The sequence below is a fragment of the Sulfitobacter noctilucicola genome (assembly GCF_000622385.1).
In the GTDB taxonomy this organism is placed as follows: domain Bacteria; phylum Pseudomonadota; class Alphaproteobacteria; order Rhodobacterales; family Rhodobacteraceae; genus Sulfitobacter; species Sulfitobacter noctilucicola.
Map to the genome: position 1 here is coordinate 167725 of NZ_JASD01000008.1, position 111491 is coordinate 279215.

The 111491-nt window shown below is 56.9% G+C and carries 120 protein-coding genes (2 of these 120 only partly in view); 51 read left to right on the plus strand and 69 right to left on the minus strand.

The features are described 5' to 3' along the window. Window positions 1-89, plus strand: partial view of a hypothetical protein gene (locus Z946_RS21660; protein WP_169736905.1) — the 3' portion only. It extends 55 nt beyond the left edge of the window; 89 of the gene's 144 nt are visible here — the last part of the coding sequence; its start codon lies off the left edge, out of view; its stop codon occupies window positions 87-89. Window positions 90-404: 315 nt separating this feature from the next. Then, window positions 405-1181, plus strand: coding sequence for a Hint domain-containing protein (locus Z946_RS0104280; RefSeq protein ID WP_025054502.1), 777 nt, complete (start codon window positions 405-407; stop codon window positions 1179-1181). A gap of 67 nt (window positions 1182-1248) precedes the next feature. On the opposite strand, the gene Z946_RS0104285 is transcribed toward Z946_RS0104280, so the two are convergent. Further along, on the minus strand, window positions 1249-1749 hold the full coding sequence (locus Z946_RS0104285) for an Lrp/AsnC family transcriptional regulator (protein WP_025054503.1): 501 nt from the start codon (window positions 1747-1749) through the stop codon (window positions 1249-1251). A gap of 224 nt (window positions 1750-1973) precedes the next feature. Between Z946_RS0104285 and trxB the strand changes: the two genes are divergently transcribed. The 3 genes from trxB to Z946_RS0104300 all read left to right on the plus strand — a co-directional run bounded on the left by trxB (window position 1974) and on the right by Z946_RS0104300 (window position 6588). Beyond that, window positions 1974-2984 carry a thioredoxin-disulfide reductase gene (gene trxB / locus Z946_RS0104290; protein WP_025054504.1) on the plus strand — a complete coding sequence of 337 codons (1011 nt, stop codon included), beginning with the start codon at window positions 1974-1976 and terminating at the stop codon, window positions 2982-2984. Between the two features lie 58 nt (window positions 2985-3042). Next, entirely contained in the window at window positions 3043-4722 is a 1680-nt protein-coding gene (locus Z946_RS0104295; RefSeq protein ID WP_025054505.1) for an adenylate/guanylate cyclase domain-containing protein, read from the plus strand. A gap of 150 nt (window positions 4723-4872) precedes the next feature. Further along, complete coding sequence (locus Z946_RS0104300) at window positions 4873-6588, plus strand: bifunctional sulfate adenylyltransferase/adenylylsulfate kinase (protein WP_025054506.1); 1716 nt, start codon at window positions 4873-4875, stop codon at window positions 6586-6588. Window positions 6589-6662: 74 nt separating this feature from the next. On the opposite strand, the gene Z946_RS0104305 is transcribed toward Z946_RS0104300, so the two are convergent. From Z946_RS0104305 to Z946_RS0104315, 3 genes are all read right to left on the minus strand, one after another. Continuing rightward, a complete protein-coding gene (locus Z946_RS0104305) occupies window positions 6663-7538 on the minus strand; it encodes a PhzF family phenazine biosynthesis protein (protein ID WP_025054507.1) in 876 nt (291 codons plus the stop codon). Window positions 7539-7613: 75 nt separating this feature from the next. Next, on the minus strand, window positions 7614-7823 hold the full coding sequence (locus Z946_RS0104310) for a DUF1150 family protein (protein WP_174416545.1): 210 nt from the start codon (window positions 7821-7823) through the stop codon (window positions 7614-7616). Window positions 7824-7836: 13 nt separating this feature from the next. Beyond that, a complete protein-coding gene (locus Z946_RS0104315) occupies window positions 7837-8250 on the minus strand; it encodes an Hsp20 family protein (RefSeq protein ID WP_025054509.1) in 414 nt (137 codons plus the stop codon). A 161-nt stretch (window positions 8251-8411) separates the two neighbouring features. Here Z946_RS0104315 and Z946_RS0104320 point away from each other — a divergent pair, with 161 nt between their 5' ends. The 3 genes from Z946_RS0104320 to Z946_RS0104330 all read left to right on the plus strand — a co-directional run bounded on the left by Z946_RS0104320 (window position 8412) and on the right by Z946_RS0104330 (window position 10293). Next, on the plus strand, window positions 8412-8636 hold the full coding sequence (locus tag Z946_RS0104320) for a YdcH family protein (RefSeq protein WP_025054510.1): 225 nt from the start codon (window positions 8412-8414) through the stop codon (window positions 8634-8636). Window positions 8637-8744: 108 nt separating this feature from the next. After that, the gene (gene purE / locus Z946_RS0104325) at window positions 8745-9233 is read left to right on the plus strand and encodes a 5-(carboxyamino)imidazole ribonucleotide mutase (RefSeq protein WP_025054511.1); all 489 of its coding nucleotides are present in this window, start codon (window positions 8745-8747) and stop codon (window positions 9231-9233) included. After that, window positions 9226-10293 (plus strand): 5-(carboxyamino)imidazole ribonucleotide synthase, encoded by a 1068-nt coding sequence (locus tag Z946_RS0104330; RefSeq protein ID WP_025054512.1) that lies wholly within the window; start codon window positions 9226-9228, stop codon window positions 10291-10293. Before purE ends, Z946_RS0104330 begins: the two co-directional genes overlap by 8 nt. Here Z946_RS0104330 and Z946_RS0104335 read toward each other — a convergent pair whose 3' ends face one another. Beyond that, complete coding sequence (locus Z946_RS0104335) at window positions 10294-11436, minus strand: alpha-D-ribose 1-methylphosphonate 5-triphosphate diphosphatase (protein WP_025054513.1); 1143 nt, start codon at window positions 11434-11436, stop codon at window positions 10294-10296. Continuing rightward, window positions 11423-12211 (minus strand): alpha/beta fold hydrolase, encoded by a 789-nt coding sequence (locus tag Z946_RS0104340; protein WP_025054514.1) that lies wholly within the window; start codon window positions 12209-12211, stop codon window positions 11423-11425. The genes Z946_RS0104335 and Z946_RS0104340 overlap by 14 nt, the downstream gene beginning before the upstream one ends. Before the next feature lie 69 nt (window positions 12212-12280). Between Z946_RS0104340 and Z946_RS0104345 the strand changes: the two genes are divergently transcribed. Continuing rightward, entirely contained in the window at window positions 12281-12733 is a 453-nt protein-coding gene (locus Z946_RS0104345) for an NUDIX domain-containing protein (protein WP_037969067.1), read from the plus strand. Here the strand turns inward: Z946_RS0104345 and Z946_RS0104350 are convergent. The 5 genes from Z946_RS0104350 to groES form a co-directional block, all read right to left on the minus strand. Further along, window positions 12699-13547, minus strand: coding sequence for a DMT family transporter (locus Z946_RS0104350; RefSeq protein WP_025054516.1), 849 nt, complete (start codon window positions 13545-13547; stop codon window positions 12699-12701). The two genes, Z946_RS0104345 and Z946_RS0104350, sit on opposite strands and share 35 nt — an antisense overlap. A gap of 307 nt (window positions 13548-13854) precedes the next feature. After that, on the minus strand, window positions 13855-14520 hold the full coding sequence (locus Z946_RS0104355; protein WP_025054517.1) for a response regulator: 666 nt from the start codon (window positions 14518-14520) through the stop codon (window positions 13855-13857). A 101-nt stretch (window positions 14521-14621) separates the two neighbouring features. Beyond that, entirely contained in the window at window positions 14622-15398 is a 777-nt protein-coding gene (locus Z946_RS20420) for a sensor histidine kinase (RefSeq protein ID WP_025054518.1), read from the minus strand. 199 nt (window positions 15399-15597) lie between these two features. Then, window positions 15598-17247, minus strand: coding sequence for a chaperonin GroEL (groL, locus tag Z946_RS0104365; protein ID WP_025054519.1), 1650 nt, complete (start codon window positions 17245-17247; stop codon window positions 15598-15600). A gap of 72 nt (window positions 17248-17319) precedes the next feature. Continuing rightward, the gene (gene groES / locus Z946_RS0104370; protein ID WP_025054520.1) at window positions 17320-17607 is read right to left on the minus strand and encodes a co-chaperone GroES; all 288 of its coding nucleotides are present in this window, start codon (window positions 17605-17607) and stop codon (window positions 17320-17322) included. A gap of 249 nt (window positions 17608-17856) precedes the next feature. Between groES and Z946_RS20425 the strand changes: the two genes are divergently transcribed. Together Z946_RS20425 and Z946_RS21945 are read left to right on the plus strand one after the other, a co-directional pair. After that, entirely contained in the window at window positions 17857-20124 is a 2268-nt protein-coding gene (locus tag Z946_RS20425; protein WP_025054521.1) for a Hint domain-containing protein, read from the plus strand. A 29-nt stretch (window positions 20125-20153) separates the two neighbouring features. Continuing rightward, window positions 20154-20567, plus strand: a complete 414-nt coding sequence (locus tag Z946_RS21945) for a Hint domain-containing protein (protein WP_420911441.1) — start codon at window positions 20154-20156, stop codon at window positions 20565-20567. Here Z946_RS21945 and Z946_RS0104380 read toward each other — a convergent pair. Beyond that, entirely contained in the window at window positions 20501-21181 is a 681-nt protein-coding gene (locus tag Z946_RS0104380) for a DUF2161 domain-containing phosphodiesterase (RefSeq protein ID WP_025054522.1), read from the minus strand. The genes Z946_RS21945 and Z946_RS0104380 overlap by 67 nt on opposite strands. A gap of 53 nt (window positions 21182-21234) precedes the next feature. Here Z946_RS0104380 and Z946_RS0104385 point away from each other — a divergent pair, with 53 nt between their 5' ends. From Z946_RS0104385 to Z946_RS0104425, 8 genes are all read left to right on the plus strand, one after another. Then, a complete protein-coding gene (locus tag Z946_RS0104385) occupies window positions 21235-21588 on the plus strand; it encodes an MmcQ/YjbR family DNA-binding protein (RefSeq protein WP_025054523.1) in 354 nt (117 codons plus the stop codon). A gap of 76 nt (window positions 21589-21664) precedes the next feature. Next, the gene (locus Z946_RS0104390; RefSeq protein ID WP_025054524.1) at window positions 21665-22585 is read left to right on the plus strand and encodes a manganese-dependent inorganic pyrophosphatase; all 921 of its coding nucleotides are present in this window, start codon (window positions 21665-21667) and stop codon (window positions 22583-22585) included. A 169-nt stretch (window positions 22586-22754) separates the two neighbouring features. Next, on the plus strand, window positions 22755-23147 hold the full coding sequence (locus tag Z946_RS0104400; protein ID WP_025054525.1) for a hypothetical protein: 393 nt from the start codon (window positions 22755-22757) through the stop codon (window positions 23145-23147). A gap of 86 nt (window positions 23148-23233) precedes the next feature. Continuing rightward, window positions 23234-24106, plus strand: coding sequence for a TIGR01459 family HAD-type hydrolase (locus tag Z946_RS0104405; RefSeq protein ID WP_025054526.1), 873 nt, complete (start codon window positions 23234-23236; stop codon window positions 24104-24106). Window positions 24107-24195: 89 nt separating this feature from the next. After that, window positions 24196-24639: a MaoC family dehydratase gene (locus Z946_RS0104410; RefSeq protein ID WP_025045755.1), complete on the plus strand. Its 444-nt coding sequence runs from the start codon at window positions 24196-24198 to the stop codon at window positions 24637-24639. 91 nt (window positions 24640-24730) lie between these two features. Then, window positions 24731-25663 carry a bifunctional riboflavin kinase/FAD synthetase gene (locus tag Z946_RS0104415; RefSeq protein WP_025054527.1) on the plus strand — a complete coding sequence of 311 codons (933 nt, stop codon included), beginning with the start codon at window positions 24731-24733 and terminating at the stop codon, window positions 25661-25663. Then, window positions 25660-26130, plus strand: a complete 471-nt coding sequence (locus tag Z946_RS0104420; RefSeq protein WP_025054528.1) for a YcgN family cysteine cluster protein — start codon at window positions 25660-25662, stop codon at window positions 26128-26130. Before Z946_RS0104415 ends, Z946_RS0104420 begins: the two co-directional genes overlap by 4 nt. Beyond that, entirely contained in the window at window positions 26130-27164 is a 1035-nt protein-coding gene (locus tag Z946_RS0104425) for a threonine aldolase family protein (RefSeq protein WP_025054529.1), read from the plus strand. Before Z946_RS0104420 ends, Z946_RS0104425 begins: the two co-directional genes overlap by 1 nt. Window positions 27165-27229: 65 nt before the next feature. Here Z946_RS0104425 and Z946_RS0104430 read toward each other — a convergent pair whose 3' ends face one another. Next, a complete protein-coding gene (locus Z946_RS0104430) occupies window positions 27230-28036 on the minus strand; it encodes an alpha/beta fold hydrolase (protein WP_025054530.1) in 807 nt (268 codons plus the stop codon). Continuing rightward, window positions 28033-28629, minus strand: coding sequence for a 2-hydroxychromene-2-carboxylate isomerase (locus Z946_RS0104435; protein WP_025054531.1), 597 nt, complete (start codon window positions 28627-28629; stop codon window positions 28033-28035). Before Z946_RS0104435 ends, Z946_RS0104430 begins: the two co-directional genes overlap by 4 nt. Window positions 28630-28721: 92 nt before the next feature. Here Z946_RS0104435 and Z946_RS0104440 point away from each other — a divergent pair, with 92 nt between their 5' ends. Both Z946_RS0104440 and Z946_RS0104445 read left to right on the plus strand, forming a co-directional pair. Continuing rightward, window positions 28722-29741 (plus strand): ribose-phosphate pyrophosphokinase, encoded by a 1020-nt coding sequence (locus Z946_RS0104440; RefSeq protein WP_025054532.1) that lies wholly within the window; start codon window positions 28722-28724, stop codon window positions 29739-29741. A 104-nt stretch (window positions 29742-29845) separates the two neighbouring features. Further along, complete coding sequence (locus Z946_RS0104445) at window positions 29846-30025, plus strand: hypothetical protein (protein WP_025054533.1); 180 nt, start codon at window positions 29846-29848, stop codon at window positions 30023-30025. Between the two features lie 81 nt (window positions 30026-30106). On the opposite strand, the gene Z946_RS0104450 is transcribed toward Z946_RS0104445, so the two are convergent. The 7 genes from Z946_RS0104450 to Z946_RS0104480 all read right to left on the minus strand — a co-directional run bounded on the left by Z946_RS0104450 (window position 30107) and on the right by Z946_RS0104480 (window position 35939). Next, window positions 30107-30457: an H-type lectin domain-containing protein gene (locus Z946_RS0104450; RefSeq protein ID WP_025054534.1), complete on the minus strand. Its 351-nt coding sequence runs from the start codon at window positions 30455-30457 to the stop codon at window positions 30107-30109. A 92-nt stretch (window positions 30458-30549) separates the two neighbouring features. Then, window positions 30550-30909, minus strand: a complete 360-nt coding sequence (locus Z946_RS0104455) for a hypothetical protein (RefSeq protein WP_025054535.1) — start codon at window positions 30907-30909, stop codon at window positions 30550-30552. Between the two features lie 152 nt (window positions 30910-31061). Then, entirely contained in the window at window positions 31062-31490 is a 429-nt protein-coding gene (locus Z946_RS0104460) for a F0F1 ATP synthase subunit epsilon (RefSeq protein ID WP_025054536.1), read from the minus strand. A 13-nt stretch (window positions 31491-31503) separates the two neighbouring features. Next, entirely contained in the window at window positions 31504-32928 is a 1425-nt protein-coding gene (gene atpD, locus Z946_RS0104465; RefSeq protein ID WP_025054537.1) for a F0F1 ATP synthase subunit beta, read from the minus strand. An 18-nt stretch (window positions 32929-32946) separates the two neighbouring features. Beyond that, window positions 32947-33825, minus strand: coding sequence for a F0F1 ATP synthase subunit gamma (locus Z946_RS0104470; RefSeq protein WP_025054538.1), 879 nt, complete (start codon window positions 33823-33825; stop codon window positions 32947-32949). Between the two features lie 14 nt (window positions 33826-33839). Next, window positions 33840-35378: a F0F1 ATP synthase subunit alpha gene (gene atpA, locus Z946_RS0104475; RefSeq protein ID WP_025054539.1), complete on the minus strand. Its 1539-nt coding sequence runs from the start codon at window positions 35376-35378 to the stop codon at window positions 33840-33842. Continuing rightward, window positions 35379-35939, minus strand: coding sequence for a F0F1 ATP synthase subunit delta (locus Z946_RS0104480; RefSeq protein WP_174416546.1), 561 nt, complete (start codon window positions 35937-35939; stop codon window positions 35379-35381). 363 nt (window positions 35940-36302) lie between these two features. On the opposite strand from Z946_RS0104480, the gene Z946_RS0104485 reads away from it, so the two are divergent. Next, window positions 36303-37721 (plus strand): hypothetical protein, encoded by a 1419-nt coding sequence (locus Z946_RS0104485; RefSeq protein WP_025054541.1) that lies wholly within the window; start codon window positions 36303-36305, stop codon window positions 37719-37721. Between the two features lie 164 nt (window positions 37722-37885). On the opposite strand, the gene Z946_RS0104490 is transcribed toward Z946_RS0104485, so the two are convergent. Beyond that, the gene (locus Z946_RS0104490; protein ID WP_081780778.1) at window positions 37886-38710 is read right to left on the minus strand and encodes a class II aldolase/adducin family protein; all 825 of its coding nucleotides are present in this window, start codon (window positions 38708-38710) and stop codon (window positions 37886-37888) included. 180 nt (window positions 38711-38890) lie between these two features. On the opposite strand from Z946_RS0104490, the gene Z946_RS20990 reads away from it, so the two are divergent. Further along, window positions 38891-39958, plus strand: coding sequence for a class I SAM-dependent methyltransferase (locus Z946_RS20990; protein WP_052836075.1), 1068 nt, complete (start codon window positions 38891-38893; stop codon window positions 39956-39958). Between the two features lie 169 nt (window positions 39959-40127). Then, window positions 40128-40937, plus strand: coding sequence for a crotonase/enoyl-CoA hydratase family protein (locus Z946_RS0104510; RefSeq protein ID WP_025054544.1), 810 nt, complete (start codon window positions 40128-40130; stop codon window positions 40935-40937). Window position 40938: 1 nt separating this feature from the next. Here Z946_RS0104510 and Z946_RS0104515 read toward each other — a convergent pair whose 3' ends face one another. Further along, window positions 40939-41688, minus strand: a complete 750-nt coding sequence (locus Z946_RS0104515; protein WP_025054545.1) for a methyltransferase domain-containing protein — start codon at window positions 41686-41688, stop codon at window positions 40939-40941. 60 nt (window positions 41689-41748) lie between these two features. On the opposite strand from Z946_RS0104515, the gene gloB reads away from it, so the two are divergent. The 3 genes from gloB to Z946_RS0104535 all read left to right on the plus strand — a co-directional run bounded on the left by gloB (window position 41749) and on the right by Z946_RS0104535 (window position 45980). After that, the gene (gene gloB / locus Z946_RS0104520; protein WP_025054546.1) at window positions 41749-42516 is read left to right on the plus strand and encodes a hydroxyacylglutathione hydrolase; all 768 of its coding nucleotides are present in this window, start codon (window positions 41749-41751) and stop codon (window positions 42514-42516) included. A 174-nt stretch (window positions 42517-42690) separates the two neighbouring features. Beyond that, window positions 42691-45012 carry an ATP-dependent Clp protease ATP-binding subunit ClpA gene (gene clpA, locus Z946_RS0104530; RefSeq protein WP_025054547.1) on the plus strand — a complete coding sequence of 774 codons (2322 nt, stop codon included), beginning with the start codon at window positions 42691-42693 and terminating at the stop codon, window positions 45010-45012. 47 nt (window positions 45013-45059) lie between these two features. After that, entirely contained in the window at window positions 45060-45980 is a 921-nt protein-coding gene (locus tag Z946_RS0104535) for a M23 family metallopeptidase (RefSeq protein ID WP_241461298.1), read from the plus strand. A gap of 24 nt (window positions 45981-46004) precedes the next feature. Here Z946_RS0104535 and Z946_RS0104540 read toward each other — a convergent pair whose 3' ends face one another. The 3 genes from Z946_RS0104540 to Z946_RS0104550 form a co-directional block, all read right to left on the minus strand. Next, window positions 46005-48038: a peptidoglycan -binding protein gene (locus Z946_RS0104540; protein ID WP_025054549.1), complete on the minus strand. Its 2034-nt coding sequence runs from the start codon at window positions 48036-48038 to the stop codon at window positions 46005-46007. After that, on the minus strand, window positions 48039-49253 hold the full coding sequence (locus tag Z946_RS0104545) for a biopolymer transporter ExbB (protein WP_025054550.1): 1215 nt from the start codon (window positions 49251-49253) through the stop codon (window positions 48039-48041). A 75-nt stretch (window positions 49254-49328) separates the two neighbouring features. Beyond that, complete coding sequence (locus tag Z946_RS0104550; protein ID WP_025054551.1) at window positions 49329-49859, minus strand: gamma-glutamylcyclotransferase; 531 nt, start codon at window positions 49857-49859, stop codon at window positions 49329-49331. 65 nt (window positions 49860-49924) lie between these two features. On the opposite strand from Z946_RS0104550, the gene Z946_RS0104555 reads away from it, so the two are divergent. Further along, window positions 49925-50887, plus strand: coding sequence for a DUF2125 domain-containing protein (locus Z946_RS0104555; RefSeq protein WP_025054552.1), 963 nt, complete (start codon window positions 49925-49927; stop codon window positions 50885-50887). On the opposite strand, the gene Z946_RS0104560 is transcribed toward Z946_RS0104555, so the two are convergent. The 6 genes from Z946_RS0104560 to Z946_RS0104585 form a co-directional block, all read right to left on the minus strand. Continuing rightward, window positions 50888-51685, minus strand: coding sequence for an extensin-like domain-containing protein (locus Z946_RS0104560; protein WP_025054553.1), 798 nt, complete (start codon window positions 51683-51685; stop codon window positions 50888-50890). It abuts the gene before it with no gap. Next, complete coding sequence (locus Z946_RS0104565) at window positions 51682-52605, minus strand: prephenate/arogenate dehydrogenase family protein (RefSeq protein WP_025054554.1); 924 nt, start codon at window positions 52603-52605, stop codon at window positions 51682-51684. The genes Z946_RS0104560 and Z946_RS0104565 overlap by 4 nt, the downstream gene beginning before the upstream one ends. Further along, the gene (gene hisC, locus Z946_RS0104570; RefSeq protein ID WP_025054555.1) at window positions 52589-53689 is read right to left on the minus strand and encodes a histidinol-phosphate transaminase; all 1101 of its coding nucleotides are present in this window, start codon (window positions 53687-53689) and stop codon (window positions 52589-52591) included. The genes Z946_RS0104565 and hisC overlap by 17 nt, the downstream gene beginning before the upstream one ends. A 131-nt stretch (window positions 53690-53820) precedes the next feature. Then, on the minus strand, window positions 53821-54441 hold the full coding sequence (rpsD, locus tag Z946_RS0104575) for a 30S ribosomal protein S4 (protein ID WP_025054556.1): 621 nt from the start codon (window positions 54439-54441) through the stop codon (window positions 53821-53823). A 718-nt stretch (window positions 54442-55159) separates the two neighbouring features. Further along, the gene (locus Z946_RS0104580) at window positions 55160-55822 is read right to left on the minus strand and encodes a Crp/Fnr family transcriptional regulator (protein ID WP_025054557.1); all 663 of its coding nucleotides are present in this window, start codon (window positions 55820-55822) and stop codon (window positions 55160-55162) included. Between the two features lie 81 nt (window positions 55823-55903). Continuing rightward, window positions 55904-56479 carry a DNA-3-methyladenine glycosylase I gene (locus tag Z946_RS0104585; RefSeq protein WP_025054558.1) on the minus strand — a complete coding sequence of 192 codons (576 nt, stop codon included), beginning with the start codon at window positions 56477-56479 and terminating at the stop codon, window positions 55904-55906. Between the two features lie 116 nt (window positions 56480-56595). On the opposite strand from Z946_RS0104585, the gene Z946_RS0104590 reads away from it, so the two are divergent. The 5 genes from Z946_RS0104590 (at window position 56596) to yddG (ending at window position 61685) form a co-directional block, all read left to right on the plus strand. Next, window positions 56596-57435 carry an EAL domain-containing protein gene (locus Z946_RS0104590; protein WP_025054559.1) on the plus strand — a complete coding sequence of 280 codons (840 nt, stop codon included), beginning with the start codon at window positions 56596-56598 and terminating at the stop codon, window positions 57433-57435. Window positions 57436-57588: 153 nt separating this feature from the next. Beyond that, window positions 57589-58764 (plus strand): acetyl-CoA C-acetyltransferase, encoded by a 1176-nt coding sequence (locus Z946_RS0104595; RefSeq protein ID WP_025054560.1) that lies wholly within the window; start codon window positions 57589-57591, stop codon window positions 58762-58764. Window positions 58765-58838: 74 nt separating this feature from the next. After that, a complete protein-coding gene (phbB, locus tag Z946_RS0104600) occupies window positions 58839-59561 on the plus strand; it encodes an acetoacetyl-CoA reductase (protein ID WP_025054561.1) in 723 nt (240 codons plus the stop codon). Between the two features lie 316 nt (window positions 59562-59877). Next, window positions 59878-60819: a transcriptional regulator GcvA gene (locus Z946_RS0104610; RefSeq protein WP_025054562.1), complete on the plus strand. Its 942-nt coding sequence runs from the start codon at window positions 59878-59880 to the stop codon at window positions 60817-60819. Then, window positions 60816-61685: an aromatic amino acid exporter YddG gene (yddG, locus tag Z946_RS0104615; protein ID WP_025054563.1), complete on the plus strand. Its 870-nt coding sequence runs from the start codon at window positions 60816-60818 to the stop codon at window positions 61683-61685. The genes Z946_RS0104610 and yddG overlap by 4 nt, the downstream gene beginning before the upstream one ends. Window positions 61686-61688: 3 nt before the next feature. On the opposite strand, the gene Z946_RS21340 is transcribed toward yddG, so the two are convergent. The 3 genes from Z946_RS21340 to Z946_RS0104630 all read right to left on the minus strand — a co-directional run bounded on the left by Z946_RS21340 (window position 61689) and on the right by Z946_RS0104630 (window position 62927). Then, the gene (locus tag Z946_RS21340) at window positions 61689-61853 is read right to left on the minus strand and encodes a YdcH family protein (protein ID WP_081780779.1); all 165 of its coding nucleotides are present in this window, start codon (window positions 61851-61853) and stop codon (window positions 61689-61691) included. 109 nt (window positions 61854-61962) lie between these two features. After that, the gene (locus tag Z946_RS0104625; protein ID WP_025054564.1) at window positions 61963-62706 is read right to left on the minus strand and encodes a tRNA1(Val) (adenine(37)-N6)-methyltransferase; all 744 of its coding nucleotides are present in this window, start codon (window positions 62704-62706) and stop codon (window positions 61963-61965) included. Between the two features lie 5 nt (window positions 62707-62711). Next, window positions 62712-62927 carry a putative signal transducing protein gene (locus Z946_RS0104630; protein WP_025054565.1) on the minus strand — a complete coding sequence of 72 codons (216 nt, stop codon included), beginning with the start codon at window positions 62925-62927 and terminating at the stop codon, window positions 62712-62714. A 69-nt stretch (window positions 62928-62996) separates the two neighbouring features. Between Z946_RS0104630 and Z946_RS0104635 the strand changes: the two genes are divergently transcribed. After that, window positions 62997-63995 (plus strand): polyprenyl synthetase family protein, encoded by a 999-nt coding sequence (locus tag Z946_RS0104635; RefSeq protein ID WP_025054566.1) that lies wholly within the window; start codon window positions 62997-62999, stop codon window positions 63993-63995. On the opposite strand, the gene Z946_RS0104640 is transcribed toward Z946_RS0104635, so the two are convergent. The 5 genes from Z946_RS0104640 to soxR all read right to left on the minus strand — a co-directional run bounded on the left by Z946_RS0104640 (window position 63988) and on the right by soxR (window position 69619). After that, the gene (locus Z946_RS0104640) at window positions 63988-64854 is read right to left on the minus strand and encodes a 4-(cytidine 5'-diphospho)-2-C-methyl-D-erythritol kinase (protein ID WP_025054567.1); all 867 of its coding nucleotides are present in this window, start codon (window positions 64852-64854) and stop codon (window positions 63988-63990) included. The two genes, Z946_RS0104635 and Z946_RS0104640, sit on opposite strands and share 8 nt — an antisense overlap. Next, window positions 64844-66559: a tetratricopeptide repeat protein gene (locus Z946_RS0104645; protein ID WP_025054568.1), complete on the minus strand. Its 1716-nt coding sequence runs from the start codon at window positions 66557-66559 to the stop codon at window positions 64844-64846. Before Z946_RS0104645 ends, Z946_RS0104640 begins: the two co-directional genes overlap by 11 nt. Before the next feature lie 160 nt (window positions 66560-66719). After that, window positions 66720-68369: an electron transfer flavoprotein-ubiquinone oxidoreductase gene (locus tag Z946_RS0104650; RefSeq protein WP_025054569.1), complete on the minus strand. Its 1650-nt coding sequence runs from the start codon at window positions 68367-68369 to the stop codon at window positions 66720-66722. A gap of 86 nt (window positions 68370-68455) precedes the next feature. Beyond that, window positions 68456-69094, minus strand: a complete 639-nt coding sequence (locus Z946_RS0104655) for a DUF998 domain-containing protein (RefSeq protein ID WP_037969068.1) — start codon at window positions 69092-69094, stop codon at window positions 68456-68458. Between the two features lie 57 nt (window positions 69095-69151). Then, the gene (gene soxR, locus Z946_RS0104660) at window positions 69152-69619 is read right to left on the minus strand and encodes a redox-sensitive transcriptional activator SoxR (RefSeq protein WP_025054571.1); all 468 of its coding nucleotides are present in this window, start codon (window positions 69617-69619) and stop codon (window positions 69152-69154) included. A gap of 84 nt (window positions 69620-69703) precedes the next feature. Between soxR and Z946_RS0104665 the strand changes: the two genes are divergently transcribed. The 3 genes from Z946_RS0104665 (at window position 69704) to Z946_RS0104675 (ending at window position 71777) form a co-directional block, all read left to right on the plus strand. Next, complete coding sequence (locus Z946_RS0104665; protein ID WP_025054572.1) at window positions 69704-70084, plus strand: VOC family protein; 381 nt, start codon at window positions 69704-69706, stop codon at window positions 70082-70084. Window positions 70085-70221: 137 nt separating this feature from the next. Continuing rightward, window positions 70222-70692 carry a transcription elongation factor GreA gene (greA, locus tag Z946_RS0104670; RefSeq protein ID WP_025054573.1) on the plus strand — a complete coding sequence of 157 codons (471 nt, stop codon included), beginning with the start codon at window positions 70222-70224 and terminating at the stop codon, window positions 70690-70692. An 86-nt stretch (window positions 70693-70778) separates the two neighbouring features. After that, window positions 70779-71777, plus strand: coding sequence for a hypothetical protein (locus Z946_RS0104675; protein ID WP_037969395.1), 999 nt, complete (start codon window positions 70779-70781; stop codon window positions 71775-71777). On the opposite strand, the gene Z946_RS0104680 is transcribed toward Z946_RS0104675, so the two are convergent. Genes Z946_RS0104680 through Z946_RS0104695 form a run of 4 tightly spaced genes read right to left on the minus strand, consistent with a single transcriptional unit; the run spans window position 71774 to window position 75811 of the window. Continuing rightward, window positions 71774-73819 carry a molybdenum cofactor synthesis domain-containing protein gene (locus Z946_RS0104680; RefSeq protein ID WP_037969397.1) on the minus strand — a complete coding sequence of 682 codons (2046 nt, stop codon included), beginning with the start codon at window positions 73817-73819 and terminating at the stop codon, window positions 71774-71776. The two genes, Z946_RS0104675 and Z946_RS0104680, sit on opposite strands and share 4 nt — an antisense overlap. A gap of 20 nt (window positions 73820-73839) precedes the next feature. Continuing rightward, window positions 73840-74331, minus strand: a complete 492-nt coding sequence (gene mobB / locus Z946_RS0104685; protein ID WP_025054576.1) for a molybdopterin-guanine dinucleotide biosynthesis protein B — start codon at window positions 74329-74331, stop codon at window positions 73840-73842. Then, window positions 74328-74930 carry a molybdenum cofactor guanylyltransferase MobA gene (gene mobA / locus Z946_RS0104690; RefSeq protein WP_025054577.1) on the minus strand — a complete coding sequence of 201 codons (603 nt, stop codon included), beginning with the start codon at window positions 74928-74930 and terminating at the stop codon, window positions 74328-74330. Before mobA ends, mobB begins: the two co-directional genes overlap by 4 nt. Further along, window positions 74930-75811 carry a formate dehydrogenase accessory sulfurtransferase FdhD gene (locus Z946_RS0104695; protein WP_174416547.1) on the minus strand — a complete coding sequence of 294 codons (882 nt, stop codon included), beginning with the start codon at window positions 75809-75811 and terminating at the stop codon, window positions 74930-74932. The genes mobA and Z946_RS0104695 overlap by 1 nt, the downstream gene beginning before the upstream one ends. A 53-nt stretch (window positions 75812-75864) precedes the next feature. Between Z946_RS0104695 and Z946_RS0104700 the strand changes: the two genes are divergently transcribed. Beyond that, on the plus strand, window positions 75865-76584 hold the full coding sequence (locus Z946_RS0104700) for an AzlC family ABC transporter permease (protein WP_025054579.1): 720 nt from the start codon (window positions 75865-75867) through the stop codon (window positions 76582-76584). Next, complete coding sequence (locus Z946_RS0104705) at window positions 76581-76907, plus strand: AzlD domain-containing protein (RefSeq protein WP_025054580.1); 327 nt, start codon at window positions 76581-76583, stop codon at window positions 76905-76907. The genes Z946_RS0104700 and Z946_RS0104705 overlap by 4 nt, the downstream gene beginning before the upstream one ends. On the opposite strand, the gene Z946_RS0104710 is transcribed toward Z946_RS0104705, so the two are convergent. The 5 genes from Z946_RS0104710 to Z946_RS0104730 form a co-directional block, all read right to left on the minus strand. Further along, complete coding sequence (locus Z946_RS0104710) at window positions 76892-77506, minus strand: hypothetical protein (protein WP_025054581.1); 615 nt, start codon at window positions 77504-77506, stop codon at window positions 76892-76894. The genes Z946_RS0104705 and Z946_RS0104710 overlap by 16 nt on opposite strands. 49 nt (window positions 77507-77555) lie before the next feature. Next, entirely contained in the window at window positions 77556-77690 is a 135-nt protein-coding gene (locus Z946_RS0104715; protein ID WP_025054582.1) for an aa3-type cytochrome c oxidase subunit IV, read from the minus strand. Window positions 77691-77776: 86 nt separating this feature from the next. Continuing rightward, window positions 77777-78250, minus strand: a complete 474-nt coding sequence (locus Z946_RS0104720; RefSeq protein WP_025054583.1) for a DUF6173 family protein — start codon at window positions 78248-78250, stop codon at window positions 77777-77779. 6 nt (window positions 78251-78256) lie between these two features. Then, window positions 78257-79309 carry an MBL fold metallo-hydrolase gene (locus tag Z946_RS0104725; protein WP_025054584.1) on the minus strand — a complete coding sequence of 351 codons (1053 nt, stop codon included), beginning with the start codon at window positions 79307-79309 and terminating at the stop codon, window positions 78257-78259. Further along, window positions 79309-81015, minus strand: a complete 1707-nt coding sequence (locus tag Z946_RS0104730) for an acyl-CoA dehydrogenase family protein (RefSeq protein WP_025054585.1) — start codon at window positions 81013-81015, stop codon at window positions 79309-79311. The genes Z946_RS0104725 and Z946_RS0104730 overlap by 1 nt, the downstream gene beginning before the upstream one ends. Before the next feature lie 127 nt (window positions 81016-81142). On the opposite strand from Z946_RS0104730, the gene Z946_RS0104735 reads away from it, so the two are divergent. Beyond that, window positions 81143-82087, plus strand: a complete 945-nt coding sequence (locus Z946_RS0104735; RefSeq protein WP_025054586.1) for an L-threonylcarbamoyladenylate synthase — start codon at window positions 81143-81145, stop codon at window positions 82085-82087. 13 nt (window positions 82088-82100) lie between these two features. Here the strand turns inward: Z946_RS0104735 and Z946_RS0104740 are convergent, their stop codons facing one another. Further along, entirely contained in the window at window positions 82101-82670 is a 570-nt protein-coding gene (locus tag Z946_RS0104740) for a YqgE/AlgH family protein (RefSeq protein ID WP_241461299.1), read from the minus strand. Window positions 82671-82822: 152 nt separating this feature from the next. On the opposite strand from Z946_RS0104740, the gene Z946_RS0104745 reads away from it, so the two are divergent. After that, window positions 82823-83629, plus strand: a complete 807-nt coding sequence (locus tag Z946_RS0104745; protein ID WP_052836121.1) for a protein-disulfide reductase DsbD domain-containing protein — start codon at window positions 82823-82825, stop codon at window positions 83627-83629. Here the strand turns inward: Z946_RS0104745 and Z946_RS0104750 are convergent. From Z946_RS0104750 to Z946_RS0104770, 5 genes are all read right to left on the minus strand, one after another. Next, window positions 83626-87024: an efflux RND transporter permease subunit gene (locus Z946_RS0104750; RefSeq protein WP_025054589.1), complete on the minus strand. Its 3399-nt coding sequence runs from the start codon at window positions 87022-87024 to the stop codon at window positions 83626-83628. The two genes, Z946_RS0104745 and Z946_RS0104750, sit on opposite strands and share 4 nt — an antisense overlap. A gap of 3 nt (window positions 87025-87027) precedes the next feature. Then, window positions 87028-88479, minus strand: a complete 1452-nt coding sequence (locus Z946_RS0104755) for an efflux RND transporter periplasmic adaptor subunit (protein ID WP_025054590.1) — start codon at window positions 88477-88479, stop codon at window positions 87028-87030. 114 nt (window positions 88480-88593) lie between these two features. Further along, window positions 88594-89136, minus strand: coding sequence for a molybdenum cofactor biosynthesis protein B (gene moaB / locus Z946_RS0104760; protein ID WP_025054591.1), 543 nt, complete (start codon window positions 89134-89136; stop codon window positions 88594-88596). Beyond that, window positions 89133-89747, minus strand: a complete 615-nt coding sequence (locus tag Z946_RS0104765; RefSeq protein WP_025054592.1) for a LysE family translocator — start codon at window positions 89745-89747, stop codon at window positions 89133-89135. Before Z946_RS0104765 ends, moaB begins: the two co-directional genes overlap by 4 nt. Further along, a complete protein-coding gene (locus Z946_RS0104770; RefSeq protein ID WP_025054593.1) occupies window positions 89740-90516 on the minus strand; it encodes a uracil-DNA glycosylase in 777 nt (258 codons plus the stop codon). Before Z946_RS0104770 ends, Z946_RS0104765 begins: the two co-directional genes overlap by 8 nt. Before the next feature lie 131 nt (window positions 90517-90647). Here Z946_RS0104770 and Z946_RS0104775 point away from each other — a divergent pair, with 131 nt between their 5' ends. From Z946_RS0104775 to Z946_RS0104810, 7 genes are all read left to right on the plus strand, one after another. Then, complete coding sequence (locus Z946_RS0104775; protein WP_025054594.1) at window positions 90648-91595, plus strand: aspartate carbamoyltransferase catalytic subunit; 948 nt, start codon at window positions 90648-90650, stop codon at window positions 91593-91595. Between the two features lie 13 nt (window positions 91596-91608). After that, complete coding sequence (locus Z946_RS0104780) at window positions 91609-92136, plus strand: hypothetical protein (protein WP_025054595.1); 528 nt, start codon at window positions 91609-91611, stop codon at window positions 92134-92136. A 128-nt stretch (window positions 92137-92264) separates the two neighbouring features. After that, window positions 92265-92711, plus strand: coding sequence for a hypothetical protein (locus Z946_RS0104790; protein ID WP_025054596.1), 447 nt, complete (start codon window positions 92265-92267; stop codon window positions 92709-92711). A gap of 69 nt (window positions 92712-92780) precedes the next feature. Continuing rightward, on the plus strand, window positions 92781-94061 hold the full coding sequence (gene pyrC, locus Z946_RS0104795) for a dihydroorotase (RefSeq protein ID WP_025054597.1): 1281 nt from the start codon (window positions 92781-92783) through the stop codon (window positions 94059-94061). Next, window positions 94061-94669 (plus strand): glycerol-3-phosphate 1-O-acyltransferase PlsY, encoded by a 609-nt coding sequence (gene plsY, locus Z946_RS0104800; protein WP_025054598.1) that lies wholly within the window; start codon window positions 94061-94063, stop codon window positions 94667-94669. The genes pyrC and plsY overlap by 1 nt, the downstream gene beginning before the upstream one ends. Then, window positions 94666-94944 carry a hypothetical protein gene (locus Z946_RS0104805; protein WP_025054599.1) on the plus strand — a complete coding sequence of 93 codons (279 nt, stop codon included), beginning with the start codon at window positions 94666-94668 and terminating at the stop codon, window positions 94942-94944. The genes plsY and Z946_RS0104805 overlap by 4 nt, the downstream gene beginning before the upstream one ends. 107 nt (window positions 94945-95051) lie before the next feature. After that, on the plus strand, window positions 95052-95948 hold the full coding sequence (locus Z946_RS0104810; RefSeq protein WP_025054600.1) for a DUF805 domain-containing protein: 897 nt from the start codon (window positions 95052-95054) through the stop codon (window positions 95946-95948). Between the two features lie 58 nt (window positions 95949-96006). Here Z946_RS0104810 and Z946_RS0104815 read toward each other — a convergent pair whose 3' ends face one another. From Z946_RS0104815 to Z946_RS0104825, 3 genes are all read right to left on the minus strand, one after another. Then, window positions 96007-97377: a glutamate--cysteine ligase gene (locus Z946_RS0104815; protein ID WP_025054601.1), complete on the minus strand. Its 1371-nt coding sequence runs from the start codon at window positions 97375-97377 to the stop codon at window positions 96007-96009. Window positions 97378-97439: 62 nt separating this feature from the next. Then, a complete protein-coding gene (locus tag Z946_RS0104820; protein WP_025054602.1) occupies window positions 97440-97967 on the minus strand; it encodes a hypothetical protein in 528 nt (175 codons plus the stop codon). 67 nt (window positions 97968-98034) lie between these two features. Beyond that, the gene (locus Z946_RS0104825; protein WP_025054603.1) at window positions 98035-98754 is read right to left on the minus strand and encodes a 16S rRNA (uracil(1498)-N(3))-methyltransferase; all 720 of its coding nucleotides are present in this window, start codon (window positions 98752-98754) and stop codon (window positions 98035-98037) included. An 11-nt stretch (window positions 98755-98765) separates the two neighbouring features. Here Z946_RS0104825 and ubiA point away from each other — a divergent pair, with 11 nt between their 5' ends. The 3 genes from ubiA to Z946_RS0104840 all read left to right on the plus strand — a co-directional run bounded on the left by ubiA (window position 98766) and on the right by Z946_RS0104840 (window position 102037). Beyond that, the gene (gene ubiA, locus Z946_RS0104830; RefSeq protein WP_025054604.1) at window positions 98766-99728 is read left to right on the plus strand and encodes a 4-hydroxybenzoate octaprenyltransferase; all 963 of its coding nucleotides are present in this window, start codon (window positions 98766-98768) and stop codon (window positions 99726-99728) included. A 61-nt stretch (window positions 99729-99789) separates the two neighbouring features. Next, the gene (locus Z946_RS0104835; RefSeq protein WP_025054605.1) at window positions 99790-101697 is read left to right on the plus strand and encodes an OmpA family protein; all 1908 of its coding nucleotides are present in this window, start codon (window positions 99790-99792) and stop codon (window positions 101695-101697) included. Further along, complete coding sequence (locus Z946_RS0104840) at window positions 101684-102037, plus strand: hypothetical protein (protein WP_025054606.1); 354 nt, start codon at window positions 101684-101686, stop codon at window positions 102035-102037. Before Z946_RS0104835 ends, Z946_RS0104840 begins: the two co-directional genes overlap by 14 nt. Before the next feature lie 19 nt (window positions 102038-102056). Here the strand turns inward: Z946_RS0104840 and Z946_RS0104845 are convergent, their stop codons facing one another. The 11 genes from Z946_RS0104845 to Z946_RS0104895 form a co-directional block, all read right to left on the minus strand. Next, a complete protein-coding gene (locus Z946_RS0104845; RefSeq protein WP_025054607.1) occupies window positions 102057-102500 on the minus strand; it encodes a molybdenum cofactor biosynthesis protein MoaE in 444 nt (147 codons plus the stop codon). A gap of 3 nt (window positions 102501-102503) precedes the next feature. Then, complete coding sequence (gene moaD, locus Z946_RS0104850) at window positions 102504-102749, minus strand: molybdopterin converting factor subunit 1 (RefSeq protein WP_025054608.1); 246 nt, start codon at window positions 102747-102749, stop codon at window positions 102504-102506. Further along, entirely contained in the window at window positions 102749-103414 is a 666-nt protein-coding gene (pgsA, locus tag Z946_RS0104855; RefSeq protein ID WP_025054609.1) for a CDP-diacylglycerol--glycerol-3-phosphate 3-phosphatidyltransferase, read from the minus strand. Before pgsA ends, moaD begins: the two co-directional genes overlap by 1 nt. A gap of 89 nt (window positions 103415-103503) precedes the next feature. Then, entirely contained in the window at window positions 103504-105369 is a 1866-nt protein-coding gene (uvrC, locus tag Z946_RS0104860; RefSeq protein WP_025054610.1) for an excinuclease ABC subunit UvrC, read from the minus strand. 289 nt (window positions 105370-105658) lie between these two features. After that, complete coding sequence (locus Z946_RS0104865; protein ID WP_025054611.1) at window positions 105659-106438, minus strand: SDR family oxidoreductase; 780 nt, start codon at window positions 106436-106438, stop codon at window positions 105659-105661. Window positions 106439-106446: 8 nt separating this feature from the next. Next, entirely contained in the window at window positions 106447-107394 is a 948-nt protein-coding gene (locus tag Z946_RS0104870) for a calcium/sodium antiporter (RefSeq protein ID WP_025054612.1), read from the minus strand. Between the two features lie 170 nt (window positions 107395-107564). Continuing rightward, window positions 107565-108362, minus strand: a complete 798-nt coding sequence (locus Z946_RS0104875) for a S49 family peptidase (protein WP_025054613.1) — start codon at window positions 108360-108362, stop codon at window positions 107565-107567. A gap of 50 nt (window positions 108363-108412) precedes the next feature. Next, on the minus strand, window positions 108413-109174 hold the full coding sequence (locus Z946_RS0104880; protein ID WP_025054614.1) for an ABC transporter permease: 762 nt from the start codon (window positions 109172-109174) through the stop codon (window positions 108413-108415). Beyond that, window positions 109171-110124, minus strand: a complete 954-nt coding sequence (locus Z946_RS0104885; RefSeq protein ID WP_025054615.1) for an ABC transporter ATP-binding protein — start codon at window positions 110122-110124, stop codon at window positions 109171-109173. The genes Z946_RS0104880 and Z946_RS0104885 overlap by 4 nt, the downstream gene beginning before the upstream one ends. 58 nt (window positions 110125-110182) lie before the next feature. Further along, window positions 110183-110704: an SRPBCC family protein gene (locus tag Z946_RS0104890; protein WP_025054616.1), complete on the minus strand. Its 522-nt coding sequence runs from the start codon at window positions 110702-110704 to the stop codon at window positions 110183-110185. 84 nt (window positions 110705-110788) lie between these two features. Then, window positions 110789-111491, minus strand: the 3' portion of a protein-coding gene (locus Z946_RS0104895) for an NADPH:quinone oxidoreductase family protein (RefSeq protein ID WP_025054617.1). 260 nt of this gene lie beyond the right edge of the window; only the last 703 of its 963 coding nucleotides appear in the window; its start codon lies beyond the right edge, outside the window; the stop codon is at window positions 110789-110791.

Genomic DNA, 111491 nt, shown 5'->3' on the forward strand with positions numbered 1-111491 from the left:
AGACCGTGATGCCATGGGCACGCGGTACACGCCGCGCGGCTTTTATCGAAAAGCGGAATGCCGCTGTAAAACTGCGCAAGACAGCCTGATCCCCACCTCCTCCAAGGTGTTCTGACAGGTAACGAGTGCTTAGGTCGTTATACCAACCCCGGATGCGTCGATTCGCATCCGGGGTTTTTCTTTTGGGCCGAAATGTGGCGAAACTCGGCAAAACCACCGAAACAAAATGGCCAAGTTTGGGCGAATTGGCGTTAAATTCAGTTCTAATGTTGTTCAAACTTTGACAATGGGCGTGCAATCAGGTGTTTTGGTCCTCATAGAAGAACCGAAATGACTACCTGTTATTTCCGTGCTTGTCGGTGGGGGCCGACACGGATGTGACCAACCTGAGAAAAGGTGATCGCATGACACTGACTGCTGCCTTGGGCCCGCGCCCGACTTCCGCTTCCCGTATGGGGGCATACTCATCTGCCGATAACTCTTACGCGTCACCTGCCGAAAAGATCCCGATGCGTAACTTTGAGATTGCTGCATTGCGTTCGGACAACTCGTTCTACGTCGGGCAAGACAAGGCACCTGCCATCTCTTTGTTTGACAACGCGTTCTCCGCATTTGCCCGCGGTACGTTGATCAGCACACCCCATGGCGATCTGGCTATTGAGGATCTGCAGCCTGGCGACATGATCAACACATCAACAGGCGAGCCGGCCAAACTGATCTGGGTCGGATCAAGCAGCTTTGTGCCTGCCGACGTTCAGAAACGCACACCTTTGCTGCGCATCATGGCTGATACTTTCGGTCAGGGCCGCCCGAATTCGTTTCTGACTGTGGGTCCGGCGGCTCGCATCCTGCACACGCCGCACCGGTTGCGTTCAGTCGCTGGTGAAAAGCGGATGCTGACACCCGTGCGTGAATTTCTTGACGGTGTGAACGTGATCGAGGTGGTCCCTCCGACACCTGTGCGTCTGTTTCACATCTGTCTTGATCGTCACGCGGCCATCAGCGCCGGCGGCGTCGAGATGGAGACATTCCACCCCGGTGCAAACGCGACAAAGTCCGTGTCACACGCCTTGCGCGACCGGTTCCTCGGGATGTTCCCGCAGATCAGCCACATCACCGACTTCGGTCCGCTGGCCCATCCGCGCGCGCCAGAGCGGGATGCGGAATTCGACGCGATCTGATATTTGAACAGCGTGGCAGGCCAACCGGTGCCGCCCGCAAGAGTGCTCCTCCTGACAACTGCTCGCGTCAGGGGGAGACTTCCAACCGTTTCTCTAGCACGTCGAACGGCACACCCGGTTCATCCTTGGCACCCCGGATGACAAGACTTGTCTTAACGCTTTCGACATTTGGCGTGGTCAAAAGCTCTCCGGTCAGGAAGCTTTGAAAGGATGACAGATCAGGGGCCACACATTTCAGGACAAAATCCACCTCGCCATTGAGCATGTGACACTCGCGCACCAGCGGCCACTCACGGCACTTTTGCTCAAAAGCGCTCAGATCGGCTTCGGCCTGACTGGCAAGGCCGACCATCGCAAAGACCTGCACTTCGAACCCGAGCTCTCGGGCATCGACCTGCGCATGGTAGCCTCTGATATAACCCTGCTCTTCCAATGTGCGCACCCGTCGAAGGCACGGAGGTGCCGAAATGCCAACGCGCTTTGCCAGCTCTACGTTTGTCATACGGCCATCTGCCTGCAACTCAGCCAAAATTTTCCGATCAATCGGATCAAGCCTTGTACCTGCCATCAAACGCCCCTTTCAATTTGCGATTGTTATAGCGATACACCAGCCAGCCGCAATATTATTTCGCCATAGCGCAACATTCTTTCTGCGCTTTCGGGACCCTGAATTTGGGCAATCAAATCAACGGTAAGGGGCAGTGCAGGCTGCGCCGTGTTTCTGGGGGTTTAAGACGGGTCCTTGCACGGTTATATCACCGGAAACGAACATTGTTTCTTGGGGGATGCCAGATGGCCGACACACGTAAAACCAAGGTTCTGATCATTGGATCAGGTCCCGCAGGATATACCGCAGGCGTATATGCCAGCCGCGCAATGCTGGAGCCGATCCTTGTTCAGGGCATCGAGCCCGGTGGCCAGCTGACCACAACAACCGAAGTTGAAAACTGGCCCGGCGATACAGAAGTCCAAGGGCCTGACCTGATGGTACGGATGGAAGCTCATGCCAAGGCGATGGGCACAGAGATCATCGGCGACATCATTACCGACCTTGATCTGTCCTCACGTCCCTTTCACGCCAAGGGCGACAGCGGCACGACCTATGTTGCAGACGCCGTGATCCTTGCGACCGGCGCGCGGGCAAAATGGCTGGGCCTTGAGACAGAAGAAAAGTTCAAAGGGTTCGGTGTGTCCGCTTGTGCCACTTGCGATGGTTTCTTCTACCGCGGCCAGGAAATCGTTGTGATTGGCGGTGGCAATACCGCTGTCGAAGAAGCGCTGTTTTTGACGAACTTCGCGTCCAAGGTCACGCTGATCCACCGCCGTGATGAGCTGCGTGCCGAGAAAATCCTGATCAACCGTTTGATGAAGAACCCCAAGATTGAACCATTGTGGTTCCATGAGTTGGATGAGGTCTATGGCACCGACAGCCCGCTGGGCGTTGAGGGTGTCAAAGTCAAACACACCAAAACCGGCGAGATCACGGACATTCCATGCAAGGGCGTGTTTGTCGCCATTGGTCATGCGCCATCAAACGAGTTGGTCAAAGATACGCTGGAAACGCACATGGGCGGTTATGTCGTTACCAAGCCCGACAGCACAGAGACCTCGATCCCTGGCGTTTTTGCAGCCGGCGATTTGACCGACCACAAGTATCGTCAGGCCGTAACCTCCGCCGGGATGGGCTGTATGGCAGCGCTTGAGGCAGAACGTTTTCTGGCTGAAATCGGCGAAGATGTTGAGATCGAAGGCGGCAAAGACACCTCCTTGCCGCTAGGCTACGGCGCGCAGCTCGCTGAATAACGACGCTTGACGCGAGCCTCCACGCCGCCCCATGTTTCGGAGCAGCGGGGGATGGCAGATGAAAGATCTTTGGCGCGGTGATTGGCCTACCCGCTTGCGTATCGCGAGCGGGTTGGTGCTTTTTATCTACGCGCTGACGCATTTCCTGAACATCGGGCTTGGACTGTTTTCGCCTGGCTGGCTCGAGACGGCTCAGGACTGGCGGCAGGTGGTAACCCGAAGCTGGCCGGGAACAATGCTGATCTACGGCGCGTTTCTTACGCACCTGACGCTGGCGCTGGTAAAGCTTGCGCGGCGTGGCACTCTGCGTATGCCGGTTTGGGAGGCATTGCAGATCAGCCTTGGCGTAGTCATTCCAATTCTTCTGATCGCCCACCTGATCCATACCCGCACAGCCCATGAAATCTTCGACCTGAATGACCGAATGGGCTACATCATGTTGCTTTTGTGGGGCAGTGCTGATGGTTGGAAGCAAAGCCTTCTGCTGCTTGTGGTTTGGCTGCATGGCTGCATCGGTCTGCATTTCTGGCTCCGGTCAAAGGCCTGGTGGCGCAGATCGCAACCTCTTCTTGTCGGTTTGGCGGTGCTTGTCCCTGCCTTCGCCCTTGCCGGATTTCTCGTTGAAGGGCGCCGTATTCAAGCAGCCTTTGCCGATCCTGACCAGCAGGAGACTTTGCTGACGCTGTTTAATTTCCCCGATCAATCGACGTTCGTCACATTGATCAGTTGGACCAATCGGCTTGGTTGGGCGTTTGGCGCGATTATGATCGCCGTCGCTTTTGGATATGGTGTGAGATATCTGCGCGCGCGGCGGCGGTCGGTCACGATCCGCTACGCCCCCGACATCACGATCAATGCCCCCCGCGGGTTGACATTGTTGGAGATGTCCCGCCTGCGCGGCGTCCCGCATGCCTCGCTTTGTGGCGGACGCGGGCGCTGCACAACCTGCCGCGTCGTAATCGAAAAGGGTGCAGAGCATTTGCACCCGCCTTCTGAGGCCGAAGCAAAGAGCCTTGCAGCGGTCGGTGCGGAGGCTAATACCAGACTTGCTTGTCAGATTTGCCCGATGGATCCGACAACCGTGTTTCGGGTTTTCCAGCCTGATGGTAAAGGCAAGTTCCGCAGCCACGCATCCCAAGGGGAAGAGAAAGAACTGGCGCTCCTGTTTCTGGATATGCGTGGTTTCACAGCCCGCACGACGGGGCAACTCCCCTATGACGTAGTTTTCCTGCTGAACCGTTTCTTCGATGCGATTGTCCCACCGATCAATGCCCAAGGTGGTACAGTAGATAAATACCTCGGTGACGGGTTTCTTGCCCTTTTTGAGACGAGCAGTCCGTCACTTTCCGCACGTGCGGCGCTGCGGGCGATTGAGGGCATCGCGCAGGCCTTGGATACATTCAACGAAACGCTCGCCCGCGAAGGGCAAAGCCCTGTCTCAATCGGCATCGGTGCACATTTGGGCGATGTCGTATTGGGCGAGATTGGTGCGGCCGGACAAGCGCCCCGCACCCTGATCGGTGACACCGTAAATACCGCATCCCGCATCGAAGGTGTCACGAAAGAGTACAAGGTGCAGGCTTTGATCTCTGTGCCCCTACTTCATGCGGCAGGGCATCAAGTCGCACCGCATCACCTGACAGCACTTGAACTGCGTGGGCTCTCTTCCCCGCTACTGGCATGGCCAGTGCATGAAGCAAGCGACCTAAGCGGGCTTTTAACAGATTTAGACGCCTAATTCGGGGTGTTTTGGGGCCAAATACGCCAATACTGTGCTCTTCAAGCAAGATTTTGCCGAATTCCACCAACCTTTACTAGACTCTTTGCCTTGACCCTTGGCATAGGGCGGTCAGCCGCTACCCCGTAATCGCGAAAAATGAGATCCTGTATGAATACCCAAGCCAACCTTGCCCCGATCCCAGAGCTGTATGTCTCTTACGATTCTGCACAGAAGATGAAAGTCGAAGCCGGCGATCTGGTCAGCCATGATCTGACACCGCGCCAGATTTGCGATCTTGAATTGCTGATGAACGGTGGCTTCAACCCGCTCAAGGGTTTTCTTTCGGAAGCGGATTACAACAGTGTTGTCGATACGATGCGCCTGACGGATGGTTCGCTTTGGCCGATGCCGATCACGCTTGATGTGTCCGAAGATTTTGCAGGTAAGCTGGAAATCGGTCAGGATATCGCCCTGCGCGATCAGGAAGGGGTTATCCTTGCAACGATGACCGTCACCGACCGCTGGGAGCCTAACAAAGCGCATGAAGCGGAAAAAGTATTCGGTGCCGATGATGATGCGCACCCTGCTGTGAATTACCTTCACAACCAAGCGGGCAAGATTTACCTGGGCGGCCCTGTGACCGGTATTCAGCAGCCGATCCACTACGATTTCCGTGCCCGTCGCGACACGCCGAACGAGCTGCGCGCCTATTTCCGCAAGATGGGCTGGCGCAAGGTTGTTGCCTTCCAGACGCGTAACCCCCTGCACCGTGCGCACCAGGAACTGACTTTCCGTGCTGCACGTGAAGCGCAAGCAAACCTGTTGATCCACCCCGTTGTTGGCCTGACCAAGCCGGGTGACGTCGATCACTTTACGCGCGTGCGTTGCTATGAGGCGGTACTAGACCAGTATCCTGCCGCGACGACTTCGATGTCTTTGCTGAACCTTGCAATGCGCATGGCTGGCCCACGCGAAGCAGTTTGGCACGGACTGATCCGTAAGAACCACGGCTGCACGCACTTTATCGTTGGTCGTGATCACGCAGGCCCCGGCTCCAACTCAGCCGGCGAAGACTTCTACGGTCCATATGATGCACAGGAACTCTTCCGCGAGCATCAGGAAGAAATGGGCATCGAAATGGTCGATTTCAAACACATGGTTTGGGTTGACGAACGCGCCCAATACGAAGCCATGGACGAGATCAAGGACAAAGATGATGTCACGATCCTGAACATCTCTGGCACAGAGCTGCGCCGCCGTTTGCAAGAAGGTCTGGAAATTCCTGAGTGGTTCTCTTTCCCGCAGGTGGTCCAAGAACTGCGCCGCACAAAGCCGCCGCGCAACAAGCAGGGCTTTACCGTATTCTTCACCGGTTTCTCGGGCTCCGGCAAATCCACCATTGCGAATGCTCTGATGGTCAAACTGATGGAAATGGGCGGTCGCCCCGTGACGCTGCTGGATGGTGACATCGTGCGTAAAAACCTCAGCTCAGAACTGGGTTTCTCGAAAGAGCATCGTGACCTCAACATCCGTCGCATCGGCTATGTCGCTTCCGAGATCACCAAGAACGGCGGCATTGCAATCTGTGCGCCAATCGCGCCCTATGCCACAACCCGTCGTGCAGTGCGCGAAGAGATCGAAGCGTTCGGTGCCTTTGTTGAAGTGCACGTTGCGACAAGCATTGAAGAGTGCGAGCGCCGTGACCGAAAGGGCCTCTACAAGCTGGCTCGCGAAGGCAAGATCAAGGAATTCACAGGCATCTCAGATCCTTATGACGTGCCACAGAACCCCGAGCTGAGCGTTGAGACGGAGAATGTCGATGTAGACAACTGCGCCCATCAGGTGCTGTTGAAGCTGGAAAGCATGGGGCTGATCGGCGGTTAAGCCGACCTGATCGATTTGAATTCTATAGAGCGCAGCCTGAACTGGCTGCGCTTTTTCATTTCAGTGGGCCATTATTATTCCGGCAGGAATGCTGTTCCTGACATCACCACGATACCACGTCCCGCGACCTTCACGCCGGTGATCCCGTCAGGCGGGCCAAGAACTTCTACGCGCGCTTGGCCGGGTCGCCCCATGCCATGCCCCTGCTCTGCGACATAGCCACGTTTGCCTAGCAATCCGCGCGACCAGAGATAAGCGGCTGCTGCGCCGGTGGCGGAACCGGTGAACGCGTCTTCGGCGGGGCTAGGGGGTGCCAACAATAGACGGGAGAAGGTATCGCCTGTCGCGGTGGCTCCTTGCAGTGTCACCCAGTACGGTTCCATCAGATCATCGCGCTCCAAACCCAGATGCGCGCAATATGCCGCGAAACCAGCGGTATCAAATCGCAATTTTTCCACTACCGAAATGTCGCGCAACACCGTGATGCAAAACGGCAAACCGGTTGAGACGATCTGTGGCTGTGCAATTATGTCATCTGGAGAGATGGCACCCACTTGGGCGACGACCGAGGCGGGAACTTCTGCCCCGAACTCGGGTTCGACCTGCGTCATAGTTATCAGATCGCCCTCAATCTGCACATCCACGATACCCGCCCCGGTTTCTAGTGAAAGGTTGGTTCCGCTCACCATACCGCGATGCACAAGCGCCGCGACTGTGGCGATGGTCGGATGCCCGGCAAACGGTATTTCGCGGCTGGCCAAATAGTATTTCACCTTCAGATCGGCAATCTCCGACGGACCTGTGAAAGTGCATTCGACAAGTGAGGTTTCTCTCACATAGGCCATGCAGGTGTCATCAGATAACGCGGCCCCGCCGTGAACGACGGCACATCCATTGCCACCAAAAGGCGCATCCGCAAATGCATCTACCCAGTCGAACGCAAATTCCATTAGGCTCTCCAACAAAAAGGGCCGCACAGATGTGCAGCCCTCGCATCCTTTGTCAGCGGGCGCAATAATGCCAGCTTAATGCACCATTACCGGCGCATAATCATGCTCACGCGCCAAATGAAAGGCGAGCTTGCGGTCACCGACCAAGGCCAGTTGCTGGCCCTGTGCGTCGTGTACTGCGTAGAGCTGTTCAAGACCTTCAGCCTGATCGCGTACTTCGCGTGGCAGGTCACTGACCTCGATGAGTTTAACGTAGACCGTCCGGTCTGCTGATTGGGAGTTCATGTCTTGCATCGTCCTACCCTTTCTTAATCTTTATTGTTTGTACAACTGTTTCGGGTTTGGCCCGTGTCAAGTCTACGTGCAGCAGGCCGTTCTCCATCTGCGCCTCACCCACGTCCACGCCATCGGCCAACACAAAACTGCGCTGGAACTGTCGCGCGGCGATTCCACGGTGCAGAAAAACGCGGCTGTCGCTGTCATCTGTCTGGCGTCCGCGGATAACCAGTTGCCGGTCTTCCACAGTAATCGCGAGGTCATCTTCGGCAAACCCCGCTACGGCGAGCGTGATCCGGTAGCTGAAATCAGAAGTCTGTTCGATATTGAAAGGCGGATACCCTTCATTGCCCGATTTTGCGGTGCGTTCCAGCACCCGCTCAAGCTGTTCAAATCCCAACATGTGGGGATATGAGGCAAGCGTTAGTTTCGTCATATGACACGTCCTTTTAGGTCAAGCGACAGTCAGAAAGTAAGGCCCCGTTAAGGCGACCCGTGTTACGAATATGGGGGCGACACCGGATTGGTGCAAGGGCTATGCGTGAACAGCATCAACGCCTATATTAGGGGCATAGGGTTTAACGGAATCATGACAGAATGAACGCGCCAACCGACCTTTCGATGAAAAACGACGAAGTTTTGCGTGTCGAGCTCGAGGTGTTCCGGCGCGAACATCGCGATCTGGATGATGCCATTCATGCCTTGGGAGAGCGGACAACAGCGGATCAGTTAACCCTGCAACGTCTCAAAAAGCGCAAGCTGCGGATCAAGGATCTGATTGCGCAGATCGAAGACCGCTTGACGCCGGACATTATCGCATAAATGTTCGATGCGACCCGAGTTGCGCGACCTGCGACACTCCTTCGTTGCCCCTGCTGACAGTCTGGCTATAGTGCGACCTTCGATAAATCAGCAAAGGGCCGCGCTGCTATGACAACCCCTCCCGTCGGTATCATCATGGGTTCCCAATCCGATTGGGCTACCATGCGCGAAGCCGCTGATCTTCTGGACGAATTAGGCATTGCCTATGAGGCGCGGATCGTATCAGCCCACCGCACGCCTGACCGTCTTTGGGAATACGGAAAAACGGCTGTCGACAAGGGCTTGCAGGTGATTATCGCAGGAGCCGGCGGTGCGGCGCATTTGCCGGGTATGATGGCGTCCAAAACACGTGTGCCAGTGATTGGCGTGCCGGTTCAGACCAAGGCGTTGTCAGGTGTTGATTCCCTGTATTCGATTCTCCAGATGCCGCGCGGATTTCCCGTAGCGACCATGGCCATCGGCGCACCAGGTGCTGCCAATGCGGCGCTAATGGCAGCCGGAATTCTTGCGTTACAAGACAGCGCTCTTGCAACCCGCCTTGATGAGTGGCGCAGCGCGCTTAGCGCATCCATTCCGGAGGTGCCAACAGATGACTGAACCACTTGCAACGGGAAGTACCATCGGCATTCTGGGTGGGGGTCAGTTGGGGCGTATGCTGTCCGTTGCCGCTGCGCGATTGGGGTTCCGGACGCATATCTTTGAGCCGGGTGCGAACCCGCCCGCAGGTGATGTTGCCCACGCCGTAACCACAGCACCCTACGAGGACGAAGCAGCTTTGCGTGCGTTTGCGAACGCCTGCGATGTTGTCACCTTCGAGTTTGAGAATGTGCCAACTGCGGCTCTTGATCTGATCGAGGCGCAGGTGGCCATCCGGCCCGGTCGCGAGGCGTTGCGCATTTCGCAGGACCGACTTACCGAAAAGAAATTCCTCGAAAGCCTTGGGCTGCAGGTCGCTCCTTTTGCAGATGTCCCAGACATGGATGCCATGACGGCAGCGGTTGAGCAGATCGGCGCGCCCGCCATCCTCAAGACCCGTCGCTTTGGATACGACGGCAAAGGGCAAGCACGCTTGCACAAGGCAGAGGACGCACAGACGGCTTTCGCAGATATGAACGGCGCGCCTGCCATCCTTGAGGGGTTTGTCGACTTTAGCCACGAAGTATCCGTCATTGCGGCCCGCAGTCCGGCTGGCGATGTCGCGTGTTTTGATCCGGGAGAGAATGTTCACCGCGACGGAATTCTACACACCACCACGGTCCCTGCCCGATTGAACACGTCGCAGCGCATGGACGCTGTGCTGATGGCAGGCAAGATACTCAACAGCCTTGATTACGTCGGCGTTCTGGGTGTCGAGTTGTTTGTGACGTCAGAGGGTTTGGTCGTTAACGAAATTGCGCCCCGTGTACACAATTCAGGCCATTGGACCCAGAATGGCTGCACCGTTGACCAATTTGAGCAGCACATCCGTGCGATTGTTGGCTGGCCTTTGGGTGACGGCAGCCGCCACACAGATGTCGTCATGGAAAACCTGATTGGCGCAGATATGGACCGTGTGCCCGAATACGCGAACGACAAAGACGTCGCCTTGCACCTTTACGGGAAAACGGAGACAAAACCGGGGCGCAAAATGGGGCACATCAACCGGATTGTCCGCTGATCAAGCCAGCAGCCGTTCCGCGATGGCACCCGACATATAGGACACGCGCCCTTGCACGAATGTCGCGGCAACCCGACGGGTCTGCGCATCAAGCACGGTGATATCTGCCCGCTTTCCCGCTTCCAACGTTCCGCGATCCGTCCACCCCATTACTTGGGCTGGACCGCTTGAGATAAGACCCCATGCCCGGGCGAGTGAGCAGATCCCACTATCAGCAAGCAGCAACGCGGCCCGTCGCGGCGATGGATAGTGGTAATCCGATGCGAGTGCGGTGCAATGGCCGGCTGAAATCAGGTCAGTCGCGGACACATTTGCATTATGCGAGCCACCGCGCACAACATTCGGCGCCCCCATCAGGATCGGGCTTCCTCCCACATGTGCTGCCTCAGCTGCCTCATGCGTTTCGGGAAACTCCGCAACGGTGACGCCCCTGCTTTGCCAAAGCTCGCGATCTTCTGCGGTCGCATCGTCATGACTTCCCATTGTCACACCAGCCGCCAATAGACGCGGGCAAAGCCAATCTAACGCGGAGGGCACATCAACACTTTGGGCATGCAGATCCTGCATGAAGGCAAGGTGATTTTCAGGGCTGCGCCCCGCCTTGAGCGCCTGTCCGTTCAGCCGGCGTGGCAGTTTGCCCGCATCTAGGCGGTCATGTGGAAGGTGGTCGTTAAACACAACGTACCTGACCTCCCATTCCTCCAGCATGTTAGACAAATCGGCGTAAAGATCGAGCAGATGTGTCTCGAACCGCAACTGCGGGTGCAGGTCGGTGACCACTTCGGTCCGCGTCTCCTTGATGGCGGTGAAGACCTTCTGCGCAAACTCTAGTCCGCGCATGCCACCTTCCCAGCTGACAAATTGGGCCAGTACCGCCGTCGTGATCCCGTTTGCCGCAAGCTCTGCCTCACAGGCAACCAGCCCTTCATTCATGTGCATCATCGCACCGCGACGTTGCGCTAGATGCCGTTCGAAACCGTCACCATGCATGTCCACGATGCCCGGCATGATCAGAAACCCGCTCAGGTCCACCTCATGGCCAATACGTTCTTCACAAATGACACCTTCGGCAAAGCTGAGCGGCACGTCTTGCAATCCATCACCGATCAGAACTTTCGCACCGGTCAGATCAAGGTTCGCCATCCGTCCCCTCAATCCCTGGTATACACCCGCCATCCGGGCAGCCGATTGTGTCCAGAACGCCTTCGATCCAGTTGGTCGATCTGTCGAACTTGCCGTTGCGCAAAAACGCCATGGTTTCGGCAATCACGCGCGGGTTGTTCATCATGAAAGTGTGGGTGACGGGCAGCACCAAATGATCCGTCATACCCTCGACGCGAGTGGAGGCGACGGAAACCTTGCCATCGTCAGGTCCAGGCAAAAGCGTAGAAAAATAGGGGTTCAATGATTGCGAACCAGCCAGTACGCCAAGTTCAAAAGTCACTGGCGGCAGGCTACGCGGCAGCGAATTTGGACCGGTGCCCATTTGCGCGCCCGCCGGACCGTTGATCCAGTCAAATGCCGCAACGTCGTTCAGCTCGTCTACAACTTCGCTGCCTTGGTTTGGTGGCCCCAACATCACCACGCGACCGACGCGTGTGGCATCATTTTCCGCCACCCACTGGCGCACCAGAATGCCCCCCATGGAATGCGTGACGAAATCAACTTTGGGGGTGCCACACTGAGCGACTGCGGCTGGCAGTGTCTGACGTGTCAGCTCTTCGATCGGTGCTTCGGTGGACGGGTACCCCGGTCGCACAATCCGGTAGCCTTCGTTCTCCAAAGCAACTTCCATCAGAGCGAATGATGTCTCTGTCCGTGCCAGACCGTGCAATAGAATGACGCAGCGGTCCTGCGCCTGCCCCTGACAGGCGGTCAATGCGATCAGCGCGGCAAAAAGACAGATGCGAATGCTCATACCCCCGAGATAGACTGATTTGCGCGCGTGTGAAATGCTCTGTGTGCACCAAATGCGAAAGACATGCGAATGCATCTGAAATCTCCACGACTGGCCGTACGGGCCATAATTGTCAGCGACAACAGGCTTTTGATGGTTAACGCCTACCCCGAAGGTCAAAGCGATCTGATCTGTGCGCCGGGGGGTGGTGTGGAAATGGGGGCTTCCCTGCCGGACAATCTGCGTCGTGAGGTTCACGAGGAAACCGGGCTGGAGATCGAAGTAGGTGACCCGTGCCTTGTGAACGAATTTCACGACCCTGCGCTTGGTTTTCATCAGGTCGATGTTTATTTCCGCTGCCAGCTTACCGGCTCTGACCGCATAGATCCACTGTGGGAGGATGTTGACAAGATCGTCACGCAGCGCCACTGGCTCACCCCAGACCAGCTTGCAAAAAGACGGTACAAACCCGACAGTTTGATAGAGGTCGCTTTCGGTGAGGACGGGATCAGCTACGATCCTTTGGAACTACTTGTGCGCTGACTGACCAAGCGATTCCGCCCACCACCAGACAGGTCGCAATCACCAGTTCTATGCTGACGCTTTCCCCCAAGAATAGCGCGCCCGCAAAAAGGGCTATGACAGGAACGCTTAACTGAACAACTGCGGCAGTCGGGCCGCTGATCTGAGCCAGAACCCAATACCAAAGCGCATACCCCAGCCCCGAGGTCAGTCCACCGCAAACGATGCCAAGCACGATACCCATCGCGCTAAACCGTAAACCAGCCCCCACCAAAAGGATCAGCAGGATAGGAACGCAAAGCAGGAAGTTTGCTGTGGTTGCCGCCAGCGGGTCGCGGGCGCTGCGACCTATGATGCTATAGACCGCCCAACCCAAACCGGCGAAGACCATCAACAGCGCGCCCATAGGGTCAGTGTTGCTTTCTGCACCCGGCCAGAGCGCGATCATAAGCCCTACAAAAGCTATCGCCCCGCCTATAATCTGCTGCCGACTGGGCGCTGCACCAGTCAACGCGCCTTGCGTAAACATCGTGATCTGTACAACACCAAATAAGATCAGTGCCCCCAGTCCAGCATCCAGCGTCAGATAGGCGAGCGAGAACCCCACGAGATAAACGGCAAGGCTTATCGCGCCGGGGATGCGCGCCCGTCTCAGCAACGGCAGCCCACCGCCCCGCAAAGAGATCAACATGCCCAGCACAACAGCACCGGCGATAACGCGCACGAGTGCAAAACCTGATGGGTCGATATGTTGCCCGTCAATCGCCCACCGGGTCAAAAGGGAGTTGGACGCAAAGGCGATCATCGTGAGAACGGTGGCGAGAACAAGCTGCATTCATTCCGACTAGCCTTTGCAACCGGATACGCCAAGAGCTTTCACACATTCGCCACTGTCACCTTCCAGTTACCGAGCGAGGACAGGCGGGCAGATGTGCAACCAAATTGTCCAACTTAGGCGAACACAACGATGAAGATGTTGTTCCTAATAGGTAAAGCAATGCCGATAAGCTGGAGCTCAGCTATCGGCCTCGAAAATACACTGTGCGCTAGTACCGGATGAAATGCATCGCGCGTTACCTGCTATTCAATACGGACTGCTAACAGCGGCTCCAGCAGTGCCGGAGACATTAATCAGCAGCGCTTCAGTGAAAGACAAACGTGTCGTCCTTGTCCAGCCCGACCAATAAGTCATCGATGTCCTGTTCGCCAAAACGGCTTCGCAGAATGTCAGCAGCGGTGTTTTCCTTTGACAAATTCTCACGCACCAGCGCGATGACGTTGCTTTGTACATCCTTGTCTTGAAGGGCCTCGACCAAGCCTTCGCGAATTTGGGTTCGCTGCATTTGTGCGGCGATATCCAGTTCATGCCGATGTTGTGCCGTAGCGAGCGCGTTAAGCATCGCCTCTCGCAGCGCTTCAACATCAAGCTCTTCTTTTGTTAGAAAATCGTGGCAACCATTGCGCATGGCTTCAATCGCAGTCCGTTTGCCGTTGTCGCCGGTAATCATGATTTTCGCGGCCTGACGGTGACTGTCATTCCGCAACAGATGATCCAGTGCAACCATGCCATCACCGATCGGAAGGCGATAGTCGATCAGGACCAGATCGTAGCTTTCCTCGTTCACTGCGCGGTCCATCGCTTCGATGCTGTCGACCTCATCCATGTGAACGCAAAGGTTGGTCTTTTCGCTTAACCGGCGGATGCGCGCGCGGTCGAAATTGCTGTCGTCTAACAAAAGCGCTTTTATATCGCGGGGCATAGGCGCGCCGGGAGGGAACGAAGATGCGGCAGAATTGACATGTAACATGGCGGCGTCCTCTTGTTGTTTGGCCTCCTAAGGATTGCGGGAAATCCCTGACGAAACATTAAAGGCCCGCGCTTAATCTCTGTAGATTGAGCAAAGTTTGATCAATCTGCCACCAGAAACGCGTTGATGCGCACTTCTACATTAAGGCCGCCTGAATAAGGTGAATCGCCCACAATCACCCCGCCTTCATAGAGGTTCGCGATTTTGCGTACGTTCGTCAGGCCCATACCGCTTCCCTCGATCTCGTCGCGTGGGCGCAATGTGTTCATCGCACCGAAAACCCGTTCTCGATACTCAGGTGCAATACCCGGACCATCATCCGAGACGCTCAGCAAAACGTCACCGCCTTCAAGCGATGAAGAGACGATAATCTGGCCGCTGGCCTTGTCATGGTGTTTGACAGCGTTGCTGATCAGCGCGCTAAACATGGTCAGCACATCGCGCTCTCCCATCGTTACGTGATTGCAATCAAGGTTTCGGATCACCTTGAAGCCTGCCGGCAGCTTTATCTCTTCCAACACCTGATCCAGAACGTCGTTGATATCGTTCTCGCAAATCTTTTGCATGCGTCCGATCCGCGAAAACGTCAGCAAATCTACCAGCATACGGTCCAATCGACCGGCGTGACGGTTCAGCAGCTCAATAGAGGTGGCAACCGGCCCCTCAAGCGGAAAGCCCGCCTCTTCCAGATCTTCGGCAATCCATTGAGGTAGTTCCAACAGCGCTCTGGCCGAACTGCGTACATCATGGCTTATAAGGTAGATGAAATCCTCGAAATCCTGAGAAGAACCGGATGTCGCCGTGACCGTGCGGCCATCATCATCGCAAACATTATGGCGCGGCGCGGCTTCTGATACGACTTGTGCAGGGTTGGACATCTAAGAGGCTCTCAAGGCTAGGATACGCGCAAGCTAGCACCAGCCCCTTGCTGCACTCTTAACAGATCAGAAATTTGTCACCTGTTGTCTGATCTCTCCCAAAATTTTAATGTGCAAACCGAAAAGGGCGCGCCATGCGGCACGCCCTCTCCAGATTAGTTTGGTCAGCTTATTCAGCTCACACCCCGTTAAGGGATGATTACATCATGCCGCCCATGCCGCCCATGTCCGGCATACCGCCGCCCATGCCGCCAGCAGCGCCTTCTTTTGCCGGCTTGTCGGCAACCATAGCTTCTGTTGTGATCAACAGACCCGCGATGGAAGCTGCATCCTGCAGAGCAGTGCGGACAACTTTGGCCGGATCGATGACGCCGAACTTGAACATGTCGCCATATTCCTCGGTTTGTGCGTTAAAGCCGAACTTCAGGTCGTCGCTTTCGCGGATCTTGCCAGCAACGACGGAACCGTCGACGCCGGCGTTCTCAGCGATCTGGCGCAGCGGTGCTTCCAGTGCCTTACGGACGATAGAGATACCAACGTTCTGATCGTTGTTGTCACCGGACAGACCGTCAAGTGCCTTGGCACCCTGGATCAGAGCAACACCACCACCAACAACGATACCTTCCTGAACAGCGGCACGTGTCGCGTTCAGTGCATCGTCAACGCGGTCTTTACGCTCTTTGACTTCAACTTCTGTCATGCCGCCAACGCGGATCACAGCAACACCGCCTGCCAGCTTGGCAACACGCTCTTGCAGCTTTTCACGGTCGTAGTCGGAAGTTGTTTCTTCGATCTGGTTACGGATCTGGGCAACGCGTGCTTCAATCTCGGCTTTGTCACCAGCGCCGTCCACAACAGTGGTTTCGTCCTTGGTGATGGAGACCTTCTTGGCGGAACCCAGCATGTCCATTGTCACGGACTCAAGCTTCATGCCCAGATCTTCGGAGATCACCTGACCACCTGTAAGGATCGCAAGGTCCTGCAGCATCGCTTTACGACGATCGCCGAAACCTGGTGCCTTAACAGCTGCGATTTTCAAACCACCGCGCAGCTTGTTCACAACCAGAGTTGCCAGCGCTTCGCCTTCAACATCTTCTGCGATGATCAGCAACGGCTTCTGAGACTGGATCACCTGCTCTAGCAGTGGAACCATTGGCTGCAAGGAAGACAGCTTTTTCTCGTGAAGCAGGATGATCGCGTCTTCCAGCTCAACAGTCATCTTGTCGGAGTTGGTGACAAAGTATGGTGACAAGTAGCCGCGGTCGAACTGCATGCCTTCAACAACATCGGTTTCTGTTTCCAGACCTTTGTTCTCTTCAACAGTGATAACGCCTTCGTTGCCAACCTTCTGCATCGCGTCTGCGATCTGACGGCCGATTTCTTTTTCGCCGTTTGCAGAGATTGTACCGACCTGTGCAACTTCGTCGCTGTCAGACACTTCACGTGCTGCGGCTTTGATGGCCTCAACAACCTTCAAGGTGGCCATATCGATGCCGCGCTTGAGGTCCATTGGGTTCATGCCGGCGGCAACAGATTTCATGCCTTCCTTGACGATGGCCTGGGCCAGAACAGTCGCGGTTGTTGTACCGTCGCCTGCTTCGTCATTGGTGCGGGAAGCAACTTCCTTAACCATCTGTGCGCCCATGTTCTCGAACTTGTCTTCAAGCTCGATCTCTTTGGCAACAGATACACCGTCTTTGGTGATGCGTGGTGCGCCGAACGATTTGTCCAGAACCACGTTACGGCCTTTGGGACCGAGAGTAACTTTGACCGCGTTTGCGAGGATGTTCACACCCTTGAGCATTTTGTTGCGGGCATCGGTGTCAAATTTGACGTCCTTAGCTGACATTTATCTTCTCCATTTGTTTCGTGAATTGAGCGTCGAACCGTGAGGTGGGCAAAGCCCGCCATTTCCTGTCGATCAGGAAATGATCCCCATGATGTCGCTCTCTTTCATCATCAGCATCTCTTCACCGTCTACGGTGACTTCTGTTCCGGACCATTTGCCGAACAGGATTTTATCGCCAGCTTTTACGGCAGGTGCGATCAGCTCGCCGCTGTCTTTACGGGCGCCTTCGCCAACAGATACAACTTCGCCTTCGGAAGGTTTTTCCTTGGCGGAATCAGGAATGATCAATCCACCGGCGGTTTTCTCTTCGCTTTCTGTACGCTTTACCAGCACGCGGTCGTGAAGCGGTTTCAATGCCATCTTTGTAGCTCCTTAAGGCTCAAAGGTTACTCCTGAACCTGCCGCCCTTCGCTGGGCGGATCAGGCGTTATCACTCGACACGTCTGAGTGCTAACGACGCTTAGCTAGTGAGAGTCTCAGAAGCTGTCAACCAAACGATTGAGAAAAATTCAGAGCGTTTAGGCGAATGGAAACCTCCACTCTTTAGGACTTGTTCAAACATAGGTTCCAGAATCGACGATTGAAGATCGGGCCCAAGGAGAATTGGACATGGCAACGATAGACGGCGGGGCTGGCGACGACTCCATCGATGGCGGAACAGACGCCGATTCCATCTCCGGCAACGAAGGTGCGGACATAATCCGCGGCATGGAAGAAAGCGATACCATCTCGGGTGGTGCAGGTGGCGACCAACTATATGGGGACGGCGGGAACGATTCTATCGATGGCGATAGTGGTGCCGACAGTCTGGATGGTGGTGACGGTGACGATACTCTGTCGGGTGGAGAGGACAACGACACGCTCAGGGGTGGACAAGGAAAGGACAGCCTGTCAGGCGGTGCAGCCTCTGATACCTTCATCATCGAAAATGCGTTCGGCAATGATACGATAGTCGGCGGTGAGACCGGCTTTGACAGTGACACCATAGAAGGCGGCAGCGTCACAACAAATCTGGCGGTTGTATTTGACGGGACCGAGCATGGCACCATCACTGATGGTGCCGATACGATCACCTTCACTGAAATCGAGAATGTCTTTACCGGCAGCGGCAATGATACGCTTGACGCCCGCCTGGATACCAGCGGCGCAGGTCTTTTTGGTGGCGCCGGCGATGACGTGATCTATGGCGGGTCGGGTGCGGACTACATCGTAGGTGAAGATGGGGATGACACGTTCCTGATCGAGGACAACTTCGGCAATGACACCATCATCGGCGGCGAAGGAGGCAGCGACTTCGATGCGATTGATCTAAGCGCGCTGAGTGGGCCGGTCACAGTTGTCTATGACGGCACCGGCAGTGGCACGATCACAAATGGCACCGACACGATCACATTCTCCGAGATTGAACGCATCATCCTGACGGAGCAGAGCGATCGCGTTGATGCGTCTTTGGACAATGACACTCTGGTTGCCGGTGACGCGCAGGGCGTGGACATCGAAGGGCGCGGGGGCGACGACACAATCGCCAGTGGGCAGGGCAACGATACGATCGACGGCGGTATCGGCAACGACAGCCTTGATGGCGGTTTGGGCAGTGATATCCTGCGGGGCGAAGAAGGCGAAGACACGATTGCAGGAAAGGACGGTGATGATGTCATTACCGGCGGCAGCGGTGCCGATTCAATCGATGGCGGTGGCGGTGCAGATACAATCAGTGGCGGGACTGAGGCAGACATAATCGACGGTGGTACCGGTCGCGACCAGATCGACGGCGGCGATGGCAATGACCTGATCATCGGCGGCGCGGGGGGCGACTCCGTCTCGGGCGGCATAGGCAACGACAGCATCGACGGCGGTAGCGGCATCGATACCCTTTCAGGCGGCGAAGGTGCGGACACCCTCAATGGCGGCGAGGACAATGACAAGATCGACGGCTGGACCGGCGATGACAGCATCTCGGGCGACGGGGGCGATGACAGCCTGATTGGTTACGATGGCAGGGACACCATTGATGGCGGTACGGGCAACGACACCCTTCATGGTGAGAATGACAACGATAACCTAAGCGGCGGCGCTGGAGAGGATGAGGTATACGGCGAAGCCGGTGCAGACACGCTCGACGGAGGAGCGGATGCCGATTGGGTGGACGGAGGGACCGGCAACGACAGCGTCATGGGGGGCGCGGGGAATGACACCGTTCTCGGCAGGTCTGGCGACGATACGATAGATGGCGGCGACGGCGACGATACCGTTTCCGGCCACGCGGGCAACGACGCACTTTGGGGCGGAGCGGGTCAGGACAGCCTTTATGGCGGCAGCGGTGACGACTATTTCGATGGCGGCACGGGCGATGACATCTACGAGATGGCTCGCTCCGCCGGATATGGCGCTGATGACCCCTCCGATACAGAAATTGACGTGGTACGGTTCGAGCCCGGCAGTGGCCACGACATCGCCTATGATTTTCGCGGTGAAGACGATTTCATCTATATCGGGAACCGCACAAACGACGAGATCATCGCCACACAGATTGATGCCGATACCTGGGTTCTTACTTACGCAAATAACAAAGCCGACTCTCTGACACTCAACTTCGTTGCTGGTACTGCCCCTGATTCCGAGGGTGACCTCAAAAACCAATACCTCGATGCCACCGAATACACTCCGCCAGAAAATGGTGCCTCTGCGACGCGCAACCCCGCATGCTTTACACCCGGCAACATGATATTGACCGGAACAGGATTTAGGCGCATCGGTAGTTTGCGGGCGGGCGACAAACTCATAACGGCAGATGAAGGGGCTCAGCCCATTCTCGAGGTGCTGACAACAACCCATTCTCCTGACGCGCTAATTACCCGAAAGGTCTTCGTCCTATAGTCATAGAGGCCGGGTCCTTTGGCAGCGGCCTGCCACAACGGCGCATGCATCTTTCCCGCCAGCACGGCATTCTAAGTGGAAATGGCCGCGCGTTGATCCGCGCCGCCCATCTAAGCGAAGAGCTTGGTCTTGCCCGCGTGCAGGCGAACCGTCCCAACACCTTGCGCTACATCCATTTGTGCATGCAAAAGCATCAGCTCGTGCAAGTTGAGGGCGTCTGGACCGAAACCTACTACCTCTCCGCGACGCCGCATCAGGGGGCCCCACAACCCACAACCAAGTTGTCCCCGCACAAAAAGCGGTGTCGGCCGCTCCTGTCTCGGGCGCAGCTGCGGGCAACGCCGGAATGGCTCCATAGAATTGGTCAGCTTGGCCGTCAGCCCGTACCCAGTATACGTCCAGAGGCAGACACAGCTTCAGCGCCAGCGGGCGTCAGCCCGTAGATGCCCTTTTCGACCTTTTCGAACCAGCCATAGTGATTGTCCCGCATCATTGCGGTCGCTTTAGGAACACCGGCCTCTCGCGCGACATCTGCGCCTTTGCTGGCACCTACTTCAAAAAGATAAACCGCCAGCTTTACCGCGTCCTGCCGGTACGCCGTAACCAACCCCGCCCGCGTCTGGCCGCCGGCATTCGGATCCCCCTGCCGTCTCGCAAATTCCCGCAACAACTGCTGTTGCCGCTTGGCAGATTTGCGTGGCGCATAAGGTCCGGGATCGCAATGCACTTCGACCAGACCGTCAGACAGGCGCACAGTAATCAAGCCCAGCCCCAACCGGCGCGCCAGTGCTGTGTTCTCCTTAACCGCCTTGGCAAACCGTTTTCCGGTCTGCCGCGCAATCGCCATATAGACGTCATCGCTAACTTTCAGTCGCGCGACGCATTGGTGGAACAGCGCCAGCGAAAAGCCGAGCTTCAATTCCACTACAACAGGTGGCTCCGCCCCGCGCACTGCCACCACATCCGCAGCGCCGACCTCGGACTTCACCACATATCCCTGATCTTCAAGGAAAGCTTTTACCGGCAGGTAGAGGTCTGTTTCGCGTGCTTTGGTCATATCGATATTTCTGCCCTATTTCACGTAACGCTCCAACCCTTTAGGATGACGGCATGACACGTGAAGAACTCAACCGATTTTGCGCCGAATTGCCGCAAACAACCCATGTGATTCAATGGGGCAATGCGGATGTCTACAAAGTAGGGGGTAAAGTCTTTGCCATTATCGGCATGGGTGAAACCGGTGACACCGCAACTTTCAAGGCTTCGGAAATGGCGTTCGAAATTTTGTCCGACAGCCCCGGCCTGCGCCCTGCCCCATATATGGCGTCACGTGGTTTGAAATGGATACAGCACTTTGAAGCACCAGGCCTGTCGGACGATAGCCTGTCTGATCATATCCGGGCCTCTTACGATATGGTGATTGAAGGTCTGACACGAAAAAAGCGCGCCGAACTTGGCCTATGACGCAAGGTCGTGACAAGCGCCAAAGGCCACCCTATAAGGCGCGCAACCCGATATGCCGCAACAAAGGACGCCTCCCATGACAACACTCGTTTTTGGTCACAAATCCCCTGACACCGATAGCACCGGAAGCCCGATCATCTGGGCGTGGTATCTAAACAACATCAAGAACACCCCTGCGAAGCCTGTGCTGCTGGGTGAACCGAACACCGAAGCGCTGTTCGTTCTGGACCGCTGGAAGTTGGACAAGCCGGAAATCATGTCAGAGCTTGCCGCTGATACGGATGTTGTCATTGTCGACACCAACAATCCCGGCGAATTGCCCGCCAACATCAACGACGCCAATATCACCGGCATCATTGACCATCACCGTCTGGTGGCCGGTCTGGAAACACGCGGCCCGATCGAGATCAACATACAGCCGCTGGCCTGCACCGCCACCATCATGTGGAAGATGATCGGGAAAGACTGGGCCCAGACACCGACAGAGATCAAAGGCGCGGCCCTGTCGTGCATCCTGTCTGACACGCTGGAATTCCGCAGCCCGACAACCACGCAGGAAGACAAAGCCATCGCCTGGTCCATCGCCGAAGAGCTGGGCGTCGACATTCCTAGCTATGCCGCGGAAATGTTCGCAGCGAAATCCGACGTTTCGTCTTTCTCCGAAGCAGAGTTGCTCCGCATGGACAGCAAGGAATTCGATCTGGACGGCACATCCTTGCGCGTCTCCGTTCTGGAAACCACGTCACCTGCCCCCCTGCTGGAGCGTAAAGACGCCCTTATGGCCGCGATGCCAGGTGTCGCAACAGAAGATGGTGCCGCAGAAGTGCTGCTCTTCATTGTCGACATTCTGAAAGAAGAGGCGACTCTTCTGGTGCCAAATGACACCGTAAAAACCATCGCGGAAAAGAGCTTTGACGCAGCGGTGTCCGGCGATCACGTTGTCCTGCCCGGTATCATGAGCCGCAAAAAGCAGATCATCCCGAACCTCAAGATGTAAGACTTCATTGGTGCCGCAGGCCATTCAGGACTGCGGCACCAATGCAGATAAGAAACAGTCGCAGGCAACCCGCAAGCAAAAGATACTTGTCGCCTGCATCAGTATTCCATCCAAAATTCGACATATTCTTACGCTACAGATGCTGCCATCCTTTGATCTAAGGCATATCATGCAGCGTCTGGCTATCCTGACAATTATCCTGATGATGGTCCTCAACAGCCACGCAAATGCGTCGGGTGCCTATACTTACTGGCCGGGCTTCAAGGGTAGCGTTTCAAACCTTCAATGGCCATTGGAGGCTGATACAGCAAAAGCGCGCTATCTGACGCTGAAGATTTCGCTTGGCAAAAGACCGAAGGCGAAACCGGTCGCCTATGACAGCGCATTCCATGCAGTATGCCAGCGCCATCAGGGCGAGCTGCGCAAGGCGGCGCGGCGTATTTCTCCTCATAACGATTGGCGTGTGAAGGTGATGTTCCAGTGGCCGTCACCCGAAACGCGCAGCCCCGTAAATTTCCATGAGTTCAGATATATGTGGCTGTCAAACTGTAGAATGGTTTGAGCATATGGCCGCCGCGCTGATCCGGCCGGTATTCCATCCCACTCTGTAATCGCCTAAGCCTGTTTCAACGCCAAATGGAGCATGCCATGACCCGGATCATCGAAAACCTTTCAGAAATTTCCGCGCAATACGATGCGCTCTTTGTTGATCTGTGGGGCTGTGTGCACAACGGCGTTGATGCCTTTCCTGATGCTTGCGCAGCATTGCAACAGTACCGCGCGGAGGGTGGCAAGGTGGTATTGCTGACCAACTCCCCTCGCCCCCGCGCTGGCGTCGAAAAACAGATCGTTCATTTCGGCGTGCCGGATGACGCGTGGGATACCATAGCTACATCAGGTGATTCTGCGCGCTCGGCCATGTTTCAGGGGGCTGTCGGCAGCAAAGTCTTTTTCATTGGCCAGCCCGGAGAGGAGAAGTTCTTTCAGCCTCTTAACCTGCTCGACGATCCGCTGGAGATGCAGCAGGTCCCGTTGGAAGAAGCCGAAGGCATTGTCTGCACCGGGCCGGAAGACCCGATGGCGGATCCTTCAGTGATGCGCCCCCAGTTCCTCTATGCCAAACAAAAAGGGCTGAAACTGCTCTGCGCGAACCCGGATATCGTTGTGGACCGCGGAGAGACGCGCGAGTGGTGCGCCGGTGCCTTGGCCCAGCTTTACACAGAGATGGGCGGCGAAAGCCTGTACTTCGGCAAACCCCATCCACCGATCTATGATTTGGCGCGTCGCAGGCTGGCGGCGTTGGGTAAACCTGTGTCCGATGACCGCATCCTGTGCATCGGTGATGGCGTACTGACAGACATCAAAGGTGCCATGGGAGAAGACATTGATTCTCTGTTCATCACCGGAGGACTGGCCGCCACAGAGACAAAAACGACCGTTCAGCCAGAGGCAGACGCTTTAAGCACCTATTTGCAAAAGGAAATGTCTGCTCCGACCTACTCTATCGGGTTTCTGCGCTAGCCATTTTCCCCTTGCTTTTCTGCGCCCGCAAAGTAATTAAGTTACAACTTTTGCAATCTAGACAGCAGATTATTACTTAGGGGTGAAAAATGTTGGACAATCTTCCGCGCGGCACGATCTGTATCGAAGACATCGAAATCGGCATGATGCGTTACCTGCGCAAGGTCGTGACTGATGAAGATATCGAGATGTTCGCGCAGATTTCCACCGATCATAACCCTGTCCATCTAGATGACGACTACGCCCGCGACACGATCTTCGAAGGGCGGATCGCGCACGGGATGCTGACTGCCGGTCTGATCTCTGCCGTTATTGGCGAACAGCTGCCGGGCCACGGCACCGTCTACATGGGGCAATCGCTAAAGTTTCTCGCCCCGGTTCGCCCCGGCGACATGGTCTACGCCGAGGTGAAAGTGACCGACATCGAATTTTCTAAACGCCGCGTAAAGATGGATTGCCACTGTTCCGTCGATGGCAAGAAGGTTCTCATCGGCGAGGCAACCGTTTTGGCACCATCACGTAAATTCGATTGAGGTCTACACGGCGGAGTACGTGCACGCTATTTGAAAAAGGGTGAAGCAGGGCGTCTTGCCCTTCTGAGATGTCAAGGCTAGTCAGTTGGCCATGCGTATCATCCGTGACTATCAATTCGTCAGCGACACAGACCGAGGGGCCACCGCCGCCATCGGTAATTTCGATGGCGTTCATAAGGGACACCTGTCGGTCATTGATCTGGCACGAAACGCCCTTCCCGGCGCGCCCTTGGGCATTGTCACGTTCGAGCCCCATCCGAGGGAATACTTCGCACCTGATGCGCCTCCCTTCCGGTTAATGAGCCCAACCGCTCGCACCCACCGATTGGAAAAGGTCGGCGTAGAGCGGCTTTATGAATTGAAGTTTAACAAGGGCCTTGCATCGCTCACCCCTGAAGAATTCGCACGTGACGTGATCCGCGATGGGCTGGGCCTGCAGCATGTCGTTGTGGGCGCTGATTTTTGTTTTGGCAAAGGACGCGCCGGTACGGCCAAAGACTTGGTGGCATTTGGCGAAAGCTTTGGCTTTGGCGTGACGATTGCCCCTCTAATGACCAATGCGGACCAGACTGTTTCATCCACTGCTATCCGCACCGCCCTGAGTGCAGGCGACCCGCGCAAAGCGGCAGAGATGCTGGGCCACTGGCATCGGATTGACGGGCCGGTCATCACTGGCGAGCAACGCGGGCGCGAGTTGGGGTATCCAACAGCAAACATGTCAATCGATGGTTTGCACCAGCCTGCCTTTGGCGTTTATGCGGTCCTCGTCGACGTGCTGGAGGGGCCTCACAAGGGAAGCTACCACGGTGTCGCGAGCCTTGGTGTACGGCCGATGTTCGGTGAAAACAAAGCGAACCTCGAAACCTTTGTCTTTGATTTCAAAGGCGACCTTTACGGCGCGCCGCTTTCTGTCGCTTTGGTGGATCACCTGCGCGGCGAGGAAAACTTTGACAGCCTCGATGCGTTGATCACCCAGATGGATGCCGATAGCGCTGAGGCTCGAGCGATACTGGCGGACCTATGACCGATCCGATCCCCCGCGCCGGACTATCCCCCCGTTTCTGGGAGAAAAAACCGCTCACAAAGCTGTCGCCTCAAGAATGGGAAGCGCTTTGTGATGGTTGCGGAAAATGCTGCCTGAATAAACTCGAGGACGAGGAAACCGAAGAGGTCGCCCTCACCCGAGTTGCCTGCCGTTTGCTGGATGATGCGACTTGTCGCTGCACACACTATGAAAACCGTCATCAGTTTGTGCCGGACTGTATAGTGCTAAAGCCCGATAACCTTGACACCCATGCTTACTGGATGCCGCAAACCTGCGCGTATCGTTTGTTATGGCAGGGTAAGCCACTGCCTGAGTGGCACCCTTTGATGACCGGAACACCCGACAGCGTACATGCTGCTGGGGTGTCCGTGCGTGGCAATACCGTATCCGAATTTGATACCCCGTTTGAAGAATGGGAAGATTACATTATTGAGGAGCCGACCTGATGTTTTTTGCCTCTGACAATGCGGGACCTGTGCACCCCGATGTGATGAAACGCGTAATCGCCGCAAATGATGCGCATCAGATGCCTTATGGCAAAGATATTATCATGGACGAGGTGCGAAATCGCATCCGCGACGTCTTTGAGGCACCCGAAGCAGCGGTGTATCTTGTCGCGACCGGCACGGCGGCAAATGTACTGGCGCTTGCCTGTTATACGCAGCCTTGGCAGACGACGTTTTGTTCGAAAGTCGCGCATATTCAGATGGATGAGTGTAACGCGCCCGAGTTCTATGCAGGCGGGGCAAAGCTCACTTTGATCGACACCGAAGACAAGATGACGCCTGCCGCACTGGACGCGGCGATTGCCGGCCAGACTGTGGGCAACGTACATGGCGCACAACCCGGCGCAGTGTCGATCACCCAAGTCACAGAACGCGGTTCGGTGCATACGCTGGACGAACTACGCGCCCTGACTGCGGTGGCCAAGGCGCATAATCTCCCCGTGCATCTGGACGGGGCGCGGTTTGCGAACGCACAGGTTTCACTGGGCTGCACAGCGGCGGAAATGACATGGAAGTCGGGCGTTGATGTTGTGAGCTTTGGCGGTACGAAAAACGGCTGTATGGGCGTCGAAGCCGTTGTTTTCTTCGATCCATCCAAAGCCTGGGAATTCGAGTTGCGCCGTAAACGTGGCGCGCACCTGTTCTCCAAACACCGCTTTCTTTCGGCACAGATGGCCGGATACCTTGAGGGTGATACATGGCTGGAGATAGCCCGTCAGTCCAATGGTCATGCCGCTTATCTCGCAGAGGGCCTGCGAGAAAAAGGGGCCGAGTTCTTGCACAGTCCTGATGCCAACATGATTTTTGCCCGCTGGCCCCGCAGCGTACATCAAAAGCTGCATGATGCAGGCGCAAAGTATTATCTGTGGGACGGACTGCTGGAAGGTCCGGCGGAGGAGTTGGTCGCGGCACGTCTTGTGTGTGACTGGTCCATCGGCCGCGACAACATTGATGCGTTCCTAAGCCACTTCTAGGGGCGAGCTGTCAGGCCGGACGCTTCATACGATCCATACCCGACGCCCGATATTCGCAAAAGCTGTCAGCTGCGTCCAAGCAGAGCGCCTATTTCGGTCGCGACCTCTGCCGGATGGCTGATCGGTGCCATGTGACCTGCCCCTTTGATGACAGCACCGGTGGCGTTCGGCAATCGTGCGAGCAAACCGTCATGGGTCGCGATGATTGCCGCATGCGCATCCTCGCCGCGCAAAACGAGTGTCGGCACAGAACAGGCATCCAGCGCACCCGGTGCAAGCAAACCGGCAGTATCATCAAATAACAGTGACTGGGTATCGGGCACGACCTGCACACCGCGCGTCATAGCGGCCCGTGTGCGCTCCGGCAGGCTGTCCCAAGCCGGCGCATCGCTGCTCCACATCCGGTTGAAAGCACGTGCAGCTTTTTCAAACGCACCTGATTGTATCGCATCATTGAAAGGCTTCGCACTGACCGCGTGCTGGGCAAGCGTTTCGGGCGCATCGTTCTGCGCTACGGCGAAGAACACAGGCTCAATCACCGTGAGGCTTCGCAAACGTTCGGGGTGAGCAATTGCCAGCATCAGCCCGATAACCGCGCCAAAAGAATGTCCGATAACGTCCACCGGACCATCGTCAGGCAGTGCGGCCAGGCTTGCCGCAAAAGTGGTTTCGGCAAAGTCGCTCTGCCCATCCCAATCCGGACTGCGGCCATGGCTGGGCATATCTGGCGCAATCAGAGTAAGCTCCGGAAGCGCCTTGGAAATCCCTGCCCATGCACCGCCAAAGGCCATGGTACAGTGCAAAGCCAATGCCTGCCGCGGTCCATCACCCAAGGTGGCGATATGAGGCGCAAAGCCTTGCTGAACGGTCATAATTTACCCGACAAATAGGCGTCTACGTCTTCGATCCGGTCCTGCCCCCAGAACCGCTGATCGTCGACAATAAAGAACGGCGCACCGAACACGCCGCGCTCCACCGCTTCTTCGAGGTTGCGTGAATAGGTCTCTGCTCCTTCAAGCAGACCGCTGTCCGCCAGCTTCGGGTCAAATCCGGCTTCGCTCAGGCAGGCGCGTATTACATCATCCTGCGCGATGTCTTTCTCTTCCGCCCAGACGGCGCGGAAGATTGCGTGGGCAAGCGCACCCAGATCACCGCCACCCGCGTTTTGTGCCGCGATAAAGGCATAGGCAGAAGGCGCACCATTGGTCGGCCAATGCGCAGGCTTGAGGTTGAACGGAAGTCCAAGCTTTTTTGCCTGACGCGGCAATTCCTGTGCGCGGTATTCAATACGACTGACATGACGATCCTTGGGGGGCGTGCCGCCTGTGCGACCAAATGCTGTGATCAGATCGAAAGGCTTATAATTGATCGTAGCGCCGTGTTTTGCGGCAACCGCTTCCAGCCGCTGGTCGGCAAGGTAACAGTAGGGGGACAGTGTTGCGAAAAAGTAGTCGATCTGGGCCATTTGGACCTCCGTAAGGTTTGCGGCACGTTAGCTGCGTGCTAAGCGAGGTTCAATGTCACGAATCTGTCATACGCCGCTGCCACGGAGCCCCTATGTCCCGCACTTCTGAGCCGAAACTCATCTCGGGCAATGCCAATATGCCCCTGGCCACTGCAATCGCACGGCGCATGTCGCTGCATCGGGGGGTCAACGTCGGATTGGTCGATGCCCGCGTCGAACGGTTCAATGACGGCGAGATTTTTGTCGAAGTGTTCGAAAACGTACGCGGCGAGGATATGTTCATTATCCAGTCTACGTCAAATCCAGCCAATGATAACCTGATGGAATTGCTGATTATGGCTGACGCGCTGCGCCGTTCATCTGCCGCACGCGTAACGGCCGTTCTGCCCTACTTCGGCTATGCCCGACAGGACCGCCGCACAAAGGCCCGTACGCCGATCACCGCAAAGATGGTTGCGAACATGCTGGTCGGTACCGGCATCGAACGTGTGCTGACAATGGATCTACACGCGGCCCAAATTCAGGGTTTCTTCGACATTCCTGTCGATAACCTTTACGCCTCTCCCGTCTTTGCCCTCGACATTAAACACGAGTTCAAGGACCGCATGGATGAGTTGATGGTCGTATCACCCGACGTCGGTGGCGTGGCCCGTGCGCGAGAGTTGGCGAAACGTATCAATTCACCCTTGGCGATCGTGGATAAGCGCCGCGAGAAGCCCGGTGAAATCGCCGAGATGACTGTCATCGGGGACGTAACCGGCAAGACATGTCTGATTGTCGATGACATCTGCGACACCGCAGGAACGCTGTGCAAAGCTGCCGAGGTCCTGCTAGAAAACGGTGCCAAAGAAGTGCATTCCTACATTTCGCACGGTGTGATGTCCGGCCCAGCCGTAGAACGCGTTACGAATTCCGTGATGAAATCGCTGGTGATAACGGATTCGATTGCGCCAACGGAAGAGATCAAGAAAGCGGCGAACATCCGTATCGTGCCAACAGCGCCGATCTTTGCGCAGGCAATCCTGAACATCTGGAATGGTACAAGTGTGTCATCGTTGTTTGAGGCTGACACTCTCGGACCGATCTATGACGGGATGTACAAACCGGAGTAAGGTGGGATTCGGGACGCAATGCTGCCCGAATAAATTCTACTTTTGTTGTTACTAACCTTTGTGCGCGTCACGTCGACTTGAGCGCCCAATGGAGTGATATAATAATGGAGCTGCTGGCCTTTTTGCACGAGTATCATCTCATTCAAATCGTGCCTTTCGTTGGTTTTATTCTTTACCTTACGATCAAGAATAACCGCAGCAAACGAAATGGGGCGGTGCGTCGCAGCAATCGCTCGACGTCCAGAACTTCAGAATACTACAGCACAGAAGTCGACGAGCTTTAGCAATTGATGTTCGCATCATCCGCCAGCACGGGCTTTCAGCAATCACGTCAGATACCAGAAAACAGTTCCGATAGCTGAAAGTCAGGTCACGTCCCAATCATCAAGTTCCGACATCTCGCCAATTGCCATCCATGCAATGCGAATGCGCGCGATGCGTGTGTCGCCCCAAGTACGGAACACCATGTCAAAGCCGGTCTTGGTCACCGCTTCTGCCTCGACGTCTGCGCGCATGATAGTGGTCGCATCCAAGTCCCATAGGGACGGCGACAGCTGCACCGTAGGCGGCTCTTTATACTTTTCGGAGAACTTGATATGGCGGCGGCGCTCGCGTTGACCACGTCCCGTCCACATTTCACCGCCGTCTTCGTAATCGGAGAACAGGATCACATCACCGCTGTCTATTCCGACGGTATGGCTTCTAAGCTTCTTCATAAATCAAGTCCGGCGTGTCTATCTGGGTTTGGTACAAGGAAATGGAATGCTCCGTAGTGCACGAAGGGGCGCTAAGCTGAACGCCCGCCTCGTCAGGGGTTTATCCTGACCTTGGTGTGCTTTGCAAACTTCCTGCAATACTGCGTCCAATCGCGAAAATCTTCGGAGAAGAATACGCCTGAACCCTTCTGCTCCCACGCGTCTGTTTTGACATCTATGCGGTCCCAGACTGCATCGATCGACGTGGGTTTGCCTTCAATCTCTGACTGTCTGACCGCGGCTTCCGCCCACTGGATCGCCGCTTGCATCAATTTGTCAGCACTTTCGTCGGTCCTGACCCACTGTGCAGCGTTCTGATAGACTGAAGCGCAGTCAGCCATGCTTTCGCTATAGGGCTGTGCAGAAGCGGCAGATGCAGTGCACAGCACACCAGCAACGATCAGAAAGCGCATGGTATCAACCTTTGAGAAAACCCCGAATTTCTCGAACGATAGCGGATCGGATCGACCGAAGTGGGGCAATGCGGCGCCAAAAAGGCGATACACATAGAAAAAGGCTCCGCATCAACTGCGGAGCCTTCCTCAAACTTCACAAGTAGCCGCGCTTATTGCTTGGCTGTCAGGCCCATATGTTCGCCCATCGCTACCATATCCGAGAGCAGCTTGGCGGCATCGTCTACCGGACCCGGCTCATTCTCGAACGTAGTTTTCGCGTTGGAATACATGGTCTTGGCTTCTTCGATCATCTCGTCCAGATGCTCTTGCGTCATGTCACCTTTCGCCAAAGCGCGTTCGGCCAGAACCGAAACGCCATCGGCGCGGATTTCTGCAAACCCACCAGTTACCACATAGTCGGAGGTCCCTTCAGGACCTTCAACTGTGAGCACACCGGGGCGCAGTGTGGTGATGGTTGGGCTGTGCCCTTCCATCGCCGTCATGTCGCCATCGGCACCGGGGATCTGGACGGATGTGACCTGCAGTGAGGCCAACCGCCGCTCGGGCGATACCAGATCGAATTGCATCGTGTCTGCCATTGCTCAGGCTCCCTTAGGCTGCGTCTGCTGCCATCTTTTCGGCTTTCGCCTTCACTTCGTCGATGCCGCCAACCATGTAGAAGGCACCTTCTGGCAGGTGGTCATACTCACCGGCAACAACCGCTTTGAACGACGCGATTGTGTCTTCAAGAGGGACCTGAACACCGTCAGAACCGGTAAAGACCTTGGCCACGTCAAACGGCTGGGACAGGAAACGCTCGATCTTACGCGCACGGGCCACGGCCAGTTTGTCGTCTTCGGAGAGTTCGTCCATGCCCAGGATCGCGATGATATCCTGCAAAGATTTGTAACGCTGCAGAACCTGCTGAACGTCTGTCGCAACCTTGTAGTGCTCTTCACCGATAATCTGTGGGTCGAGCAGACGGGATGTGGAACCCAATGGGTCAACAGCCGGGTAGATGCCCTTTTCAGAGATCGAACGGTCAAGAACGGTTGTCGCGTCAAGGTGCGCAAAGGATGTCGCAGGCGCGGGGTCGGTCAAGTCATCGGCCGGAACGTATACGGCCTGAACCGATGTAATCGAACCGTTCTTGGTGGATGAAATACGTTCCTGCATCGCACCCATGTCAGTCGCCAGTGTTGGCTGGTAGCCCACAGCGGAAGGAATACGACCCAACAGAGCGGAAACTTCGGAACCGGCCTGTGTGAAGCGGAAGATGTTGTCCACGAAGAACAGAACGTCGGAACCGGATTCGTCGCGGAACTGCTCGGCCAAGGTCAGACCGGACAGGGCAACACGCATACGCGCACCTGGAGGTTCGTTCATCTGGCCGTAGACCAGTGCAATTTTGGAATCGACCAGGTTGTCGGGAACGATAACGCCGGATTCGATCATCTCGTGGTAAAGGTCGTTACCTTCACGCGTACGCTCACCCACACCCGCGAACACGGACACACCGGAGTGTACCTTCGCAATGTTGTTGATGAGTTCCATGATCAAAACTGTTTTACCAACGCCGGCACCGCCGAACAGACCAATTTTACCACCCTTGGTGTAGGGGGCCAGCAGGTCGATAACTTTGATGCCTGTGGTCAGGATTTCCGTTTCGGTAGACTGGGCGTCAAACGCAGGCGCTTCGCCGTGAATGCCGCGTGTTTCGTCTGTCTCTACAGGACCCTTTTCGTCAACCGGATCACCGGTCACGTTCAGGATACGGCCAAGCGTGGGCTTGCCAACCGGCACCTGAATAGGTGCACCGGTGTCTGTTACGGACGCCCCGCGAACCAGACCTTCGGTCGCGTCCATCGCAATGGTACGCACTGTGTTTTCGCCCAAGTGCTGTGCCACTTCGAGCACAAGGCGTGAGCCGTTGTTGTCCGTAGTCAGAGCGTTCAGAATCTCTGGCAGGTTATCTTCGAACTGCACGTCAACGACGGCGCCGATGACCTGAGTAATTTTGCCGACTGCATTTGCCATGTCGTTTCTCCGGTTTGCTTACAGCGCTTCCGCGCCGGAAATGATTTCGATCAGCTCGTTCGTGATGACGGCCTGACGGGAACGGTTGTATTCGATCGTAAGGCTCTCGATCATGTCGCCCGCGTTGCGGGTCGCGTTGTCCATCGCGGACATCCGCGCGCCTTGCTCAGACGCGGCATTTTCAAGAAGACCCGAGAAGATCGCCGTGGCGACACCGCGTGGCAGCAGGTCGGCAAGGATCGCTTCTTCGGAAGGCTCATAATCGAAAAGGGTAGATGCCCCTTCGTCTTCGCCTGCATCCTCGAACTTGGCGGGGATGATCTGTTGCGCCTGCGGGATCTGGCTGACGACGTTCACGAACTCGGCGTAGAACAATGTTGCTACATCAAACTCGCCTGCGTCAAAGCGGCCCAGCACGTCCTTGGCAATGCCTTGGGCATCCACATAGCTCAGGCGCTTTACGTCCGTCAGATCTACGTGGCCAACCAGATGGGCGGCGTAGTCCCGCTTCAACTGATCGCGGCCTTTTTTGCCAACGGTAAGGATTTTAACCTCTTTACCCTCGGCCAGCAGCTTCTGCGCGTGCGTTTTGGCTTTCTTTACGATGTTGGTGTTGAAACCACCGCAAAGACCACGCTCTGACGTCATAACGATCAGCAGGTTCACCTTATCCGAGCCTGTGCCGCTCAGCAGCTTGGGCGCGGAATCGGACCCGCCAACGGAAGCCGCAAGTCCAGCCATCACAGCGTTGAAACGCTCTGTGTAGGGACGCGACATTTCCGCAGCTTCCTGCGCGCGGCGAAGCTTCGCCGCGGCAACCATTTGCATGGCTTTCGTGATCTTGCGCGTCGATTTGACGCTCGCGATCCGGTTTTTAAGGACTTTGAGATTTGCCATTGGCTTCTCTCTCCTTAAGCGAAGTCAGCGGCGTAGGAATCGAGCGCAGCTTTGATTTTGTCTTCCAGCTCGTCTTTCACCTTGCGATCGTTGTTGGTGATATCCTTGAGCAGATCGGCATGCTTGCCACGCAGATGCGCGAGCAAGCCTTGCTCCCAGCGGCCAACGTCAGCAACAGGCAATTTGTCGAGGTAACCGTTGGTGCCAGCGTAGATGACGCAGACGATTTCGGCGTTGGACAAAGGCGCGTACTGTGGCTGTTTCATCAGCTCAGTCAGGCGCGCACCACGGTTCAACAACTGCTGAGTGGACGCGTCCAGATCGGAACCGAACTGAGCAAAAGCGGCCATTTCACGGTATTGAGCGAGGGACAATTTCACCGGGCCGGCAACCGAAGACATCGCTTTGGTCTGGGCGGACGAACCAACACGGGAAACCGACAGACCAGTGTTCACAGCAGGACGGATACCTTGGTAGAACAATTCTGTTTCCAAGAAGATCTGACCGTCGGTGATCGAAATCACGTTTGTCGGAATAAACGCCGAAACGTCACCACCTTGGGTTTCGATGATCGGCAGAGCTGTCAAAGAGCCGTTGCCCGCATCATCACCCAGCTTCGCGGAACGCTCAAGCAGACGGGAGTGAAGATAGAAAACGTCACCAGGATAAGCTTCACGGCCTGGTGGGCGACGCAGAAGCAGGGACATCTGGCGATAAGACACAGCCTGCTTGGACAAGTCATCATAGATTATCAGGGCGTGACGGCCGTTGTCGCGGAAGAATTCCGCCATGGCTGTCGCAGCATAAGGTGCCAAGAACTGCATTGGTGCAGGCTCGGACGCGGTTGCGGCCACAACGATGGAATATTCAATCGCACCTGATTCTTCGAGCTTCTTGACCAGCTGCGCAACAGTGGAGCGCTTTTGACCAATCGCGACGTACACACAGTACATCTTTTTGCTCTCGTCACCTTCGGCAGCAGCGTTAACCTGCGCCTGGTTCAGCATCGCATCGAGAGCAACAGCAGTTTTACCTGTCTGGCGGTCACCAATGATCAGCTCACGCTGGCCACGGCCAATCGGGATCATCGCGTCAACGGATTTCAGACCTGTCGCCATCGGCTCGTGAACCGATTTACGCGGGATGATGCCCGGCGCTTTTACGTCCGCGATACCGCGCTGTGTCGCGCCGATCGGGCCTTTGCCGTCAATTGGGTTACCCAGACCGTCAACAACACGACCCAGCAGTTCGTTACCGATTGGCACGTCCACGATGGAGTTCGTACGCTTGACGGTATCGCCTTCTTTAATGTCACGGTCGGAACCGAAGATAACAACACCAACGTTGTCGGCTTCAAGGTTCAGGGCCATACCCTGAATACCACCGGGGAATTCGACCATCTCGCCGGCTTGGACATTGTCCAAACCGTATACACGCGCAATACCGTCACCGACGGAAAGCACGCGACCGACTTCGGCGACTTCTGCTTCTTGACCGAAATTCTTGATCTGGTCCTTCAGGATCGCAGAAATTTCTGCAGCTTGGATACCCATTTATCCGACCTCTTTCATTACATTCTGGAGGGAATTGAGCTTTGAGCGGATCGACGTATCGATCATCTTGGAGCCCACTTTGACGATAAGACCGCCGATGAGGGATTCATCAACGGTCGTTTGGAGTGATACGGTTTTGCCGGTGGTCGCCTTGAGCGACTTGGCAAGCTTGTCTGATTGCGCTTTCGTCAGCGCCTTCGCGGAAGTGACCTCGGCGGTGACCTCGCCTTTGTCTGCAGCAATCGTGTCGCGCAGCGTTTTGACCAAAGCAGGCAACACAAACAGACGGCGCTTGGATGCCATCAGTGCGAGTGTGTTGGTCATTGTCTGGGACAACTTGGCTTTTTTCGCGATGGCCGCAACAGCAGCCCCCTGCTCTTCCCGGCTATAAACGGGCGAATTGATCAGATCGCGGAAATCTTCGCTGTCGTTCAGCGCACCCTGCAGGGATTCCAGATCGGATTCGATTGCTTTTACCGCTTTGGCGTCTTTGGCAATCTCGTAGACAGCAGACGCATAGCGCTGCGCAATGCCGGTGGAAATCGAAGCTGTTTCGGACACGTGCATCCTCTCATTCAATTATACCAGACCTGCGCACCTAGAGACGCGTCGCCGGTTCGTTGGCGCGGCTTGAAGTAATTCAAGACGTCTAAATCAGGGGCCATGTAGCAGAGGGTTTGCCGCACCGCAACACGCTAACGTGCGCTGAAGTGACCCTTCGGCCCCATTATTTTGTAGCGTTAGCGCAAGCAAGGCCAACAAGGTGAATTGTGGCGGTATTGGCCCGATCTCCGAAACAATTATACGATTCTTGCCGCGCTGTCGCCGCGTTTCGCCCTACTGAAGCCAAGATTTTCCAACATAACATAAAAATTAATTCAAACGGCCTCCGAAAAACCGGCCGATCACATGAGGATGAGCAGCATGTTTGCTATTGGACTTCTTTCCCTGCTTTCGCTTGGGCTGGTTGGTATGGCTATGGGTGATGACGGCGACACCACCGAAGATGATACTTCAGAAGACAACGTTATTTTTGAGGATGGCCAGCAGATTACGCTGGGCCCGCTCGATATTGAATACACCCCGCCAGAAGACGTCGATCCGGACAAACAAGCCCGTATCGAAGAATTCATCGAAAACCAGCGTAACACGCCGGGCTTGAAGATCGAAGACGCGGTAGAAGACCTGCACGCTTTTCTTGATCAGCTTGAAGCAGAAGAGGCAGAGGCCGAAGAGGCTGCTCAGGAAGATGGCGAAGCCGTTGACGCAAGTGAAGATGGCGCAGAAGATGAAAGCGATGAGCAAGTCGACGATGTCGCCCGCCCCCCGATGGGCGAGGATTACCGTGATCCGATTATCATAGCGGATGAACTGGAAGCCCAGCGTATCCTGGACGAGATTGCAGCCGAAGAGGCGCGCCAGCCCGTTAATCTGGTAACCGTGACAGACCAGACCGGCGCAGAAGTGCCTGATAATACTGTGTTAATTGAACCGACGCAGTCCGAGGGTGAAGAAGCGGTGCCCTTCACAGTCACCGCGCCTGATGGCGAAAATGACATCTCCGTTGGATATGACGCTGAACATACGTTCCAGATTGAATTCAACGAAGGGACCGAGACCGTTGAAATGGGCGTGAACAGCAGCTTGCAAGGGCCGTCAGGCGTATTGGAGGCGACAACCACCACCGGAACTGATGAAGACGGCGATACATTCACGCAGCAAACAATATCAGAAACCTTCACCAACAGTACTGCGGTTACCCTCAACGTGCTGGATTCCCATATCGGCACTCACATCGCCCAGATCGAACTGGTGAACGAAGCCGACAGCCTGCATCTCGACTTTGGCGAAGAAGTAGACGGTGAAATGCACCTTATCTATTTCGAAAGCGAAGATTCGACCCAAGCGGACAGCAGCACCACGAGCCGCGCGTTTGTCATCCAGACTTCCGCTGGTGGCCCCCCGATCTCGGAGGAAGAGTTCTTTGATCTGCTGGCAACAGAGAACGGTCAGATGACCGGCATTCATATCATTGCCGAAGTCTATCTCGGGCAGGAATCCGTTACTGTGAATGCTTCAGGCGATGGCGAAAGCGCATACCAGATCATGCTGAACGATCAGGTCAACAATGCACCAAAGATCACGTCGAGTATTTCGTGGACGGCCGTGGAAACCTTTGATGACCGCGCAGATGTTCCGGTTACTGGCGACACGCCTGATGGTTTCGCGCCGATCAGCCCGGATGAGGGCGGTGCTTTGGGTGATGACGGTGCTCCGGATGGTGATGACATTTCAGACCTCTTTGAAGACGCTGGTCTGAACCCCGGGTTCTTCGGCTTCTAAAGCATTGGCCCCAAGCATCGAGTGGTGCGGGGAAACAATGATCTAATACCCAACAGGGGCGGCTGACACACATCCTGGTGCATCAGCCGCCCTTTAGCCGTTAATCACACAGGACCGGACCCGATCCTCTCAGCCCGTGCGACCTCATCTTTCTTTCTCACGATTTAGGCATCAAAACCGGGATTGCTCCGGCGGAGTTTGCGCATCAGACCGGGCCAGACCAGATTATCCGCCGATCCCGGCTTGAACGAGTCGATCGTTTGCGCCTGCACGGTGTCTGCCATCGCCTGAGGTTCTTCGTGCAGATTTTGCGTCCCCGCAGATTGAGCGAAGATTTGCGTTTTGCAGGCACTCTCAAGAAAATACATCCGCAGGAACGCCAGTGCACAATTTGCGCCAACCGTAAGTGTGCCGTGATTGCGCAGCATCAGCAGGTGTTTGTCCCCCAAGTCCTGCACAATCCGCTCCCGTTCGCTCAGATCAAGCGCGATGCCCTCATAGTCGTGGTAGGCAAGGTCGTTGTTCACGACCATCGAGAATTGCGTGTAGCGACGCAGCCCTTCGTTCTGAACCGAAACCGCAACGCCGTAAGGCGTATGCACATGGATGACGCAACCCGCGTCTTCGCGTGCCGCGTGGATGGCGGAATGAATGGTAAATCCAGCAGGATTGATGAAATACGGCGTTTCCTGACAGATGTTGCCATCGAGATCGATCTTGACCAGACAAGACGCGGTCATCTCGTCAAACATGATGCCGTAGGGATTGATCAGGAAACGTTCCTGACCATCCTCATCCGGCAGTTTGGCAGAGATATGGGTGAACACCAGATCAGTCCATCCGTACAGCGCGCACAAACGGTAGGTCGCGGCCAGCTCTACCCGCAATTCCCATTCTGCATCAGACACCGACCCTTTCAGGCTGGGCAGATCAGCGGGATCGGGAATCTCGAAGCCTTTTCCGACAGACGCGCTTGATTGATCTTTCATTGGTAAATCCTCCGGTTTTCAGGAAAAGTAGCCGATGTGGGTGCAATTGCACAACGCAGGTGACTGCAGTTTGCGGCTGTCGCATCTTAATCAGGCCACTGCGGGCAATAAGCAGTTGGTCCAGGGCCACGCAAAGGCGGGCGAAAGCCGCACTTTTTGTGGCCTCGAAAGGGGGACGGTATGACTGGCGACACCACCGACGGGACACCGGCATGGATCAAAGCAGTCAGCGCTGATCAGCTGGATGCATTTGTAGATTGGGTCGACCAGACAGGTGGGCTGGAACAGCCGGGTTTTGATGCGATCCAGCAAACCTTTGTTTATCAGCCCGCCACGCAGGTGGATCAGGACCTCGATCCGTTCTCCGACGCTTACTTTGACCAGATGCTGTCGCTTTATGCCGAACTGTCGGGGCGCATTCTGAACCAAGAAACCGGCGAACTGACCCGGTTCGACATGGCAGATCATGTGCCGCATACCAATCCTTACGCTTCTGATAATGTGTCGATGATGGCACGCCATGTGAACGCCATCACCGCCGCAATTTGCCGCGCGGACCTGCCCGCCGGTGCGCGCGTAGCTGATTTGGGCTGTGGGTGGGGCATGACCAGCGAAATCCTCAGCTTTTGCGGCAGCGATGTAACCGCAGTAGATATAAATGCCGATTTTGTCGCGTTGGTGCGCGCGCGCGCGGCGCGTCTGTCGAACGGCATCGACGTCGTGCAATCCAATTTCGACGAACTTTCCCTACCGCAAAATTACGATGCTGTGTTCTTTTATGAATGTATGCATCACGCAGTGAAGCCTTGGGAAACACTTGAACAGGTCGCAGGCTTTCTCAAACCTGACGGCAAGGTCTTTTTCGCAGGTGAGCCGATCAACACCCTGTGGTGGCGCAATTGGGGTCTGCGGCTGGATGCCTCTGCTGTTTATTGCATTCGCAAACACGGCTGGTTTGAGAGCGGTTGGTCACCGGAGTTTCTGCACCAGATGTTCGAGCGGATGGGTTGGTCACTGACTTTGCACCCCCACGTCGGGCTAAATGGCGGCGACATCGGTGTCGCACGTCGCGGGGTTGTGAAACGTGTACCGCAAGAACCTCCGGTCGTTGAACAGGACAGCAGCGAGGCGGATCATCTGCGTGCTGCACTGGCTCAGGCAGAGCAGCAGCGTGACCACGCAAGGCGATACCCTTGGAAATATCTCCGGGGCGCTTGGGAGCAGCGCAGTATTGGCGGTAAGCGCTAGCCTGCGACAGCCGAACTGCAAAACAGACTGGCGGACACAACCTTAACTGCGTTGTGACGCTGCGACCTATCTTACACGACAGTTTTTTCTCTCTTGAAAACCACTGCCGTTCTCCGCTTTCTGTTCACGAACGGGCCTAAGTGCCCAAAGCTGTCAAAGGACCTGAGCCATGCCCCTGCAGATCGACCTCACGCGCTTCAAAAACCTAGCCATTGAGGCACGCGATGATGGCGTCTGGATTGTCACACTCAACCGTCCGGCAAAGCGGAATGCTCTGGACATCGACACCATTGAGGAGCTCGTCGATTTCTTTTCCGCGGCCCCGCGTGCAGGCGTGCGTGCCGTGGTACTGGCCGGATCGGGCGATCATTTCTGTGCCGGCCTTGATCTGATCGAACACCACGATGAAGACCGCAGCCCTGCAGATTTCATGCACGTTTGCCTGCGTTGGCACGAAGCATTCAACAAGATGGAATATGGCGGTGTGCCAATCATCGCAGCCTTGCAGGGCGCTGTGGTTGGCGGCGGGCTGGAACTGGCCAGCTCCGCGCATGTGCGTGTCATGGATCAAACGGCGTATTTCGCTCTGCCCGAAGGCCAGCGGGGTCTCTTTACCGGAGGGGGTGCCACAATTCGCGTTACTGATCTGGTGGGCAAATCACGCATGATCGACATGATGCTGACAGGCCGCGTCTATCAGGGTCAGGAAGCGATGGATGTGGGTCTCGCGCAATATGCGGTGGAAGGGTCGAGTTTTGACGCCGCAGTAGAGCTTGCCCGGAAGGCCGCGCAAAATCTGCCGCTTTCCAACTTTGCGATCTGTTCTGCCGTGAGCCATATGCAAAACATGTCCGCCATGGATGCGGCCTATGCCGAGGCCGTCGTGGCGGGCGTCGTTAATACGCAACCCGACGCGCGTGCCCGACTGGCAGCTTTTGCAGACAAAAGCGCCGCGCGGGTAAGGCCGAACGCCGAATAGATCAAAAGGTGCGTGCGCGTCCCACAGCAGGTTCTGTCAGACCCTCAAGGACACTGACACGCTTGCGCACCCGCGAAGTCGTACCCTTTGGCGGATAAACGAGCTTGGTCGCCTCAACCATAAACGCGCCACCGGCCATCATCGCGGGTACATGACGGCCTACCCTCTCGAAAATGCCTGCCGATTTCATCCAAAGGCGCTGTTGCGACGGAATCTGGTAGAGCGATCCGAGTTGCCGTTCAGGCAGGAACTGGTGTTTCTTAAGCTGTGCCTCAAGCTGGCCGGGGGAATAAGGCCGACCATAGCCAAAAGGGGTCACATCGCGCCGCGCCCACAGCCCCGCACGGTTGGGAACGATAAAAAGCGCCTTGCCCCCCGGCCCCAGCACGCGCCAGCACTCTTCGAGTAAATCCGAAGGTCTTTCGCAGGTCTCAAGACCATGCAGCAATACCAGTTTATCAACATGGCCCGTTTCGATGGGCCAGAGCGTTTCCTCGGTCAGAACAGAGGTATTCGCCATACCGGCAGGCCAAGGCATGACCCCCTGCGGCCCCGGCATCAGCGTGATAACCCGCCGCGCATCCTTGAGGTAGGGTCGCAACAAAGGCGCTGCAAAACCAAAACCCACGACACTTTGGCCTTTGGCCTCGGGCCAAAGTTCAAGCAAGCGTCCCCGAAGGGATTTCTGGGCCGCCCGCCCCAGCGCGCTCCGATAATAGAAATTACGCAGGTCTTGGACATCAAGATGCATTGCAGCCCGGCCTTGTGAGTGTCAGTCTGTCCAACCATACCAACCCTACAGGATTGCGCCATGCCCTTTGACCTTATCACCATCCCTTGTCTGTCGGATAATTACGCTTTCCTCTTGCGCGATCACGACAGTGGCAAGGTAGCGGTGGTCGACGTACCCGAAGCAGGCCCGATCAAAACCGAGCTTGAGGCGCGCGGGTGGACATTGGATCAGGTTTGGCTCACCCACCATCACTGGGATCATGTGGACGGGCTGGCTGATCTATTGGCCACCTATCCCGCGAAAGTCGTCGGGGCCTCTGCGGATGCTCACCGTTTGCCGCCGCTTGATCAAGCTGTCGCAGAAGGTGACACCGTTGTGCTCGGATCGCTCGAAGCTGAAGTCTTTGATGTATCCGGCCATACGGTTGGCCATATTGCGCTTTATGTTCCCAAAGCCAAATGTTGCTTCACCGCAGACAGCCTGATGGCGCTTGGATGTGGCCGTTTATTTGAGGGTACGCCTGCGCAAATGTGGGGAAGCATGCAAAAACTGATGGCCCTGCCGCGCGATACAACCATCTGTTCCGGCCACGAATACACCGCCTCGAATGCGAAATTTGCGCTGACGGTTGATCCGGACAATGCCGCCCTTATATCAAGGTCCAAAGACATCGAGGTGCGCCGTGAGAACGGAGAGCCGACGGTGCCATCGACCCTATCAACCGAACTTGACACAAATCCCTTCCTGCGCCCCGCCAACCCCGGCATCCGCGCCACACTGGGGATGCAAACCGCCTCTGACGCTGATGTTTTTGCCGAAATCCGCAAGCGCAAAGACAACTTTTAGATGCACGCGATGAGGCAAATCAACGTGATCACGGCATTTGTGAGCAGATTTTCAAAGAAAATGCTTGAAGATGAACCGGGATCAACCAAACTCTAATACTAAGAGACCATGGTCGGAGCGGGGTCCTGTTATACCACAGTTCCTCACCGACCCCACAGGATAAGGAGCACAGACGTGCCTTCATTCTCTACTACACTTGAGCAGGCAATCCATTCCGCGCTGGCCTTGGCAAACGCCCGCCGCCACGAATTTGCTACGCTGGAACATCTGCTGTTGTCGCTGATCGACGAGCCTGATGCCGTACAGGTGATGAAAGCCTGTTCCGTCGATGTGGACGAATTGCGCGATACCCTTGTTGAATTCGTCGACGAGGACCTGAGCAATCTGGTGACGGATGTGGACGGTTCCGAAGCGGTTCCAACGGCCGCATTCCAGCGCGTGATTCAGCGCGCAGCGATCCACGTACAATCCTCCGGCCGCACCGAAGTGACCGGCGCGAACGTGCTTGTCGCGATCTTTGCGGAGCGTGAAAGCAATGCCGCGTATTTCCTGCAAGAACAGGAAATGACGCGCTATGACGCCGTCAACTATATCGCACATGGTGTCGCCAAGGACCCTGCCTACGGTGAGGCGCGTCCCGTCGCCGGAGCACCCGAGCACGAGGAAGAAGCCCAAGGCGTCACGGACGGCGAAAAGAAAGAAACCGCGCTTGAGAAATACTGCGTGGATTTGAACGCCAAGTCGCGTGAGGGTAATATCGACCCACTGATCGGTCGGGACAGCGAAGTGGAGCGCTGCATTCAGGTTCTGTGCCGCCGCCGCAAAAATAACCCGCTGCTGGTGGGTGATCCGGGCGTGGGAAAGACTGCAATCGCCGAAGGTCTGGCACGCCAGATCGTCGCCGGGGAGACCCCCGAGGTGCTGGCCAATACCACCATCTTTTCGCTCGATATGGGTGCGCTTTTGGCTGGAACACGCTACCGCGGTGATTTTGAGGAACGTTTGAAGGCCGTCGTCACCGAATTGGAAGATCACGATGACGCCGTGCTGTTCATTGATGAAATCCATACCGTCATCGGTGCCGGTGCCACGTCAGGTGGTGCAATGGATGCCTCCAACCTTCTGAAACCCGCACTCGCGGGCGGCAAGTTGCGTACGATGGGGTCAACAACCTACAAGGAATTCCGTCAGCACTTCGAAAAGGACCGCGCGTTGTCTCGCCGGTTCCAGAAGATCGACGTGAACGAGCCTTCTGTCGAAGACGCACAGAAAATTCTCAAAGGCCTCAAGCCATACTTCGAGGAGCATCACGGGGTGAAATACACCTCTGATGCAATCAAGACGTCTGTAGAATTGGCCGCGCGGTATATCAATGATCGCAAACTGCCTGACAGCGCCATCGATGTGATCGATGAAGCGGGTGCGGCTCAGCATCTGGTCGTCGCCTCCAAGCGTCGCAAGACCATCGGCACAAAAGAGGTCGAAGCCGTTGTTGCCAAGATCGCGCGTATCCCGCCAAAGACCGTCAGCAAGGACGACGTTGTCGTGCTCAAGGACCTCGAAGCATCGCTCAAGCGGGTTGTATTTGGTCAGGACAAGGCTATCGAAGCGCTGGCATCCGCCATCAAGCTGGCCCGTGCCGGCCTGCGCGAGCCTGAAAAGCCCATCGGCAACTACTTGTTCGCAGGTCCAACCGGTGTGGGTAAGACCGAAGTGGCAAAGCAACTAGCGGATACGCTGGGTGTGGAACTGCTGCGCTTTGATATGTCCGAGTACATGGAGAAGCACGCGGTCTCCCGTTTGATCGGTGCCCCTCCCGGCTATGTGGGGTTTGATCAGGGCGGTATGCTCACTGATGGTGTGGACCAGCATCCGCACTGTGTGCTGTTGCTTGATGAGATGGAAAAAGCGCACCCTGACGTCTATAATATCCTGCTGCAGGTGATGGACCACGGCAAGCTGACAGATCACAACGGACGCACTGTTGATTTCCGGAATGTCGTAATCATCATGACATCAAACGCAGGTGCCTCCGAGCAAGCGAAGGAAGCTGTCGGCTTTGGTCGCGACCGTCGCACGGGTGAGGATACTGCAGCGATTGAACGGACGTTTACGCCTGAATTCCGCAACCGTCTGGATGCTGTGATTTCCTTTGCGGCACTGCCGAAAGAGGTGATCCTTCAGGTGGTTGAGAAGTTCGTGTTGCAGCTCGAAGCGCAGCTGATGGATCGCAACGTGACCTTTGAGCTGACCAAGAAAGCTGCCGAATGGCTTGCTGAAAAAGGCTATGATGACAAGATGGGGGCGCGTCCACTGGGCCGCGTCATTCAGGAACACATCAAGAAACCACTGGCCGAAGAGCTTCTGTTCGGCAAGCTGGCCAAAGGTGGCGTCGTCAAAGTCGGTGCCAAGAAAGGTGAGCTTGTGCTGACCATTCTTGATCCTGAAACGCGTAAGATCTCCGGTGATAAACCACCGCTTCTGACCGCAGAATGATCTGGCGGGGGCTTTGGGCCCTCGCCCTGCCCTTCGCCAGCTCTGTCATGGCGGAGGGTTTGGTCCTTGGATCCCCTGTGCAATGCACATTGGGCGAGGATTGCTACATCCAGCAATACATGGACCGCGATCCCGGTGAGGGCCATTCCGACTATCACTGCAAGGCGCTGAGCTATGATGGCCACAAGGGCACTGACTTTGCCCTTCCCACACGAGAAGCGATGGATGCAGGGGTAAACGTCGTTGCAGCTGCGGACGGTCGCGTACGCGGATTCCGCGACGGCATGGATGATACCGGTTATACCCCTGACACTGCCGCCGCCATCGAAGGCAAGGAATGCGGTAACGGCGTCGTGCTTGTTCATCCAGACGGATGGGAAACGCAGTATTGCCACCTCAAGAAAGGCAGCATTGCCATCCGAAATGATCAACAGGTAAAGCGCGGCGATGTCCTGGGCCAGATCGGTCAATCCGGACGCGCACAGTTCCCTCACCTGCATCTTTCAGTGCGTCAGGGCGGCAAACCGGTTGATCCTTTTGATCCCGACGGCTTTGTCACCTGCAATTCACCTGGCGACAGTACGCTGTGGGAACGGCCGCCGCTCTACCAGCCGGGCGGCTTGATCGACGTGGGAATTTCTGACGCTTTGCCCGAGTATGCGAGCGTCAAGGCAGGTAGTGTTGCTGCTGACACTTTGCCGCCAACCGCACCAGCGCTGGTCATCTACGGGTTCAGCTTTGGCACCCGAAAAGACGATGTGCTCTCGCTTGAAATCACAGGTCCCGAAGGCGAAGTTGTAAAGAAATCCAGTGTTATGGACCGCCCGCGCGCGCAAGGATTTCGGGCAGTCGGAAAGCGCCTCAGACGCGGCTCGACATGGCCTGAAGGGACATATCAAGGCACCGCCACGCTGAAGCGCGGCGATAAGATAATCAATTCGATGACGACACAAATCACGATCGAATAGAAACGAAAACCGCCCTCTTGAGCACTATTTTTCGGTGAACTTTAATTCGATGCGGCGGTTCTGCGCGCGCGCTGCATCGCTGCTGCCCGAAGCAACCGGCTGAAATTGACCGAAGCCATTGGCCGCCAACCTGTCAGGCGGAATACCGAGGAAGTTGATCATGTATTTCACAACGGACAAGGCACGCCCTTGGCTCAATTCCCAGTTATCCGCAAACTCGCCCGTACCAGAAAGCGGCACATTGTCCGTGTGACCATCCACACGGATCACCCAGTCAATCTCGCTTGGAATGTCGTCTGCAACGGAACGCAGAATATCTGCAACTTTGGCGATCTCACTGCGCCCCTCGCGGGACAAAACAGCGCCGCCCGGCGGAAACAGCACTTCCGAGGAAAAGACAAACCGGTCGCCCTCGATCCGTACACCTTCCTGCGCACCCAAAACATCACGCAGTCGGCCGAAAAACTCTGAACGGTACTGTTCCAGATCTTTGGTCTGTTCCTGCAATGCTGCCGCTTCGGCCTCCAAGCGCGCGCGCTCTGCCGCTTCCAGCTCGGCACGGCGGCGTTCTTCGGCCGCAACACGCGCAAGTGCCGTATTAAGATCGGAGCCAAGGGACTGCAATTGGATGTCCTTAGAAGCGTCACGCGCTTTCGCATCGTCCAAAAGCGCCTGCAACTCACCCAACTGCCCCCGCAAAGCTGCGACCTGCTGGTTGAGCACTTCTGTCTGCCGCTGCGCCTGCGCAGAGATCTCTTCTTCTTCGCTCAACGCGGCACGTGCGGCGGCGAGCAATGCGGCTTGGGTATCAGCCTGCGTCGTCTGGTCCTCGGCCGCTGCCTGCGCCGCCAAGCGTGCCGCGACCGCTGCGGCAAGTCTTTCGCGGAGGGTTTCGCGATCCGTCTCCAACGCCCTCGCTGCTTCCTCCTGCGCCGCTACTTGCGCGCGCAGTTGCTCCAAAGCTGAATTTGCAGTCTGCTCTGACTGCGCTGCCTGATCGGTCTGTTCAGCAAGCTGCGCACGCAACGCAGCCAGTTCGGCCTGCGCTTCTGATTCCGTCTGTGAAACGGTCTCGTTCAACGTCGCAACTTCCCCTTCAAGACGGGCGATTTCGGCGTTGGCTGCTGCCAGATCAGTTTGTGCCTGTGCGCCGGTTTGCGCTGCGATTTGTGCATCCTGCAAACGGATTAGCGCTTCGGCAAGCTTGGTGTCCGAATCACCACTGGCTGCTCGTGCTGCTGCCAGTAATGTAAGAGTTTCTTCGGCCTCGGCGCGTTGCGCTTCGAGCGCCAGTGTCATCGCCGTCAGCTCTGCATCCGCATTGGCCAACCGCTCACGCAAGGCTTCGGCCGCTGCTGCTTCGGCAATCCGCGCGGTCTCCTCTGCGCTCAGCTCCTCGGCCGCTGCCTCAATTTGACCCTCCAGCTCCGCAACAAGCGCGTCGCTCTGTGCGTTCCGCGCCCTCAGATCTGCAACAAGCGCGTCGAGCGCCTCACGGCGAGCAGCTGCAAGACGAGCGGCTTCGGCTTGTGCGTCGACTTCCGTACGGGCGGTTGCAAGCGCGAGATCAAGCGCCTCCTGCTCACTCAGCAACTGCGCCTCCCGCGCCTCAAGGGTATCGATTTCTGTAGCGGCTTGCTGGTTCTGGGCCAACAATCCTGCGACCTGAGCTTCGAAAGAAGTGATCTGGGCTTCAGCAGTAGCCAACTCGGCAGCGCCCGCATCCCGTTCAGCTGTCAGCGAAGCAATCAGCGCTTCCTGCTGTGTCGCACGCGCCTGCGCAGTATCAAGCGATGCAGACAGCGCGCCCAACCGCGCTTCGAGCTGGGCGTTAGAGGTTTCCTCCAGCCCCAAAGCCTGCGCCAGTGCGGCAACCTCTCCCGACAGCGCGTCCAGCTCGCTTTCCTGACCTGTGATGCGTTCAGTCAAAACAAACTGCACCACCATAAAAATGGTCAGCACAAACATCAGGACAAGCAAAAGCCCCGTCATCGCATCTACAAATCCGGGCCAGATAGAGCCTTGAAACCGCGCACCCGTCCGACGGGATAGAGCCATCTAGCGCTCTCCTCCGCCCGGTTTTTCAGGGGTTCGCACACGGCGCGCGGGGGCACCCACGCGCCCGCCGGAAACCGCTTTGGCAAGCAGTGAAATATCATGACGCAGCTCGGCCATTGTTTCCTGACGGCCAGCCGATATTTCTTCCAGAATGCGCAGCATCTGTACGTCGATAGAGCGCAGGCGCATCCGGCTTTCCGCATCAATACCTTCGCCGTCCTGCTCTTCCAGAACAGAAATCATGCGTTCCTGTCCCGATGCAATCTGGGCAAGGGCCGCAGCAGAGGCATCATCGCGGTCCATTCGTTCGGTCATCCGGTCAACGGCATCCGCCAGTTTGCCCAACTTTTCGTCAAGGCCGGCGCGGCCCTCTTCGGATTTGGCAAACAGTCCGCCAAGGGCATCCAACTGCTGCGTCATCTGTTCGGACATGTGATCGACAACACCTGCCATCGCTGCCTGTTCGCCCGTTGCATCATCACCCGCACTGAACCCGACACGGGTGATCGAGCTGAGCCAATCCTCAAGTTCCTGATAGAATCGGTTCTGGCCGTGGCCCGCGAACAATTCCAGCAACCCGACAACAAGCGACCCCGCAAGACCCAGCAATGACGACCCGAAGGCCACCCCCATGCCGCCTAGCTGCGCCTCAAGGCCGGTCATCAATTTGGAAAAGACGTCCACGCCATCTTCACCCTCGGAAGGGGCAAGGCTTCGGATCGTGTCAACAACCGCCGGAACCGTGGTCGCAAGGCCATAGAATGTACCCAGAAGGCCGAGGAAGATCAGCATGTTGACGATGTAGCGGGTGATCTCCCGCGCCTCATCAATACGGGTCGACACGGAATCGAGGATAGATCGGGTAGAGCTTGCGTTAACCTGCATTCGCGCACCACGCGTACGCAACAAGGACGCCAGCGGTGCCAGAAGCTGTGGCGCGACCGTTTCAGGATCAGGCTTCTCAGAGGCGAAATTTTCGATCCAGCGTACCGACCCAACCAATTGATAAACCTGATAGAAACAAGCCAACACGCCGATGAAGAACACCAGAATGATCACGCCGTTCAAATAAGGATTGGCCGCAAAAATCGGATATACCGACGGCAGCGCCAAAAACGCGCCAAATCCGGTCAGGGCCAATACGATCAGCATCAGCGAAATCTGACGGACCGGTTGGGAAAATTGTGGTCGCTCTGTGCGCTCTGTTTGCGCCATTAGGTCGCTGCTCCTGACCCCGATTTACCGCTTTGTCCTTTGTTTACACTAAATTGGACATGGTTTGCCAAGCTTTTATCCTGTAAGCGTTTTTACCCGATCACTCAGCCATGAAAGGTCCGGATCATGCAAACCGACCTGCGTCAGGTGATCAGCAGTATTGTACAGGTATTCGGTGTTCGGCCCACGCCCGCCAACTGCCTTGGCGATGATCTGTGCTTGCTCTTCCAAAGGCAGTCCGCCGCAGTATTGCTCATGTGTTTCATCAATCACATAAACCACGGCTTGGACGTCGCTGCCGGTTTCCAGGGTGATCTCAAGGTTCTTTTCCAGATAGGCGGATGACACCAGTTCACGCTCGCGCAGATAGGCAAGCGTTCCATCCTCCTGCCCCGGCATCACGCGTAGCGCGATCCCTTTGCAAACTGCAGCGGGCTGTGAATCCAGCGCCAGCACAAGGCCCGGATCAGCCACCGTACCGCGGTGATGGATTGAGCGCATGCAGAAGGACCGCGCATACCCTGGCAGCGTAGCAACCATACTCTCGGCAACCTCGAAACCGGGGTTCCACAAGAGCGATCCATATCCGAAAACCCACATTGCCATGCTGCTGGTCCTTTCCTACTTGCTTGCGTAAACCGTATTTGCAGGCCGAGTTAAAGGGGCAAGGGATGCGCAGATTGATCTGGGTAACGGGCGTGTTTGCTCTGATATGGACGGGTGCATGGTTCGCCGCTGCATTTTTGATCCGCGAGAGCCTCGAAAACACAGAAAGTGTCGCTGTCGAAGCAGTTGAGGTTTCAGGCTTTCCGCTCGCCTTGAATATCAGAATGGACAGCCCTCGATTTGCCGCTCCATCCGGTCAAATCAACCTCGATACGCAAGAACTTACAATCACTTCGCCCGCATGGTGGCCGCTCAACGCGACCCTGCGACTGCCTTCGGACATGCTTCGCGTTACGCATACCGGACAACGCTTTGAATTGCTGACGATGAACGCGTCAGTCGGGTCCAAAATTCGTCCGACTGCCGCACTGGAGCTTAGTTCGGTCGCCCTCCAGAGCGGTGAATGGACACTCAATGGCTTCGAACAACGTCTTGTCGGGGGCGCAGCGATCGGGTTCGCGCTGCAGCAAGTTGACCAGCGTCCGACACAATATGACTGGGTCGGGAACTTGGACGCCCTGAGCCTCGGCCCTACACTGCGCGCGTTAATCAACGTCCCGGCTGATTGGCCTTCCGCGCTATCGGCAATGGCTGCGCAGGGCACCATCCGTTTTGAGGAACCGCTGAGCAGGCACCACCTTGATGGCCCGCCGCCAAAGCCTCGCGCCCTTGTGATCGAGAAGGCTCAGGCGGTCTGGGGCAGCAGCGAAGTAGAGCTTGAAGGCAAGATCGAAATTGATGCCCGCGGGGTGCCAGAAGGTGATCTTTCGCTGTTCGTCAAAAACTGGCGGGCGCTTTATCTCATGATCCCAGTCCCGCTTCCTGTTCAGGCAGAGATCATGCTGAATGCCTTGGCCAACATCGGCGGTAACCCTGAAACGATGGATCTGACACTCAGTTTTCGCGATGGAGTTGCTTTTCTTGGACCAATTGCACTGGGTCCAGTACCGCCTTTGGTGATGCGCTGACTATTTGCAATAGCTGCCTGAGCGGTAGCGTGCCGTATCGAAATGAAAATGATCGCGGTGAAACCGGTTCGCGTTCGGGCCCAGCACCGTCCCGAAAGGACCGCAGGCCCCCTTATGCATCCGCCGCATCGCGGATGAAAACCGCGCAGCATTCCATCCTTTAAGAACACTGACCTCTGTGCCGTCCCGCAGCTTGAAGGCCGAAATATCAATCGCTCGGCCTTTGCCGTGCTCAGACAGCTTCGCGCCTTTCTGGTTGTTGCGCGTACGGCAGGCATAGTGAGCGGCAACGCGCAGAGTTTGCAGCCCGCCCCCCTGTTTCGCCAACGCCGGCTTGGCTGACCCGTCGAGCCAGTTTTTGATCGCTGATGCCGTCTGGCAATCCATGACAGACTTCTGACTTAGCCCGACGCCTGACACAGACCGCACGCGCACCGCGTTCTCAATCACGCAACCACGTATTTTGCCGGTTACACGCCCGACAACTTCGCCCTGAATGGCGACATCACCACAAACGGCCCCCTGCTCGCGCAGCTTTTTCAGCGCGCGACCCTCACGGGCGACCTTCTTTGTGCGAAAGAACGGTCGGAGCGAAGAGAATAATCCGCCTCCGGTCTTGGCATTCTCTTGCTGCGTGCTTTGGGCAGGCTGAGCAATTGCACCCGACTGCTCTAGCGTGACAGGCTGCTGGGCAGAGTTTCCACCGCGCGACGTCGGCCGCAAAGAGGCCGCAGGGTCTGCCGCAATAGCTGCATCCGCGCTGATGATCAGCACAGACAGCACTGCCGCCCTAATCACGGTTGTTTGCCTGCTTGACGTCCGAAGTTCGGCGCATCGGTATCCTGCCCCGCCTCAATAATACTGCGGCGAATGGCCCGGGTCCGTGTGAAATAGGCATGCAGGTGCTCTCCGTCGCCCTGCCGGATGGCACGTTGAAGCGCAAAAAGCTCTTCTGTGAAACGGCCCAGAATTTCCAGCGTTGCGTCCTTGTTAGACAGGAAAACGTCGCGCCACATGGTTGGGTCGGAGGCTGCAATCCGGGTGAAATCACGGAAGCCTGCGGCTGAATATTTAATGACTTCGGTGTCTGTCACCCGCCGCAGGTCATCGGCGACACCAACCATCGTGTAAGCAATCAGGTGGGGCGCATGGCTGGTCACCGCAAGCACAAGGTCATGGTGCTCGGCGTCCATTTCCTCGACAAAAGAACCCAGTCCTTCCCAGAAACTACGCAGTTTGCCGACGGCTTCAGGGTCGCTGCCTTCCGCTGGAACGATAAGGCACCAACGACTGTCAAAAAGTTCTGCAAAACCAGATGTCGGACCTGAATGTTCGGTTCCGGCAAGAGGGTGCGCTGGGACAAAGTGAACATTATCAGGCAGATGCGGCGCGACTTGTGCAATGACGTCAGCCTTTACCGAGCCGACATCAGTGACGGTCGCCCCCGCTTTCAGGTAAGGAGCCAGCTCGGCCGCGACCGCGCCCATGACGCCCACCGGCACACAAAGAACAACGAGGTCCGCGCCTTCGACTGTATCCGCGACGTTGTCGTAGATCCGATCGCACAAGCCGACTTCCTGCGCCGCTGCCCGTGTTTCGGCGGAACGTGAGGTACCAACGACTTCGCCCGCCAGACCGCCGCGTTTGATCGCCCAGAACATGGAAGACGCAATAAGGCCAAGCCCGATGAGGGCGACCTTGTCATATATCTGAGCCATCTGCGCCCCCGTCTTTGAATTGGCGCACAGCATGCACGACCCGACGGCACGAGGATTCGTCACCAACCGTGATCCGCAGGCAATTTGGCAAATTGTAACTTGAAACAGGGCGTACAAGCAGACCCTGTGATTTGAGATGCTCGTTGCAGGCTTCGGCCTCGTCAGCCGATGCAAAACGGGCAAGCACGAAGTTTGTGCAAGACACGTCCGATGGCACACCGATTTCAGCCAAGGCATCCGCCATCCACCCCCGCCAGCGCGCATTTTCCGTCCGGCAGTGATCGACATAGGCGGTATCGCGGATCGCCGCCTCGGCGGCGTTCAGCGCCGCCTGGCTGACGTTGAAGGGACCACGCACACGGTTGAGAACGTCCAGCACATGCTGCGGGCCATAGCCCCACCCCACACGCAAACCGCCCAAGCCGTAAATCTTGGAAAACGTCCGTGTCATGATGACGTTGTCGCGCGCATCTACGAGCGCCGCACCACCATCGTAGCCTTCGACATACTCCGCATACGCGCCATCCAGAACAAGCAACGCCTGCTCTGGCAAACCAGCGGCCAGCCGAGCAACCTCTGCCGCGCCGATCATCGTGCCGGTGGGATTGTTCGGATTTGCCATGAAGACAAGGCGCGTTTTTTCCGTGCACGCCGCCAACAATGCATCGACATCTGTCACCCGCTCGCGCTCTGCCACCTCTACAGGCGTGGCACCCGCCGCAAGCGCATTGATACGGTACATCCCGAAGCCGTGCTCGGTATGAACGACTTCGGTGTCCGGCCCTGCATAGGCCTGACACAAAAACGCAATGATCTCGTCTGATCCGGCACCGCAGATAATCCGTTCCGGATCGAGGCCCAGCACAGCGCCGATGGCGGCGCGCAGTGGTGCGTGGTCGGAAGACGGGTAGCGATGCAGGTCATAGGCCGCACGACGGAACGCCTCGATCGCTTTGTCGCATGGCCCCAGCGGGTTCTCATTCGACGAAAGCTTGACGACGTTTTCAACGCCGTTCACGTGGGCCGCACCACCTTGGTACAGAGTGATGTCCATAATGCCGGGTTGTGGCGTGATCTTGTTCATATCAACGTCCCTTAAGCGGTTTCAACGTCTTCTAGCGGGGCTCATGCTGTGCTGCCAGCAACAAATGAAAAAGGCTGCGGCGGTTTCCCGTCGCAGCCTTTGATAATCTGGCTTGGAATGTGTGGCGAAGATTAGTTCTTCGCGTAGAATTCCACGACGAGGTTTGGTTCCATCATGACCGGATACGGCACGTCGCCAAGGCTTGGCGTGCGCACGAATGTCGCGGTCATTTTGGAGTGATCTGCATCGATGTAATCAGGAACGTCACGCTCTGCCAGCTGTGTTGCCTCAAGAAGCGCCACCATCTGCTTGGAACGGTCACGTACTTCGATCACGTCACCTTCTTTTACACGGTAGGAAGGGATGTTCACCTTCTTGCCGTTAACACGGACGTGGCCGTGGTTCACGAACTGACGTGCAGCAAATACTGTGGCCACGAACTTGGCACGATACACAACCGCGTCCAGACGACGCTCCAGCAGACCGATCAGGTTTTCACCTGTATCGCCTTTAACACGCTCGGCTTCGCCGTAGATGCGGCGGAACTGCTTTTCGGTCAGGTCGCCATAGTAGCCCTTGAGCTTCTGCTTGGCGCGCAGCTGGATACCAAAGTCGGAAATTTTGCCCTTGCGGCGCTGACCGTGCTGCCCGGGGCCATATTCGCGGCGGTTTACGGGGGACTTTGGACGGCCCCAGATGTTTTCGCCCATGCGGCGGTCAAGTTTGTGCTTGGCAGCGGTGCGTTTGGTCACGGCTGTTCTCCTTTAGATATGTAAAGGGCGTTGTCCTTTGGGCGAACCCCGACAGGCATCCCCTTGCGGGGGCCACCAACACCAATGAATGCGCGCTTATACGGGCGATTGGGCGGGAGTCAATGAACTAATCTTCTGTTCGTAACAACACCCGTCCCTATTCACGAAAAATGCCCCGCACACAAAGGGCGCGGGGCGAGGCAGACCAGTTGGGCGTGCGGAAAAACACGCATCTGATCGACAGGGAGGCCGTAAGAAAAGTGGACGCGGATCAGAGGGGGGGGGGACCGGGTAAATAGAGGTCAGACCCGCGCACACATCGTAAAATAGTAAGAAAAAAAGAGGCAGGACACGGCGACTGGTAATTCAGTGCCTTTCTTGTGTGCCCTGCCCGTCGCTAAAATGTGACAGAACCTTATCGGAGCCTGTGTTGAACGATCAGAAATCGCTGCTCAACCAAACTGCACGTTTGTATCACCAACGTGACACCGACAGGTCAGAAGCTGAATAAAGCCGCAATCTGCAGGGAAATGTGGGAAGGTTTATGCAACGGCTCGCTCCTTTGACTTAATAGTTTCGCTTCAAGAGAGGCTGATCTCGGGGAGGGTGCCCTTGGTCTGCATCTCTTGGGATTAAACTATGGAATCAAAGCTCACGGGTCTGTGAAGCAGGTCACATAAGCAAAATAAAAATGAAAAAGTTGAAACTTTCTGGGATTTCAAACGTCTTCGAAGCCTGCGACCTGCCGCAAAGCCTCCCGGTCAAGCACCGTAAGCTTACCGCGGCCGGTCTCGACCATTCCGTGAAGCTTCCAGACAGAAAGTGTTTTGGACACAGCTTCTCTGGTGGCACCGGTGAAATCGGCAAGCTCTGTCTGGGACAGGCGGAAAGTACCGTCGGCATTGCCCGTTTCAGCCGTGAGATGAAGCAACTTGCGCGCCAGACGCGCGGGCAGCGCCAGAAAAACATACTCGTGCAGTTGCATGTTCATCCAACGCATCCGCTCCCCTGCCAGGCGCAAAAGCTCTAGCGATAATTCGGGCGATTTCTGGATCGTGCGCAGCAGGTCTTCGTTGCGCACCTGATACAACTTGCACGGCTCCATAGTCGTTGCCGTAGCGGTGCGGGGGCCGGGATCAAACAATGCGATTTCGCCAAACACGGCACCTTTGCGCATAATCTCAAGGCCAAGTTTGCGCCCGTCGTCCCAAATCACAGAAATCTCGACCGACCCTTCCCCGACCACATAAAGGGCATCCCCTTCATCGTACTCGGAAAACAGGACAGCGTTGGCTGGCAGGTCAATCGCGACAGAGATGCTGTTCATCATCTCCAAGAGGTCCGGCGACGCCGCCTTGAGAAAGCCGGTTTCGGGCAACATACTAGAATCTCCCACAATTCCTGAACCTGAACGCTACCACAGGCAGGCAACGTGTTCATAGTCCTGTGGAGCGGCGCGCCCTTAGCCCTGCCGTGCGAGCGCGCGGCACGTTGGGTGTTGGGGACAGCTCACAAGGTGGTCGTTGATGAGCCCGCACGCCTGCATCCACGCATAGACAATCGTTGGGCCGCAAAATTTGAAGCCTTCTTTCTTCAGGTCCTTCGATATTTGTTCTGACAAGGCCGTCTTGGGTGGAACCTCTGCCAACGAAGGCCACGCGTTCTGAATCGGTGTGCCCCCGACATAGTTCCACATGAACCTGTCAAAACCGATCCGCTGCTCCACACTCTGCCACGCGCGCGCATTATTGATGGTCGCCTCGATCTTGCCGCGATGCCGGATGATGCCTTCGTTCTGCAATAGCCGCGCGACCTCATCATCACCCCAGCCTGCGATCACATCGGGATCAAAGCCTTCAAACGCCGCACGGAAGTTGTCGCGCTTTTTGAGGATCGTGATCCAGCTCAGACCTGCCTGAAATCCGTCGAGGATCAGTTTCTCCCACAATGCCCTGCTATCGTACTCTGGCACGCCCCACTCCGTATCGTGATAATCCTTGTAGATCTGCTCTGATCCTGCCCAGCCGCACCGTTCCATCGCTTGTTCCCCCTCATGCGATCAAAACGTTCAAATTCGTTTCAATCGTCGTTTTTAACCCGCTCTTATCTCTTTCGGGACAATGCTGGAGGCAGGGCAACAGAAAGTAAATCACCGTGGTCAACCGCATCAAAAATCGTTTTGCCGACATACCTGCAGGAAGCGACAATCCGATCAACTATGCGGTGGCCCAGCGTGACAAGAATATCGTCGAAATGGTCGCTGATGCAGTCGCGCACAAGCAAACATTGCTGGCATATCAGCCGGTGATGCGTGCCAGTAGCCCGACAAAGGTTGCCTTTTACGAAGGATTGATTCGCATCCTTGATGCGACAGGGCGCGTTATTCCTGCGAAAGATTTCATTTCAGCAATCGAAACCACCGAACTGGGCCGCGAGATCGATGTGCTGGCCCTGCGCATGGGCATGCAAGCCTTGCGATGCACCCCTGGTCTTCGGCTGTCGATAAATATGTCTGCCCGGTCCATTGGCTACGGCGCATGGACAAAGACGCTCATGCGGCATCTGAAACAGGACCCCACCATTGGAGAGCGCCTTATACTGGAGATCACCGAAAGCTCTGCGATGCTTGTGCCGGAACTTGTCGTCGACTTCATGGATGAATTGCAACCTCACGGTGTCTGCTTTGCACTGGATGATTTCGGAGCGGGTTACACCGCGATCCGGTATTTTAAGGACTTTTACTTCGACATCCTGAAAATTGACGGCCAATTCGTCCGCGGGATTGCTCAAAATCCTGATACCCGCGCGATCACAGCGGCACTTTTGTCCATTGCGGAACATTTTGACATGCTGACAGTCGCGGAATCGGTAGAAAACAAAGAGGACGCGGCGCTCTTGTCCGAAATGGGTGTGGATTGCCTTCAAGGCTACTATTACAGCGCTCCGACGGTGCATCCGGCATGGATGCGCGGCCTACAGGCAAAGGCAGGCTGACGATATCGTATGGTTTGGCCTCTGGATTGATCTGGCTCAGTTGCTGCCCGCGTGACCATCGGCTAAAATGCCCCCAGAAGGTGGGGGAGTCGTCTGGGCAATTCATGCACCAACGAACTTGTTCCTCTGCCAGTCAAAGAGGAACGCACATCTATGACCAACGTCGTCATCGCATCCGCCGCACGTACAGCTGTCGGCAGTTTTGGAGGGTCGTTCTCGAACACCCCCGCACATGATCTTGGCGCAGCCGTTTTGAAAGAAATCGTAGCCCGCGCAGGCGTCGATGCCGCTGATGTGTCCGAGACGATTCTGGGTCAGGTCTTGACTGCCGCCCAAGGTCAAAACCCCGCACGTCAGGCGCACATCAACGCAGGCTTGCCACAAGAAGCTGCCGCTTGGTCGATCAATCAGGTTTGCGGATCCGGTCTGCGGGCAGTTGCCCTTGGCGCACAGCACATCCAGCTTGGTGATGCGAATATTGTGGCGGCTGGTGGTCAGGAAAACATGACCATGTCCCCCCATGCCCAAGCGATGCGTGCGGGCCAGAAAATGGGCGACATGAAACTGATCGACACCATGATCAAAGACGGTCTTTGGGACGCCTTCAACGGGTATCACATGGGCCAGACTGCAGAAAACGTTGCAGAGAAATGGCAGATCAGCCGTGATGCCCAGGACCAATTCGCTGTCGCTTCGCAGAACAAAGCGGAAGCTGCGCAAAAAGCGGGCAAGTTTGCGGATGAGATTGTGGCCTACACTGTGCCAAACCGCAAAGGCGATATCATCGTCGATAGCGATGAATATATTCGCCACGGCGCAAACATCGAAGCCATGCAGAAAATGCGCCCTGCCTTTACCAAGGACGGCTCGGTCACGGCGGCGAACGCATCCGGTTTGAACGACGGGGCCGCTGGTGCGCTTTTGATGAGCGCGGATGAAGCGGAAAAGCGCGGTATCGAGCCGCTTGCACGGATTGCATCCTACGCCACCGCTGGTCTTGACCCGTCAATTATGGGTGTTGGCCCGATCTATGCTTCCCGTAAGGCTTTGGAAAAAGCAGGCTGGAAAGCGGAAGATCTGGATCTGGTTGAAGCCAACGAAGCCTTTGCCGCGCAGGCTTGCGCTGTGAACAAAGACATGGGTTGGGACCCTGCAATTGTGAACGTCAACGGCGGTGCCATCGCGATCGGTCACCCGATCGGGGCCTCCGGCGCACGTATCCTCAACACGCTGTTGTTTGAGATGAAACGGCGCGGTGCCAAAAAAGGTTTGGCCACGCTGTGCATCGGCGGCGGCATGGGTGTTGCCATGTGTCTCGAACGCCCCTAAGAACAGATGGGTGCGCAAGATAATTGCGCACCCAAACTCAAAACGGCAATAACATTACCCACCGGAGGAAACCTATGTCCCGTGTCGCACTTGTTACCGGAGGCAGCCGAGGCATCGGCGCTGCCATTTCCAAAGAACTTAAAGCAGCAGGTTACTCTGTCGCCGCAACCTACGCCGGCAACGACGAGGCCGCCGCCGCTTTCACAGAAGAAACCGGCATCAAAACCTACAAGTGGAACGTGGCCGACTACGATTCGTCGAAGGCGGGTATCGAACAGGTAGAAGCCGACCTTGGTCCGATTGAAGTTGTCGTTGCAAATGCGGGCATCACGCGGGACGCACCGTTCCACAAAATGACGCCTGAGCAGTGGCACGAGGTCATCGATACAAACCTCACAGGTGTATTCAACACGGTACATCCAATCTGGCCCGGCATGCGGGAACGTAAATTCGGACGGATTGTGGTTATTTCCTCGATCAACGGCCAAAAAGGCCAGTTCGCACAAGTAAACTATGCTGCGACCAAAGCGGGCGATCTGGGCATCGTTAAATCCCTTGCGCAAGAAGGTGCACGCGCCAACATCACCGCGAACGCAATCTGCCCGGGCTATATCGGCACCGACATGGTAATGGCAGTTCCCGAGAAGGTGCGCGAAAGCATCATCGCACAGATCCCGGCAGGTCGCCTTGGCGAACCAGAGGAAATCGCACGAGCAGTTAAATTCCTCGTGGCGGATGATGCGGGCTTTATCAATGGCTCCACCATCTCGGCCAATGGTGCGCAATTCTTTGTCTGACTTGTCAGAACGCTAGAATGTAAAAAGGGCGGCTCAGGAGGCCGCCCTTTTTCTATCCCGTAAGAAGCCTGCAGTGCTTCAGCGGGAAGTACGGCCCATCAACCAGGCCCATGCGGCGTGCATTGCGATAGCGCGCTCCTCGTGGGCTCTTTGCATTGCTGTGCGGGCGTTCGGGTTTGTTGTGGCTTCCATCATCGGATCAGGTCCTGTCTATCTGTGTGTTTAGCTGCGTTAACTTGACTTAGATATGAGGCCTGCAGACTTTACTGACAAACGAGACTTTCCAACGCCTCACTTAAGCTTTACTTAAGTGACCATGGTAGCCCAACTTCCACCACTTACTGCGTTGCGGGCTTTTGATGCCGCCGCCCGCCACATGTCTTTCGCCAAAGCTGCGGACGAGCTGAGCGTGACGCCAGCGGCACTGTCATTTCAGATCAAGTCATTGGAAGAGCATCTTGGCACACCGCTCTTTCGCCGCCTGAACCGAGCGGTTGAACTTACGGATGCAGGGCACGCCCTTGCGCCCGATGCCAAAAGCGCTTTTGAAATTCTCACAAATGGCTGGCGTGCCGCGCAAAGAACGCAGGATCATCAGTCACTTATTGTGACAGCAGGGCCCGCCTTTACGGCGAAATGGCTCGCACCCCGACTGTTCGAGTTCGCCCAGCAGCATCCAGAAATCGAGCTGCGCTTTTCAGCATCATTGCGGGCGGTGGACCTAGCCCGTGACAATGTCGATGTGGCGATACGGTTTGGCTATGGTCCCGACCCCGGGCTTTATTCCCTTCCTTTGGCGGAGGAATGGGTGACGCCTGTCATGGTCCCGGAACTCGCAGCACGGTATCCGACAGCCGAAAGTTTGCGCGAGGCTGTTCTTATCACTGACGAATCAACCGATTTTCTTGAGCCGCCAGCGGATTGGGCCGCTTGGTCATCTTGTATGGGCATCGCGCCTATCGTGCCGAACGGCCCAAAATTTTCTCAGGCGGATCATGCAATTGATGCAGCCCTTTCCGGTATCGGCGTGGCATTGGGCAGACGGGCTTTGGTGATCAAGGATCTTGCAGAAGGACGGCTTGTCGCCCCGTATGGCACTGCGCTACACACCGGGGCACGCTTTCGTTTTTTATGCCAACAGGGTGCAGAAACACGTCCGCAGATTGATGCATTCAAGCGGTGGATACTGATGGAAATCGAGAAAACCGCACATGTCTCGGATGCGATGACGATGCTGAAAAGGCCTGCTGATACATGACCAAAGCACGCGCGACCTCTTTGGGCTTTGTCGCAGTGCTGCTATGGGCGCTACTCGCGCTTTTCACAGTCGGCTCCGCACCCACACCGCCCTTTTTGTTGAACACGCTTTGCTTTGCTTTGGGGGGCACTTTGGGGCTGATCTGGGCAGGCGCAACAGGCGCTCTTGCGCACCTTCGGGACGTGCCCATACGGGTCTACATTTTTGGAACGCTCGGGCTATTCGGCTATCACGCCCTCTATTTCTCAGCACTCAGACTGGCACCGGCAGCCGAGGCAGGACTTATCGCCTATCTGTGGCCACTCCTGATTGTGGTCTTTTCGGGCTTACTGCCGTCAGAAAAGCTCAAAGCTGGCCACCTGATCGGGGCACTCGTCGGCTTTGCCGGTGCCGCTTTGATCATCCTTCGGGGTGGCAACGGCTTTTCCGGTGATCACGCTGCGGGTTATGCGCTTGCGATTCTTTGTGCGCTGACGTGGTCATCCTACTCCGTGCTGTCGCGGCTTGTGGGGACAGCACCGACAGCGACGGTCGCGATCTTCTGCCTTGCTACCGCGGCGCTCTCGCTGCCCTGCCATCTGCTGTTTGAGGAAACCCAGTGGCCTGAAGGAGCGATAGGCTGGGCCTCGATCGCGGGTCTTGGCCTTGGACCGGTAGGGCTGGCGTTCTTCGTGTGGGATATCGGGGTCAAACAAGGAGACATTCAATTGTTGGGTACCAGTTCTTACGCGGCCCCTCTGTTATCGACGCTCGTCCTTGTCGTTGCAGGTGTGGCCCAGCCTAGCATGACCCTGCTTTGGGCGGCACTCCTGATTGCTGGCGGCGCTCTGATTGCCGCGCGCGCCAGCCTTCGTGTCAATCGTTAGTATCTAGCTGGACAGCCGCGTTATCTCCTCTTTCAAACGCAGCTTTTCTTTCTTCATCGATGCAACTTCCAGATCGTCAACACCGGGCGCGCGTTGGGCTGTCTCAACAGCCTCGCTCATCGACTGATGTTTCCGCTTGAGGGTCTCCAGATGTGCGTTAAGAGCCATGTAATCCTCCTTGATGAATGTGAACCTTGAGTGAATCACACATTTCGGCGTCTGTCACGCCGCCCTGCAGCATACACCGGCCTGCTCTTAAGAATTGGTTGATCTCCGCCTAAAAACGGAGCGCGGCACCTGATTTGAGCACCTCATTCACCGCTGGTGTGTAGTCAGGCCGATCCGTTTCGTGCCGCTCCCCTTGGTGCAACACCAAAGGAGCGTGCAGCTTGAACGCGGCACGGCCGTTCTTGCGCGCCCGCAGAATGACCCGGTCAGGATCGCGCCCTGCCCGCGCCGCAAGCGGCAAAACCTCAACAGACCCGATACCGGACGGCAAGGCCGCCAATATGTCAGGCAAGTATTGCGCGAGATGAATAAGATGCATCTGACCTTTTGGAGCAAGCCGCTTTGCCGCGACTTTCACCCAATCCTTCAAAGCTGTCTCTGCTCCGCGGGCGGCTTCTCGCGCGACATCATCCGATGCGACAGAAGCACTGCGATCATAGAACGGAGGGTTCGCCAGAACGTGGTCAAATTGTCGCTGTCGCAATTCTATTGGAAGCTCGGTCAAGTCCGCCTGGACGACCTCTAGCAGCTCTCCACCATTGCGACGTGCCAACGCGGCATACCCCGCGTTACGCTCCACGCCGACAAGCGTCAGGCCCGGCACGCGTGTCCCCAGGCACAGAATAGCTGCCCCCGCACCACAACCCAGCTCCAACACCGATTGACCTTTTTTCGCTTTTACACAAGCACTTAGAAGAACGGCATCAAGACCCGCACGGTATCCGCTGCGAGGTTGCAATAGATACAACAAACCGCCCAGGAATGCATCATGCGTCACATCAGCTTCAGTCACAGCGCCTAAATCCCGAGCGGAATTTCGTTATCGTGCAGGACCCGCACCGCCGCATCGTAGTTGTCAGGATGTACCATCAAGCGCCTGGGGAAAATTCCGATGCCACCTTCGAGGACGCTCATATTTACGTCCATCTCGAAGCAGTCTATATCCTCCCCTCGAAGAAGAGCCTGCGCAAAAGCGATAACAGTCATGTCCGTGCTACGTAAAAGTTCCTTCATATCAGTGGTGTGGGCCAGTTCGGTCAAATTGTCGAGCCTGAAGACAGGGCATGCGAAAAGGTCCATCTTATGAATACCCAGATGACGACAAAACCTCACGAGAGGCTGGCCGCTTACCTGAGCGAAGATATGCAACAGGTCGGTGCCCTTATCCGTGAGCGCATGGCGTCCGAACATGCACCGCGCATACCCGAAGTCACGGCACATCTGGTTGAAGCTGGTGGCAAACGCCTTCGCCCGATGCTCACGATGGCTGCAGCGCGGATGTGTGGATACAGCGGCCCGCATCATATTCACCTCGCGGCGACTGTTGAATTCATCCACACGGCAACTTTGCTGCATGATGACGTGGTAGACGAGAGCGCCCAGCGACGTGGCCGACCCACTGCTAACCTGTTGTGGGATAACCAGTCTTCGGTCCTTGTAGGCGATTATCTATTTGCGCGCGCATTCCAGTTGATGACCGAACCCGGTTCCATGCGTGTGATGCAAATCCTGTCCAACGCAGCCGCAACAATTGCTGAAGGCGAAGTCCTGCAACTGACAGCCGCGCGGAATCTTGAGACGGACGAAGACATCTACCTACAGGTGGTGCGCGGCAAAACGGCGGCGCTATTTTCTGCTGCAACCGAGGTCGGCGGCGTGATCGCGGGCGCGGACGACGCGCAGGTTCAATCGTTGTTTGCATATGGCGATGCCCTTGGAATCGCATTCCAGATTGTCGACGATCTACTGGATTATCAGGGCGATGCAAAAGCGACCGGCAAGAACATCGGCGACGATTTCCGCGAGCGCAAGCTGACGCTCCCTGTCATCAAGGCTGTGAAACGCGCATCTGACGAAGAGCGCGCGTTCTGGGTACGCACCATTGAGAAAGGGCGTCAGGAAGACGGCGATCTCGAACAAGCGCTAGAATTGCTTCACAAACATGACACGCTCAGCGCAACGCGAGAGGACGCGCTTGCATGGACGGCGGAAGCAAAATCTGCGTTGGGCGCCCTGCCCGATCACGAGGTCAAAGACATGCTTACCGATCTGGCCGACTACGTGGTGAGCCGGATCAGCTAGACCCGCTGATCCTTGCTGCTTTCACCCACCAGTCCGGGTGCGATTGCGCCAATTGCTCTGCGGCGATCTCGCTTGCATCCTGACTGCGGAACCATCCCCAACACGTGCTGCCCGAACCTGACATTTCGCGCACAGACGTCAACTTCTGTAACGCCTCAAGCACATCGGAAACCACTGGCGCGATCTGCTCCTCGCAGGCGACCTTGGTCAAATCGTTGCGCTGCCCAAGCAACCATGCCTCAAACTTCCCAATGTCCTTATCGAACCGAAAATCCTCAAGCCCGGGGTTGGCGACCGGATAGAGCTTGTCATGCAATTTGAAGACGGCTTGCGTCGGAACGGGAACGCGCGGATTGACCAACACCAACCAACCTTCCGGTATTCCCTCTGCAGGCTCTAGCACATCACCGATACCACGCATGAACATGGGCTGCGGCGCTGCAAGGCAAACTGGAACGTCCGCGCCCAGCACGAGCGCCTCCTGCGCGGTTAAGGGGGCAACACCCCATAGCCGTGCCAATACCCGAATGGTCGCCGCCGCATCAGATGAGCCGCCACCGATCCCCCCACCATGCGGTAATTTCTTTTCAAGATGCAAAGCCGCACCATCGGTCACACCCCGAAGGCTGCGCAAGTGTCGCGCTGCCTTAAGGACCAGATTGCTATCGTCGACAGGCACACCTTCGGCAAAAGGGCCACTGACGGTCAAAGACAGGCCATCTGCCGCTTCCGCATTGATCTGGTCCCCGACATCCGCAAAGACAACAAGAGAATCAAGCAGATGGTAGCCATCGTCCCGCAGGCCAGTCAGATGCAAAGCGAGGTTGATCTTGGCCGGAGCGAAACCCTCAGATGTCATTCCCGACCTTTAGCGGCGGTGCGCCTTCTTCCTCCAACACACCGTCGAGGCCGATTTCAAGCTTGCGACGGATACGGTCGGGGTCGGCCTCTCCGCCCTCGTCTTCTTCATCGATGAAAGACAATGCGCGGCTCCATTGGAACTCCGCCTCGCGCTGACGCCCTACCGCCCAGTAAACATCGCCAAGGTGATCGTTCACCACAGGATCAACTGCCAGAAGCTCCACGGCGCGTTCCATCTGGCCAACAGCTTCTTCATAGCGGCCCAGCCGGTAGAAAACCCACCCAAGAGAGTCGACGATGTAACCGGACTGCGGACTTGCCGCGACAGCACGTTCGATCATATCCAACGCTTCATCAAGATTTCGCTGCTGTTCCACCATCGAATAACCAAGGTAATTCAAAACCTGCGGCTGCTCAGGGTTCAACGCGAGCGCCGCGCGGAAATCTGCTTCCATGGCTTCATCATTGCCAGCCCGTTCCTGCGCGATCCCACGTGAATAATAAAGAACCCACCGCACCGCCGCAGTTTCGGGTGCCCGTTCAATCGCCCGGTCATAGGCGGCAATGGCTTCCTCGTACCGGTCCTGTCCGCGCAGAACGTCACCCAACGTGGAATGAACGACAGGCAGATCACCATGGGTCCGCGCCAGTTGTTCAAGCACTTCGACGGCTTGTTCTTCTTTGCCAGAACGGCGTAGCGCATCAGCGCGCCCCAGTTCGGCAACATGGAACGCCGGATCATCGGACGGGATCGCTTTGTATTCTTCAATTGCCAGCGCGTTCTGGCCCAGCGCCTCAAGCAGGTCTGCTGTTAAAAGCAAAGCATCCACGTGGTCTGGTCGCAAATATCTGGCGATGCGCGAATAAAGCAGAACGTAGTAATCGCCCGCCGCTTCGGACTTGAGCACAGCTGCGAAGGTAAAGAACACCTCGGCGATACCGGCCTGTGCATCCCGCGCATGGGTAAAGGCAATCGGTGCCTTGCTCTCAAGTGCGGTGATCATCCGGTCCAGTTCGGGGTCTGTTGTCTCTCCAAAGCTCTCGCGCAGCAATGCAAGCGCATCGTCCTGACGGTCAAGCAGCGCCAGAACTTCGGCATGAGCCATCACGCCACGCCGCGTGCGAGCGGCAGCACCTGCACCTTCATCTCTGAAAATGGCCTCGGCACCTTCATAGTCGCCGACAGATGCCAGCGCCAAGGCTTTGTGGTACATCACAAACCCCTGCATGCCCGCTTCTGTACTCAGCCCGTCGAACGCGGCCATCGCTGATGTAACATCCCCGGCACCCACGTGCGCCCAAGCCTTGGTAAGCCCGTCGACCCATGGGCCGATACCGTCAGTGTCGACTTCACGTTTGAGAAGCGCGGCAAAGTCTCCGGCCTTGGCTAACCCGGCGGTCGTAACCATCCGCGCCACCTGTGACGTCTGGTTGCGCTCTTCCAGCATACGCGCAACCGGTACTGCTTTGTCGACATGCCCCAGCGACAAATAGGACAGAACCGTGCTCTCCATCAGTTCAAGGTTTGCGGGGTCGCGTGCCAGCGCCTGCGCGTAATAGCTTGCTGCCTCACGGAAATCGCTGCGCACCGCGGCGTGGCGGCCAGCAAGGTAAGCACCTGCAACTGATTGCGCCGATACAGATGGCACAAATGCACCACTCAGCAAAAGCGCGGCCACACCGGTTAGAACGTTTTTCAACATGTCGAAGTGCCTCATTTTCTTTGGGATAAGGCTATCAGGTCTGCCTGCAAGCGCAATGGGAGCTCATGTCACATGACGGTTGTGTGAGCGAATATACGTCCCTTAAAACGAAAAAAGGCGGGACATTGCCCGCCTTTCTAACATCGTCACGGTTGCCCGATCACATGTTGGGATAATTCGGCCCGTCGCCACCCTGTGGCGTCGTCCAAACAATATTCTGGCTCGGATCTTTGATATCACAGGTTTTACAATGCACGCAGTTCTGGAAGTTGATCTGGAACTTTGTATCCGCGCCTTCGCCGACAAATTCGTAGACGCCTGCAGGGCAATAACGCGCCGACAGACCGGCATATTTCGGCAGGTTCACATTCACTGGAATGGATGGATCCTTGAGCGTCAGGTGCGCAGGCTGGCTTTCCTCGTGATTGGTAAAGGAAAACGCCACGTTGGTCAGGCGGTCAAAGCTGAGCTTGCCGTCTGGTTTGGGGTAGTCGATGACCTTGTGTTTGGAGGCATCTTCAGTCGATTCCGCATCCGACTTGCCATGACCCAAAGTGCCCAGCAGGGAACCGCCAAACAGCGTGTTGCACCACATATCGAAGCCACCGACCAACAGCCCGCCCAAAAGACCAAATCGGCCATTCAACGGTGCAACGTTGCGCACTTTCTTGAGGTCTCTGCCCACAGGACCTTTATGCAACTCGGTATCGTATTCTTCCAAGGTGTCACCACCGCGACCCGCCTGGATCGCCGCATAGGCCGCGTCTGCCGCCTGTCGGCCGGAGTGCATCGCGTTGTGATTGCCTTTGATCCGCGGCAAGTTCACCAGACCAACAGAACAGCCCAACAATGCCCCCCCCGGGAACGCCGCCTTTGGCATGGACTGGATGCCGCCTTTGGTTACCGCACGCGCACCGTAAGCGACGCGCTTGCCACCCTCAAGCAGGTCAGCAACCATCGGATGGTGCTTGAAGCGCTGGAATTCCATGTAGGGAAACAGATGTGGGTTCTTGTAGTTCAGATCGACGATCATACCGACGTAGACCTGATTGTTATCTAGGTGATAAATGAACGTACCACCTGTGTTCTTGGTACCAAGCGGCCAACCCATCGTGTGGGTAACGGAGCCTTCCTTGTGCTTGGCAGGATCTACTTCCCAGATCTCTTTCATGCCAAGACCGAATTTCTGCGGCTCTTTGCCTTTGGCAAGATCGTATTTCTCGATCACCTGCTTGGACAGTGACCCGCGCACGCCTTCTGACAGGAACACGTATTTGCCGTGCAATTCCATGCCCGGCTCATATCCGTCGCCCTTCGTTCCATCAGGGTTCTTGCCGAATTCACCCGCGACGACACCTTTGACTTCTCCGTTGTCGCCATAAACGATCTCGGAGCAAGCCATCCCGGGGAAGATTTCAACGCCCAGTTCTTCGGCTTGCTCTGCCATCCACCGGCAAACATTGCCCATTGAGACGATGTAGTTGCCGTGGTTGTTCATCAACGGGGGCATCGGGAAGTTGGGAATTCTCAACTGACCTGCTTCGCCAAGGGCGTAAAAATTATCCTCGCGTACAGGCACCGTGATCGGCGCACCTTTTTCCTTCCAATCAGGGATAAGTGCGTCAAGACCGGACGGGTCAAGCACCGCACCTGACAGGATATGAGCGCCAACTTCGGAGCCTTTTTCCAGCACGACGACGTTACAATCTGCATCCAGTTGTTTGAGACGGATCGCGGCAGACAACCCCGCAGGGCCAGCTCCTACGATAACCACATCATATTCCATTGCTTCGCGTGTTTCGTCAGCCATGTGGACCACTCCCTCGTCAGGCGAAAAATCAGTTATGTGTGGCTAAACTACCCAATGCAGCTTGGCAATCGGGACGTTGGGACAAATCAGCGCGTGTCAGCACGCCTGACCCGAGAATATCGTCGCAGGCCTAAAGCAAAGGCAATTGTCCAGATTATCGTGATTACGCCCAGTCCCCGCTCCCAGACCCCATCGTAAGCAGTGGGCATAATGAAAAACACCGGTGCCCCCACAGCCCAAATGATCAGGCTGAACAATGAAAGCGTCCCAAACCAGGGTGCCACGCGGTTGCCCTCCAACGCCGAAATACCGAATGCCACAGCAAACAGCGCACCCAACGCGTAGACAAGATAAATATGGATCACGACGCCATCACTGTCGTTATCACCATATTCGTTTCTGGCTCCAATGATGATTACCAGCGCCGCCAGCAGCGCGAGACTAAAGACAAGAATGCTCCACCGTCCGCTGCCGTCATGGATGTACGCCGCAGCTAGGGCGAGGGCAAAAAGCGAGACCGCAAACCCATAAAGCGATATGTCCTGAATGATTTCGTACCGCCCCGCAGCCAGATCGCTCACTGTGTCGGCCATAAAATCGTGACCAGGTACGATGATAGACCCTGCAATGTTCCCGCCGATCAAGCCCACAGCCCCGAGAATAGCCAGCCACCACAGAATCGCGATAAACCCCGGTGCGGGGTACTGATGATCGTCGTGCGGCATTGCGATGGCTCCCTTTCCTTCACGGGACCAACACGCCTGTGCTGCGGGGGTTCCAATTTATGCGCCGTGATCACCGGAAGGTGTATCGCCCATAAGGTACCGCGGTCCCTGCCCGGCCTCTGCAGCGCGATCCTTAGGATTATACAACGCACAGACATCAAGGCTCAGACAGCCACAACCGATGCAACCATCCAGATTATCACGCAGCTTGGTAAGCGTATTGATCCGAGCATCCAGCGCCGAGCGAAAACTCTCGCTTATATTTGCCCAATCCGATTTGGTCGGTGTGCGACCTCCGGGCAGGCGTTCAAGCTGTGCTCTGATTTCAGGAAGCGTGAAACCGAACTGCTGTGCGATCATCACAAAACTCAGCCGGCGTAGATCGGCACGCTCGAACCGCCGCTGACCGCCGGCATTGCGCCATGGCTTTATCAGTCCCTGAGCCTCGTAATAGCGGATCGCCGAAACCGCCAGCCCCGTACGCCGCGACAGCGCCCCAATGGAAAGCCCGTCATTTATTGCCATGCGCCCTCACAAATAGCTTGACCTAAAGTTAGGTTTAGAAATTACACAGGTTTGGCACAGATGAACAGCAAAAGGAGAAACACGATGACCGGAACACTCGAACATGCGAACTTCACCGTCACAGATCCTGTCGCCACTGCCTCATGGATGACCCGCCTTTTCGGTTGGAACATCCGCTGGCAGGGCGCGGCGATGGCGGGCGGTTTTACGGTCCATATCGGTTCCAAAGACAGCTACATCGCACTCTATACGCCGGGGCCGGACGTGGACACATCGCGGCCGGGCTATCAGACGGTTGGCTGTCTTAACCACATTGGGGTCGTCGTTCCGGATCTTGATGCGACAGAAGCAGCGGTCAAAGCCGAAGGGTTCGAGACCGGTAATCATGCGGATTACGAGCCCGGACGCCGTTTCTACTTCCACGATGCGGACGGGCTTGAATACGAGGTCGTCCAATACGGCTGACGGCCTGCTGTCGCCGATGGCACCAATGGCCCTTGCATTTGCATACCACTTTGGTTCAGGTAATTCCCAACCTAACCTAAACGGCCGCACACCATGGCAAACCCGGTGTGCGGCCCTCATGACGTGGACGAACGGCAATGGAAAAGATCCCGATGACCCGCGGCGGTCACACCGCTTTGGAAACCGAGCTCAAGCAGCTCAAGACCGAAGAGCGGCCCGCCATTATCAAGGCAATTGCCGAAGCGCGCGAGCATGGCGATCTGTCCGAAAACGCCGAGTACCACTCCGCCAAAGAAAAGCAGTCCTTTATCGAAGGCCGCATCAAGGAACTGGAGGGCGCAATTTCGCTCGCTGATGTGATTGATCCCGCGAAATTGTCCGGTGCAATCAAGTTCGGGGCGAAAGTGACGCTCGTGGACGAAGATACAGACGAAGAGAAAACCTATCAGATCGTCGGTGAATACGAGGCCAAGATCGAAGCGGGTCTGCTCAACATCAAATCCCCCATCGCCCGCGCCCTGATCGGCAAGGAAGAAGGCGACAGCGTTGAAGTACGCACACCGGGGGGCGTCAAATCCTACGAGGTTCTCAAGATCGTCTATGCCTGACCGGGGACACGCACGTGACTGAAACAGAGCAGACACCAGAACAGCAGGCTGAAAAGCCGCAGGTCGCGACCGTCAAGGTCACGGGCATTTCCGCGCGACCAACGCCGCTTGGCATCTATGATAAACCAAAACCCGACACGATCACCTCGATCGAGATTATCGCCCTGACGCTTAGCGGTGTCTGGCTCTTGGGGGCTGCATTTTTCTTTCTGATCCTGCGCGAGGAAGGCACCTCGGAAGACGGTGCGCAGTCCTTGCGTTTCCTGATGACCATGCTGGCGATCTTTATGCCTGTGGCCATGATCTGGGTTGCGGCCACCGCCGCAAAGGCGAGCCGCGTCATGCGCGAAGAAAGCCAGCGCCTGCAGGCCGCGATCGATGCGATCCGTCAAGCCTATCTGAGCCAGCAACAAAGCCAGCATTTGCGGTCTGAGCCATCTGTGACACGCAAGTTGGATGAAATTGCCGCTGCCGCCCGCAAGACCGAAACAGCCCTTGCGACCTTTCAATCACGCCGTGACGAACCAGCCCGCGCTGCGGCCCCCGTAGCGCAGGTGGCCACCGACGATCAGGCAAGCCTCGCGCTTGGCACACAAGCGATCGATATGGCACCGCTTTTGTCCAACGATGATTTCATCCGCGCCCTGAATTTCCCTGAAACTGCAGAAGACGAAGCAGGCTTTGCAGCGCTGCGTCGCGCTCTCAAAGACCGCTCAACCTCGCAACTGGTGCAGGCGGCACAAGACATTCTGACACTGATGAGCCAGGACGGTATCTACATGGATGATCTGCGCCCTGACCGTGCCCGCCCCGAAATCTGGCGCCACTTTGCGCAAGGCGCACGCGGACGCGCGATCGCCCCTCTGGGCGGCATCCGCGACAGATCATCCCTCGCCCTGACCAACGCACGTATGAAGCAGGACCCTATCTTTCGCGACACGGCACACCACTTCTTGCGCCGCTTCGACAAGACCTTCGCAGAATTCGAATCTCGCGCAAATGACGCAGAGATTTCCTCGCTGTCAGACACGCGCACTGCGCGGGCGTTCATGCTGCTGGGGCGTTGTGCGGGCACCTTTGATTAGGCTTTGATCCCAAAGCTGCCATAAGGGATGAAACGCACCCTATCCCCGTCGGTGATCTGCATCGCGGGTTCGGGCAACTCCACCAGACCTTCGGCCCACGACAGCCCGCTGATACGCCCTGATCCTTCTGACGCAAAAACCTCTGCACGCCCGTCCCTGATCCGCGCACGCAGATATTCACGGCGGCCCGCCTTCTTGCTCTTCGAGAATGCCGCTGGCACATCGAAACCCTGCGGCTTCTGCCAAGGCGCACCGGCCAGCACGGCAAGCGCAGGACGGGCAAAGATCAAGGTACAAACCATCGCCGCCACCGGATTGCCGGGCAGCCCAAAGACGGGCGTGCCCGCCCACATTCCCAAGGCCAGTGGCCGACCGGGTTTTACCGCGATGCGCCACAGATCCATCGCGCCTGCCTCGCTCAGCAGCGCAGACACGTGATCTTCGTCCCCCGCAGACGCGCCACCGCTGGTCAGGATCACATCTACCCGCGCGGACGCTTTGTTCAATATACCGCGCAGTGCGTCCCGGTTATCCGGCGCACGGCCCAGATCAACAGCCTCGTGACCCAGCTGTTCCATCAGCCCCAAAAGCATCGGCCGGTTTGCATCAAATATCTGACCATCGGCGGCCACCTCGCCCGCCTCAACCAGTTCGTCGCCCGTCGATAAAATACCGACACGAAGCGGCGCACGCACGGTCACTTCCGAGACACCGGTCGCCGCCATCAGCGCCAAATCAGCGGCTCTGATGATGCGGCCTTGGCTCACGATCACCTCCCCCTCGGTGATGTCTTCGCCAGCCTTTCGCGTGTTCGCTCCAGCTTTGACAGGGCCGGAAAAACGGACAGTACCCGCTTCGACGATCACATCCTCTTGCAGGATCACCGTGTCGACGCCCGCAGGCAAAGCAGCACCCGTCAGCACACGGATCGCTTGACCCTCAGGGAGCACAGCAGGCGCGTCACCCGCTGCCGCACGCCCCTGCGCCAAGGGCAAGGTATGCTGACCTGCTGGGCGGCCGCCTGCAAATCCGTAGCCATCCACCGCCGTATTTGGCAGTGGCGGATTGGAACGGCGCGCGGCAACATCCTCGGCCGCGACACGCCCGAGCGCGTCCTTCAGTGCTGCGCGACAGGTGGTTGTGACTGGGCTCAGCCGTTCTTGCAGCATGCCCAGCGCCTCATCGACTGGTGTCCAGTGCACACCTGGCGGCAAGGCAAAACAATCGTTGCGCAAAGGTGGCACACCCTTGATCCGCGCCTCGTGACCCAATCCGAAAATCCAACCTTCTTCAGCCGCATCGACGGCAAGAATTTCAGCAAGTTCTTCCACTTTAAGAGCTGCAATTTGTCTAGCAACTTCAGATACCTGCCACGCGTCCTTAATCACTTCTTCAGGATTTGGACCAACTGTCAGAGACGGCCAGATTTCGACGAAACAAAGATCACCGTCCAGCGGTTCAAATGGCCAAACAGTAGCCTCGAAGCGTTTGCGCAGCCGCGCCAGAACCGGCAGCCCAGTAAACACCTGTCCACCGACCGCGCCCGCGCCGCCCATTTGCCAGCAAGTAAAGGCCCCCTTGGCTTGCGCTTCGCTTTGGCGCTTCTCCGGGAAAGGGTTCGCATAGCTGTCTTTGGTGCGGGACAATCCATTAATATCGCGCTGTAAGCCGTTGAACCAAAAGGGTCCCTTCCCATCTCCGATATCCAGATTGATCTGTCCGGCCAGATCAAATCGGTTGTTCTGCCGCGGGGTATCTTCCACGAACTTCTCGAACCAGTCCCACAAACCCAGAGGGTCCGCCGATCCGGTCAATGCCTTGGCGAACCCCTTTGGATACCCGAATGGAAAATCAAAGCCCGCCAGCACTCGCCGGCCGGCACTATGCTCCGCTTCAAACAGATCAGGCAGCCAGCGCTCCGCTTCCTGACGGTTACGCAAATAGACCGGGTCCTCGGCTGTGCCGCCTCGGTTTATACCCGCCCAAATGGCATCTTTTCGAGGTGTGGGGCCTGTATCGTTTCCGCTAGACCAATCGACCATGACAATCGTGTCAAAGCCCTTCACAACCCCACCTCGGACAGAATGAAATCAGCGATTTGTGCGGTGTTGTTCAAGTCGAAAACCGGACGGTCAATCGTCAGTCGCACATCGCTTGCGACCGCGCGGATGGTCGGGTCATCCGGTGCAATCAGTTCATTACCAGTTTCCGCTCGATGCGCTTCGATCTTTGAGTGCGCATCGCGTTTGTATCCCTCGATCAACACCAGATCTACCGGAGAGAGCTTGGTCAAAAGCTCAGTAAGCGAAGGCTCCTCTGTTTCCCGCAGTTCGTGCATCAGCGCAAACCGATTACGTGACGCAAGCAGCACTTCGGAAGCTCCGGCCACACGGTGGCGGTGACTGTCCTTACCTTCGTGGTCCACGTCAAATGTGTGGTGCGCATGCTTGACTGTCGAGACGGAAAAACCGCGACTGGTGATCTCGGTCACCAGACGTTCCATCAATCCGGTTTTCCCCGCATTCTTCCAGCCAACGACACCGTAAATCCTCATAGCATTGCCTCGGCCTGCGTCAGATCATCCGGGGTATTCACGTTGAAGAACGCATGCTCGTCAGGAAAGACAGCCTCGCGACCGCCATGCTGTTCTGTCCATAAGACCACCTTGCGCAACCCGCCGTTCAGTGCGGCACGCAGATCGTCGCGCAGGGCAACAGGCCACAGTCCAAAAGTCGGATGTCGTGCAGTCCCGCGGCGCGTGTCAGTGGTCGCCGCAAGCACGAGCGGATGGATCATTCCTTCGCTCGCAAGTAACAACTGCGGAACCAGATCGCACGGAAAGAAAGGTGTGTCCGCCGCCGCCGTTACGATAGTTTGCGCCCCCTGCTCTGCTGCCCAGTCCAGACCGGCCAGCACTCCGGCTAATGGGCCGACAAAACCTTCGATACTATCCGGCAGCACCGGCAATTCATAAGCAGCAAAACGCGCGGGATCGCCATTGGCGTTTACTGCGACCTGAGCGGTCTGCGGCTCCAACCGGTCGATCACATGACGGAGCAAAGGTTGCCCGCCAAGGGTCAGCAGACCCTTATCGCCACCGCCCATGCGGGTGGCCTGTCCGCCTGCCAATATGACGCCCAGCGGTTGTTCCATCACACGGCTCCCTTGCGACCAGCACGTTTCGGCTCGGCCGCTATCTGTGCAGGGTCAGCATCGCGGATCAATCGGTTCTCCCCTGCAAGACAGACATACCGGCTTCCCTTCATGCGTCCGATCAACGTAAGACCGACTTGCTGCGCGATCTCTACACCCCATGCCGTGAAGCCCGACCGGGAAACAAGGACGGGTATCCCCATCATCGCTGTCTTGATCACCATCTCAGATGTAAGCCGCCCCGTGGTATAGAGAATTTTGTCATCCGCTATGGCTTTTTCGGACAGCATCCAACCGGCGATCTTATCGACTGCGTTGTGACGGCCCACGTCTTCCATATAGACCAGCGGACGATCACCTTGACACAGCACCGTGCCATGGATCGCCCCTGCTTCGAGATACAGTGACGGCGTGCGGTTGATTTTAGCCGACAGCGCATAAAGCCATGAGGCGCGTACTTGGGTATCCGCCAGTACGACGTCGCTCAATCCCTCCATCATATCACCAAAGACTGTTCCCACCGCGCAACCGCTGGTTCGGGTTTTCCGCCGCATTTTGTCTTCGTAATCTGTCGCACGGGCGGTGCGGACCACCACGGTCTCAAGTTCTTCGTCGTAATCGACGCGCGTAATATCATCATCGTCCCGCAACATGCCTTGATTGCGCAAAAATCCGATTGCAAGGTAGGCAGGATAGTCGCCAATCGTCATTGCAGTCACGATTTCCTGACTGTTGAGGTAGATCGTCAGCGGGCGTTCTTCGACCACGCTGATCGTCGTTTCCTCGCCTGTCTGGTCGGTTCCGGCAACCGCCCGCGTCAGGCGCGCGGCCTTCGGATCGGGGGCGATCAGATATTCTGTCACATCGGGGTCTTGAGCCATTTGTATCCCCTGAGACTTGGCGTTAGGACTGAGAAATAATCTAGGGATTTCTCATGGCCTTCACCACCGCAAAATCCGCATACCTCAAAGGCCTTGCCGACGGATCGCCGTTTATCCTCGTCATTATCCCTTTCTCACTGCTGTTCGGGCTTGTCGCGGTTGAGGCCGGGCTGAGCGTGTTCGAAACGCTGGCCTTTTCTGTTGTGGTCATCGCAGGCGCGGCCCAGTTTACCGCCCTGCAACTGATGCAAGAAAACGCACCCACAGTCGTTATTCTGGCCTCTGCGCTGGCGGTAAACCTGCGCATGGCCATGTATTCTGCTTCGCTGACGCCCTACATCGGTTCGGCAAAGCTGTGGCAACGGGCATTGATGGCTTACGTCACCGTTGATCAGTCCTACATTGTGTCGATTGCAAAGTTCGAAAAAGAGCCGCAAATGACGGTGCCGCAGCGCGTTGCCTATTTCTTCGGGGCGGTCACTCCGGTGGTTCCTCTTTGGTACGCATTTACGCTGGTGGGGGCTTTGCTTGGTGCGCAGGTACCTGACAGTTGGGCGCTGGATTTTGCCATCCCCATTACCTTTCTGGCGATGATTGCACCAATGTTCCGCACGCTGGCGCATGTGGTGGCCGCGCTGGTGGCGGTGGTTGTCGCGTTGCTGGCCGCCGGTGTGCCCTACTCACTGGGCCTGATCATCGCGGGAATCGCCGGAATGATGGCCGGAGCCCGCACCGAGCTTTGGCTCACTCAGCGGGAAGGAGCAAAGCCATGATCGATACAACGACACTCTGGATCATCATCATTGGGCTGGGGCTCGGCAGCTTTTTCCTGCGTTTCGTCTTCACCGGTCTGGTCGGAGACCGCGCGATGCCGGACTGGTTGCTGCGCCACTTGCGCTACACGGCTGTGGCCGTCTTGCCCGCGCTTGTAGCACCGCAGGTTCTATGGCCCTCAGCAACAGGCGGTGATCCCGATCCTGCACGGATGTCGGCAGCGGTTGTGACTTTGACCGTGGGGTTGCTCACGAAAAACGTGCTTGCCGCCATGCTGGCAGGTGCAGCCACGCTTTACGGAATGCTTTACTTGTTGGCCTGAGCCAGCGCAGCGGCACGCACAGCCGAGATCAGATCACCGCTGTCATCTTCATAAAGCTTGGTGGTGCGGACGCCCGGACGCTGCTCAAGTTGTTCCATAAGTTTGACAGGGAAGAATGTAGTGCTGATCCCGCCCAGTCCGTCGATGCGCGTCAGGATCGAAGACGTCGCATTCGCGCAAAATCCGCCTGACACCTGACCGTTCCCCTGAACCAAACGTAAGGCCTGCTCGGCCTGCGCCGCTGTCACCGGTATTTCCTGAGACACCACATGGAATGTCACGCGAGCATGAGATGATTTGTAAGCCTGCAACCAGCCCGGCGTAATCCCGTAAAGAACGTCGGCGCGTTCGACCACGCGGTCATCGCGGAATGAACCCGCAGGATCAAAAATCACCCGCTGTGATCCATTGACCATCAGCGCGGAGTGTCCCCCCTCGCCTGTGCGGTTATTCACCATGGTGAAAAGTGTCAGGCTGGGTTGCCCACCTGCGCGATAGGCAGAAGCAGCAATTTCCTGCGCAGTGCTGTCACCGCCGGTATTTGCAGCACAGGCCCCTAGCACGCTGAGCGCCGTCAAAATGGCAAAGACCCGTTTCATCGGCGACATTCCTTTTGCGGGCTGAAAGCCCGGTATCAGCTGGCAATCTTTAGCGGATGAAGATCGCCATCAGAACCAGCAACACCAGAATCACGATGACCGTGCGCGTGACAAAGCTGACAAAGCCGTCAAACATCTTCTGCTGTTCTTTATAGTCCATGGTGCCATGTTCGTGATCGGCCATGATATCGTCCTTTTCGATGTCGTTTCGGGGTGATTAGCGCATTTGCTAGAGGCTGTCACGCGGTCAAAGTGTCCAATCGGAAACGATCACGCGGTCTTCTTTTGCTCTTGTTCAAGCTGCTGGACCAGCCGGAAGCCGATGCGCTTGGCCGCTTTGCCTTCGACCGCCTTCGGCAATGCGCGGAACATGACGTTCAGCTGGCTCACGTGCTGGACAAGCTGCGTACGTGATCCTGCGGGATCGGTGCCGTAAAACGTTACGATGTCAGGGTCGAAATACCCCATTCCCTCGATCCGCAGAACACCTGCGTCACCACCGGTAAAGCCCATGGCCACCTCGTGTTCCGCATCCAGTTTCTCTTCGAAGTTCTTGAGGTACAAAATGGTGCGTTCATAGGCCCATTGTGCAGGGCTTTTGCCAGCCATCGGTTTGTCAGACAGCGATTCCGGCAATTCTATCTTGGTAGCTGATTCCTGATCGGGATCGGAATGCGCCTCGTAAATGCGCGGCAAGGCGTCGGCCTCTACCGCTTCGGCGGCGGTCATGATCTTGTCGTCCATCTGCTGTCACCCTTTGCTTTGATAGACCCAGGCGCCATCGGCCTCACGCAATTGGCGCGTGGCAAGCCCGCTTTGGTGAAGGTGGCTCAAATGTGCGACCGCTTCAACCAGAGCCAGCCCATATTCCGCCTCACCTATCTTTCTTTTGAACAAAGGTGCGAAGCATTCAGACGCCGACTTCGGCTCTGAAATGTAGTCGGACAGACGGGCAAGACAGCCGTGGTGGTTGGCGATCAGCTGCTCCATCCGCTTGGGCAGGCCGGTAAAAGGCAGTTTGTGGCCGCCGAGCACCAGATGATCGTCGCGCCCCAAGGGTGCCAGCCGTTCGCAGGCTTCCAGCCACTCCCCAATGGGATCGGCCATCGGTTCGGTCGGGTAGACACCGACATTGGGGCTGATCGACGGCAGGATTTGGTCCCCCGCAATCACCAGATTGTCGTCACGGCTCCAGAAGGTGGCGTGCTCGGGCGCGTGACCGTTGCCCATATGGATCTCCCACGTGCGTCCCCCCATCTGGATTGTGTCATCTTGCTTGATGCGGGTAAAACCCAGCGGCAAAGGGGCAACAATATCGGCAAAGTTAAATGGCCGGTCCGTGGCCCGCTTTTCAAGCATGGCCCCATCCATACCCGATTGCCGGTAAAAGCTGAGACTTTCAGCCGGTGCAACTTCCTGTTCGTCCAGCGTCAACATGCGGGCGGTCAACCATGCGGTCCGTGTCGTCACCAACTCCGCGCCATGCTCTGACTGGAACCAACCGGCCAGCCCGATGTGATCGGGATGATGATGTGTGACAACCACACGCCCCACAGGCTTGCCGCCCAAAGGTCCGGCGATAAGCTCAGCCCAGATTGCTTTCGTTTTGCCAGAAGCAAAGCCTGTGTCGATGATCGTCCAGTGATCGCCCTCATCAAGAGCGTAGACATTCACATGGTCCAGCTTCATCGGCAAAGGCAGGCGCAGCCACAGCACTCCGGGCGCGACTTCAATCGCCTCCGTGCCATGTGCCGGCGGGGTATCCCAAGGATAGCGAAGACCGGCGGGCGCTACATCGGCCATCAGGCGGACAACTCGTCTAGATCCATCGCATAAAGATCATGCTGTCCGACCCGCACCTGTTCCAGCAGTCCGGTGTGATCCGGCAACAACCGGTTTACATAGAAACGGGCAAGCTTTTCACGCGGGCCGCCACGATCGGCCATCGCAGCGGACAGATGGAAGTAAGCACCCAACACACGAGCAAAGGCGTTCAAGTAGGGCACAGCGCCAGCAAATCGGTCGGTCAGGTCTTCCTGCGCAACAAGCCAGTCTGTTGTCTCTCTCAAGGTTTCGCTTGCCTGCCACACAGCTTCGGCAATCTCGGGCATCTCTGCCCGCGCGGCTTCTGCTTTGGCCTCGATCTCGTCCAGCAAACGACCGGCCATTTCGCCACCGTCCATCATCTTGCGGGCCACGAGATCCATCGCCTGAATACCGTTGGTACCCTCGTAGATTGCCGTCACGCGCACGTCGCGCAAGAACTGCGCAGCGCCGGTTTCTTCGACGAAACCCATACCGCCATGCACCTGAATGCCCATATCAGCGACCCTGATACCCACATCGGTGCCAAATGATTTCGCAATCGGTGTCAGCAGTGCAGCCCGCGACGTCCAGACCGGATCGCCGGTGGCACTCGCCATATCAATCGCATAGGCACAGGTCATTGCAATGGACCGCGCCGCAAAAATATCCGCTTTCATCGCCATAAGCATCCGCCGGACGTCGGCATGGGCCGCAATTGTAAAGCCGTGCAGGGATTTGCCCTGCCGCCGCTCCAACGCATAGGCCATAGCGTGCTGGTATGCCGCCTCGGCAACGCCAATCCCCTGCCCGCCAACGCCAAGACGCGCGTTGTTCATCATTGTGAACATCGCGGCCATACCGCCCTGTTCAGGACCGACCATCCAGCCCTTGGCGTTCTCGTACTGCAAGACGGCGGTTGGGGAGCCGTGGATACCCAGTTTGTGCTCAAGACTTACGGTTGCCACACCATTGCGCGCCCCGACACTGCCATCCTCGTTCGGAAGAAACTTCGGCACAAGAAACAGACTGATACCTTTGGTGCCTTCCGGCGCTCCGGGGATACGCGCCAGCACCAGATGGCAAATATTCTCGGCAACATCATGATCGCCCCAGCTGATATAGATTTTCTGACCGGAGATTGAATACGTACCATCCCCGTTATCGATGGCCTGCGATTTCAGGGCACCGACATCCGAACCGGCCTGCGGCTCTGTCAGGTTCATCGTGCCGGTCCATTCGCCCGAAATGAGCTTGGGCAGATACAGCTCTTTGATCGCATCAGACGCGTGATGCTCCAGCGCTTCGATCTGGCCCTGGCTCATAAGCGGAGCGAGCTGCAATGACAGGCATGCGCCGCTCATCATTTCGTTTACCGCACTGGTCAGGATCATCGGAAGCCCCATCCCGCCATGATCAGGGCTGGCAGCCATCCCGATCCAGCCGCCTTCGGCCATTGCCGCAAACCCTTCCTTGTATCCCGGAGAGGTCCGCACCACGCCGTTCTCAAGCTTTGCAGGATGCAGATCACCGGCCCTTTGCAACGGGGCCAAAACCTCGTCGCAAAGCTTGCCTGCTTCCGTCAGAATTGCGGACGTCAAATCTGCAGTCGCATCGCCGAATTGCTCCGTCTCCCGCAGGGCCTCTGCATCCAGAAGCTCCTCAATGATAAAGCTGAATTCATTTACGGCGGCACGATACGGCATAGGTTTTCTCCTGAAATAGGGCGGTGATCTGGCGCGTCACACGCGACCGTGTTACATGCTGTGCTGGCCATTATCATGAAACGCCGGCAGAACCCAAGCAACTCAAACGCGGCGTCACGGAATACCGATGAACACCAGAACACTCAGACTTACACCGGACGCCAAAGGCCTTGCCCGCGCCGCCGAACTGCTAACGCAGAGCGCGTTGGTATCGTTCCCGACCGAGACCGTTTACGGGTTGGGCGCAGACGCACGCGACGGGACCGCCGTGGCACGTATTTATGAGGCCAAAGGACGGCCAAGCTTCAATCCGTTGATCGTGCATATCGCCGATGTCTCACAAGCGCTCGACTATGTTCGCTGGAACAATCTGGCATCGAAACTGGCAGATGCCTTTTGGCCCGGCCCGCTGACTTTGGTGCTTCCGCTGAAACAGGACCATGGACTATCTTCGCTGGTGACGGCGGGGCTCGACACGGTTGCATTGCGGGTGCCAGCCCACCCCACGGCGCGCTCTTTGCTCAAGGCATTTGGCGGTCCTGTTGCGGCACCATCGGCGAACCCGTCAGGCAAGATCAGCCCGACCAGCGCCGATCATGTGGTAGCAGGGCTTGAGGGTCGGATCGAAGCGGTGGTCGACGATGGCCCCTGCTCTGTGGGTGTGGAAAGCACGATTATCGGCATCTCGGGCGCTGCAACAGCAGTCCTGCTGCGCAGTGGTGGAGTACCACGCGAGGCCATAGAAAGCGTCTTGGGATCGCCCTTGTCTGACCCACAAAGCGCTGCGGTAACGGCACCGGGCCAGCTCGCCTCGCACTACGCACCGGGGGCCAGCGTCCGCTTGAATGCGTCACAAGCTCTGAATGACGAGGTTATGTTGGGATTTGGGGCCGTGCCCTGTGACCTGAACCTGTCACCTGACGCTGATTTGCAGGAAGCGGCAGCGCACCTGTTTGAATACCTGCATCGGCTTGATGCGCTTGGACGTCCGATCGCTGTCTCGCCGGTCCCCGATCACGGATTGGGGTCGGCCATAAACGACCGGCTGCGCCGTGCTGCCGCGCCGCGCTAGACAGCGTGCGCCTTCAGGCCCGCCCGGCTGTTGCAGACAAAAGCAGCGGATCAATACCAAGAGACCGCAACGCGGCTTCCCATTTCTCTGCATCCGGCAAATCAAAAACTGTCTCTAAGCTCGCTTCCCCGGTCAACCATCCGTTCTCTGCGATCTCCGCCTCAACCTGCCCCGGTCCCCAACCGGCATAGCCCAGCATCAACAACGCCTTTTCCGGCCCCTCGCCCTGCGCGATGTCTTCCAGCACATCCAGCGTCGCGGTCATGGCAAATCCGCCCTCGACCGACAGCGTGTGTAATGCCGAACGGTACTCATCCGAATGCAGCACAAAGCCGCGACCGGTTTCGACCGGCCCGCCCACATGCACGCCAAGGTTCCTGCTCAGCGGTGTGCCATCACGCGACAACTGATCCAGCACGTCCGTCAAACTGACCCCTTCAGCAGGTTTGTTCACGATCAGACCCATGGTCCCCTCGTCCGAATGGGAGATGATGAAAATAACCGAATGGGCAAACCGCGGATCCCCCATGCCTGGCATGGCGATCAACAGTTTGCCAGTCAGCGACAGGGGCGCATCGGTCATCAAAGTTGCCGTCCTTTTGTTTGCATAGACGCAGATTGCCTTTCCAAGGGGCCACACGCAAGAGCGAGACGTTGACTGTGACATTGCGCCTCGAAACATCGCTAAAGGAAATGTGACTTGGCAGCGTGCGGCCTATGGCCCATCTAAGGATGATGAAAACACCTTTCGCCGCCTTCGCGCTCTCTGTGCTGACTGCTCTGCCGCTTCAGGCAGGTGACAGTTTTGAAACGCCTGTCACGGGCGAAATTCTGCACGGTTGGGTACAAGCAGACGGCACACGGGTAGCCGCGCTTCATCTTCGCCTCGCACCCGGATGGAAGACATATTGGCGCGCACCGGGCGATGCCGGTATCCCGCCCCAGTTTGACTGGTCCGGTTCGGATAATTTGCGCGGTGTCGGGATCACGTGGCCCACGCCCGAAGTCTTTCTGACGGCAGGCATGCGTACAATCGGATATACTGGTGATCTGGTTCTGCCCCTATCGTTCGCCCCGCGCAGTGCCGGAGCGCCGATCAGCATCAACGCCCGCCTCGATATGGGGGTTTGCAGCGATATCTGCGTGCCCCATAGTATGACGCTCAAGGCAGTTATCAATGACAACAACCAAACGCCCACACCGGCGATTGCAGCGGCATTGGCTGAACGCCCGTATAGCGCAAAAGAAGCAGGCGTTACGGCATCCAAGTGCACTCTGCGCCCCACTGACGAGGGGTTAGAGATTGAGGCACATCTGACCCTGCCATCCACAGGCGGGACAGAAACCGTGGTTATAGAACCTGGTCAAGCCGGGCTCTGGATGAGCGAAACCAAAGCGACAAGGCGCGGTAACTCGCTTGTTGCAGTGGGCGAAATGATAACAAGCGACGGTCAACCCTTGGCGCTGGACCGCTCGCAGATCACGATCACTGTTCTGGGCAGCAAACACGCCGTTAACATTCAGGGATGCAAGCCCGGTTAAACCCGCCGCTTTTCGCGCATCGCAAAAGCAAGCCCCGCAATGATATAGCCCGCCAGCGCCACAAACGCGGCGCCCGCTATGAACGCCAACAGCCCCCCCAACATAGGTGTGATGGGCCCGCCCGCTGGCAGAATACCAGCCACGATTGGATGCAAGTTACCGTAGAGCGCGGCCCAGCCAAGGGTCAGCACGCCCCACGCCAGAACCGCGATCCAAAGCCCCGCCATACCAAAGCGCAGCGCCGATATCGGCGCGCGCAAGCCACGGCGCATCGCGGCGGTCTGGCGGGCGATATCATGCTGCGCTGCGACCAAAGCCGGGACCACCAACAAAACCAGAACCATGCCGAAGCCCAAGCCGTAGACAAGCGTGATGATCGTCGGTTTCAGAAACTGCGCCTGCTGGCTTTGCTCATAAAGCAGCGGTGCCATCCCCAGAACTGTGGTGAGCGTGGTTAACATTACAGGCCGCAATCTGTCCGCAGCACCATCAATGATCGACGGAAACAGCCCTCGCGTCTCGGCGTATTCATCGATGGTTGTCACCAGTACGATTGAATCGTTGATAATAATACCTGTCATGCCCAGCAAACCGACAACCGTGAACATGCTAAGCGGCACATCCCAAAGCGCGTGCCCATAAATCGTTCCGACCAGCCCGAAAGGGATAATTGCCATCACCACGCCGGGCCGCGTCCAGCTGCCGAATATCCATGCCAGCACGAAGTAGATGCCAGTCAGGCATAGGATCAATCCGGTCAGAGCGTCGCTCAGAAACTCGTCTTCCTGTTCGCTTAGCCCCGCCAGCCGGAATTCGACCTGACGCTCCGATGCAATACGCGGCAGAATATCAGTTTCGAGGGCCTCGTTGATTTCCGTGGCGCGGGCGGCGTCATCCTCAGAAATGTCACCGGTCACGGATATCAGACGGATACCATTCTCGCGGCGCACCGTGCTGAAGCCGGTCCTGCGCTCCACGCTGACAATATCGGCCAAAGGAACATAAAGCCCCGCCGGTGTGCGCATCTGGGTGCGATCCAGAAAATCCGCGGTGAGTTCGCCCTCGGGCAATTCCACCCGGATGGTGGCAGAGCGTGGACCGTCAGGATAAGTCGCCGCCTCGATCCCGCCCAAACGGTGACGCAACGCAACCCCAAGCATATCAATTGTAAAGCCAAGCGCCTGTCCCTGTGGTGTCAGATCAAGGATCAGCTCTTCCTTGTCATAGGCCAGATTATCCTGCACCGCGCTGACTTCTGGGAAACGGCGCAGCGCCTCTTGCAGATCTTCCGATGCCCCCTTGAGCGTGTCTGTATCGGCACCGTAGAACTGCACATCAAGTGCATCACCACCCGGACCGGAACGCCATCCGCGAAAGCTGACGGCCTCTGCCAGCGGATGGTTCACCACCTGCTCCTGCAACTCCGCAATGAAGGCAAAACTGGAGTACGGGCGCAAATCAGCATCAATCAATTCAATCGAAATGCCGCCCAAAAGATCATTGTCCTTGTTATCCGCACCAGCAATACCACGCCCGGAATTCCCGCCTGTCTGGGCGATGACATAATCCAGCGGGTTGGTCCCGTAGCGTTCTTCATATGCGGCACCCAGCGCTTCGGTCGCACGTTGCATCTCGCGCATCATGGCAAGCGTGTCTTCGCGCGTGGCCCCTTCGACCATCATGAAATTACCGCTGACCGATCCGCGCTCTGGCGCGTTAAAGAACCGCCACTGGACGTCACCAGATATGAACAACGCCGCTTGCGAGGCAAGGACAGCCACAACGCCGGCAAGCACGACATACCGCGCCTTGATAACTCCCGCCATCAAGGGGCGGAACAGACGCTCTCGCACCCACTCAAACCCACGGTTCACCGAACGACTTGGGAAATCATACCAGTGTTCTTTGTGCGCAGCAGCTACCGCATGTGCCATGTGGTTAGGCAGAATAAGGAAGCATTCGACAAGGGACGCGGCAAGCACAGCGATTACCGTAAATGGAATGTCGCGGATCAGATCACCAAAGCGCCCGCCAACCGCGACAAGCCCGAAAAAGGCGATGATGGTGGTTAGGGTCGCCGCAAAAACAGGCATCGACATTCGCCGCGCTGCGTTCTCTGCCGCCTGCATGGGAGTCTCTCCCAGCGTCCGGTAGCGGTAATCCGTATGCTCACCCACCACAATTGCATCGTCCACGACAATGCCCAAGGTGATGATCAGCCCGAAAAGAGAGATCATGTTGATCGTCAGCCCGCCCAGATACATCAGCGCAATCGCAGCACCCATGGCAACCGGAATACCCGCAGCCACCCAGAACGCCGTGCGCGCATTCAAAAAGAGAAACAGAAGTGCTACAACAAGCCCCAGGCCCATCAGACCATTGTCGATCAGCAGATTAAGCCGCCCTGTGATGGCTTCGGAACGGGTACGGATCAGCTCCATCGTGACAGTTGATGGCAGGCTCGCCTGAAGCTCCGCTGTTACGTCCTCAACTCTTTCCTGGATCGCAATCGCATCACCCCGATCAGAGCGGTCAACCCGTACCGAAATTGCCGGATCAGCCCCGACGAAATACTGGCGTTCGCGGTCTATACCCTCTGATCGCACGGTAGCGACATCACCGATGGTAAGCTTTGATCCATCGGGGTTCGAGCGCAGCACAATATCTGCAATCTGACGCGCCGTCCGCTTGGCAGTCCCAGTGCGCACTCTTGCGTTTGCACCGGTCACATCCCCTGCCGGATCGGCATCGACTTCTGCTGCGATGGCGGCCGCGATATCGGCCATGGTGACATCATAGGCAATCAGCTGCGAGGACGGAACGGACACCATGGTCTGCGGTGCCGCGACACCCTCGATCGTGGTCCGCGTGACGCCGGCAGCAAACAGGCGCGTTACAAATTCATCGGCGAACCGCCCCAGTTGGCCGGGGTCAAGCGGACCTGTGATGACGACGTCTGTCACGCGGTCCCGCCAAGCGCCGCGTCTTACAAAGGGTTCTTCTGCCTCAGACGGTAACGTGGTGATGGCATCAACGGCGGTCTGAACATCCGCAGCAGCGCGGGCCATGTCCCAACCCGGCTCGAAATCCAGCACCACCGTGCCGCTTCCTTCGCGCGAGGTGCTGTTTGATCCCTCGACACCTTCCAATGCAAGCAAAGCAGGCTCAAGCACCTGAACAATCGCCGCATCAACGTCTTCGGCCCCTGCCCCTGTCCAAACGGTAGAGACGGTCACGTTGTCGACAATCACATCGGGAAAGAACTGCGCACGCATGTTGGGGGTTGCCACCGCGCCCGCCACCAGAAGGATCAGCAAAAGCAGGTTTGCTGCCGTCCGGTGCCGGACAAAGTACGAAAGGACGCCGCCTGCTTTACCCGAAATGGATCGTGCCACGCTCTAGCCTCCCATCCGGCTTTCAATCCGCGCCACCATTTGGGCAGGGACCTGAGGTTCGGCCAGACGCGCAAGCGTGCGTGCCTTGGCTTCCTCGGGCATGCGGGTATTGCCTTCCACGAATGCGACGAGCCGCGCGCGGCGCTCTTCTGTCAACTCAAGCATCTCGGGTTCGTTTGAAACCTGCGCATCACGCTCGATCGGTTTGACAGAAATTCCCGCCCCCAAAAGCGGGGACCGCGCCTCAACAACCTTGCGTTCCAGAATCGGGCCGCGCACCAACACCTCGTCACCCTGTCGGCGCAACAGGGAAACCTCTACTGCTTCAAGACGGTTCTCTTCTCCCAGAACCAGTACCTCGTTGTTTGCATCCACCGCTGATGCAGGCAGACGAACAACACCTTTCAGCTCGGGCTCTTGCACGCGAACAGTGACGAAATCGCCGGTCTTGAAACCTTTGGCATCGCGCAGCGCAGCAAACACAAGACGGCCTGTAGCGCCTTCACCTGCGCCTGCACTGGCGCGGCTGATCCTGCCCTGCGCTTCCAGATCAACCCCCGCCACATCAAGTCTGGCGGTCACATCTGCACCCAAAATCTGGCCATTTTCGTCCAGCAATCGCGCATATTGCGCTGTCGACAATCTGAACGACACTTCGAGGTCCCGAGGATCAATCAATTCTGCCAGCTGTTCATTGGTCAGCACCAGACGCCCCACAACGACGCTCGTCGAAGACAGCGTACCGTCGAAAGGGGCGGTCAGTGTCGTATCCTCCAGCCGCCGTTCTGCTTCAGCCAGCGCAAGCCGCGCCCGCGCGAGGCCCGTTGTTGTCTGATCGAGACGCGCTTCGGCCTGCGCCACAGCCTGCCTGCGGGAGACAACGGCCTGCCGCGCCGCAGACGCAGCAAGTTCGGCGGTCTCTACAGTTGTAGCCGTGCCAACGCCACGATCCGCCAGATCCTGCTGGCGTTCAAATGCACGCTCGCGCAGCGCCGCCTGATCCTCGGTCGCGGCCAGTTCTGCCAATGCCAGCTCAAGCGAGCGGGTCGCATCGCGCCCTTCAGCCAGAGCATCCGCAACATCACTGTCCGCCCGTTCAACGGCCGCTTGCGCATCCGCCGGATCAAGTTGAACCAAGACCTGCCCGGCCTTGATCTCGCCTCCATCCTCGAACCCGTCGGCAAGCTCGACAACACGCCCTGCTACTGCCGCACGAAGCTCAAGCAAACGTCTGCTTTGAACTTCGCCAAAGGTTTCCAATACGGGCACAACATCCTGCGGCTGTGCCGTAACCACATTCACTGAAAATACACGTTCGCGCGCGGGCGGTGCCTTGGACGTCTCGGCCATACGCTCTTGCAAAGCGCCTCCGACAAGGGTGACCGCAAAAACCAGAAGCCCCAGTGTAATGGACGCCAGAAACAGCCCGATCATGCTTTGTCGTAAGAACCGCATCCAGAAATGCTCCACAAGTACAACTTGTCAAAAATATAATCTGCTGGCGCAAAACGCCAAGTCATCATGATATAACGGGCATGACAGAGATTTCCGTCGCGCGGAAATGAATTTTTATTTACGACGCAGGTGTTCATCCAGTCGCGGCATGATTTCAACGAAATTGCAGGGCCGATGCCTGTAATCGAGCTGCTTGACCAAAATTTCATCCCAAGCGTCTTTGCAAGCCCCAGGTGATCCTGGCAACGCGAACAGATACGTGCCGTTCGCAACACCGCCCGTCGCACGGCTTTGAACTGCAGATGTGCCGATTTTCTGCATAGAGACGATGGTAAAGACCGTTCCGAAGGCGTCTATTTCCTTCTCGTAGACATCGCGGTGTGCCTCAACGGTGACATCCCGTCCGGTCAGACCCGTACCGCCGGTCGAGATAACGACATCAATTTTATCATCTTCGCACCACAGTCGAAGCTGGTTGGCAATCTGTGCGCGTTCGTCAGGAATGATGTGGCGCTCTGCGACAACATGCCCCGCCGCTTCAATCCGCCCGACAAGCGTATCTCCGGACCGGTCCTGCGACAGATCGCGGGTGTCCGATACTGTCAGCACTGCGATGCGCACCGGAATGAACTCCGCTGTTTCGTCAATCTTGCTCATGTCCGCTCCAATATCGCCAAACGGGCTGCAAGCCCTGCAAAAATCCCTGCCGACACCCATGCGAAGGGCCTGCTGTATCGTCCCGTCCGGTTAGAGATGCGGGCAGCAAATATACCCATCACCCCGTTGATCACGAAGCCGCCCAGACCCAAAACAGCGCCAAAAACCAGAAACTGTCCCAGAACCGACCCCGCATCAGGCACGACAAACTGCGGAATGAAGGCCAATACAAACAGTATAATTTTTGGATTTGTGAGGTTCACGATGAATCCAGTCCCGAAAGCCCGCCATATCCCCAAGCCTTTGGCCTGCGTGTGAGAATTGTCTCTTTGCCGCAGAACCTGCCACGCAAGATAGATTAGATACCCCACACCGATCCAGCGGATGACATCAAAGGCCCAAGGGTGCGCTGCCACAAGTGCGCCAAGTCCCAGACCGGCCAATGTCACCTGTACCATCCCGCCTGCCGCGATGCCTGCACTGGCCATGACCGCAGCCTTTGGTCCCGACCGCAATCCCTGCCCCATGCAAAAGAGCATGTCTGCACCGGGCGTCATGTTCATGATCAATGCCGCGGGCACAAAGGCGGCTAGGGTCCACAGGTCAACCATCGCGCAACCGCGCCTGAAGGCTTAACAGATCAGCCCAAGCCTCGCGTTTAAACTCGGGCGAGCGAAGCAGATAGGCAGGATGGAACATCGGCAATGCAGGTTTGTTCGCCGCCTGCGTCCATTCACCCCGTAACCGCGTGATCCCTTTTTTGCCCAAAAGCGCCTGACAGGCCCAATTGCCGATGATGACCAGCACATCCGGCGACGCCAGTTCGATATGTCGCAGCAGAAAGGGTTTCATCATCGCAATCTCATCGGGTTTCGGATCGCGGTTCTGCGGGGGCCGCCATGGCAACACATTGGTAATATAGACAGGTGCCTGCGCGTGGTCGCGGCCCATGTTGATGGCCCCAAGCATCTTGTCCAGCAGTTGGCCCGCCGCCCCGACGAACGGTTTGCCAGCACGGTCCTCGTCGCGTCCCGGTGCTTCTCCGATCAACATGACACGCGCACCGGCCACGCCGTCCGAGAAAACCATATTGCGGGCACCCTTTTTCAAGGTGCAATGCTCGAACGCCTCCATCGCGGCGCGCAGCTCTTCCAATGACTGAGCCGCTTGTGCCGCCTGCGTGGCCACCGCGACGGGATCAACCGACGCAGGCTTTATCGGCATGACAGAAGGGCTTGCCGCCGAAACCGCAGACGGCTTTTCCATCGCATCCGGCAACGCATAGCGATCCACAGGCGTGTCCATTATTGCTTCGGTCACGCCCAGTTCGACCTGCCAATCAAGCAACGCCAGATGATGATAAAATTCCGCTGATTCCATGAGGTCAGACTATAGTGCGGCGCGGCCGATGAAAAACACTCATCGCGCGAATGGCGAATTCCGCGCAGTCCCTTGTCGCGCAGCGCTACCGCCTTCTATAAGGAGTGGAACTTGTCGAGGTCTGTTGCCCCATGTCTTTTTCCCATCGTCACCTGCTTGGCATCGAAAATCTGTCGCAAGCGGACATCACTGCGATCCTAGATCTGGCAGATACCTTCGCCGATCTGAACCGGCAGGCTGACAAACACGCGGATGCCTTGGCGGGCCTCACACAGATCAACATGTTCTTTGAAAACTCGACCCGCACACAAGCCAGCTTTGAGATTGCGGGCAAGCGGCTGGGAGCCGATGTGATGAACATGGCGATGCAGGCGTCCTCGATCAAAAAGGGTGAGACGCTGATTGACACTGCCATGACACTGAACGCGATGCACCCCGATCTGCTGGTTGTGCGCCATCCGCAGTCAGGCGCGGTGGACTTGCTGGCGCAAAAAGTGAACTGCGCTGTGCTGAACGCTGGCGACGGACGTCATGAGCACCCGACACAGGCGCTGCTCGACGCGCTGACGATCCGGCGGGCGAAGGGACGTTTGCACAGACTATCCGTGGCCATCTGTGGTGATATCGCGCACAGCCGTGTCGCACGCTCCAACATCATGTTGCTGGGCAAGATGGAAAACCGCATCCGCCTGATCGCTCCGCCCACCCTGATGCCTGCGGGCATCGGTGATTTCGGAGTAGAAGTCTTCGATAACATGGAAGAAGGGCTTCGGGACGTCGATGTCGTCATGATGCTCCGCCTGCAAAAAGAGCGGATGGATGGCGGTTTCATCCCGTCAGAGCGCGAATATTACCACCGCTATGGCCTGGACGCCGACAAACTTGCCCATGCAAAACCCGACGCTATTGTCATGCATCCCGGCCCAATGAACCGCGGAGTAGAGATTGACGGCACCTTGGCGGATGACATCAATCGCAGTGTCATTCAGGATCAGGTCGAGATGGGTGTCGCCGTGCGCATGGCTGCGATGGACCTTCTCGCCCGCAACCTGCGTGCCCGCGTCCTGCAACCGGTTTAAGGAGGCTCCACGAATGAGCAAGATCGTCATCCCCGCACTGGAACAGGGCACCACGCGGGTATTCTCCCTTTCAATGTCCGGCAATGCCGCCCGCGATCTGCGCGGCGACCCTTCGGCACAAGTGGCTCTGCTCGGCAGCAAAGACCTGAACCCCAAAGGCATCGAAGTGTTTCCCGTATCCGATCTGGGAGAGTTGGGTCTGACCGGATACCTTCGGGAAGGCATCGATGCCCGCGAAGAAGACATCACCCGCGACGCACCAAAACTGGCTGCTCTCGATGGTTGGGTGATGCTTGTCCATTCGCTCGCCGCGTCGGGCAAGGCTGTCACGCTCAACACGGATACGGCCCTCACGCTGATCGGCACCTATGCGCAAACAAATCCCGAGAATGAAGAGATCGCGCTGACGGCAGAGGCTGCACAACCCTACACCGGCACCCCGGGAACACCACCCGAGCCCGAACGCAAACGCGGTGCGTCATGGGTCGTTTGGGCGATTATCGCCCTTTGCGTCATTATTCTCGGGGCCATCCTGCTCTGACCCGCCCCTTGCCCGACAGCTTTCCAAAAGGACCTCTACATGCAAGAGCCGAAACCAGATCCGAAAATGTCCGGCCGGATAGCCATGATCGCCCTGATCGTGGCATTCGGTATTGTGGGCGTGATGATATGGATCGCCTGACTGCGCCCGATATTAGCTGGGGCCCCTCACGTGCGGTTTTTCTACGGCGTGTCGCGATCACCGGCGGCGCAACCTTTGTGGCACTGGCCATCGTCGGCTTGATCTTCTGCTACGCCTTCGCCTTGCCGGTGTCCTGGGTATTTCTGGTCGCGCTGACCCTCACCGCAGGCTTCGTCCTCGAAGATGCCTTTCGCTGGCGCAGCGCCCGCAGCGACCGCTGGCAAATGAGCGAAGGATACCTGATCCACGAAGGGCCTGACGGCATCGCACAAGTGCCACTTTCAGAGATTGTCGATGTCAAAACCCAGTTCGGAAGCCGCGTTATCGTTAAACTGCGCTCCGGCCAGCAGATGGCGATCCGCTACCTGCCCTTCCCCAAAGCCACAGCAGACCAGATTGCAGCAGCACGTGGCCCAGACCGAGGTAGCGCATAACTTGGCCCTTGGTTTGCGCCAGTATTTCGGGCAAGAACGCGCAAAGCTGTACCAGACCGAAGGCCTCGCATGACTGTGCATTTCATTAATGCCAAGCTGATCAACCCGGAAGAAGGGCGCATCACCGAGGGCACGCTGACCGTCACCGATGGTAAGATTGCCCAGATCAGTACGGACATGGCCCCCTTGCCGGCAGATGCCGAAGTCGTTGATTGCGCGGGCAAGTTTCTTGCCCCCGGTATTGTCGATCTGGGCGTCAAAGTCTGCGAACCAGGCGAGCGTCACAAAGAAAGCTACCGCTCTGCCGGTCTGGCGGCTGCGGCGGGCGGCGTCACCACGATGATCACGCGCCCCGACACCAATCCGGCGATTGACAGCCCCGAAGTGTTGGAATTTGTCACTCGCCGCGCCAACGAAGCCGCACCTGTCAACGTCGTACCGATGGCCGCACTCACCAAATCCCGCGAAGGGCGCGAAATGACCGAGATCGGTTTCCTGATGGACGCAGGGGCCGCAGCCTTTACCGATTGCGACCACGTGATTGCCGATACCAAGGTATTTGCCCGTGCGCTGACCTATGCGCGTGGTTTGGGCGCTCTGGTCATCGCTCATCCGCAAGAACCCAATCTCAGTTCCGGTGCTGCAGTGACATCCGGCAAATTTGCTTCCTTACGCGGATTGCCTGCTGTGTCGCCGATGGCCGAGCGTATGGGATTGGACCGCGATATCGCGCTGATCGAAATGACCGGTGCCAAATATCACGCGGACCAGATTACAACCGCACGCGCCCTGCCGCCGCTCGCGCGCGCCAAGGCAAACGGTCTGGACATCACTGCCGGTGTTGGCATTCATCATCTGACGCTGAACGCATTGGATGTGGCCGACTACCGCACGTTCTTCAAGCTCAAACCGCCTTTGCGTGACGAAGAAGACCGCCTTGCCGTGGTCGACGCAGTCGCAAGTGGTTTGATCGATATTGTCTGCTCCATGCACACCCCGCAGGACGAAGAATCAAAACGCCTGCCATTTGAGGAAGCGGCATCAGGTGCCGTCGCACTTGAGACCTTTCTGCCTGCCGCTCTGCGCCTGTTCCACGCCGAACTGATTGACCTGCCGGTGCTGTGGCGGGCAATGTCTCTGAACCCTGCGCAGCGTCTTGGTCTGCCCGGTGGGCGCCTTGCGCCGGGTGCCCCTGCTGATCTGGTTCTGTTCGACGCGCATGCGCCCTTTGTGATGGACCGGTCCAAACTCTCATCGAAATCGCGTAACACGCCGTTTGACGGGATGCGGATGCAGGGTAAGGTGCTGAAAACCTTCGTTTCCGGAACCTGCGTATTTGAGGCGACCTGATGCCCCCCATTGATACTTCTCCTGTGATGCTAATCCTCTGGGCGCTGTTTGGCTACCTCATGGGGTCGGTCCCCTATGGCATGTTGACCGCGCGTTTCATGGGGCTTGGCAACCTGCGCGATATCGGGTCAGGCAACATCGGTGCCACCAATGTTCTGCGCACCGGAAGCAAGAAAGCCGCAGCACTAACGTTGCTGCTTGATGCGGGCAAAGGCGCGGTTGCGGTGCTGATCGCAAGGGCAATGGCCGCTGAGGATGCTGTGCAGCTTACAGCCCTTGCCGCGATGATCGGACACTGCTTTCCCGTCTGGCTACGCTTTGATGGGGGCAAAGGCGTGGCTACCTTTCTGGGCATTATGCTGGCACTGGCCTGGCCTGCGGGCATCGGATGCTGCCTGATCTGGCTGGTCGCTGTTGCAGCAACGCGCGTTTCCTCAATGGGTGCACTTGCCGCGGCTTCCGCCTCGACCTTCCTTTTGGTCATCACCGGCTATGGCTACATGCTGATCCTTGGTATCGCATTGACTTTGCTCCTTTATCTGCGCCACCGCGCGAATATCATACGCATCAAGGCAGGTACTGAGCCCAAGATCGGCCAAAAGGGGTGACACCCCCGCCGGATCTGGCGCACAGGATCGCGGCCCTCCCGCTTGGAACGTTCACAGGTCAGGCTTTTGGCAGAAAGTACGTCGTCACGCGCAGTCTTTTCAGTAAGGGACGCGCGGTGAAACTGGTGGCCGAAGAACTGGGCGGCAAAGACTATATCAGCCTCAACCTGTACGCACTTTCGAGCGGTCCAAAGCTGTTTCCCTGTGAAATGCCGGCAGAAAAGGTCATCACCTTTGTCCGCGCGTTGGAACCCAACTCCGAACCATATCCATAGGCGTATGACCTAGACCACCGTGTTCTTCAAAAGGATAGAAACCTGCCTCAATCTCGCCCATTTGGGCTGCAACTTAAAGGCTGGTAATCCAGCAAGAGGGACGCGCGATGAGGGAATTCCTTTCTATATTTGAGAACTTCGCCTTCAAAGCGTTCAACTTTGGCGGCAGGGCAACGCCTGGCGAATACTGGGCAGTCATCGCATTGATCTGGGCCATCATCTGCTATGTATTGATGGGCGACATCGCCGAAGTACACCGCTTCCTGCTGGCGCGGGAAATTCCGCCCATGAACCCGCTCTACTACGATTCGATCGTTATTTTTATGCTGACGCTAATACCGCGCCTGTCGCTGAACATGCGCCGCCTGCATGACCGAAACCGGTCTGGTTTCTGGGTAATCCTGCCCGCCATCGCAATCATGTCCACTATCGTTCTGTTTTCCGGCCTCGCGGGCGGAATGATGAACTCAAGTCTTACTGGCGTGGCAAACCAACCGAATGATCCCGCCAACATCATCTATCCGGTTGTCCTGTTTTTCGGAGCGCCGCAAACGTTCTGGGAAGAGATGTTCGCCATCTCGCTCGCTTTCGAGGCCGCTGGAACCGATACTGTCTGGGGTCTGCTCGCCGAGATTATGGCGCATAACGGTGCCGTCGATATCCGCCGCAATGCGTCCAACGTCAGCACCGGGCTTGAGGGGGAATCAGGTCATACCGTTGGCGTGCTCTTTATCTCATTCGCTTTGGTCGCCACACCGATTGTGACAGGCCTGTTGCACAGTCTGATGAATGCCCTGCCCAGCGTCCCGTTCGATAACATCTACGGACCGGCGAAAATTGCAGAACTTCAGTGGAAGAAAAAGACAGACGGCAAACACAATCCCATGGCGGGTTATGCCTGCCTGTTCGAAGAAACGGACGAGGAAAAAGCAGCAAAGCGCGAAAAAGGTGCCGCCGAAGTCAAAGCGCTCTACCGCAGCCGGGTTCTGGGTCTTCAGGAATAATACGACTTGAGCGTTTAATCTGGGCGTTCAACCTGTCGCCCAGATTAAACGCATCAACTCAATAGCTGTAGTCAGCGTAAATCTTCGAAAGATCGCCGTTCCACTTGCCGTGGTAGTCTTCCAGCATCTCATCTGCGGGAACCTTACCTGTCTCGATGCTTTCTTTCAGCGCGTTCAGGAAATGGGTTTCATCAGGAACCATACCACCCGCACCGACCTTGCCGCGTGCCTTCAAGCCTGCTTCGGACAGCGCAACCGCCTCGCGGGCAATGTCGTGCATGTTGATGCCCGAGACTTTGGCCTGCAATCCGTCAACAGATGCAGCTACGCGTAAGGCGTCGTGCTGTGCCGGTGTCCAGTCTTTGACCAGATCCCACGCACCGTCCAACGCTGTCTGATCATACATCAACCCGACCCAGAAAGCAGGCAAGGCGCACAACCTGCGCCACGGTCCACCATCCGCACCGCGCATCTCAATGAATTTCTTCATGCGTGCCTCAGGGAATGCGGTCGTCAGATGATCCGCCCAATCGCTCAGGGTCGGCGTCTCTCCGGGCAGCGCGGGCAACTTGCCTTCCAGGAAATCTCGGAATGACATGCCCAGTGCGTCTACATATTTGCCATCGCGGTACACAAAATACATCGGCACATCGAGCGCGTATTCCACCCAGCGTTCAAATCCGAACCCGTCTTCGAAAATGAAAGGCAAAGTGCCTGTGCGTGCCGCATCCAGATTGCGCCAGACCATGGACCGCAGGGATTTATAGCTGTTGGGCTTTCCCTCAAAGAAGGGCGAGTTTGCAAAAAGCGCTGTAGCCACAGGCTGCAACGCCACGGCGACGCGCATTTTCTGCACCATGTCCGCCTCTGATCCGAAGTCGAGATTGACCTGAACCGTGCAGGTCCGCCGCATCATCACACGACCCATAGAGCCAACGCGCCCCATATAATCGTTCATCAATTTGTAACGCCCCTTGGGCATCAAATCCATCTGCTCGTGTGTCCAGACAGGTGCGGCACCCAGACCAATCCATCCCACACCTATCTCGTCTGCAACTTCCTGCACTTCGCGCAGGTGGGTGTTTACCTCGTCACACGTCTCGTGGATCGTCTCAACCGGCGCACCGGAAAGCTCAAGTTGTCCGCCGGGTTCCAGCGATACGTTTGCTCCGTCTTTCTCCAGACCGATCAGTTTGCCGCCTTCTTCGACGGGTGCCCAGTTGTGCTTGTCGCGCAACCCTTCCAGCATAACGCGAATGGAGCGTTCACCCTCATAAGGCAGCGGTTTCAACGTGTCTTTGCAATACCCGAACTTCTCGTGCTCCGTCCCGATCCGCCATTCGGATTTGGGTTTACACCCATCCGCCAGATACTCCGCGAGTTGTTCGTGGCGCTCAATTGGGCCACCGCCGGATTGGGGAATGGACATCGCTTTGGTCTCCGGTTTGGATTAGCATAAAGATGAAGGGATGGGCGGATTTGACAAGGGTGTCAATGCAACAAGGCACCCTGAGGTGCTGCGTCAGGCCGCTGCCAGATCACAACCGCTTGATGCGGATCGGCCTTTAGCGTCGCAAGCATTCGCTCTGTTCTTAGGCCCGGCAGCGTGGCGAAGGCATCAAAGAGCGCATCCGCACCCGCCGCGTTCACAGGGATCAGCAGTGGGGTCTGCCCACGTTGCGCCAGCCGCCAATGTGCTGGAAACATTGACCCTTCCAGCGTCAGACTGTCCATTTCGCGTAGATCGACACTGCCGCCGGTCAGCGGCCCGTAATACGTCACCTGCCCTTCGTCTACCTGAACCGCACCAGCACCACCATCGGGGCTGCGGAACCGTCCGCGCTGATAGCCAAGCCACGCCAGAACGCCACCGACGCCCAACATAGCGTAGCCCAAAACAGCCAGCAGAAAACCCGGACCCAACACCAGCCAGATGCCAATCGCAGCGCAGCAAAGGCCGGCGATCATTTCGCGCCAGCGCCATAGCGCCGCCCGCGCCTCTGGACGAAAGAAAGTCATGCTGCAACGCCTCCCGCTTCATTTACCTCGAACTCGTGCAAAGCGCAGCGCATCATCGCCAAACCGGTCACGCCCAATCCCCCAACGACTGCTGCCACAGGGTCATTGCAGCGACGGCCGCCGTATCGGCGCGCAAAATGCGTGGGCCAAGTGTGACTGCATCCGCATAGTCAGCCTTGTGCAATCGCGTGCGTTCCGCGTCTGAAAACCCGCCTTCCGGTCCGATCAGGATTGCCCAAGGGCCGCGCACCTCGGGCAAACGACCTGACGCGCCTGCAAGCGCCTCGTCGCAAAACATGATCCGGCGCTCGGGTGCCCATTGGTCCATCAAAACACGGAATTTTACCGGAGCCTCCACGCGGGGCACATATGTCCCGCCGCATTGCTCTGCCGCCTCAACCGCATGGGCCTGCAACCGGTCTACCTGCACACGGCCCGCATTGGTGTACTCTGTCATCACAGGTAAAATCCGCGCAGCTCCCATTTCGGTAGCTTTCTCGACGATAAAATCGGTGCGCGCCTTTTTGATCGGGGCAAAGATCAGCCACAGGTCCGGCGGCATCTGCAGCAGAGCGCTTTGATTGACACAGCGCAGCGTTCCACCGCGTTTGCCCGCTTCGACAATCTCGGCCTGCCATTCGCCATCGCGCCCGTTAAACAGCGCCACCATGCCGCCCACCGCCTGCCGCATCACCCCGAAAAGGTAATGCGCCTGTCCTTTATCTAAAGGAACCGATTGCTCCTCCCCTAAAGGGTGATCTACATACAGTCTTATTTTCGCATTCATGAGACCGATATATGCAAGACGCGCCGCCTTCACCAGATGCACCTGTCGCAGATGCGGCCGGCGACAACTGGGTTGACCGATATGCACCGGCTTTTGCGCGCCCCTATCTGCGCCTGTCCCGCGCTGACCGGCCGATTGGCACATGGTTGCTGCTGTTGCCCTGCTGGTGGGGTCTGGCGCTGGCAATCCTCTACGATCAAAGTCCGCGCTGGTTCGATCTTTGGATTCTGATCGGTACCGGCATCGGCGCCTTCCTGATGCGTGGTGCAGGCTGCACTTGGAACGATATCACCGACCGCGATATTGATGCGCAAGTCGCCCGCACGCGGTCGCGCCCCATCCCCTCCGGTCAGGTCACGGTTGAGGCCGCGATAGCATGGATGGTGATTCAGGCCCTGCTCGCCGCACTTATCCTGTTCACCTTCAATCGTGCTGCCATCGGTCTGGGATTTCTGTCGTTGCTGCTGGTCGCAGTCTATCCTTACGCCAAACGATTTACATGGTGGCCGCAAGTATTTCTGGGGCTCGCGTTCAACTGGGGCGCATTGCTGGTCTGGACAGCCCATGCAGGAGTGCTGAATTCCCCTGCGATCCTCTTATATGGTGCCGGCATCGCCTGGACCCTTTTTTACGATACGATTTATGCACATCAGGACACAGAGGATGACGCGCTGATCGGTGTAAAGTCTACCGCGCGGCTGTTCGGTGACACATCACCGCAATGGTTGCGCCGCTTTTTGATGGCGACTGTCGGTCTGATGGGGCTGGCCGTTGTCTTTAGCGCGATGCCGAATGCAACCATTCTGGCGCTGGTAATCGCGCTGGCGGGACCTTGGGCGATGGGTTGGCATATGGCGTGGCAATTGCGCGGCCTGGACATCAACAATCCCTCGAAAATGCTTCAGCTGTTTCGTGCCAACCGAGATACCGGCATGATCCCGCTGTTCTTTTTCGCCGCAGCCCTGCTGGCGTGATTGCACCTCCCAGCCTGCACGCGTATCAAAGACCAAGTTCAACAAAGCAGAACCCTGACTTATGCGCCTTTCTTCACTGCTGATCATCGCAATGACCTTCTTCGCGGCTGCTGTCGTGTCTCTGGTTGCGGCGAATTTCAGCGTGAAGCTGATTGAGGAAAGCTCCGAAATCGGCGTGCGCGATGCGCTTGATGGCGAAGGAATGACCTGGGCCGAAGTAGAAGCAGACGGGTTGCAAGTGACCTTGGCCGGCGTCGCCCCGACCGAAGCGGTCCGCTACAAAGCACTGACTACAGCAGGTTCTATCGTTGATGCCGCCCGCGTGATCGACCTGATGGAAGTTGAAGCGCAGGCCGCCATCGCGCCTCCCCGTTTCTCTGCCGAAGTGCTGCGCAATGACAGTGGCATTTCAATCATCGGCCTTATCCCTGCCAGCACTGATCGCGAAAGCACGATCAAGAAATTTGCCAATATGGCAGGTGAAGCAAACGTCGCTGACCTGCTGGAGCAGGCCGATTATCCCGCGCCTGAAGGGTGGGAAGATGCCTTGGCCTATGCGACCAGTGCCATCGCACAGCTGCCGCGCGCAAAAGCATCTATCGCGGCGGGCCGTGTATCGATTACCGCGATCGCCGACAGTGTCGAAGCCAGAGCGGAAATGGAGCGGGTCCTCAAGCGGCGTGTCCCGCCAAGCGTCGAGCTGGTTATCGACATCGCAGCACCACGCCCTGTGATTACGCCCTTTACACTGCGTTTTGAGCTGGATGAAGACGGTGCGCACTTTGACGCCTGCTCTGCCGATACCGACGCGGCACGTGCCCGCATCGTCGCAGCCGCCACGCGTGCGGGCGTGACCGATACGCCACGCTGCACTGTGGGCATGGGTGTGCCAAGCCCGACATGGTCGACTGCGGTAGAACAGGCCATCAGCGCGGTCGAACGTCTGGGCGGCGGATCAGTCACATTCGCCGATGCCGACATCAATCTGATTGCCCTGCCGGGCAGCAGTCAGGCCACATTCGACCGCGTGGTCGGAGAGCTTGAAAACAGCCTGCCGCCCGTCTTCGCGCTGCGCTCGCAATTGCCCAAGGTGCAAGACCCGAACGAAGGACCACCAGAGTTCACCGTAACACTTAGCCCCGAAGGTCAGGTGCAACTGCGCGGACGTGTAAATGATGCTGCCCTGCGCGAACTTGCAGACAGCTATGCCAAGGCGCGATTCGGGTCCGACCGGGTTTATACAGCGACAAGAGTGGCCGAAAACTTGCCAGCCGACTGGGCTCCACGGGTGCTGACCGGACTGGAAGCACTGGCGGCCCTTAGCAACGGCTCTGTCACTGTCACGCCCAACGCGCTGTCTGTGACAGGCAATACTGGCAACCCTGATGCCAGCACCGAAATCGCCTCTCTCCTTGCTGGAAAACTGGGTGAAGGCGCGGACTACGATATCTCCGTGAATTATCAGGAAAAGCTCGATCCCGTTCTGGGCCTGCCCTCCCCAAGCGAATGTGAAGCGCAAATCGGCGAGATATTGAAAACAGGCAAGATTAACTTCGAACCCGGCTCCGCCACGATTGATTCCTCCGCCCTTTCGATCATGGATGAAATCGCCGACATCCTGAAACGCTGTGGTGATCTGCCGTTGGAAATTCAGGGTTATACCGACAGTCAGGGCCGCGAGACAATGAACCTCGCTCTCAGCCAAAGTCGCGCGGAGTCAGTTTTGAACGAACTGCGTGCTCGTCGTGTGCTGACCGGCACCTACACTGCCAAAGGGTATGGCGAAGAAAACCCGATTGCGGACAATGGCACAGAAGCGGGCCGCGAAGCCAACCGCCGCATCGAATTCCGTCTGCTGCGCCCTGATACCGTCGCGGTACCCGATGAGACAACGCTGGAGTCTGCGGCTCAATCAGGCGATACAGAAAACCAAACGTCCGAAGAAGGCACATCAGATGAGCAGAACTGAATTCGTCCTCGCCACAGCCATCATCCTGTTTGTCGCCTTTTGCCTTGGATGGTTCGCCAACTGGCTTTTGCACCGCTTTACACGCGTGGCAGCGGGAGATGTAGCACAGCTTGACCGGATGAGTCAGGAACTGCACGAAGCTGAAGAAACCCGCGATCAGGCAATCACCTACCTGCAGCAGCGCGAGGCAGAGCTGACCAATCAGCTCGCACAGACCGAAGCTGAACTTGGTGCTGCCATGGAAGGTTTGCGCGATGCACGTCACGAGGCCGAAGAGCTGCGCGTTTTTCTGGAGACTCAAAACAAATCTACGGGTGAAGTGTTCTCTTCACAGCGCTGAGGCGTCAGTTCAGCCGCTGCTACCAGCGCTTTAGCGCGTCCTCGTCCGCATCTTTTGACGCAACCCAAGCCGCGCCTTTCGCCGTAATCTCCCGCTTCCAAAACGGTGCCCGGGATTTCAGGTAGTCCATCAGGAACTCGGCCCCGTCAAAAGCGTCTTTGCGGTGCGGTGCAGCAGTCGCCACCATCATGATCATCTCGCCGGGGGTCAAACGGCCGTAGCGGTGAATAATCAGCGCATCCCCAAGGCTAAAACGCGCCATTGCCTGCGTTGCAATTTCTGTCAACGCCGCTTCGGTCATCCCGGGATAATGCTCGATCTCCATCGCATCCAACGGATCATCAGGAAGGTCGCGAACGATGCCGGTAAAGGTAACTATCGCGCCCATGTCGCGGTGGCCTGCGGCAAAAGCAGCGCTTTCGCGACCCAGATCAAACGGGGCTTCCTGCACCGAGATTCGCATCGCTTATCCGCCCGTCATCGGTGGGAAAAACGCGACCTCTCGGGCGCCCGCGATCGGGGCGTCGAAATCAACCAACTTTTGGTCCACCGCCACACGCAATGCGGACAAGTCAGAGAACGCCAGATCATAGCGATCCTCCCGACCGCGCAGTTCGGCAACCAGATCGGCAACTGTTGACGCCTCTGTCTCGACCTGTTCGCGTGGCAATCCGATCCGTTCGCGTACCCATGCGAAATAAAGTACATCCATCACTTCGGCTCCCTAAGATGCGGCAAGGCTTTGACCAGATAGTCGAATCCGGTCATCGCCGTCAGTGCCGCTGCGATCCACAACAACCACAGACCGACGCGGCCCGCCCATTCCATGCCCGCGAACTTCCACTGCAGGCCCAAGACGTCGTCTTCTTCGCCGTTCAGAATGGCTTCGATCAGGCTCTCGTCCATCCCAAAGACCGACATGCCGAGGTAATGTTCAAACACACCCTGACTGAACAACACCGCAATGGCGGTCATCTGGAATGTTGTCTTCCACTTTGCCAGCTTCGTAACCTTGAGCGTCCCCGCCACATCGCCCAGGAATTCGCGCAGACCAGAGACAAAAACTTCACGGAACAGGATCAGTGTCGCCGGCAAAACCAGCCACGGCGACCAGCTGGAAAACCCGATAATGACCATCAATGCAATCACGACCATCGCCTTGTCAGCAATTGGATCCAGCATCGCACCCAGCTTGGTCTCCTGCTTCCACGCCCGCGCGAGGTAGCCGTCAAACCAATCCGTTACAGCGGCTGATACGAACAGCAGCAGCGCAAACCAATCTGCGTAAGGCCGCGTAAAATAAAGGAACATCACCGCGACCAAAGGGGCGGCAAGCAGACGCAAAAGCGTCAGAATATTAGGCAGGTTCCACTTCATGCCGGCACCCTACCTTGCGTTGCGCACATGTGAAAGCACCAACACCCCACTTGGATACGTCTTGTTTTCCGCTCGCATTTCAACCCGTATCAACCGCGCTCGTGAAAGTAGGCATAGATCGTTTCGGCCAGCGCATCCGACACACCATCCACCGCTTTGAGATCCGAAAGATTGGCCCGCCCCACGGCTTTGGCCGACCCGAAATGCGCCAAAAGCGCCCGCTTGCGGGCCGCGCCAACGCCGGGCACATCGTCCAAAGGCGTGGCCCCGACTGCCTTGGCCCGCTTCGCACGGTGCGTGCCGATTGCAAACCGGTGCGCCTCGTCCCGCATCCGCTGCACAAAATAGAGCACCGGATCGTTGTGCCGCAGTGCCATAGGTCGTTTGCCGACACGGTAAAATTCTTCCTTGCCCGCGTCCCGGTCCACACCTTTGGCCACACCAACCATTGGAATGTCTTCCACACCGTATTCACGCATGATCGATGCCACCGCACTCACCTGACCAGCGCCCCCGTCAATCAATAACAGTTCAGGCCACTGGCCCTCCTTACGCTCGGGGTCTTCCTTGATCAGTCTCTTGAAACGACGGGTCAGCACTTCTTTCATCATGCCGAAATCGTCACCGGGCGTCAGATCGTCACCGCGTATATTGAATTTGCGGTACTGGTTTTTCATCATCCCGTCAGGTCCGGCCACAACCATCGCGCCCACAGCGTTGGTGCCCTGGATGTGCGAGTTGTCGTAGACCTCGATACGCGCGGGCGGCCCCGGCAACTCAAAGGCATCCGCCAATCCCTGTAGCAGCCGTGTCTGCGTTGCCGTCTCCGCCATCTTGCGCGCCAGCGACTCGCGTGCGTTGCGCAGCGCACCATCTACAAGTTCTGCCTTCTCACCACGCTGAGGGACCAGCAGCTCTACCTTGCGGCCAAGCTTTCCCGACAGCGCATCAGCCATCAGATCAGGGCTTTCGATCTCATTGCTCAAGATGAGCTGCCGCGGCGGCTCGCGTGTGTCATAAAACTGTCCGATAAAGGCTTCCAACACCTCGGCCTCGTCAACATCCGCGCCGACACGCGGATAGTAGTCCCGGTTGCCCCAGTTCTGATTGGCACGGATGAAAAACACCTGCACACAGGCCTGCCCGTCTTGCATGTGCAGCGCGATAATATCGGCCTCTGATACGCCCTTGGGATTGATACCCTGTGCAGTCTGCACCTGCGTCAGCGCTTTGATCCGGTCGCGGAGCGCCGCTGCCCTTTCAAATTCCATGTCTTCGGAGGCCTGCGCCATCTCTGACGCTAGCCTCGCCTGAATATCCGTGGTCTTACCACTTAAAAACCGCTGCGCGTCTTTGACCGTCTGTCGGTAGTCTTCGGGGCTGATCTTACCCACACAAGGCGCGGAACACCGCTTGATCTGATGTTGCAGACAGGGCCGTGTACGGCTCTCGAACATGGAATTCGAACAGTCACGCAGCAGAAAAACACGCTGCAATTGGTTCAGTGTACGGTTAACAGCACCGGCACTAGCGAAAGGACCATAATACGTCCCCTTTTCTTTCTTCGCGCCCCTATGCTTTTTGATCTGCGGATAGTCATGCTCGGACGTTACCACGATGTTCGGGAAGCTTTTGTCATCGCGCAGCAACACGTTGAATTTTGGCTTGAGCTGTTTGATCAGGTTTTGCTCAAGCAGCAGCGCCTCTGTCTCTGTCTTGGTTGTCAGAAACATCATGGAGGCGGTGTTGGAGATCATCCGCGAAATACGCGCTGAATGCCCCGTTGGCCGCGCGTAACTGCTGACCCGCGCACGCAAATTCCGCGCCTTACCGACATAAAGAACTCGGCTTTCGCTATCGAGCATCCGGTACACGCCCGGAGATGCATCAATGGTCTTGAGGTAGCTCTGAATTACCTCATAGCCGACCGGTTGTTTCTGCGTTTCTTGAGTCATTTCAACCTTTGATTCTCAGGCACTGCTGCAATATGGCGTCTTCGGTAACAAGTGTTAACCTGTCCACGAAACATGTGGATAAGTCTGAGGGTAACATCGGAGCGGGTTGATTTTATCGTTGTTTTCGGCAGACTTCAACGAATTGCCTAATTTTTAGGCACTATTCCAAACCGCTGATTTTCTTGGATATTTTTTATTGTTCTTCGCCAAGCTGCTGAAAATTAATGAGTTTTAACACAAATCTGTTACATTGTATTCGGCAAGTGCAGAACTCTTACTACCATAGGTCTCACTCGACACCCAAGACATCCGGTGTCTTCCATCCCAGATGCTGTCCGCCATCAACACACAGCAGTTGTCCGGTCACCGCTGGTGCATCCAGAAAATACCCCAAGGCCGCTGTGATGTCAGCCGGATTGGCACCCCGCCCCAGCACAGTACTGGCCCGTTGGTCGGCAAAGTGTTTATCCGACTGGCGCGCGCCCTGAAGGGTCGGGCCAGGCCCAATGGCGTTCACCCGTATGGACGGCGCAAGCGCCTGCGAAGCCGTTTGCGTCAACGCCCAAAGCCCCATCTTTGCGAGCGTATAGGTCATGAATTCCGGCGTCAGCTTGCGCACCCGCTGGTCAATCATATTCACGATCAAACCCGTCGCGAACGGCTCTCCTGAGGCATCTTTATCCGCGCCAAGCCCTTGCTGGGCCATCGACTGGCTCAGCACAAAAGGCGCGCGCAAATTGCTGCCCATATGCCTGTCCCAGCCTTCGCGGGTAGCGCTTTCAATCGTGTCGTATTCAAAGATTGACGCGTTATTCACAAGGCATGTCACAGGACCGCCCAATCCTTCAACAGCGTCCTCAAACAACTGCGTTGTCTCGGCGTCAGACAGCAGGTCGGCCTGCAAAGCAATCGCACGCTGACCGGAATTCCGAATGTCTCGCACAACATGCGCGGCACCCTCTTCGGAACTGGCGTAATGCACAGCAACGTCAAACCCGCGACTGCCCAGATATCGCGCCATAGCAGCGCCAAGACGGTTCCCCGCCCCTGTCACCAATGCCCGCTTCATTGTCTCTCCTAAATCAGCACAACAACCAGATAGCTGACATATAGGACGCTCAGCACGATTCCCCAGAACCGCGTGATATCCATCTTGAGATATACGAACGGGAACAACATGAGCGACGCGCCCAGCATAACCCAAAGATCAAACCGCAAAAATTCAGGATCGACCCTGATCGGGCCGACAAGACTTGCGATACCGATGATGGCCAGCAGATTGAACAGGTTCGACCCGATCACGTTGCCCAGTGCCACATCCGCCTGTCGCCGCAGCGCGGCCATAACTGTTGTGGCAAGCTCCGGCAAAGACGTGCCAATCGCCACCAGCGTTAACCCGATCACCGTATCACTGACACCGTAGGCTTGCGCAATGATGGTCGCGTTATCAACCAGCAAACCAGCACCTACAGGCAATCCGATAAGGCCCAGTACAAGGAATGTCGCGATCTGCCATGTGGGCATATCGGGGTCTGCCCCTTCGGGTTCTTCGGTGTCTGTAACCTCACACGCCTTGCGGTGTGCACGTGCATCGCGGAACGCATCCCCAAGCACGTAGGCCAATCCACCCAGCAGCACCAACCCTGCGATCCAGTCGATCACACCGCGGAAGGCAAGCGCGATAAACAATACTGACGCCGCAATCATAAAGTTGAAGGTCTTGCGCGTGTTACATTCCGATGTGTGCATCGTGGCAAGTAGCGCGGGAATACCCAGAACAAGCAGGATGTTGGCCGTGTTGGACCCTACGACGTTGCCCAGCGCCAAACCCGGCACCCCGTCAAGGATCGCCTTTACGGAAATCAAAAGCTCCGGCGCGGATGTTCCGAAAGCCACGATTGTCAGGCTGACAATCAACGCAGGTACACCCAGTCGCAGCGAAAGGTTAACCGCTCCTTTGACCAGCGCATCCCCGCCCAACAGCAAAATCACAAGCCCGAGGCCTGAAAGTAACCACGGCATGATCATCAAAGGTTACTCCCACAGGCACAGCGCCCTTTTCCGATACGGTAACGTCCGCATCCCTTACATTTAGTCTGCGTCAGTCGTTTGGACCCAAGCCAGTGCATTTTGCCGAACCAGGCAAGCAGACCCATAAAGACCAGAAACAGAAGAACAATCTTGGCAACCATGGATCAGAGACCAAACCGCGCAAAGGCTGCGCGTTCTTCGATGCCCTGAACCGCATCGCTGGCCATCTTTGCGCCAAACCGCGACAGCAGCCCGCGCTTTACGCCATAATTGCGGAACCTTACCTTATCGCCAAAGAGGTCCTTCATCTTGGGTTGCAAATGGCCGATGCCATCAATCAACCCCAACTCGGCCGCACGTGCACCAAGCCAGATTTCGCCCGTAAACAGATCTTTGTCCTGCGGAAGCTTACCAGCCCGGCGCGTGGTGATGTGTTCTTTGAAATTCACATGAATATCTTCAAGCAACGCCTTCAACCGCGCGACATCTTCCGGGTTCTCGGGGCGGAAAGGGTCAAGCATGCTTTTGGACTGGCCAGCCGTATAGACACGGCGCTCAATTCCATAGTTGCGGATGAACTCGTCCAATCCAAAAGACGCAGAGATAACGCCGATGGAACCTACGACCGATGATGGGTCAGCATAAATTTCGTCCGCTGCCGCAGCCAGCCAGTAGCCACCCGATGCCGCAACGTCTTCGACGAAAGCGTATACCGGAACGTTCTTCTCTTCCGCCAACCTGCGAATACGTGCGCCGATCAGCGAGGATTGCACTGGGCTGCCACCGGGCGAATTAATCACCAGCGCGACCGCACTCGGCTTGCCCTTTGAGAACGCGCGCTCAAAAACCGGAGCGAGCGTCGCATCATTCAATGCGCCGCGCCCCGACCCTGCAATCATGCCCGCAAGGCGGACAACTGCAACGGTAGGATCAGATTTCAGGAAAGGTAGCCAGTTCTTCATGTATCCTCATGTAGAGTGTGAGTTCTGTTCAGACAAGGCAGCCTCCCGCTTTATTGCCTGATGCGCCAGCCTGTGCGGAATATCCACCAGATGACGCCAAGGCACAGCGTGGTGAACAGCCCGATTGCCACAAGGCTGGTAACAATCGGCACATCCGCCGTATCAAAAAACGCCCAGCGAAAGCCCGAGATCAGATAGACAACCGGATTGAACATCGAAATCGTCTGCCAGACAGGCGGCAGCATAGCGATGGAATAGAACGACCCGCCCAGAAACACCAAAGGCGTCACAATCAGCAGCGGCACAATCTGTAACTGTTCAAAGTTTCCCGCCCAAATGCCGAGGATAAATCCAAACAGGGCAAAGCTGACCGATGTAAGAACCAGAAACGCCACCATCGCCAACGGGTGCGCAATACTGAAATCGACAAAGAAAAACGCCGTAATCAGGATAATAAATCCGATTATCAACGCCTTAAGGGCTGCGGCACCGACATAACCCAGCACAATTTCAAGGAAACTGATCGGTGCTGCGAGCAGTTCAAAGAACGTCCCGATGAACTTCGGGAAATAGATACCAAAGGATGCGTTCGAGATCGATTGCGTGATAACCGTCAGCATAATCAGCCCTGGCACAATGAACGCACCATAGCTGACGCCTTCGACTTCCTGAATGCGGCTGCCGATGGCGGCACCAAACACAACAAAGTAAAGCGACGTCGATATCACGGGGGCCAGAAAGCTCTGCGCGATTGTGCGGAAAAAGCGGGCCATCTCGAACCTGAAGATGGAGATTACAGCCATCCAGTTCATGCTGCATCCTCCGCGCCTGAGGTCTCGTCGCCTTCATGTACAAGATTCACGAATATCTCTTCGAGGCTGGATTGCCGTGTCACCAGATCACGCAACGTCAGCCCCGCCTTGGCCACATTAGCCAGCAGTTTTGTGATGCCTGTGCGTTCCGCCCTCGTGTCGTAGGTGTAGATCAAGGCAGTGCCGTCATCCGACAGGCGCAGCGTATCCGATCGCAGGCTTTCCGGCACTTCGCTCAAGGTTTGCGTCAACTGCACCTCAAGCTCCTTCTGGCCCATCCGCGCCATAAGCGTGTCTTTGTCCTCCACCAGCATCAGTTCGCCCTTGGCAATCACCCCGACACGGTCTGCAATCGCCTCGGCTTCTTCAATGTAGTGGGTTGTCAGAATAATCGTCACGCCGTCCGCCTTCAGGTTTGCGACGACGTCCCACATGTCCTTGCGCAGCTCGACATCCACACCAGCCGTCGGCTCATCCAGAAACAGGACACGCGGATCATGCGCCAGCGCTTTGGCGATCAACACACGGCGCTTCATGCCGCCTGACAGCTCTCTGATCTGGTTGTCCTTTTTGTCCCACAGCGACAGCTGCCTCAGAACATGTTCGATCGCCGCATCATCAGACGGCTTGCCAAACAAGCCACGTGAAAACCGGACCGAATTGATGACCTTCTCAAACGGTTCAAGATTTATCTCCTGCGGGACCAGACCGATCATCGAGCGGGCCGCACGATAGTCACTCAGAATATCGTGGCCACCAACCGTCACTGACCCTGACGTCGCTGTTGTGATACCACAGACCGTTGAAATCAGGGTGGTTTTTCCAGCACCATTTGGTCCGAGCAAGGCTAGGATCTCACCCTCTCGAATGTTCAGGCTCACGCCCTTGAGCGCTTCGAACCCTCCTTTGTAGGATTTCTTAAGGTTCGTAATCTCGACGATATTTGACATGACGGGGTCCTTCCTGTCGCGGAACGTAGTTTGATTACCCGACAGGCAACAGACCCGATCAGGCCTTTGAGCGGCCGAACCAACCTTTTTTCGCTGGCGCGTCTTCGGCGCTCTCGGATTCTGCCGCGATATCCTCGGCAGGCCCTTCCAAAGCGTCTTGAAGATTCTGGAAGAATTGATCTGCCATCTTTTTGGCAAATCCATCAATGATCCGGCTTCCCAGTTGCGCGAGCTTCCCGCCAACCTTGGCTTCCACATCATAGCTCAGCTCGGTTCCGCCATCTTTTTCAAGCAGCCGCACTTCGGCACCGCCCTTGGCAAATCCCGCAGCACCACCCTTGCCGGAGCCGTCGATTTTGAGCGAGGTGTCAGGGACCAGATCAGAGATCGTGACCTCACCTTTAAAGGTCGCCTTTACCGGTCCGACCTTCTGCACAACAGTTGCTTCAAACCCGTCCTCGACCGAACCTGTGACCTCCTGCGCGCCTGGCACGCATTGCTTCAACATTTCAGGATCCAGCAAGGCGGCGTAAACCTGTGCGGGGGGCACCGCAATCTGGCGGGTATCGGACATCTGCATGAGGTCTACTCCTTGTTTGACATTTCGCCGCCTAGTTAACGCGGCATTTGAGGGCGCGGCAAGAGGTCGCGCTCAAGTCGGCATTCAGGACACCTGCACAACAACCTTGCCGGTCGCCTGTCGCGACCGCAGCAGGTCCAGCGCTTCGTTCGCCTGCTCCAGCGGCAAAACGTTGCTGACATGCGGTTTGATCTTGCCTGCAACGTACCATTCAATAAGCGTCTTGAAGCTGTCGGTCAGCACAGCGGGGTTCAACCGCGCATACGCTCCCCAGTAAAACCCCATGACCGTAAGGTTCTTGACCAGCAGAATGTTCGCCGGAATTTGCGGCACATCACCGGAGGCAAAGCCAAGCGGCAGCAGCCGTGCTTCGGGATTGCACGCTCGCATAGCTGCCTTGAACTGGTCACCGCCAACCGGATCATAAACGACGTCGGCGCCGCCAAGTGCTTTCACGATCTCACGGATGTCATCGGTCTCTGAATCGATCAGATGATCCGCACCCAGAGTACGGCAGATCTCAAGCTTTTCCTTGCCACGCGCGCATGCGATCACTTCGGCCCCCATAACTTTGCCCAGCTCTACTGCCGTCAGCCCCACACCGCCCGACGCACCCAGCACCAGCAACCGCTCACCCGCCTGCATCTTGGCCTTGTAGTCCAAGGCCACGTGACTGGTACCGTACGTGATTAGAAACGCCGCGGCATCTACTGCAGACATCTCATCGGGGATAGGTACACAGACCTCCGCAGGCATCACCGCATATTCAGCAAGCCCGCCATGACCC

What these genes read in the sequence shown, in the direction of transcription:
- phbB (WP_025054561.1), top strand. Translation starts at nt 58,839, where the DNA reads ATGTCCCGTGTCGCACTTGTTACCGGAGGCAGCCGAGGCATCGGCGCT.
- soxR (WP_025054571.1), bottom strand. Translation starts at nt 69,619, where the DNA reads ATGGCAATAAATGACGGGCTTTCCATTGGGGCGCTGTCGCGGCGTACG.
- Z946_RS0104535 (WP_241461298.1), top strand. Translation starts at nt 45,060, where the DNA reads ATGGCGGAGGGTTTGGTCCTTGGATCCCCTGTGCAATGCACATTGGGC.
- Z946_RS0104595 (WP_025054560.1), top strand. Translation starts at nt 57,589, where the DNA reads ATGACCAACGTCGTCATCGCATCCGCCGCACGTACAGCTGTCGGCAGT.
- Z946_RS0104885 (WP_025054615.1), bottom strand. Translation starts at nt 110,124, where the DNA reads ATGTCAAATATCGTCGAGATTACGAACCTTAAGAAATCCTACAAAGGA.
- Z946_RS0104320 (WP_025054510.1), top strand. Translation starts at nt 8,412, where the DNA reads ATGAACGCGCCAACCGACCTTTCGATGAAAAACGACGAAGTTTTGCGT.
- uvrC (WP_025054610.1), bottom strand. Translation starts at nt 105,369, where the DNA reads ATGACTCAAGAAACGCAGAAACAACCGGTCGGCTATGAGGTAATTCAG.
- Z946_RS0104390 (WP_025054524.1), top strand. Translation starts at nt 21,665, where the DNA reads ATGACAACACTCGTTTTTGGTCACAAATCCCCTGACACCGATAGCACC.
- Z946_RS0104490 (WP_081780778.1), bottom strand. Translation starts at nt 38,710, where the DNA reads ATGAAAGATCAATCAAGCGCGTCTGTCGGAAAAGGCTTCGAGATTCCC.
- Z946_RS0104695 (WP_174416547.1), bottom strand. Translation starts at nt 75,811, where the DNA reads ATGGCTCAAGACCCCGATGTGACAGAATATCTGATCGCCCCCGATCCG.
- Z946_RS0104775 (WP_025054594.1), top strand. Translation starts at nt 90,648, where the DNA reads ATGTCTTTTTCCCATCGTCACCTGCTTGGCATCGAAAATCTGTCGCAA.
- Z946_RS0104380 (WP_025054522.1), bottom strand. Translation starts at nt 21,181, where the DNA reads ATGACCAAAGCACGCGAAACAGACCTCTACCTGCCGGTAAAAGCTTTC.
- Z946_RS0104425 (WP_025054529.1), top strand. Translation starts at nt 26,130, where the DNA reads ATGTTTTTTGCCTCTGACAATGCGGGACCTGTGCACCCCGATGTGATG.
- Z946_RS0104635 (WP_025054566.1), top strand. Translation starts at nt 62,997, where the DNA reads ATGAATACCCAGATGACGACAAAACCTCACGAGAGGCTGGCCGCTTAC.
- Z946_RS0104745 (WP_052836121.1), top strand. Translation starts at nt 82,823, where the DNA reads ATGAAAACACCTTTCGCCGCCTTCGCGCTCTCTGTGCTGACTGCTCTG.
- hisC (WP_025054555.1), bottom strand. Translation starts at nt 53,689, where the DNA reads ATGAACAAGATCACGCCACAACCCGGCATTATGGACATCACTCTGTAC.
- Z946_RS0104875 (WP_025054613.1), bottom strand. Translation starts at nt 108,362, where the DNA reads ATGAAGAACTGGCTACCTTTCCTGAAATCTGATCCTACCGTTGCAGTT.
- Z946_RS0104410 (WP_025045755.1), top strand. Translation starts at nt 24,196, where the DNA reads ATGTTGGACAATCTTCCGCGCGGCACGATCTGTATCGAAGACATCGAA.
- Z946_RS0104330 (WP_025054512.1), top strand. Translation starts at nt 9,226, where the DNA reads ATGACTGAACCACTTGCAACGGGAAGTACCATCGGCATTCTGGGTGGG.
- Z946_RS0104400 (WP_025054525.1), top strand. Translation starts at nt 22,755, where the DNA reads ATGCAGCGTCTGGCTATCCTGACAATTATCCTGATGATGGTCCTCAAC.
- Z946_RS0104470 (WP_025054538.1), bottom strand. Translation starts at nt 33,825, where the DNA reads ATGGCAAATCTCAAAGTCCTTAAAAACCGGATCGCGAGCGTCAAATCG.
- groES (WP_025054520.1), bottom strand. Translation starts at nt 17,607, where the DNA reads ATGGCATTGAAACCGCTTCACGACCGCGTGCTGGTAAAGCGTACAGAA.
- Z946_RS0104755 (WP_025054590.1), bottom strand. Translation starts at nt 88,479, where the DNA reads ATGCGGTTCTTACGACAAAGCATGATCGGGCTGTTTCTGGCGTCCATT.
- Z946_RS0104790 (WP_025054596.1), top strand. Translation starts at nt 92,265, where the DNA reads ATGGATCGCCTGACTGCGCCCGATATTAGCTGGGGCCCCTCACGTGCG.
- plsY (WP_025054598.1), top strand. Translation starts at nt 94,061, where the DNA reads ATGCCCCCCATTGATACTTCTCCTGTGATGCTAATCCTCTGGGCGCTG.
- Z946_RS0104415 (WP_025054527.1), top strand. Translation starts at nt 24,731, where the DNA reads ATGCGTATCATCCGTGACTATCAATTCGTCAGCGACACAGACCGAGGG.
- yddG (WP_025054563.1), top strand. Translation starts at nt 60,816, where the DNA reads ATGACCAAAGCACGCGCGACCTCTTTGGGCTTTGTCGCAGTGCTGCTA.
- Z946_RS0104450 (WP_025054534.1), bottom strand. Translation starts at nt 30,457, where the DNA reads ATGAAGAAGCTTAGAAGCCATACCGTCGGAATAGACAGCGGTGATGTG.
- Z946_RS0104645 (WP_025054568.1), bottom strand. Translation starts at nt 66,559, where the DNA reads ATGTTGAAAAACGTTCTAACCGGTGTGGCCGCGCTTTTGCTGAGTGGT.
- Z946_RS20990 (WP_052836075.1), top strand. Translation starts at nt 38,891, where the DNA reads ATGACTGGCGACACCACCGACGGGACACCGGCATGGATCAAAGCAGTC.
- Z946_RS0104355 (WP_025054517.1), bottom strand. Translation starts at nt 14,520, where the DNA reads ATGTTACATGTCAATTCTGCCGCATCTTCGTTCCCTCCCGGCGCGCCT.
- Z946_RS0104890 (WP_025054616.1), bottom strand. Translation starts at nt 110,704, where the DNA reads ATGCAGATGTCCGATACCCGCCAGATTGCGGTGCCCCCCGCACAGGTT.
- Z946_RS0104405 (WP_025054526.1), top strand. Translation starts at nt 23,234, where the DNA reads ATGACCCGGATCATCGAAAACCTTTCAGAAATTTCCGCGCAATACGAT.
- gloB (WP_025054546.1), top strand. Translation starts at nt 41,749, where the DNA reads ATGCCCTTTGACCTTATCACCATCCCTTGTCTGTCGGATAATTACGCT.
- Z946_RS0104735 (WP_025054586.1), top strand. Translation starts at nt 81,143, where the DNA reads ATGAACACCAGAACACTCAGACTTACACCGGACGCCAAAGGCCTTGCC.
- Z946_RS0104640 (WP_025054567.1), bottom strand. Translation starts at nt 64,854, where the DNA reads ATGACATCTGAGGGTTTCGCTCCGGCCAAGATCAACCTCGCTTTGCAT.
- Z946_RS0104555 (WP_025054552.1), top strand. Translation starts at nt 49,925, where the DNA reads ATGCGCAGATTGATCTGGGTAACGGGCGTGTTTGCTCTGATATGGACG.
- Z946_RS0104430 (WP_025054530.1), bottom strand. Translation starts at nt 28,036, where the DNA reads ATGACCGTTCAGCAAGGCTTTGCGCCTCATATCGCCACCTTGGGTGAT.
- mobA (WP_025054577.1), bottom strand. Translation starts at nt 74,930, where the DNA reads ATGGAACAACCGCTGGGCGTCATATTGGCAGGCGGACAGGCCACCCGC.
- moaB (WP_025054591.1), bottom strand. Translation starts at nt 89,136, where the DNA reads ATGAGCAAGATTGACGAAACAGCGGAGTTCATTCCGGTGCGCATCGCA.
- Z946_RS0104680 (WP_037969397.1), bottom strand. Translation starts at nt 73,819, where the DNA reads ATGGTCGATTGGTCTAGCGGAAACGATACAGGCCCCACACCTCGAAAA.
- Z946_RS0104865 (WP_025054611.1), bottom strand. Translation starts at nt 106,438, where the DNA reads ATGAAGCGGGCATTGGTGACAGGGGCGGGGAACCGTCTTGGCGCTGCT.
- Z946_RS0104345 (WP_037969067.1), top strand. Translation starts at nt 12,281, where the DNA reads ATGCATCTGAAATCTCCACGACTGGCCGTACGGGCCATAATTGTCAGC.
- Z946_RS20420 (WP_025054518.1), bottom strand. Translation starts at nt 15,398, where the DNA reads ATGTCCAACCCTGCACAAGTCGTATCAGAAGCCGCGCCGCGCCATAAT.
- Z946_RS0104585 (WP_025054558.1), bottom strand. Translation starts at nt 56,479, where the DNA reads ATGGAACGGTGCGGCTGGGCAGGATCAGAGCAGATCTACAAGGATTAT.
- groL (WP_025054519.1), bottom strand. Translation starts at nt 17,247, where the DNA reads ATGTCAGCTAAGGACGTCAAATTTGACACCGATGCCCGCAACAAAATG.
- atpD (WP_025054537.1), bottom strand. Translation starts at nt 32,928, where the DNA reads ATGGCAAATGCAGTCGGCAAAATTACTCAGGTCATCGGCGCCGTCGTT.
- Z946_RS0104630 (WP_025054565.1), bottom strand. Translation starts at nt 62,927, where the DNA reads ATGAAGGAACTTTTACGTAGCACGGACATGACTGTTATCGCTTTTGCG.
- Z946_RS0104420 (WP_025054528.1), top strand. Translation starts at nt 25,660, where the DNA reads ATGACCGATCCGATCCCCCGCGCCGGACTATCCCCCCGTTTCTGGGAG.
- Z946_RS0104835 (WP_025054605.1), top strand. Translation starts at nt 99,790, where the DNA reads ATGCGCCTTTCTTCACTGCTGATCATCGCAATGACCTTCTTCGCGGCT.
- pyrC (WP_025054597.1), top strand. Translation starts at nt 92,781, where the DNA reads ATGACTGTGCATTTCATTAATGCCAAGCTGATCAACCCGGAAGAAGGG.
- Z946_RS0104820 (WP_025054602.1), bottom strand. Translation starts at nt 97,967, where the DNA reads ATGACTTTCTTTCGTCCAGAGGCGCGGGCGGCGCTATGGCGCTGGCGC.
- Z946_RS0104705 (WP_025054580.1), top strand. Translation starts at nt 76,581, where the DNA reads ATGATCGATACAACGACACTCTGGATCATCATCATTGGGCTGGGGCTC.
- Z946_RS0104765 (WP_025054592.1), bottom strand. Translation starts at nt 89,747, where the DNA reads ATGGTTGACCTGTGGACCCTAGCCGCCTTTGTGCCCGCGGCATTGATC.
- Z946_RS21340 (WP_081780779.1), bottom strand. Translation starts at nt 61,853, where the DNA reads ATGGCTCTTAACGCACATCTGGAGACCCTCAAGCGGAAACATCAGTCG.
- Z946_RS0104295 (WP_025054505.1), top strand. Translation starts at nt 3,043, where the DNA reads ATGAAAGATCTTTGGCGCGGTGATTGGCCTACCCGCTTGCGTATCGCG.
- atpA (WP_025054539.1), bottom strand. Translation starts at nt 35,378, where the DNA reads ATGGGTATCCAAGCTGCAGAAATTTCTGCGATCCTGAAGGACCAGATC.
- Z946_RS0104580 (WP_025054557.1), bottom strand. Translation starts at nt 55,822, where the DNA reads ATGTTGCCCGAAACCGGCTTTCTCAAGGCGGCGTCGCCGGACCTCTTG.
- greA (WP_025054573.1), top strand. Translation starts at nt 70,222, where the DNA reads ATGGAAAAGATCCCGATGACCCGCGGCGGTCACACCGCTTTGGAAACC.
- moaD (WP_025054608.1), bottom strand. Translation starts at nt 102,749, where the DNA reads ATGGATGTACTTTATTTCGCATGGGTACGCGAACGGATCGGATTGCCA.
- Z946_RS20425 (WP_025054521.1), top strand. Translation starts at nt 17,857, where the DNA reads ATGGCAACGATAGACGGCGGGGCTGGCGACGACTCCATCGATGGCGGA.
- Z946_RS0104655 (WP_037969068.1), bottom strand. Translation starts at nt 69,094, where the DNA reads ATGCCGCACGACGATCATCAGTACCCCGCACCGGGGTTTATCGCGATT.
- Z946_RS0104740 (WP_241461299.1), bottom strand. Translation starts at nt 82,670, where the DNA reads ATGACCGATGCGCCCCTGTCGCTGACTGGCAAACTGTTGATCGCCATG.
- Z946_RS0104340 (WP_025054514.1), bottom strand. Translation starts at nt 12,211, where the DNA reads ATGAGCATTCGCATCTGTCTTTTTGCCGCGCTGATCGCATTGACCGCC.
- Z946_RS0104715 (WP_025054582.1), bottom strand. Translation starts at nt 77,690, where the DNA reads ATGGCCGATCACGAACATGGCACCATGGACTATAAAGAACAGCAGAAG.
- Z946_RS0104310 (WP_174416545.1), bottom strand. Translation starts at nt 7,823, where the DNA reads ATGAACTCCCAATCAGCAGACCGGACGGTCTACGTTAAACTCATCGAG.
- Z946_RS0104780 (WP_025054595.1), top strand. Translation starts at nt 91,609, where the DNA reads ATGAGCAAGATCGTCATCCCCGCACTGGAACAGGGCACCACGCGGGTA.
- Z946_RS0104565 (WP_025054554.1), bottom strand. Translation starts at nt 52,605, where the DNA reads ATGGCTCAGATATATGACAAGGTCGCCCTCATCGGGCTTGGCCTTATT.
- Z946_RS0104810 (WP_025054600.1), top strand. Translation starts at nt 95,052, where the DNA reads ATGAGGGAATTCCTTTCTATATTTGAGAACTTCGCCTTCAAAGCGTTC.
- Z946_RS0104650 (WP_025054569.1), bottom strand. Translation starts at nt 68,369, where the DNA reads ATGGCTGACGAAACACGCGAAGCAATGGAATATGATGTGGTTATCGTA.
- Z946_RS0104335 (WP_025054513.1), bottom strand. Translation starts at nt 11,436, where the DNA reads ATGGCGAACCTTGATCTGACCGGTGCGAAAGTTCTGATCGGTGATGGA.
- Z946_RS0104445 (WP_025054533.1), top strand. Translation starts at nt 29,846, where the DNA reads ATGGAGCTGCTGGCCTTTTTGCACGAGTATCATCTCATTCAAATCGTG.
- Z946_RS0104515 (WP_025054545.1), bottom strand. Translation starts at nt 41,688, where the DNA reads ATGCATCTTGATGTCCAAGACCTGCGTAATTTCTATTATCGGAGCGCG.
- Z946_RS0104545 (WP_025054550.1), bottom strand. Translation starts at nt 49,253, where the DNA reads ATGGCGCAAACAGAGCGCACAGAGCGACCACAATTTTCCCAACCGGTC.
- Z946_RS0104610 (WP_025054562.1), top strand. Translation starts at nt 59,878, where the DNA reads ATGGTAGCCCAACTTCCACCACTTACTGCGTTGCGGGCTTTTGATGCC.
- Z946_RS0104280 (WP_025054502.1), top strand. Translation starts at nt 405, where the DNA reads ATGACACTGACTGCTGCCTTGGGCCCGCGCCCGACTTCCGCTTCCCGT.
- Z946_RS0104880 (WP_025054614.1), bottom strand. Translation starts at nt 109,174, where the DNA reads ATGAACTGGATGGCTGTAATCTCCATCTTCAGGTTCGAGATGGCCCGC.
- Z946_RS0104440 (WP_025054532.1), top strand. Translation starts at nt 28,722, where the DNA reads ATGTCCCGCACTTCTGAGCCGAAACTCATCTCGGGCAATGCCAATATG.
- Z946_RS0104840 (WP_025054606.1), top strand. Translation starts at nt 101,684, where the DNA reads ATGAGCAGAACTGAATTCGTCCTCGCCACAGCCATCATCCTGTTTGTC.
- Z946_RS0104300 (WP_025054506.1), top strand. Translation starts at nt 4,873, where the DNA reads ATGAATACCCAAGCCAACCTTGCCCCGATCCCAGAGCTGTATGTCTCT.
- Z946_RS0104435 (WP_025054531.1), bottom strand. Translation starts at nt 28,629, where the DNA reads ATGGCCCAGATCGACTACTTTTTCGCAACACTGTCCCCCTACTGTTAC.
- Z946_RS0104485 (WP_025054541.1), top strand. Translation starts at nt 36,303, where the DNA reads ATGTTTGCTATTGGACTTCTTTCCCTGCTTTCGCTTGGGCTGGTTGGT.
- Z946_RS0104700 (WP_025054579.1), top strand. Translation starts at nt 75,865, where the DNA reads ATGGCCTTCACCACCGCAAAATCCGCATACCTCAAAGGCCTTGCCGAC.
- Z946_RS0104770 (WP_025054593.1), bottom strand. Translation starts at nt 90,516, where the DNA reads ATGGAATCAGCGGAATTTTATCATCATCTGGCGTTGCTTGATTGGCAG.
- mobB (WP_025054576.1), bottom strand. Translation starts at nt 74,331, where the DNA reads ATGAGGATTTACGGTGTCGTTGGCTGGAAGAATGCGGGGAAAACCGGA.
- Z946_RS0104725 (WP_025054584.1), bottom strand. Translation starts at nt 79,309, where the DNA reads ATGGCCGATGTAGCGCCCGCCGGTCTTCGCTATCCTTGGGATACCCCG.
- Z946_RS0104510 (WP_025054544.1), top strand. Translation starts at nt 40,128, where the DNA reads ATGCCCCTGCAGATCGACCTCACGCGCTTCAAAAACCTAGCCATTGAG.
- Z946_RS0104815 (WP_025054601.1), bottom strand. Translation starts at nt 97,377, where the DNA reads ATGTCCATTCCCCAATCCGGCGGTGGCCCAATTGAGCGCCACGAACAA.
- Z946_RS0104845 (WP_025054607.1), bottom strand. Translation starts at nt 102,500, where the DNA reads ATGCGAATCTCGGTGCAGGAAGCCCCGTTTGATCTGGGTCGCGAAAGC.
- Z946_RS0104305 (WP_025054507.1), bottom strand. Translation starts at nt 7,538, where the DNA reads ATGGAATTTGCGTTCGACTGGGTAGATGCATTTGCGGATGCGCCTTTT.
- trxB (WP_025054504.1), top strand. Translation starts at nt 1,974, where the DNA reads ATGGCCGACACACGTAAAACCAAGGTTCTGATCATTGGATCAGGTCCC.
- Z946_RS0104730 (WP_025054585.1), bottom strand. Translation starts at nt 81,015, where the DNA reads ATGCCGTATCGTGCCGCCGTAAATGAATTCAGCTTTATCATTGAGGAG.
- Z946_RS0104455 (WP_025054535.1), bottom strand. Translation starts at nt 30,909, where the DNA reads ATGCGCTTTCTGATCGTTGCTGGTGTGCTGTGCACTGCATCTGCCGCT.
- Z946_RS0104350 (WP_025054516.1), bottom strand. Translation starts at nt 13,547, where the DNA reads ATGCAGCTTGTTCTCGCCACCGTTCTCACGATGATCGCCTTTGCGTCC.
- purE (WP_025054511.1), top strand. Translation starts at nt 8,745, where the DNA reads ATGACAACCCCTCCCGTCGGTATCATCATGGGTTCCCAATCCGATTGG.
- Z946_RS0104285 (WP_025054503.1), bottom strand. Translation starts at nt 1,749, where the DNA reads ATGGCAGGTACAAGGCTTGATCCGATTGATCGGAAAATTTTGGCTGAG.
- Z946_RS0104710 (WP_025054581.1), bottom strand. Translation starts at nt 77,506, where the DNA reads ATGAAACGGGTCTTTGCCATTTTGACGGCGCTCAGCGTGCTAGGGGCC.
- ubiA (WP_025054604.1), top strand. Translation starts at nt 98,766, where the DNA reads ATGCAAGACGCGCCGCCTTCACCAGATGCACCTGTCGCAGATGCGGCC.
- Z946_RS0104385 (WP_025054523.1), top strand. Translation starts at nt 21,235, where the DNA reads ATGACACGTGAAGAACTCAACCGATTTTGCGCCGAATTGCCGCAAACA.
- Z946_RS0104720 (WP_025054583.1), bottom strand. Translation starts at nt 78,250, where the DNA reads ATGGACGACAAGATCATGACCGCCGCCGAAGCGGTAGAGGCCGACGCC.
- Z946_RS0104550 (WP_025054551.1), bottom strand. Translation starts at nt 49,859, where the DNA reads ATGGCAATGTGGGTTTTCGGATATGGATCGCTCTTGTGGAACCCCGGT.
- Z946_RS0104540 (WP_025054549.1), bottom strand. Translation starts at nt 48,038, where the DNA reads ATGGCTCTATCCCGTCGGACGGGTGCGCGGTTTCAAGGCTCTATCTGG.
- Z946_RS0104825 (WP_025054603.1), bottom strand. Translation starts at nt 98,754, where the DNA reads ATGAATGCGAAAATAAGACTGTATGTAGATCACCCTTTAGGGGAGGAG.
- Z946_RS0104665 (WP_025054572.1), top strand. Translation starts at nt 69,704, where the DNA reads ATGACCGGAACACTCGAACATGCGAACTTCACCGTCACAGATCCTGTC.
- Z946_RS0104315 (WP_025054509.1), bottom strand. Translation starts at nt 8,250, where the DNA reads ATGACGAAACTAACGCTTGCCTCATATCCCCACATGTTGGGATTTGAA.
- Z946_RS0104460 (WP_025054536.1), bottom strand. Translation starts at nt 31,490, where the DNA reads ATGGCAGACACGATGCAATTCGATCTGGTATCGCCCGAGCGGCGGTTG.
- pgsA (WP_025054609.1), bottom strand. Translation starts at nt 103,414, where the DNA reads ATGAAGTGGAACCTGCCTAATATTCTGACGCTTTTGCGTCTGCTTGCC.